This is a genomic window from Caldinitratiruptor microaerophilus, from assembly GCF_025999835.1.
GTDB classification, from domain to species: domain Bacteria; phylum Bacillota; class Sulfobacillia; order Symbiobacteriales; family ZC4RG38; genus Caldinitratiruptor; species Caldinitratiruptor microaerophilus.
The window spans coordinates 2,233,903-2,346,165 of the sequence record NZ_AP025628.1; the positions used below are offsets into that span (position 1 = coordinate 2,233,903).

A 112,263-nucleotide genomic window follows, 5' to 3' on the forward strand; every position below is an offset into this window, starting at 1 on the left:
GATGAGCCGGGTGGCCTGTACCCCGTTCATCTGCGGCATGTTGATGTCCATGAGCACCAGATCGGGCCGATAGCGCACTGCCAGGTCGACCGCTTCCTTGCCGGTGGACGCCTCGGCCACCACGGTGATGCCCTCGGCCGCCGACAGGGTCGCGTGCACGCCCTTGCGGAACATGATGTGGTCGTCGACCAAAAGGACCCGCAACGCCCTCACTCCTTCGCCAGCGGGATCTCGACCTCCACCACGGTGCCGCGACCGGGCTGCGAGCGCACGGTCATGAGACCGCCGACCGACTTGGCCCGCTCCTGCATGATCTGCAGGCCGTAGTGACCCTTCCGGGGCCGCTGCCCCACGTCGAATCCGATGCCGTCGTCCTCCACGCGGATGACCAGGAGGCCCGGCCCCCGCCGCGCGAACTGCACCACGACGCGGCTCGCCTGGCTGTGCTTGCGCACGTTGCTGAGGGCCTCCTGGACGATGCGGAAGAGCTGCACCTCCATCTGGAGCGGCACCACCAGCCCCGTGTCGGGAGCGGTGACGAGTTCGACGGGGATGTGGTGGATGAGGCTGAACTCCTCCAGGTACTCCCGCAGCGTCTCGATGAAGTCCGGCCCCAGCCCGACGGGGCTCTTCAGGTCGAAGATGGCCTGCCGGACCTCCCGGTGGGCCTGGTCCACGACCCGTTCGAGGGCCTCCACGTACTCGCCGACCTCGCGGGAACCCTGGACGAGCATCCGGCGAAGCTCCCGCACCCGCTGGCCGATGATGGCGATGGTCTGGGCCAGGCTGTCGTGGATCTCCGCGGCCAGGCGCCGCCGTTCCTCGGCGACCGCCTGGTCCTTCAGGCGCGAGTACAGGCGATAGTTGTCGAAGGCCACCGCCAGATGATCGGCCGCAGCCTTCAGCAGCTCGACCTCGGCTTCGCCGAACGTGCGCCGCGTCCGGCTGCCCAGGACCAGGGAGCCCAGCACCTGGCCGCGGCTCTTGAGGGGCAGGTAGACCGCGCTCTTGACCCGCTCGCTGGTCATGAGCGGCGCGCGGCCCTTCCAGCCGCTGAGGTCCTCCTCCCAGTCCGGGATCACCCGGACCTCGCCGGCCGTGATCACCGGGCCGTGCAGGCTCTCGGCCACCGGAATCCGCTCGTGGCTGAAGTCCTGCTCGGTCCCGCTCAGGAACCGGTAGTAGAGGTACCGCCCGGAGTCCTCGAGCTCGAGGAGCCCCGCGACGTCCAGCCCGTAGAACTGCCGGAGCCGGTCGAGCGCCGCCCGGATGCCGGTGTCGGCCCCCGGCAGCGAGGCGAGGTCGCGGGCCAGACCGTACAGGAACTCGGCCTCCCGCCGGCGCGCGTCGAGCTCGGAGGCGAGCTTGCGCTGGGCCGACAGGTCGCGGAGGATGACGGAGACCATCTCCTCGCCCTCGACCTGCACCGCCGAGGCGCTGACGCTAACCGGCACCCGCTGGCCGCCGCCGCCCCGGACGGTCATCTCGAAGTACCGCACCGGCACCCCTTGCTGCGCCTGCATGCACGGACAGGCGTGCGGCTCGAAGGCGCGCCCCTGCCCGTCCAGGCAGCCGAGGACCTCCTGACATGGCAGGTGACACGCCGCCTCCGGCTCCCAACCCAGGAGGTGGCTTGCCGCCGGGTTCAGGGCACGGACGCGGCGAGACCGGTCCACGAGGACGATGGCGTCCGCGGCGTGCTCGAACAGCGCCCGTGCCACCTCTGCAGCCGTCAGGACCGCCACTGGTTCCTCCCTCCCCGGGCCCACCGCCATGTTGCCGAGGCCGGGCTAGCGGGCACGACCTCTCAGCCTCCGCGCCGCGCGCCGGAGCCGGCCCACGCGGCGGGCCTCCCGGCTCTCTTCTCGCATGCGCTCCAGCTCGATCTGGTCCTCGACGTCCAGGTCCCTGAGCCCCGCCTGGTCCTCCACGTGGTGGCGGAGCTCGTGGCGGATCGTGTCCCAGAGCTGCTGCTCCCACACCGAGTCCGGTTCTGCGCCGAACAGCCGCTGGAAGGATCCGTAGTAGAGCACGATCCTGGGCCCGAGCCATTCGTCCCGGATGTACTCCCCGAGGACGTACACGCCCTCGGGGTCCCCGGGATGGCGCCGGGGCCGCTCCTCGATCACGATCCCGCCCGAGAGCCCGGCGAGGAGGGGCTCCGGCAGGCGCTCCGCCAGGGCGTCGGCCAGGGCGCTGAACCGCTCGATGTCCACCGCCCCTTACCCTCCTCCATCACGGGTCCCCAGGACGTCCAGCAGCCGGTGGAGCTGGGCAGCCCGGGGTTCTTCCCCGCGCTGGGTCAGGCTGCTGATGAGGTTCGCCACCATGCGGGCGACCATCCGCCGCACGGTGGTCGGCCGCAGGTAGGCGTCGGTCGGAGCGATGCCCACGCTCCGCAGGTACGCGAAGCAGTCGGCGCGGCCCCACGTCCGCCCGCCTCCGGCCGGGTCGAGGTAGACCACCCCGGTCGGCAGGTCGGCCCGGGCGATGAAATGCCCCGGCAGCCCCACGCCCCGGATGGCGATGCCGAGCCGCCGCCCGACCAGGATGTAAATCGTCGAGAGGAGAATCGGGACCCCGACCTTCCGCTCGAGCACGCGGTCGATGAAGGAGTGCTCCGGCTCCTCCACCCCACCGGCCCGCAGTCCGACCTCGGCTCCCAGGTACCGGCCCAGGATCTGCACCCGGTCCGCAGCCGGCATGTCCAGCGGCACCCGGTCGCGGACCCCGTCCGCCAGCTGGTCCAGGGCTGCGGACACACCGGTGGGATCCACGTCCGGGTTGCCGATCCGGGCGACCAGGATCGCGCCCTCCTCCAGGTCGAGGTCGGCGTCCGACCGCGCCCCGAAGGCGGCGAAACGGCTCTCGAGGTCTGCCTGGCGCAGTTCCTCCAGCAGGAGCCGGGCCCGGCCCCGGATCAGCGGATCCCCGGCGCGGGCCCCTTCCGCCAGGAAGGGGAGGGCGCGCTCTCCGGCTCCGATCAGATGTTCCCGGGCGATGCGGGCGGTGCGCCGGTCCTCGTCGCCCAGGAGGGTGACCAGGGCCTCCAGTTCACGATCCGTCAGTACCTTCATTCCCGCCAGCCCCCGGATCAAACTGCTCCAGGAAACGGATGACCTCCCGGGTGACCGAGGTCGGTGTCGAGGCGCCGGAGGTGACCGCCACCCGGCGACGCCCGACCAGCCACCGCGGGTCGACCTCCCCCACGTGATCCACCAGATACGCCTCTCGCCCCCCGATTTCCTGGGCGACCTGGACGAGGCGCTTCGAATTGTTGCTGCGCCGGTCACCCACGACGATGACGACGTCGGCTTCCGGCGCCGCCCGGGCAATCGCTTCCTGGCGGAGTTGCGTGGCCCGGCAGATCTCGTTGTATACCTCTACCCGGGGGTAACGGGCACGGATCTGCTCGATCAGAGCCTGCGTGTCCCAGAGGGACATGGTCGTCTGCGTCGTGACCGCGATCTTCTCCGAGGTCAGGTGCAGGTGGTCCAGGTCCGCCGCGGTCTCGATGAGGTGGACCTTTCCGGGGGCCACGCCCAGGGCCCCCTCCGGTTCCGGATGTCCCCGCTTGCCCACGTACAGGATCTCGTACCCTCTGGCGGCGAGATCCCGGATCAGGTCGTGGGTCCGGGTGACGTCCGTGCAGGTGGCGTCCACCACGTGGAGGCCTTTCTCGCGTGCCCGCTCGCGCACCTGCGGGGACACGCCGTGAGCGGTGAAGATGACCGTGGCCGGCGGCTCGATCGACTCGAGGATCTCCAGGCGGCTCGGCCCGTCCAGCGTCTGCACCCCGATCCGGGCCAGCTCCTCGACGATGTGGTGGTTGTGCACCAGGTACCCGAGGATGTAGATGGGGCGGGGGACGGTCGGGTCCGCCGCGACCCGCCGGGCGATCTGGACCGCATCGACCACCCCGTGGCAGTACCCGCGGGGGGTCACCTTCAAGACCTCCATCGCCACTCTCCTCGAGGGGGAGCGCTTTGCATCATTATAACACACGGAAGGGCCGGACCCCTCACGGCCCGGCCCCGTGCGGCCCGTGCGCGGGCGCCTAGTGGTGCCCGCCGCCGTGCCCCCCGTGCCCCCCGTGCCCGTGGCCGTCGTGCTCCGAACCGGTCTCGGCCCCGGCGTTCAGGCCCACCGCCCACCCGACGACCACGGCGGCGACGGCGAGAATCACAAGCCACGTCCAGAACGACATCCGAAGGCCTCCTTCTGCGGTGGTCGGTGCACGGCTGCATTGTGGCACAGCCCGCGTCTGCCTGTAAACGCGGCGTCACTCAGCGGGCGCAGGGTAAGGTCCGCCCCGGAGGGCCGCGTACGCCGCGTCGTGCAGGAGGGCGCGGTAACGGAACAGGCCGCGCCCGGTCGCCAGGAGCCGGCGGCGGATGGGCCCCGTGAGCTCCTCCAGGGTCGACCACCGGGCTCCGGCGATCTCGCCGTGGTCGCGGGGCAAGAGGCGCGTGCCCTCCGTGCGGGCCAGGAAGAGGTGCGAGACCCAGGGCTCCTGACTACCCGCCGGCGTCCGGAAGGTGACGTGGATGCGGACGAGGTAGCGCTCCAGCGTGATGTCGAGCCCGGTCTCCTCGGCCGCCTCCCGGGTGGTGCCGGCCACGAAGTCCTCACCGGGGTTCACCCCGCCGCTGGGGGCCCGCCAGACCCCCGGCGGGAAGGACGGTTTGCGGATGAGCGCCACCAGCGCGTGCGGGCCGATGATGAAGAAGGTCACGTCGTGGGACCGCCACCCTCGCCGCGAGGCCCGCACCATCTCCATCTCGGCGGGGCCGATCTCGACTTCCCAGTGGAGGACCCGCGGCATGCCGAAGCGTCGCGTCAGATCCGCCAGCAATTGAGGGTGGACGGTGTGCACGGCGGGTCGCCTCCCGGAGTATCTTTCAACAATTCCCTGCAGGCGACCCACCATCCTGCCGGGCCCGCACCAGCAGGTCCAGTACCGCCCCCGGCTCCGGGGCGATGACGTCGGCCCCCATCTCCCGGAAGATCGCCTCGGCGCGATCTCCCAGCACGCCGCCGGTGATCCCGGCGAACAGGAACGGGGGAGCCCCGGCAGGCTGCTCCTCACGATAGCGCCGGACCGTGAGGGCGTCGTCCACGTTGTCCCCCAGGAAGATGCCGCCCCGGCTCCCGAGCACCCGGGCGAGGTGCAGGAGCCCCTGCGGGTCCGGCTTGCGGTACGGCCCGTCGCTCGAGGCGATCGCCTCCGGGGCGAAGACCCCCGCCAGCCCGGCCTGCTCCAGCCCGAAGAGGGCCTCCCCCATGACCCGGCCGGTGTACAGGCCGAGCCGCATGCCGCTCGACAGGAGGCGGCCGGCGCCCAGCTGCGCTCGCTCCGCCCGGTACAGGCCGGGGCCCCGCACGTATCGGGGGCGGAACCCGAACATGGGCTCACAGCCGTCCTCGCCGCCGTAGAACTCGCAGCAGATGCGGTCGATGAGCGCCCGGTCCCAGTCGGCCAGGACCCCCGCCCGCAGGGCGTCCGGCAGACCGGCGAGGGCCACCTCCACCGCGCCGCCCAGCCCGCCCCCGGCACGGGTGACGGCCTCGGCGAACTCCGGCAGGGTGGGCGGGGCCGCCACCAGCGCGCCCAGGTCGACCGCCCCCAGGCGGGCGGCCTTCGCCAGGTAGAACAGGATGACGGCCGCCGTGACGTCCCAGTCGCTGTTGAAGCCGCCGGCCCGCTTCAGGAGGGGGACCTGGTCGGCCCGGATCGGGTCGCCCCGGCCAGGCCAGCGCAGGATGTGGGTGAAGTAGAACCGGGCTGCCTCCTCGATCACCCGCGGGTAGGACGCCGACGTGTCCAGCAGCACGCCGTCCACGTCGAAGACCACCGTGTCGACGCGGGCCAGAAGCACGAGCGCCCCGGGGCGCACCCACGCGCGCCCGGGGGCGGACAGGTCGTCCGTCACGTGGGAATCTCCTCCGTGCGAGGGGTGGGATCAGTACACCGCCGGGCCCGACCGCCCGAACACGGGGCGATACGCCGCGTAGCGCGCCGGCCCGGCCCGCGAGGCGCCGTCTTCCCGGAGCGGCGCGAGCCGGAGCACGGACTCGGCCCGGCCCACCTCGCTGCCGGAGACGAGCACGCGCACCGAGACCGGGTAGTCGCCCGGCGGCGCCGGGGCGCGACTCGACGGCAGGCGCGCGTCCCAATCGAGGCTCACGGCCGTCTGCTCGCCGGCCTTCAGGCCCTGGGGTACCCGACCCTCGGGGAGCGAGACCGGACCCTCGAAGGTCTCGAGCCGGCCGGTGACCGTCAGGGCGGGCAGGTCGGTGACCGCCCGGAGGGTGACCGCCAGGCGAACCGGTCGCCCGGCCCGGGGCGTCTCCCCGGCGGGGGCCACCGTGACCTGGGCGCTGTACTTCACCTGCACGGTGGCCCCGGCCTCCGGGGCCACCTCGGACGCCCCGGCCGCCCCCACCGAGGCGCTCCCGGCACCCGATCCCTGAACCCGGAGGGTCGCCGCCCCGGCGCCGCCCGGCGTGGTCTCGCCGGCCACTCCCTGCGCGGCCGCGCCGTCCTCTGCACCGGACTCCCGGGCCGGAGCCGGGACGGGTGCAGCGGCCGCCCCCGGGACCGCCATGTCCTGCGCGACCATCGGGGCGGCGGACCGTTCGGTCCCGCCGCGCTCCGGCACGGCCGGGGCCCGGGGGCCGGCGGACGGGGCCGAAGACGGCGCCGGAGCGGAAGTCGCCGCCTGGGGCTCGCTCTTCGCGGCCCGTCCGTGCAGGTAGGGCGCGAGCGCATCCGGCGGGCCCACGACCAGGAGAGCGATCCCGATCGCCGCCGCCACGGTGACCCCCGCCAGCAGCCCCGGCCGGGCGTACCACGCCCGCGGCAAGGGGTGAGGCCCTGCAGCGTGCGGGCCCGACGGCACGGCGAGCCTTTGCCACACCCGCTCCCGCAACTCGCTGCCGAATTCCCACCCGCCCAGCGCCGCCTCGGCCTCGCGCCGGAACCGGCCCATGAGCTCGTCGAGATCCGGATCCTTCATGCGGTCACCCCCCGGGCGGACAGGGCGTCGCGCAGCTGCTGGCGGGCCCTGTGCAGGCGGGTCTTCACCGTGTTCTCGGGCAGGTCCAGTACCCGGGCGATGTCTCCCGTGCTCAGGTCCTGGTAATAGTACAGCACGAGCACTTCACGGTAGTGCACGGGCAGGGCCAGGACGTGCTCCAGCACGGCCTGCCGGCGATCCGCCTGCACAGCCGCTTCCTCCGGGAACTCGCCGCCGGTGGCGAGCGGGAGCTGCCCCGGCAGGGTCACGCGCCGCCACCAGGGCGAACGCGCCCGGTCCCGGCAGACGTTGACGGCGATGCGGTACAGCCACGTGTACACCGCGCTGTCGCCCCGGAAGCTGTCCATGTGCCGGTACGCCCGGAGGAACACCTCCTGGGCCACGTCCTCGGCCAGGTGGCGGTCCTTCAGGTAGAAGTAGGCCAGGTGCAGGATCCGGGTGCCGTACTGCTCCATCCACTGCGTGAGCAGTTCGTCCCGATCCACCGCCCCTCCGGCTCCCAACAGCGCCCCCATCCCCTTCGCCGCAGTCGCTCCTTATGGTAACCGCACCGCTCGGGTGGCGCAAGCCGGCGGCGTGGGGATGGCCCGCTCCGCCTCTTGGACGGAGGTGGGACACGGTCCGTTTCACGCCGCCCGCCGGAAAGCGCCGGCAGGGATTCTTCGCGCCCGGCGGCCGGCTCAGGCGATGTGCGGCCGGTCGATGGCCTCGACGATCTCCCGCACGAAGGTGAACGCACGCGCCAGCGTTTCGGGTTCGACGTTGGCGAGCACGTCGGTCGGCCAGTGCCAGTTCGGCAGGACCCCGTCCCGCTCGGCCCAGATGGCCAGCGTCGGGATCCCGGCGGCGAGGGAGGCGTGCGCGTCGGTGTAGGAGCCCGGAGGGACACGGCTCGGGCCGATCCGCCAGTCGGGGTGGCGGGCGGCCGACGCTGCCGCCAACCGCACCAGTTCCGGGTCGGAGCGGTGGAACCGGAGGTTGCCCTCGCCCAGGAGGTACCGGAGTTCGCCGGCTCCGAGGTTGTCGAGCACCAGGACGCTGGCCCCACGGAGTTCCGCCCGGTGGCGGGCCACCAGCCGGGCCATGCCCACGGGAGCGCCGACCTCCTCGCAGCCCGTGATCGCCACCCAGATCTCGGTCCGCTCAGGCCGGTTCTTGCCGAAGTGCTCGGCCAGGGCCAGCGCAAGGCCCACGCCGGAGGCGTTGTCGTTCGCCCCCTGCACCCACGGCATGGCCAGCTCGCGGTGGACCAGGAGCCCGAGCCCGTAGACCACCGGCACGAGCCCCGGGAGGGCGATCCACTCCCACCGCAGCGCGCCGGGCACGAGAGCCCCCAGCACCGCAGCCAGGGCGACCCACACGCTCCCGGCCATGTGGATCCGGAGGTTGGTGCCGAAGCGGCGGGCTTGCGCAGGGTGAAAGAGCAGGGCCGCCTTCGTCGAGTCCGCGTGGGCCGCCAGCACCACCCGGCGCTCGGGACGCCCGGCCGGAGCCAGCCGGCCGATCACGTTGCGGCTCGCCCCGGTGGCGAAGAGGCGGCCCACGTCCAGCGCCACGTCGGCCATCCCGATGAACGCCACCACCCCGAGGATGCCGGCGACCGCCCCAAGCCCGCGCAGCCCCGGCCACCACGTCAGGATCCCGGCCGCCGTCACCAGGCTCCCCACGAGCAGCCAGGGCCAGGTGAAGGTCGTCTGGGACCGGAACGGCTCCACGCGGACGTCAAACCCGGCCCGTCGCAGCACCTCCTCGGCGTAGCCCTGGGCGCGCGCCTCGGCCGGGCCCGTGGCCGGTCGGGGGCCGATCTCGCCCGCCAGGACCTGCACGTGCTCCCACGCCCCGGTGGTATCCGCCCGCTCCGCCATCCCCATCACCCCACGAAAAAACCGGCGGTCCGCCGCCGGTCGCCCCTTGCGAACCCACCGGACCGCCTCAGATGGCCACGACCTGCTTGACCTCCGGGACCGACTGGCGGACGGCCCGCTCGATGCCCATCTTGAGGGTCATCATGCTCATGGGGCAGTCCCCGCAGCTGCCGATGAGCCGGAGGCGCACGACACCCGTCTCCGGATTGTACTCGAGCAGCTCGACGTTTCCCCCGTCGACCTTCAGCGCCGGGCGGACCGCTTCCAGTGCCCGCTCGATCCGCTCCCGAATCTGATCCACCGACGCCCCATCCTTTCTCTCCGGCGAGGCTCACGGCCTCCTTTCCCCTGCGACGTCAGTCCGGCCCGAAGGGCCACGAAGCACCATGTAGTTCCTTTTCTTAGATGTAGTGTACCCTATCTAGACTCATTCTGTACAGGGGTGAGAACCGTTCGCAGGAGCCGGGCGATCGGAGCAGAATCGAGGAGGGTATGGACGAGCAGCAGAAGCCGATGCCCCCCGAACTGCGGGCAGCCGCTGTGTTCCGCGAACACCCACGCTGGCAGGTCGTCGACCACTCCGGGACCCCCGCCCGGGGACCGCTCGAGGACACGTTCGCGTGGGAAGAGAGGTCGCTGGAGGCGGTCGGTCGGGGGGAGGACCTCCCGCTCCTGCACCTGTGGCGCCACGAGAAAGCGCTGGTGCTCGGCTACCGGGACACCCGGCTGCCCCGCTGGGCAGAGGCCGCCGAGGCGCTGCGCGCCGAAGGCTACGAGGTGCCGGTCCGGCTGTCGGGCGGCACGGCGGTGCCCCTCGACGCCGGCGTCCTGAACGTCTCCCTCGTCTACCCGGCGCGGGCGCTCCGGATCGAGGACGGCTTCGACGCCATGTACGCCCTTCTGCGGGTCGCCCTGGCGGGCCTGCGGCTGCGCGCCACCCGGGGGCTCGTTCCGGGCGGGTACTGCCCGGGCGACAGCGACGTGGCGGTGGGCGGCCGGAAGGTCGCCGGCATCGCGCAGCGCCGCCGGCGCCTGGCTTCCCTGGTCCATGCCTTCGTGCTGGTCGAGGGGGAGGGCGCCTCCCGGGCGGGGCTCGCTGCCCGCTTCTACGCCCTCGCCGCGCCCGGGGTCGACCCCGGGCCTCCCGGCAAGGGTCCCTATCCGGAGGTCCACCCCGAAGCGGTGCAGAGCCTCTCGGAGGCGGCGGGCCGGCCGGTGCGCGTCGGTGAGCTGGCCGGAGCGCTCGCCGCTCTCCTGGCCCCGCACTAGCCTCCCGGCAACCGCACCCCGTCCCAGGGCCGGGCGGAGGGGCGCAGCGCGGGCCGGAGCTCCGGTTCGGACAGCATACGCAGGAAGTTGCTCACCGGCAGCGGCCCGAGGTCGTGCTTCCGGACGAGACGCTCCAGGAAGGGCGCCATGCGCGCCGGGTCGGCGGAGGCGTTGGCGCCCGCCTCGTCGACCGCCACCAGGACGCTCGCCTCGGGGATCCGCCGCACCCGCCGCCCCGGCGCCGCCCGGAGCCACCAGTCCCAGTCCCAGTAGTCCCGCACGGTCACGTCGAAGAGGCCGAGCTCGTCGTGGAGCGCGCGCCGGTACAGCGCCGACGACGGAACGATCGTGTTCCACCGCCGCAAGAGCTGTGGATCGAAGTCGAAGGCGAAGGCGAACAGCTCCCGGCGCAACGGCACGCGCCCTCGGGGAGTCCACCGCAGCACGACCAGCTCGGCATCGGTGTACGCGAGGTCGGCCCCGGCCTCCGCGGCCGCCACCAGGCTGCCGAGGTGGCCCGGCAGCCAGAGGTCGTCGTCGTCGCACAGCGCGATGAGCTCCCCGCGCGCCAGCCGCAGCCCCTCGTTACGGGCTGCGGCGTGGCCCGCGTTCTGCGGCAGGTTCACCAGGCGCACCGGCAACTGCGGGTGCTTGGCCAGCGCGGCGTCGACCGGGGGTCCGCCGTCGTTCACCACGATGCACTCGAAGTCGCGGTAGTCCTGGGCAGCGATGGCCCCCAGGCACTCCGCGAGCGCTTCCGGGCGCCGGTAGGTCGGGATCAGGATGCTCACCTTCGGGGCCACGGGCCGTCACCCCCTGCAGGGCTCTGGGGGAACCGGGGCTCGCCCGGGCATCGGGGTGAGATTCGAGGTCGCCCGTCCGGGTCCTCCTTCTCTGCCTGGCGCGCCCGCTACGGGGCGAAGATCGGCGAGAAGACGATCGGGACCGCGCCCCACGGGCCGGTCACGCCGAACAGGGCGCCGCGCTCCATGGCCAGGCGCTCCAGGCGGTCGAGCACGGCCGGCTCGTAGCCGGGGACATAGCCCAGGGCTTCGGCACGCTCGGCGGTCACGATGGCCCGGCGGGGATCCACCCCCCGGCCCACGAGGTAAGCGGCCACGGCCGCCTGCGCGATGGCGTGGATCGGCGAGGCACCGTAGACGAGTTCGGCCGTCGCATGCTGGATGACCGGAACGACCGACCGCAGCTCTCGAGCGGTCACCCGCTCCATGCTATCCCCCCGTCCTGAGGCGTGTCCTCTGCATATTATGTCGCCACGGGAGCACGTGACCCGGCGGCCGCGGTCCACCCGCGGCGCCGGGCGTGACCGCCGGGATGACCCCTCGAGATCGGCCTCCCGGGCGAAATCTCTGGCCCACGGTTCCAGCGCGGAGGTGCCGGCCTTGCTCGTTTCGGAAACGGCCCCTGATTCTGTCAGTGGCCTCCACTGCATCACCGGCCTCGTGCTCCTCGACGCCACGGAGCGCGTCGGGGTGATCACCGGGCGGGTCTTCCCACGCCTGGGCGACGGCATACCGGTTCGGCAGGTGGTGGGACCGGCCGGCGGGCCGGTCCCACTCACGGAGGTCGACGGAGAGAACGCGACGGTCTGTGGGCGGTTCGCCGTCCAGGACGGCGAGGTGGTGCTCGACGTGCGCCGGGTCATCCCCCGGCAGCGGGGGGTGAGCCCGCTCGTCCTCGTCGTGGCGCTGATCCTCCTCCTGGCCCTCCGGAACTGAGCCGTGCTTGCAGGACGGGCAGGCGGCCCGTCCTGCGGCGCGTCCGGGGCCGGACTGCGTGCCGACCGGTGAGGTTCACGCGGGACGGTCCGCGTCGCCGGCGGTTCCCCCGGCGGCCCGCACATCCCGGCGCAGCGCCCTCACCTCGTCGATGAGGTCGCGGAGGGCGGCGTAGATCAGGAACAGGACGAAGAGGCCGGCCAGGTCGAGCACGAGGAAGAGCGTCAAGGCGCGTCCCCCCCGTGCCGACGCGCCATGCCTTGCAGAGCAGGGACGGGCGTCTGTCGCGTGGCGAGCGCCTGACCGATCCCGTAACCGGCCAGGATGCCGCCGATCTGTCTGACTCCACCCCTCAGCAGGGGATCCACCCAACCCAGGCGCGAGAACAACCCGATCAGGCGCTCCTCCACGTACAGATCCGCCAGGACCAGACCCGGCAGCGCGTAGAGGAGAAACACGCCCCAGCGGAAGCGCCCGGCCGACCTGCCATCGGGCCACCAGGCCGGTGCAGCGAGTAGAAAACCGAGAAGGACCAGCAGCGCGAGGCGCACGGCCTCGAGGTGCCAGGCCATCGTGAACGTGCGAGCGAGGTGAGCCCCGATCGCTGTGTCTACCCGCCCCACCACGTAGGGCAAGACGAGCGCCGCCGTCACCGCGAGGAGATGCGGGATCCGGTCTCGCATGGCTTCTCACTCCCCGTAAGTCAGATGCTGCCGGCGGGCCGCGCGTTCCGCGGAGTCGGGCTTGACAACTCCGAACACATGTTCTATGCTCTCGGTACACACCGAAGAGGGGGCGCGTGGATGCCCCGGCCCACCGTGCACGAGATCGAGTGCAAGTCGGTTCTCAACCGCGTCACCGGCATGCCGTTCGCCTGGTCGGCGAACCCGTACCGGGGGTGCGCGCACGCGTGCATCTACTGCTATGCGAGGGAGACCCACACCTACCTGGACCTCGACCCCGGCACGTCTTTCCAGGAGGTGCTCTTTGCCAAGGTCAACGCCCCGGCGGTGCTGCGGACGGAGCTCGCCAGGCCCTCGTGGACGCATGAGCACGTGGTGGTCGGCACCGCGACCGACCCCTACCAGCCCGTGGAGGGGAAGTACCGCCTCACCCGCCGCATCCTGGAGGCTTTGGCCGAGTTCGCCACCCCTGCGTCCGTGACGACCAAGGGCACCCTCGTGGTGCGCGACATCGACGTCCTGCAGGATCTCGAGCGCCGGGCAGGCGCAGCCGTGAACGTGACCGTCACCACGCTCGACCGGGTCCTGTGGCGCCGGCTCGAGCCCGGCGCCCCGCCGCCCGAGAAGCGGCTGGAGGCCGTGCGGCGGCTGGCCCGGGCCGGCATCCCCACCGGGGTGTTCGTCGCCCCTGTGCTGCCCGGACTCAACGACTCGGCCGCCAGCCTCCGCCAGGTCATCCGGGCGGCCGCCGAGGCGGGTGCCCGCAGCGCCATCGTGAGCCCGCTCCGGATCGATCCGGCGGTCCGGGAGTACCTCCTGGAGATCCTGGGCGAGTTCTACCCCGCCCTCGCCCGGCAGTACGAGGCCTTCTACCGCGGGCGCACCACCGCGCCCCCGGAATACCGCCAGCGCCTGACCGCGCGGGCCGAGGCGATCCGGGTGGCCGCTGCACTGGGTTGTGATGTCCACCCGGCAAGCCGGGCGGAGCAGCGGGGAAGGGCGGCTCCCGGCCCAGGTTCCCGGCCGTGCGGCCAGGGTCCGCAGCCGCCCCGCGCAGCCACGCGGGTCGTGCAGGCGCGCCTCAAGTTGTAGCGCACATCGTTGGCTCATCGGCACCAGACCCGCCACCCACGAAGGTTCCGACGGGACTGGCCTCGACCGGCCGGTATCGGGCCTTGCCGCCTACCGGGAATCCTGTACGAATACATGGAGGCTGGTGTCAACACCGTGGGAGGCGGTCACCCCCACCCAGCCGGGGCCCTCGAGTACCTGCATCACGGCCCCCGGGACGCCGGTGTCCAGCACGCGGCCATCGGGCAAGAGGAGCCGGAGGCCGGCGGGCGCGCCGCGGCGGTCCCGGGCGGCGAGAAGGATCCCCTCGCCGACACGGGGCGTGAAGACCTGCTCGAGCGCCGTCACCGAAGAAAGGCCGCTGATGATCTTCTCATGCCCTTGGTCACCGACGATCCGGATTGTGGGCTGCTCGCCCTCCGACTCGCCGAAGACGACAACCGTGCGCCCGTCCGGCGCGTAGCTGACCCCGTAGGCCTGTCCCAGCCGTCCCAGAGCGCGGACGCCGCCCTCTCGCCAGTTCCACTCCAGCAACTGGGCGGGGCCGAGCACGGGCAGGCCTTCCGGGTCCCGCCTGCCCATGTCGGAATGGCAGATGAGGAGAAGCCGGTCCACTTGGGGCGACCACAGCCAGTCCGTGAGCAGCCATCCGGGGTCCGACTTGAAGACCGCCTGCTCCGCCCCTTCCGGGTCGAGCACGGCGACGCGCTGCACGGCCATCCAGTCCGCGACCCCGGAATAGAGGAAGTAACCGGGGCCGCGCCCGTCCCCGACCCCTACTGCCAAGTGGCGCCCATTCGGCGCCCAGCGCGGCGTCGCGAACGACCGGCCCGGCCGCCCGACGGCCTGCACGGCTCCACCCGCCAGGTCGACAAGCCACAGGACAGCTGAACCATCCTCTGGACCACGCAGCACGAAGGCCGCGCGCCGCTCGTCCCCGCTCCAGGACGCGCCGACCACGTGCAGCTCACGGTCGCGAGGAGGGGTGGTTCGGAGCGGCCTCAGTTCCCAGCGGGCGATGTCCAGAACCTCCGCGCGGAAGTCCGGCCGGACGATCAGAACCTGGGTTCCGGTCGGGGAATGGAACGTGGCCCTGGGCGCCTGCCCGGTGCCACCGGTGGCGTGAATGGGCGGCCGCTCGTCGAGGCCGGTCTCGACGTCGATGCGGTGCCACGCCGAGGCACGCCAGTCCTCCCCGGGCGCCATCACGGTAAGGGTGTCCTCGTCAACCCACCCCACCGGGATGAAACCGGACCGCCCCGGAACCGGGCGCGCGGTGGCACCGTCCTGGAGTTCGGCCCACGAGAGCGCGTCTGACTCGGCCTGGAGATCGAACCGGGCAAACTGCATCGCCAGCCGCCGGCCGTCCGCTGAGAGGGCCAGCGCCGGGTATCCGTTCGGCAGGGGGCGAATGCGGTAGTGCCGGGCGCCGGCGAGGTCGGGCAGGGCCTCCACGACCAGCGACCCAGTGAGTCCGGGAGGAACGATCTGATCATCGGTCCGCGCGAGCTCCTGCGATCCGTGCACCCCAGGCGAGCCCGGAGAAGCCGGAGGACTGCAGGCAACCGTCGCGAGAAGGCCGAGCATCACCGTGGTGGCCACCGTCAGACGCCGCCCCAGATGCGGCATAGGCCCCACTCCTTCCCCGCGGGCCGCCGTGTCTGGCATGATCCCCGTTCCCCCCTGGACGGCTCTTTTCCTGTCATGGTAGACTGCAGCCAACACAAACGAGGCGTCCTGGTGGCCCGACGCGGGCTGAAAAGGGAAGGCGGTGCGAATCCGCCACGGTCGCGCCACTGTGACCGGGGAGCAACCCGGCGTGATGCCACTGCCGTCCGGCGCAGACGGTGGGAAGGTGCCGGGAAGCGGTGATCCGGAAGTCAGGAGACCTGCCAGGACGTCGGCCCGGCTTCTCCCCGCGGGCTGGGAGGGTTGCGGCTGCCCCCGCCGCCGTGTTGGCGTGCGAGGCAAACCCGCACGTGCTCGGCAGCCACCCCCGGCCCTGACGCGAGCCGGGGGTGTGCCGTTCGGCGAGGCGATCCGTTCGGCAGCGGGAGAGCCTCAGCCAGCGGAAGGGGGCAGGCGAATGTCCGAAACCCGAGGGCGGGTGCTCATCTACACCGGCGACGGAAAGGGCAAGACGACGGCGGCCATGGGCCAGGCGGTACGGGCGGTCGGCGCCGGCATGAAGGTGCTGATGATCCAGTTCATCAAGGGGAAGTGGAAGGTGGCGGAGATCGACGGGCTCCGGCACCTCCCGAACTTCGAACTGCGGCGGCTCGGGCTCGGATTCACCATCCCCGAGCGACGGGTCGGGCCGCTAGGGGAGCACCAGGCAGCCGTGGAGGCCGCCTGGAGGCAGGCGCGTGAGGAAGCGATGTCCGACCGGTGGGACCTGGTGATCCTCGACGAGATCTGCAACGTCGTCTCCGACCCGGACCTGAACTGCATCGTGAGTACCGAGGACGTGCTCCGTCTGCTGCGGGAACGTCCGGCCCGCCTGCATGTGGTGCTGACCGGCCGAGACGCCCCACCGGAGCTGGTCGCGGCGGCCGACACCGTGACGGAGATGGTGGCGGTCAAACACGCCTACCAGGCTGGCATCCGGGCTCAACGGGGCATCGAGTTCTGAGGGGTTTGTGGTGGTGCAGAGGTGCCACATGCCCGCGCGGACGATCATGATCCAGGGGACCGCCTCGAACGTCGGCAAGAGCCTGCTGGTGACGGCGCTGTGCCGCATCTTCCGGCAAGACGGCTGGCGCGTGGCGCCCTTCAAGTCCCAGAACATGTCCAACAACAGCTACGTCACGCCGGACGGCCTCGAGATCAGCCGCGCCCAGGGCGTGCAGGCGGAGGCGGCAGGCGTGCTGCCCACGGTGGACATGAACCCCGTCCTGCTGAAACCTGCCGGAGACGACGCGTCCCAGGTGGTCATCCACGGGCGGCCCTACGCGACCATGAACTTCCGAACCTATCGACAGGAGGGCTACGCGGTGGCGGCCGCGGCCATCCGGGAGTCCCTCGACCGGCTCCGGGCCCGGTACGACGTGGTGGTCCTGGAAGGGGCGGGCTCACCCGCCGAGGTGAACCTGCGCGACCGCGAGCTCGTCAACATGCGCATCGCCGCCTGGGCAGAGGCCCCGGTGCTGCTGGTGGCAGACATCGACCGGGGAGGGGCGCTGGCCGCCCTGGTCGGCACCTTGGAGCTGCTGGAACCGGTGGAGCGGGAGCGGGTCGCGGGGCTGGTCATCAACAAGTTCCGCGGCAACCGCGCCCTGCTGCAGCCGGCGGTCGACTTCCTGGAGCGGCGTACCGGCAAGCCGGTCCTGGGCGTGCTGCCCTACCTCGACGTCGACCTGGAGGCCGAAGACGCGGTCGTGGTGGACGATGCCGCCCGGCACACGCCCGGCGACAGCCGGGGCGAGGGGCACCTGCGCATCTGCGCGATCCGGCTCCCCCACCTCAGCAACTCCACGGACCTCGACCCGCTGCGCCACTCACCCGGCGTCCGGGTGTTGTGGGTGCGGGCGCCCTCCGAGCTGCAGGGCGCCGACGCCGTGGTGATCCCCGGAACCAAGAACACGGCCGCCGACCTGCGCTGGCTCTGGCAGACCGGCCTGGGCACCGCCGTGCAGCGGCTGGCGGCCCGGGGCGTGCCGGTCGTGGGCATCTGCGGAGGCTACCAGATCCTGGGGAGGCGGGTGCTGGACCCCGGACAGTACGAGTCGCCGCACCGGGAGACGCCCGGCCTCGAACTCCTGGACGTGGAGACGGAGTTCGCACCGGCGCGCGAGAAGACCACCCGCCGCACCGCCGCCGTGGCGGTGGGTGGGCAGGGCCCCTTCGCGGGGCTGCAGGGCGCCCGGGTGGCCGGGTACGAGATCCACATGGGCCGCACCCGCCTGGGGGTAGACGCCCGGCCGCTGTTCACGGCCCCGGACGTGCTCGCCCCGGAAGACCCGGCGGCAGGCGACGCCCTTGGCGCCAGCGACGCCTCCGGGCAGGTCTGGGGCACGTACCTGCACGACGTCTTCCACAACGACGATCTCCGGCGCGCATGGCTCGCCTGGCTCTGGCGCCGGCGGGGGCTCGAACCGATGGAGACAGGGCCGGATCGCGCGGCGCTCCGCCGGGAAACGACCTTCGACCGCCTGGCCGCCTGTGTGCGATCCGAGCTGGACATGGCCCGCATCTATGCCATCATGGGGCTCCGGTAGCCGATGTGGCCCCCGGTTCGGCGCACACGCTACGGCTACAGGTCGCACCGGGGGATCGGAATTGACGTCACGACGGGAACAGGTGCGGAACCGACTGGAGTTCTTTCACGATCAGGCCCACCAAACGGCGGAGCGCCTCGAGCACCTCGCGGAGCGGCTGCCCGTGCCGATCCGGCCGGAATCGGTGACCTACGGAAGAGACCTCGCCCCCTGGAAGAACGAACACGACCGGTTGGCGCGGGACTGCCCTCTCCGGGTTCGTTCCGGAGTCCAGCGGGTTGGGCTCCCTTCCCCGTTGACGCCGCCCGGTCGCGAAAGGTACCATGACCGACAGGTTTTCAGCCGAACGCCCGCCGGGGCGGCGGCCCGCTGCGGCCCGCGCAGGCCGCCCCGCCAATCAAGACGGGAGGTGCTTCATGGGCAAGAACGCAAGCCGGCGCTCGAAGGCCACCCGCGCCGGCGGTGGTCCCGGCCAGGCGAGCGCTTCCCCGCCGGACGCTACCCGCTGGGTGGTGCCGATCGCGGCCCTGGTCGGGGTCGCGCTCCTCGCAGTCGTGATCCTCGCCGGCCGGCCGGGAGGCCCGCGTCCCCTGGCCGTGCTGCGGACGAACGACTTCCACGCGCTCGCGTTCCGCCCCGACAACCCGGACGTGGTGTACTTCGGCCACCACAACGGCGTCATGCGCAGCGACGACGGCGGCCGGACCTGGCGGCCGGTGATCGAGCGGCCGAACTTCGATGCCATGGGGCTGGCCGTCAGCCGGGCGGACCCGCAGGTCCTCTACCTGGCCGGGCACGACATCCTCCAAGTCAGCCGGGACGGCGGCGCCACGTGGGAGCCGATCGCCCACGATCTCCCCGGCACCGACGTCCACGGCTTCGCCCTGGCACCGGGCGACCCGGAGCGCCTGTACGCCTTCGTGGTCGGCCACGGGCTGTTCCGGAGCGAGAACGGCGGCAGGAACTGGGAGCGCCTCACGGGCAACGTGCCGGGGGACGTCACGTCGCTGACCGCCGCCAGCGGGAACCCGCCCGTGCTGTACGCGGGCAGTGCGAGCGCCGGGGTCCTCCGAAGCGCCGATGGCGGCCGCAGCTGGAGCCCCCTGGCGGGCCTCGCCAGCGGGACCGCGCTGGCGCTCGCCACCGACCCCGCTGCGGCGCAAACCGTCTACGCCGCCGTTGACGGCACCCTCTACAAGAGCACCGACGGCGGCACCACCTGGAGCCGTCTCGCCGTCCCACGGGGGATGGTCGTGTCGCTGGCCGTCAGCCCGGCCCGGCCGGGACGGGTGCTGACCGTCACGGTGGACGGGCGGCAGGGGCTCGTCTACCGCAGCGAGGACGGGGGCGCGACCTGGGGCCAGAGCAAGCCATGACCGGAAGCGCACAACATGACCGGAAGCGCACAAGGGCCGCCGCCCGCTGCCGGGCGGCGGCCCCGTCTTCTCCCCTCGCTCTGCCTACTCCGCCTTGACGACCTTCAGCGTGCCCCGCTGCCCGAGCTGGGCGTGACCCGGGATGTCGCAGAGGAACTCGTACGTACCGGGTTCATCGGCGTTCAGTTCCACGGTGCGGCTGGCGCCGGGGGCGATGCCCACCAGCCGCAGGTTGAGCTCCGGGATGGCGAAGTTGTGCGGGACCGTCCCCTCGTTCTTGACGGTGAGGACCAGCCGCTTGCCCGCCTCCACCTCGATCTCCGCTGGCTCGATCTTCCACTCGGTGATCGTCGCGGTCACTTCGACCTTCGCCGCGCCGGGCTGCGCCGGGGCATCGGGAACCTGGTCCGTCCCGCCGGACCCCCACGGGCCGTACCCGCCCCACATCGCGGCGTGCATGCCCGCCATCCACTGGGCGGCCGCCTCCGGGTCGCCGCCGTGGACCTGGGCGTGCATCCGGCCCATCTGGCGGAAGACGTCCGGTTCCACGTTGGCCGCATCGCCGGAGCCCCACCACGGGCCCATCATGAAGCCCCACCGGCCGGGACCGGGGCCCCACGCCGCCGCCGCCACCGGTGCACGGGCAAGGGTGAGGGCGCCGGCCACCACCAGGGCGGCGGCACCGCCAAAGATGATCCACCGCTGCTTGCGCGTCATCGGGCATCCTCCTGTTCGCTGTCCGGCTGCTTGCCGTTTCGTGCCCTCATCATACCCCCGGGGTGTACGGACCGTGTGGATCCCGTGTGGAGATTTCGTGAACGCCCCGATCCCCCATCCGGGTGATGGCGGCTCACCCGTTCGGAGTATGGCTGGAATCTCCCGTCCCGCTTAGGATGAGTCGTAACAAAAGGTATGGTCCAGGCGAGGAGGGGGTCGCGATGCCCTTGGTCCGCCTCCCCAGCCTGCGCGTCCGCATCATGGTCTCGGCCGCCGTGGCCGTGGCCGTGCTCCTCCTTTCGCTCGGCGGCGTGGCGACACGGATCCTCCACCACCAGGCAGAGGACGTCATGCGGGAACGCCTGCGCGTAGCGGAACTGGCGGCATCCAGGCTCGACGCCGCCCTCGCCGCCGACCTCGGCCGCCTCCGCGCGCTGGCGGGCACCGAACCGGTCCGGCCCCTGGCGGTGCAGATCTTCAACCTGGGAATCCTGCGGCTCGACCAGGACGGCCGGGTGCTCTGGTACAGCCCGGGCCGGTCCGGCGGTGATGCGCCGGCGCTGGCCGGGACTCTGGTCGGTACGCAGGCCTTCCAGACCGCACTGCGCGCGGGCCGGACGGCGTGGACCGACCTCACGCGCACGCCGGCGGGCCAGCCCGTGGTGGCGGTGCTCGAGCCGGTACCCGGGGCCGGCGGCCGGCCGGCCGGCGTGCTCGCAGGCGTGATCGACCTCGGCGCGCGCGGCCTGGAGCCCTTCCTGGCCGGCACGCTCCCCGGAGGCAACACCGCCCACGTGGTGCTGGTCGATGGGGACGGTTGGGTCCTGGCAAGCACCGGGCCGATCCCTCCGTATACACGGGACGAGCACCCCGAGTTCTTCTCTGCACTCATCCGGTCAGGGATGCCCCAGATCGGCCGGACCGATGACGGAGCCGGGGACACGCTCCCCCACGTCATGGCCGCGGCCCCGCTGCGCGTCGCCCCCTGGGCGGTCAGCGTGGGCCAGGCCGAACGGGAGGCCATGGCGCCGGTGAGCCGGCTGCGCTGGCTCCTCATCCTCTTCGGCGCTGCGGCCGTGCTGCTCGCCATCCTCTACTCCTGGTGGGACACCGGCGCGGTCATCGAGCCCCTGGCTCGCCTCACCCGGGCAGCCCAGGAGGTCGCCCGGGGGAACCTGGACGAGCCCGTCCGGGTGGAGCGCAGGGATGAGATCGGCACCCTGGGAGAGGCGTTCGAAACCATGCGACTCCGCCTGCGGGAAGCCCGGGAGGAGCTGCAGCGGGCCCTGGAGGAGGCGAAGCGGCGCGAGCAGGAGGCCGCGGCGCTGTACCGCGTGGGGAGCGAGATCCTCTCGTCGCTCGACCTGGAAACCATCCTGCAGACGGTCGTCGACCAGGCCCGCACCCTGCTCGGGGCCGAGGTCGCCGTGCTCTGCCTCGAGGAGGACGGTAGCCTGCGCGTGGCGGCCGCCAGCGACCCGGGCGGGCGGCTCCAGACAGAAGGCGCGGTGGAGACCGCTCGCAGACCCGACACCGCGCTGTGCGCGGGGTGCCCCGCTCCGGCGGTCGCGTGGCTACCCCAGCGGGCGTCGGCGACCCTGTCGGCCGGCAACCGGACCATCGGCTTCCTGTGCGCGGGGGGGCAGAACCCGGTCGGCCCCGTGGAGTCGCGGCTCCTCGCCGGACTCGCAAACCAGGCTGCGATCGCCATCGAGAACGCGCGCCTTTACGAGAACGTGAAGACGCTGGCGGTGTACGAGGAGCGGGACCGCATCGCACGGGAGATGCACGACAGCGTGGCGCAGTCGCTCGGTTACATGTACTCCCGGCTGCGTCTCCTCCAGGACCGCTACCCGCAGGACCGGGAACCGGCGCTGTGGGCCGACCTCGACGACCTGGCCCGGGTCGCCTCCGCCAGCTACGACGAGGTCCGGTGGGCCATCTTCGGCCTCCGGACCGGCCGCCCGCACCGCGCGGGTCTCCTGTCGGCGCTCGCGGGCTACGTCCGGGATTTCACCACCCGTACCGGCGTCCGCGCCGAACTCGCCGGGGAGACCCTGGGGCGGGTCGCCCTGGCGCCCGAGGCCGAGGCGCAGCTCGTCCGGATCGTCCAGGAGGCCCTCACCAACGTGGCGAAGCACGCCGCCGCCACGCAGGTCTGGGTGCGCGTGGAGGCCCGCGGGGACTCCGTCCACGTGGTGGTGGAGGACAACGGCGTCGGGTTCGAGCCCGGTGCGAAGGCCGGGCAGGACGGTCACTACGGCCTTGCCACGATGCGAGAGCGTGCGGAGAGCGTCGGGGGGCACCTGGAGATTGACACCGCGCCCGGCGCCGGCTGCCGGGTCCACATCGCCATGCCGCTCGTTCACTGACTCGTTGTCCTGAGGAAGGGAGGCGGCCCCAGTGGGGACCATCCGGGTCTGTCTGGTGGACGACCACACGCTGGTGCGGCGGGGTATCGCCGCGCTGCTGGCCGGCGATCCGGAGATCGAGGTCGTGGGCGAGGCGAGCGACGGTCTGGAGGCGATCGAGCTCACGCGGGCGCTCCGGCCGGACGTCGTCCTCATGGACATCCGCATGCCCGGGTGCGACGGCCTGCGCGCGACCCGGATCATCAAGCAGGAGATGCCCTCCGTGCGGATCGTCGTGCTCACCGTTTCCGAAGACGACGAGGACCTCTTCGAGGCGGTGAAGGCAGGAGCCCAGGGTTACCTCCTCAAGCGCATGGAGCCCCGGGACCTCTGCGCCATGGTGCACAGCGCCTACCGGGGCGAGGCCCCGATCGCACCGGCCATGGCGGCGCGGATCATCCAGGAGATCAGCGGAGGCCCGCGCCCGGACGTCCGGGAGCGTGACGAGGAGGTGCTCTCTCCCCGGGAGCAGGAGGTGCTGGCGCTGGTCGCCCAGGGTCTCGCCAACAAGGAGGTGGCCGCCCGGCTGGGGATCAGCGAGTACACGGTTCGCAACCACCTCCGCAGTGTCCTGGAGAAGCTGCACCTGCGGAATCGGGTGGAGGCGGCCGCCTACGCTCTCCAGCGCGGTCTGGCAGCGCCACCTGCCGACCCCGGGCCGCGGGGGCCCGGACCGGTCTAGGGCTAGCGTGGTTCATCTGTACCATTCCAGGGCGTTCAGGGGGTCATCTGAACCAGGATGGCCCCCTTCACTTTTGCCCCGGCAAGATCGCCCACCCCGGGAATGGGCCCCGTGCCTGCCCCCCGGTAGAAAGGAAGTGAGCCGGCCCGGGGGCCGAGCTTCAGGAGACGGAGGAGGTATCGTCCCGTGCGAAACGTGGCCGCTTTCCTGGCGGCGTTCGGCGTGGTGATGGGGACAGCGGCCGGGGCATTCGCCCTGACCCAGAACCGGGTCCAGGCGTCCCCCGGGTCCGCCGCCCCGCTGCTGCCGCCGGGTCCCCCGACGGAGCGGCAATTCACCGTCACCATGGTGATGTTCGGGGGCGAGGAGAACGAGGTGCACCGGTGGACGCCTGGCACGCTGGTGGCGCGGGTCGGTGACCCGATCACCCTCCGCGTGCTGAACGCGGACGTCGACTGCGCCAAGTACCCGCACGGTTTCGCCCTGACCGCCTTCGGCATCGACGTCCCGGCGATCCAGGTGGGGGAGGAGAAGACGTTCACGTTCACCCCCGACAAGCCCGGCGTCTTCGAGTTCAAGTGTTCCAACAAGGATTGCGGAAAGGACCACGACCGGCAGACGGGTCAGCTCCTCGTCCTGCCGTAGGGGGCGTCGCTGTCATGACGGACGTATCCCGGCGCCGGTTCCTGGGCCGTCTGGCTGCAGCAGGGGCAGGCGTGGCCGCCAGCACCCTGTTGCCCAAGGTGGACCTGGCCGCACACGAAGCGGCCGGCGTCGCCACGTCCCCGATCGGGCTCTCGGGCGAGGGGTTCGCCTTCACCGCCGACGCGTCGAACACCGGCCGCCTCATCCGCTGGGGGGCGGGGGTGGCCCAGGCCGCGGAGACAGGCAACCCGCCCGAGGCGGGAAACACCCACAACCATCGGGGCTTTCCGTACCACGTGCCGGCGACCAAGCAGTGGGTGATGGTCATCGACCTCGCTCGCTGCAACGGGTGCGGCGACTGCCAGGTGGCGTGTGGCGCGTTCCACCGCGTGCCACCGGGGCAAGAGTGGATCAAGATCTTCAAGCTCAAGGACAGCGAGGACGGCACCCCGTACTGGTTCCCCCGGGTGTGCATGCAGTGCGACAACCCGCCGTGCGTGAAGGTGTGCCCGGTGGGCGCGACCTTCAAGCGGGAGGACGGCATCGTCCTGATCGACCAGGACCGGTGCATCGGGTGCCGTTTCTGCCTCGCCGCCTGCCCGTACTCGGCCCGGTACTTCAACTGGGGCGAGCCGCCGGAGTCGCCTGAGGAGAAGGCCGAGCCGTACAACATCGAGATGAACACCCCGCACCGCCGGGGCGTCGCCGAGAAGTGCCTGTTCTGCCCGACGCTGACCCGGCAGGGCAAGCTCCCCGCCTGCGCCGCCGCCTGCCCGATGGACGCGATCTACTTCGGCGATCGGAACGAGGACGCCGTGACGAACCGGATCGGGGAGACCCTGAAGCTCTCCGAGATCCTGGAGCAGGGCGCTTACCGGTACCAGGAGGAACTCGGCACCGAGCCGCGGGTGTACTACCTGCCGCCGCGGGGCCGCCGCTACCCGCCGCCGGCCGAGTCCCCGGCCCGGGTCTGACGCCGGCCACGTGAGGAGGGCACGGCATGAAGGAAGGCACCGTGCGTTTCGACGCTGCCGGAGCGACCGTGCAGCTGCCTGTCGGAACCCGGCCGGCTCCGGAGCCCGAGGAGGCCGGCGTCCCGGAGCTGCTGCTCCCGGTGGTGCGGAGCGGCACCGGCTTCTACGTCCTGCTGGGCGTGCTCGTCGGGACCATCGTCTGGGGCCTCGTCGCATACCTCAACCAGCTCAAGTACGGCCTGATCGTCACCGGCCTGCGGAGCTACTTCTCGTGGGGGCTCTACATCACCAACTTCGTGTTCTTCATCGGCGTGAGCCACGCCGGAACCCTCATCTCCGCCATCCTGCGGGTGACCGGGGCCGACTGGCGACGGCCGATCACCCGGATGGCCGAGGTCATCACGGGCGTGGCGCTCCTCGTGGGCGCCCCCATGGTGATCATCGACCTGGGCCGGCCCGAACGCCTCTTCAACCTCTTCCTCCACGGCCGGCTGCAGTCGCCGCTCCTGTGGGACGTCATCTCCGTGACGACCTACCTGTTCGGCAGCCTGGTCTACCTGTACTTGCCGATGATCCCGGACCTGGCTGCCCTCTACCCGCACCTGGAGACCCGGCGCCCCATCCTGGCGCGCGTCTACCGGGCCCTGTCCCTGGGCTGGCGGGACACGCCCGAGCAGCACCGGCTCCTCGAGAAGACCATCTCCGTGATGGCCATCGTGATCATGCCGGTCGCCGTGAGCGTCCACACCGTCGTCTCCTACATCTTCAGCATGACGATGCGCGAGGGCTGGCACTCGTCTATCTTCGGCCCGTACTTCGTGATCGGCGCGATCTACTCGGGGATCGCCGCGATCATCGTCGCCATGTGGATCTTCCGCCGGGTGTACCGGCTCGAGCGGTACATCACGGAGATCCACTTCCGAAAGCTCGGCTACCTGCTCCTCGCCGTCGGCCTGGTCTACTTCTACACCACGTTCAGCGAGTACCTGACCATGTTCTACACCGGCAAGGGTCCTGAACGGCGGCTGGTCACCGACCTGTTCGTCGGCCGCTTCGCCGGGGTGTTCTGGACCGGGATGGCCCTCACCTTCGTGCCGGTGGTGGTCGCGGCCTTCGCCCGCTGGACGGGGGTGACGGGGCTCGTGCTGGGGTCGTTCGTGGCCAACGTCGGCATGTGGCTCAAGCGCTACATCATCATCACCCCGACGCTCGCCAACCCGTTCATGCCCATCCAGAACGTCCCCGCCGACTACGCCGTGTACCGCCCCACCTGGGTGGAGTGGTCGATCACCGCCGCCGCCGTGGCCACCTTCGTCCTGCTCTACGTCCTGTTCTCCAAGCTCTTCCCGATCGTGTCGATGTGGGAGACTCGGGATCTCGTGGCCGATTCGCACGCAAAGGGGGTGCGAGGATGAAGCGGCCAGTGGGCCTTTCTCTCGCAGTTGCAGTCGTCCTCCTCACCCTGGTCGGGCTGGGCGGGGTGGCGCTCGCGCACGGCGGCGAGGCGCACGAAGGGGAGGAATCCACCAGCCCGGCCGCTCCGCCGGCCGGGGCAGAGGTGGCCCCGACGGTCTCTCAGACCCCGCAGCTCACGCTCACCCTCTCGCGTGACGCGAAGGGCACAGGGGTGGCGGAAGCCCGCCTGACCGACGCGATGGGCATGCCCGTGCAGGGCGCGAAGGTCCGCTTCGTCCGCAAGACCACGTTCGGCGAGCTGGACCTGGGCCCGGCGACCACGGACGGGGCCGGGGTCGCCCGGATGGCGCTGCCGGTGGCTCCCGGCCAGGAGGTGGCCGTGACCGCACAGTTCGCAGGCGGGGCAGGCCTCGCGGCGGCGAGCGCCGGCGCCACCCTCTCGATCCCCGCCGAACCCGTGCCGGCACGGCCCGGCGGGCTCACCACCCGTTATCCGAACCCGTGGTTCGTCGCCATCCTGGCGACGGTCGTCGGGGGCGTGTGGTTCACGTACGGCTGGGTCTTCTGGACGCTCGGGCGCATCCGCCGGCTGGGCCGGGTGGTGCCCGAGGGCCGGCATCCTGGCCTGGCCGCGCAGGAAGCCACCGCGGACTGAGGCATCACCCGCTGCCCTCGGGTGGCGAATCACATCCTGAGAGGAGGCCGTACCCATGAGGAAGCTCGCCCTGGGTCTCGCCGTGGCCGCACTGACCGTCCTCACAGCTGTGCCCGCCCTGGCCCACCTGGAAAGCTCCAAGATCACCGCGACCTTCCTGGGCAAGGAGTTCGACGAGCCGGTCTACTACCACACCGAGTCCTTCCGAACCTACGTGCACGGCGAAGACCTGGTCGGCATCCTGGGCGGCTCCATGGCCTACGACGCCGCCACGAAGCAGGTGACGGTCAAAAAGGGTGATACCGTCATCGTCATGACCGTCGGCGACCACAAGACGGCCACCGTCAACGGGCAGCCGGTGGCCATCGACGCCGGCCCGCGCGACCGGGAGGGGGAGATCCTGCTGCCCATCCGCTTCCTCGCCGAGAAGCTCGGCTACAAGGTCGCCTGGCACGGCGACCGCCAGCACGTGGAGGTCTCAACGCCGTAGCACGCGTATGAAGCCGCCGGCCACCCTTCCCCGCGACGGAAGGGTGGCCGGCCTTGCTTTGATGCGGGCGGCTGGTGGGTAAGCTACGCTCCGGCCGCGCCTTCCGGCGGGTCGATCAGCCCCTCCCGCTGCGCGTACGTCGCTGCCTGGACCCGGTTCTGGAGGTGCAGCTTCTCCAGGATGTTGCGCAGATGGATCTTGACGGTGTTCTCGGTGATGTAGAGGGCCCGGGCGATCTCCCGGTTCGTGAGCCCCTTGCCCACCAGGTTGAGGACCTCGCGCTCCCGGGCAGTGAGGGCCGCGAGTCCCTGGCGGGGCGCCCCCGCGGGCGGCTCGGGGGCCGACGCCACCTCCGACAGGATCCGGCCCGCGACGCGGCTCGAGATCGGCGCGTAGCCCCGGTACACCTCCCGGATCGAGTCGAAGAGCCGCTCCGCAGGCAGGTTCTTGAGGAGGTACCCCTGCGCCCCGTGCTTGATCGCCTGGAACAGGTCCTGGTTGTCCTCGGAGACGGTGAGCATCAGGACCTTCGTGCTCGGCATCTCCGCCTTGATGATCCCCGTCGCGGTGATGCCATCCCCGCCGGGCATCTGGATGTCCATGAGGATGACGTCGGGCATCAGTTCCCGCGCCTTCTCGATGGCCTCCTGGCCGCTGGCGGCCTCTCCCACGACCTCCAGGTCGGGCTGGGTGCGAAGGAGACTGGCGATCCCCTGGCGCACGAGCTGGTGGTCATCCACGAGCAGGATCCGTATGGGCTCCAACGTTCTGCCCCCTCTCCGGCGTCGCCGGGCCGGAGGGTCCGGCCAGCGGAAGCCGTACCCGGACCTCGCTTCCGGCACCGGGCTCGCTCTCGACGGTCAGCTCGCCCCCCGCCTTCTCCGCCCGCTCGCGCATGATGCCGAGCCCGAAGTGCCCCGCAGCCTGGACGGCGGCGGGATCGAAGCCGATCCCGTCGTCCCGCACGGTGACGTGGAGGCCGGAAAGCTGCACGTCGAACCGCACCAGGACACGCCGCGCCCGCGCGTGCTTGACCACGTTGTGGAGTGCCTCCTGCACGATCCGGATGAGGTGGGCCTCGGAGGCCGGCGGGAGGGGCGGAAGCGCGGCCGGCGGCAGGACCAGCTCGACGTCCAGGTGGTGCGCCTGTGCGAACTCGTGCAGGTACTCGGCCAGGTATCCGCCCAGGTCCGTCCCCTCGGGCAGGCGCTGCTTGAGGTTGAGGATCGCCTGGCGGACGTCCGCGTAGGCTGCGGCGCAGGCGGCCTTCAGGCGCTCGAGTTCGCCCGCCAGGTCCGGAACGGGGCCGGACCGCGCGAGGAGCGACAGCGCCTCGAGCCGCAGGTGCAGGAACGTGAGGGACTGGGCCAGACCGTCGTGGATCTCCCGGGCCAGCCGGTCCCGCTCCTCCAGCATCGCCACCTTCTCGGCCTCACGGTACAGGCGGGTGTTCTCGAGGGCGATCCCGAGCTGACCTGCCACGTTCTCGAGGAACCGGACCTCTTCGTCCGTGAAGGCGTGCGGCTGCCGGTAGCCCACCAGGAGCGCCCCGGTGACCTCCCCACGCGCCCCGACGGGAACCGCCAGGCAGGCCACCAGTCCCTCGACCTGGAGCAGCGGGTAGGAGTCGGGATACTCCGTCAGGTCTTCCGGGAACCGCTCGGTCCGGAGCGGCCGGCCGGAACTGACCACCCGGCCGAGGGCGCCCTGACCCAGCCGCAGCCGGATCCCGGCCACCCGCTCCGGGTCCCGTGACCCGCTCATGGCCTGGCAGCGCACCTCCCGCTGGACCGGGTCCAGGACTCCGTAGACGGCCACGTCCGCCTGGAGCATGTCCCGGACCCGGGCCAGGGGCACTTCAAGATTCCGCTCCGCATCCAGGAGCGACGAAAGGCTCCGGCTGATCTCGTACAGCGCCTCCGCCTGGCGCCGCCGCCGCTCCGTCTCCGCGAGGAGCCGGGCCACCTCCGCCTCCAGTGTCCGCTTCTCGCTGAGGTCACGCAGCACCACGGCCACCTGCACCACCTGCCCGGACTCTCCCGGGACGGGCGAGAAGCTGGCCGTCACCGGGAGGAGCCGCCCGGTGCCGGTGGCGACGGTCGCCTCCAGATAGGGGATTGCCCGGCCGGTGCGGACGACCTCCGTCACCGGACACTGTTCGGGGCCGACGGGACTCCCATCGGGAGTACGGCACAGCTCCTCCCACAGGTGGACGCTGGTCAGGTCCGATTCGCTCCGCCCGGTGAGCCGCTCGGCGGCGGGGTTCGCCCGGAGGATCCGGCCCTGCGCGTCGGTCAGGAGGATGGCGTCCGAACTGTGCGCGAAGATCGCGTTCAGCTTCTGCTGCTGCTGGGCCAGGCGGTCGCTCATCCGGCCGATCCAGCCGATGACCACGTGGGTGAACGCCCCGGCACCCAGCACCAGGAAGGCACTGGCGATGAGCGTGCTCACCAGCGGAGAGGTCACTCGGTCCAGATACGTGTGGCGGACGCCCTCCACGAGAAAGATGCCGAGGACAGCGCTGCTGCCGACAAGCCAGCGAAGCTGGGCGAGGTTCACGGGACTTCCCTCCCCGGCCGGTGTGCTACCCCCTCCCCGTACTATGATTGTCGCGCAACCTCGTCACAGAAACCAGTAAAGAATGGTGTCATTCAGGCCGAACAGGAGAAAGACCACCCCCGCCCCGACCCGCAGCCACCGGTCCCACGCACGCACGCGGCGGTGCCAGTCCGAGACGAGCCCCATTCCGAGGGCGACAAACGCGGCGAACACGAGGAGCGGTAGCGCCGTCCCCACCGCGAACACGGGCGGCAGGGCGATCCCGCCGGGGGTCCGCAGCCCCAGCGGCACCAGGAGGCCGAAGAAGACGAGCGCCATGGTCGGGCAGAAGGCAAGGGAATACGTTGCCCCCAGGGCGAAGGAACCCGCGGCCCCCCGGTCCCTGCCCGTGGCGGCGAACCACGCGTCGAACCGTTCCGCCAGCCGGCCGCCGGCGGTGAAACGCAACCGCACCAGCCCGAGAAGGTGCAGGCCGAAGAGCACCATGAAGGGGCCGAAGAGCTTGCGCAGCACCGCCATGGCAGCCGTCGGCAGCCGCAGGCCGAGCAGGATGGCGGCGCTCCCCAGGAGCGTGTACACGGCGACCTTGCCCAGCACGTAGGACCACGCCGTGGACCAGAGGACACGGCGGCCGCCACCGGCCCGGCTCGACAGGTAGGCGATGGCGCCGGCGTTCGCGCTCATCTGGCACGGCGCCAGGCTACCCAGGACGCCGAAGAGAAAGGCGGACAGGATCGGGATGTTGAGGCGCATGGCCAGGAGCCCGACCGGGTCGCTGAGTCGGGCTTCGACCTGACTCAGGGCGGTGTACCACTGCCAGCTGACTTCTCGCAGGGACTCGAGCAAGGTTTCGGAACCCCCCCGGCTTTCAGTGCTTCACCGTGAACCGCCCTTCCCCGGTACCCGAACGGCCGCGGAACGGCGCCGCACGGACAGCCCCATCCAGAGGGATGTGATCGCGGCGAGGAAGCCCAGCAGTACGGCGCCCCGAGCCTCTTCGGACCAGACGCCGCCCACGTTCTCGGTGAGCGAGGCGACCAGCCGCTGCCCGGCTACCTCCACTTCGACGCGCACCTGCCAGATCCCCCTGGCCGGGTAGCGGACCTCTGCCCGGTAGAGGCCCGGCTGCCCCGCCGGCGCGAACGTGCCGTCCACCAGACCGCTCAGTCCGGCGCCGCTGGTGGCGTAGACGGCCCCCGGCAGTTCCGCTTCCAGCCGGGCCCGGGCGCCGGCGACGGGAACGCCGGCCGGATCGGTCAGTCGCAGTGTGTAGACCGCGCGGCCGTCCTGCATGGCTTCCCCGGTGACCTCCGCCCGGAGCCCTCCGGCGCCGGTCGCGCGGGCGGAGCCGGCCCCGGCGGGGGCGACGAGAAGCCCGAGCCACAGTACTGCGGCCAGCGCAACTCGGATGGCAGAGGACCGCATCCCGGCGGAAAAGGCAGCGTCATTCACGGGGCGCCAGCCTCTCCCGCACCGTCTGCAGTTCCTCCTCCAGCCGCCGCTGACGGGCCGAAAGGACGAGCAGGTAGGCGAAGAGCAGGACCCATACCGCCGCGTACCCGAAAAACAGGTAGATCATCCGGACATCGCCCCCTCGCCCGCCCGTGCGCGCAGGGCCGCCAGGGCCTCCCGTACGGCCTCGAGGCGGGCACGCTGCTGCAGGAACCACCCGTAGACCAGGGTGAAGGCGAGCGTCATGGCGACCATGGCGGGGACCATCCGAGGGTCTACGTTCACCTGCCCCTCCCTGACCACGAGCGGGTGGATCGAGCGCCACCAGGTCACCGAGAGGTGGACCACCGGAACGTTGGCGAACGCCACGATCCCGTAGACGGCGGCGTACCGCGCCCGGCGGGCGTCTCCCTCGGCTGCGGACCGGATCAGCAGGTATCCGACGTACATGAACCAGAGGATCAGGCTGGTCGTGAGGCGCGGGTCCCAGGTCCACCACGTGTTCCACACCGGCCGGGCCCAGAGCGAGCCGGTGACGAGGACGAGGGTCATGAAGAGAACCCCGACCTCCCCGGAGGCGTACGCGAGCCGGTCCCACCGCCGGTCCCGCGTCACCAGGTAGAGCGCGCTGCCCACGAGGACCACCGTGAACGCGAGGAAGCCGTTCCAGGCCACCGCCACGTGCAGGTAGAACAGGCGCTGGACGTCACCGAGGTGCACGTCCCGTGGGGCCTGGACCAGTGCCAGGTACAGGCCGGCGACGATTGCCACCGCCCCGGCCAGGGCCAGGAGTGGCCCACCGACCCGACTCGCGGCCGGCGGGCGCGCCCGTGACTCCCGCAACGACCCTACACCTCCACCAGGGACTCGAACAGGACGTACGGCAGTGCGAGGGCTGCGGCGTCGTAAGCGACCAGAAGCCTCAGCCACAGGCCGGCGTCTTGCACGGCGCCGGGATCCAGGACCCCCCGCGTGACCTGTACCACCCCCAGGACGAGGGGGACCAGGACCGGGAAGAGCAGCACCGGCAGGAGCGCCTCCCCGGCCCGCGTCGCCGCGGCCAGCGCCGCCAGGAGGGTCCCCGTGGCCGCAAACCCCACGGTCCCCAGGAGGAGGACCGGCACGAGGGCCAGCGGCCGGCCGGCGGGACGGTAGTCGAAGAAGAGGAAGTAGGCCGGCACCGCGACAGCCTCCAGCAGCAGGAGGAGGACGGCGTTGGCGAAGAGCTTGCCGTAGTAGATCGCCGCCCGGTCCACGGGCGCCAGCATGAGCCCGGCCAGCGTGCCGCCCCGAACCTCCCCGAAGAACGACCGGTAGACCCCCAGCATCCCGGCGAAGAAGACGGTGAGCCACAGGAGACCCGGAAAGACTTGCGGCAGCGCCTCTCTTGCCGGGTCGAGCGCGAAGTTCCACAGGGCCCCGGCGATCAGCGCGAACACCACCATCACGGGGACCACTTCCCGGGACCGGAGTTCCGTCTGCAGGTCCTTCCGGCAGATGGCCAGCGCCGTTCGCAGGAGGCTCATCTCGACCCCTCGCCCGCAAGCGCGCGCAGCGCCCACCCCGCCGGCCCCTCCGCGAGCCGGCCCTCGCGCAGGGTGAGCCAGCGACAGGCCAGCCCCTCGAGCTCGGACGGATCGTGGGTGACCACCAGAGCCGCCCCGCCGCGGTCCCGGTGCTCCCGGAGGAGCCCCCGGAGCACCCCGGCCCCCTCGGCGTCGAGCCCCGTGAACGGCTCGTCCAGGAGCAGCACCGGTGGGTCGTGGAGGAGCGCCCGGGCCAGGGTGAGACGCTGCCGCATGCCGTGGGAGAGCCGGGCCACCTGCAGATGGGTATGGGGCTGTAGCCCCACCCGCTCCAGAAGGACGGCCGCCCGGCGGAGCGTCTGGGCGCGGCCCAGGCCGTAGAGCCGGCCGTAGAACTCCAGGTTCTCTGCCACGGTCAGGGTCGTGTACAGGAGGGACTCGTGCAGGACCACCCCGAGCCGCCGGCGGAGCTCCGCTCCGTCCTCCCGGGCATCCCGGCCCTCGATCCGGACGCAACCCGCCTCCGGCCGGAGGAGGAGCGCCAGGATCCGGATCAATGTGGACTTGCCGGCCCCGTTCGGTCCCACCAGGCCCACCACCTCGCCCGGACGCACGTGCAGGCTCACCCCGGCCAGCACGACCTGGTGCCCCACCCGGTACCAGACCCCCTCGGCGCGGATCACGGCCGGCTCACTCCGGCCCGCGCCAGGAGCCGGCGCCCCGACCGCCGCGTCCCGACGACCGCCGCCGCGAAGGCCACGACGATGAAGGCGAAGTTGATCGCGACCTTGAGCGGGTTCCCGCCGTGGGCGTGGGCAATCTCCCGCTCGCCGGGAGCCAGGGGCGGGGCCTCCGAGAGCCCGCCGGCAGGGTTCGTCGGGTCGGCCGGACCCGGGGCGGGGGCCCGGACCTGCACCGACAGAGAGGTCCCGGGTGGTACCGTTCCCGGCGTCTGATAGAGTTCGAACCGGATGCCTTCCAGCTCGAAGAGCCCCTGGTTGACGAGCCGGGGAGCCTCGACCTCGGCCCCCTGCGGCACGGCGAGGTCGAAGCGCCCCACCCCCGCCGGGAAGGCGAGGGACAGATTCGCGTCGCCGGGCGGGAGCGACACCGCCACGCCGATCTGGCGCCCGGCCCCCGCTTCGAGCCCGCGCCGGTCCACCAGGGCTCCGCCTTCCGGCTGCAGCTCCCCGGGGGTCTCGCTGCCCCCGAGTACCACCTCGACCTGCCGGGCCGCGTCCGGCAGCGGCACGACCAGACGGTCGACGCGGCCGGGACCCGGATTCCGGAAGTCCGCCAGGATCATGCCCGACCAACCCCCGTCCCGGGGGACCACCACCATGCGGAGGTGCACGAGCACCGGGGGCGTGCCGGTGTCATCTTGTCCCGCGCGGGCGACGGCCGGGGCCACGACAAGGGCGAACGCCGCCAAGAACAGGGCGACTCCGGACCGGCGCCGGCTCATCGGGACCCCTCCTCCGCGTCAAGAAGCGCCGCCGCCTGCTCGAGGAGCGCTTCCCGCAGCGTCTGGTACTCCTCCTCGGACATCTTCCCCGAGCGGTAGTCGTACTCGAGGTCGGCGAGCCGGGCGTAGACCTTCTCCCGTTCCTGAAGCGGGTCCGGGGGCTCCTCGTCGAAGGCGGGGCCGCTCTCCCGGCGCCTCAGGGGGGCCAGGGCGAAGGCGGCGAGGGCCAGGAAGAGGAACCCGCCCACCGCGTACGGCAGGTAGGAAGTCAACTCTCCGGCTCACCTCACAGACAGGGAACGTCTCAGAAGAACTCCAGCCACTCGGCGGCGGCGCGAGCGCGGGAACGTGCGGACGGCCTGCGGGCCCGGGGGCCAGGGCCCGGGGCCCCCTCCGCAGCGCCTCCCGCGCCGGGGCTGTCCGCTCCGCCCGGGTAGACCCGCAGCCAGCGGCGCAGGAGCGTGACCAGGACGGCCCCGCCAAGGGCGACCGCGGCGAACGGAGCCAGCCACATGAGCCAGAACACCCCGCGCCGCGGGGGGTACATGAGGATCCACGCCCCGTACCGGGCCTCGTACGCCGCCAGGATCTGCTCCGGTGTCTCGCCGGCGTGGAGGCGCCGCTCCACGTCGGCGACGATCTCCCGCGAGGGCAGGGTGTCCGAATCCCAGGCGGACAGGTTCTTGCAGAGCGGGCAGCGGATCTGCCTGGCCACCGCCCGGACCTGGTCGGCCGTATGCACGGCGCCGGCAGGGCGGGCACCGCCGAGGACCATGAGGATGGAGGCGGCCAGGGCCAGCAGAGCCGCACGCACCCGGGACACGGCGGTCACCTCCCCGTGAGGCCGGTCACCGGGGCCGTGGTCGGGCCGGCCTCCGCCGGCGCCGGCAGCGTCCCCGGGGTACCCACCCGCCGGCCGGAGGTCACGCGCTCGGGTTCAGGCCACAGGGCGACGAGCGTCCCGGCCAGGAGCAGGTACTGGCCGATCCAGACCCAGGCGACCAGCGGGTTGATGTAGATCTTGTAAGAGGCGGCCCCGGTGTCGTCCCAGCCGCCAAGCACCACGTAGAGATCCTCAGCCAGGCCGCCCAGGACGGCGACCTCCGTGGTGGGCTGCTCGTTGTAACGGAAGAGCTGCTTCTCGGGGCGCAGGACCCCGATGTCCCGGCCGTCCTTGCTCACCCCGAGCCGGGCGAACACCTCCACGTGGTCGTCCTCCCGCGCTGCCCACACCCCGCGGTGGGTGAGCACGTACCGCCCCATCGCGAACGGCTCTCCGGGCCGCAGCGTCACGGTGGCCTCCTGGCTGTACGCGCTCGACCCGATGAAGCCGGTCACCATGACGACGATGGCGAGGTGGACCAGGTACCCGCCGTAACGCCGCCGGTTGCGGCTGATGAGGCGCACGAGCGCGACGGGGATGCGCTCGCCGGTCACCTGGCACCGGGCCTGCACGCCGCGGATGAACTCCTGCACGTGCGCGGCGGCCGCAAATGCGGCCACGGTGAAACCCACCAGCGGAGCCGTGCGGGTGACCCCTGCCAGCAGCAACACGGCGGCCGCGAGCGTGGCGAACGCGACCGGGTAGAGGTAGGAATGGGCCAGGTTTTCCATCTGCGCCCGCCGCCACGGCAGCAGCGGCCCGAGACCCATGAGGAGGACCAGGGCGAGCCCGAGGGGCACGTTCACCTGGTTGAAGAAGGGCGGGCCCACCCCGACCTTCATGCCGGTGACCAGCTCCGACGTCACGGGGAGAAGGGTGCCCCACAGGGTGGCGAAGGTGATCCCCAGGAGGAGCAGGTTGTTCAGCAGGAAGGAGGCCTCGCGGCTGAGGAGCGACTCGATCCCGTGCGGGCTGGCGTACACGCGCGAGCGGTCGATGAGCAGGTAGACGGACACGACCGCCATGATCCCGATGAAGCCGAGGAAGAACGCCCCCAGCGGCCCGTTGGCGAACGCGTGGACGGAGACGACCACGCCGCTCCGGGTCAGAAACGTGCCGAAGATCGTCAGCAGGAAGGTGATGACGATGAGGACCACGTTCCAGCCCTTGAGCATGCCCCGCTGCTCCTGGACCACCGCGGTGTGAAGGAACGCCGTCCCGGTGAGCCACGGCATGAGCGACGAGTTCTCGACCGGATCCCAGGCCCAGTAGCCCCCCCAGCCGAGCTCCACGTACGCCCACTGGCCCCCGTAGAGGATCCCCATGCTGAGGAACAGCCACGCCAGGAGCGTCCAGCGGCGGGTCACCCGGAGCCACACGTCGCCCGTGTCCCCGGTGATGAGCGCCGCCATCGCGTACGCGTAGGGCACCGAGAACCCCACGTAGCCGAGGTACGTGTAGATGGGATGCAGCATCATCCCCGGATTCTGGAGGAGCGGGTTGAGACCTCGTCCCTCCGCAGCCGGCTCAGGCAGCAGGCGGAACGGCGGGCTGACGAAGTTCACCAGCGTCAGGAAGAACACGGCGGTCACCAGCAGGAACGTTCCGACCCACGGTTGGAGCCGCCCGGCGCCGGGATGACGAGTGGAGACGGCCGCGGCGCTCAAAAGGCTCAGCACCCAGACCCACAGGAGCAGCGAGCCGGCGTTGCCGCCCCAGAAGGCGCCGATCTTGTACAGGAGGTCGAGGTCGCGCGTGGTGTAGTTCGCCACGTACTCGTACCGGAAGTCCGACGTGACGAGAAGGAACAGCAGCGCGGCCGAGGCAACGGTCGTCAGCAGGGCCACGCCGTAGAGCGCCCTCCGCCCGACCTCCACCCAGCGCCCGTCCCGCCGCACCGCCCCCAGCACGAACGCCGCGATCCCGAACACGGCCGCGACGAGGGCCCCGGCGAGGGCCAGCCTTCCCAGGGTGCCCATCAGGAGGTCCCCTTCCCGGCGGCCTCCGCCGTACCGCCCGGCGGCCGGTATCCCGGCGGGGCCGGTTCTCCCTCGTAGCGGGACGGGCACTTGATCATGACCTTGGACGCGACGACCCGGCCGTCCGGGGACAGCCTTCCCTCCACGATGGCCTCCCAGCCGTCGTTCATGTTGTCCGGCTTGATCCCCTCGTAGACCACGGGCAGGCGCGCGCCGGAATCCCCCGCCACCTCGAACTCGAGCCGGGTGCCGAGGTTCTTCACCTCCACGGTCTCGCCCACGATCTTCCCCATCACCCGCACGGAGCGCCCGGTGTACCGCGTGCGGGCCCGGACCAGTTCGTCCACGGTCATGTAGTACGAGGTGGACTGGCGGAGCCCCGTCACCATCAGGTACGCCGTGGCCGCGACCACCACTCCCAACGCCAACCCGATCCGGAGGCGTGCGCGCCTCATCCTGTCACCTCGCCGGCGACCCTCCCACGGCCTCCACCTGACGCACGAACTCGCGCATCTGGGCCAGGGTCATGGGGCCGATGTACTTGAGCCGGATGATGCCGTTCGCGTCGAGGAAGAACGTCTCCGGGATGCCCGTGAGGCCGTAACGCGTGGCCAGCTCGTCGGTCCGATCCAGGACGATGGTGAAGGTGATCCCGTACTGGTCCACGAAGCGCCGCACCGTGTCCACGGGTTCCGCCCGGTCGACGCCGACGATGCGGACCCGGCCTCCCATCTCCTCGTGCAGCTGCTGGAAGGCCGGCATCTCCTGCTTGCAAGGGGGGCACCACGTGGCCCAGAAGTTGAGGATCACGAGCTGCCCCCGCAGCGAGGACAGCCGCACGGGGTTCCCGTCCAGGTCGGGGAGCGTGAAGTCCGGCGCCGGACTCCCGACCTCGGCCACCCGGGTCGACTGACCCACCCGGATCGCGCCCAGCACGGCCAGGACGGCGGTGAGGGCCAGCACCGAGATGAGCCACAGCCGCTTGCGCATGCGTCTCCCCCTTCTCTGGCCGCGGCCGCCCCGGGGTCAGAGCAAGGTTAGCACTTAAGTTTGAAGAAAGTGTGTAGGGTCAGCATGCGGGCCGCCTGCACCGCAGGGTGCAGGCGGCCCGCGTCCCCCGGGACCCCGTCCGGGTCACTCAGCAGCAGTGGTGCCCGCCGTGGCCGTGTCCGTGACCGCCGTGCCCGTGACCGTGGTGCTCCCCCCCGACGTACTTGCCGGGATCCCGGTCGAACTCCTTCTTGCACGCGGGCGAGCAGAAGTAGTACGTCTGCCCTCCGTACACCGACGTCGCCGCGGCCTTGCCGGGGTCCACGTCCATGCCGCAAACCAGGTCCTTCGCCAAGTGGTTCGCCTCCTTCCGGATGTCCGCAGGCGGACCTCCGTGATCTGGAACCGGGGGCCGGGGTCTGCCTCGCGCCCTCCAGGATTCCCGGAATCAGGACGCCGGCGGTCAGAGACGGTAGACGTGTTCGGGCCGGTGTACCGGCCGCCGGGTGATCTTCGACGTGTCCACGATGATCTGATCGCCGTCCACCTCGACGGCCATGATGTCGAGCGGCCTCGGGGCGGGGCCGGCGATGTTCTGCCCGGTGCGGGTGAACACCGACCCGTGGCATGGGCAGTGGAACTGGCCTTCGGCCTCGTTCCACGGCACCGTGCAGCCGAGGTGCGTGCACTTCCAGTACAGGGCCATGATCCCCTCGGGCAGGCGGGAGATGTAGAACTTCCCCTGCCGCACGACCAGGGGCGGATCCTCCGGGCGCAGGCTGCTCAGCGGGACCGGGACCACCACCTTGCCCCCGAACCCTTCCACCTTCCTGGGCCAGAGCATGACCCCCGCTCCCACGGCGGACTGAGCGAAGACCAGACCGATGGTGCCGTACATCCCCTGGCGCAGGAGTTGCCTCCGCGTGACGCCGCCGGAGCCGCCCGCTGCGTTCCCCGTTCCCGGGGGTGCTTCGTTATGCCGGTCCACCCTCCTCACCCCTCACCACCTCGAGGGATCACCCAGCGATCCCTCCGCCGAAGAGCAACCTGGAGGCGGGCCTCAGTGACAACCGTGCCTGCCGTGCCGCGCGCACCCGCCGTCGGCATCCGCCACGGCCCCCGAGAGGTACGCTTCGGGGTTGCGAGTGAAGCGCTCCAGGCAGTGGTGGCACTTGAAGAAGTACACCTGGCCCTTGTACTCGAGCGCCGGCGCCGTCCCCGGGTCGACCGGGTTATGACAGACCGGACAACGCAGCACGCCGATCACCTCCTTTCTCATGCGAACACCCAGAGCAGAAGGACAGCCCCGAGCAGGGCCAGCCCGCCCCAGAGCCAGTAGGCGCCACCGGCACCGGCACCAGCACCGGCACCGTACCGGGCCCCGACCCGGGACCCGCCGACCAGCCGCGCCCCCGGCGGCGTGTTCCGGCGATCCGGACGGTGCCCGGCGTGGGCGGCGTCCCCGGCGTGCACACCGCGCGTGCGCGCTCCGTGAGAGCCATGTCCACCGCAGCAACCCATGGTTCTCGCTCCTCTCCTCTTCGCGCCTGGCCGGAATGACGGGCCCGACGAGCCGGGCGGCCCCCGAAGATCCGGGGGGTCCCTGGGGGCCCGCCCGGCCCGGGCGGCTCAGAACCCGTGCATGGGCTTGAACCGCTTGAGCAGGCCCGAATTGGTGACCACCGATACCGAGCTGAAGGCCATGGCCGCCCCGGCGATGGCAGGGGCCAGGTACCCGAAGGCGGCGATCGGGATGCCCAGCGTGTTGTAGATCAGCGCCCAGAACAGGTTCTGCTTGATCTTCCGCATGGTCTGCCGGCTCAGGCGGATGGCGGCGACGATGCCCCGCAGGTCGCCCCGCATGAGCGTGATGCCGGCCGTCTCCATCGCCACGTCGGTGCCGGTGCCGATGGCGAACCCCAGGTCGGCGGCGGCCAGGGCCGGGGCATCGTTGATCCCGTCGCCCACCATGCCGACGACCTTGCCGGTACCCTTGAGGTGGGCCACCTGGGCGGCCTTGTCCTCCGGCAGGACCTCCGCCATGACCTTGTCCGGGTCGATGCCCACCTGCCGGGCGATGGCCGCCGCGGTCCGGCGGTTGTCGCCCGTGATCATCCAGACAGGCGCCACTGCCGCTTCATCTCCCGCTCCCGCGCCTCTTTCTCGGCGTCGGCGGCGCCTTCTTCGTCCTTGGCGAATGCCTCGTACCCCAGATCCTTGACAGCCTTCTTCATGTCGGCCACGCCGACGGCCCCGGGAAGGTAGCGCACGAGGGCGGTCTCGGCGGCGAAGTTCACCGTCGCCTCGAGTACACCGGGGAGCTGGTTCAGCTTGCGCTCGATCCGCTGCGCGCAGGCCTGGCACGTCATCCCGACCAGGCTCAGCTTCACGGAGCCGTCCACGACGCCGTAGCCCAGGTCCTCGACGACCCGGCGGAAGGCCTCCGGCCCCGCCTGGGCCGGATCGAAGGTGACCGTCGCCTTCTCGGTGGCAAAGTTCACCACCGCTTCCTGCACCCCGGGTACCTTCCGGAGCCCGGACTGGATCCGGTTGGCACAGGACGCGCAGGTCATCCCCTTGAGTCCGAACGTCAGGCGGGTGACCCCGCCCTTCACGTCGCCTCGGTGCAGCGTCGCCGCTTCCGACACGATCGCCACCTCCGCTGCGCGAACTCGCCGCCCGCGCGGTCACCGGCAGAACTTGTAGAGGATCGCGATCAGCTCGTCGTAGGCCGCCGGCCCGTCCCCCCTGCGGACGGCGTCCGTCACGCACGTTTCCAGGTGGCTGCGGAGGAGAAGTCTCCCCACCTGGCGCAGGCCCTCCCGGGCCGCCTCCACCTGGATCAGGACGTCGACGCAGTAGCGGTCCTCGTCGAGCATCCGCTGCAGCCCCTGCACCTGACCGGCAATCCGCAACAGGCGGTGGCGGATCTCCTTCCGGGTCTCGGGGTCGACCCGTGTCTTGTGCGGGCTGGTGGCGGGGTTCACCATGCTCACCTCCGCTACACCGTACCCGTATGGGGTAGTTGCCGCGTTCTGGGTTCAGTCTAAGCCGATCGGTCCCGTCCGTCCATCACCCAGGTGGGTGATTTCGACGCGAAGCCGGTCTCAGGCCAGTGCCAGCGCCAGCAAGCCCGTCGCGGTGACCAGCAGGCCCAGTGCAAGGCGGAGCGCTTCCCGGGAGCGGACATGCCAGCGGGAGATCCGGAGGAGCGCAGCCCGACTCGTGGCGGCCAGAACGACGAGGACGAGGGGCAGCACAAAGCCCACGTTGTAGACCAGCAGAAGGACCAGCGCCCCCGCCCGGTTCTCCAGGAGCGCCAGCACGCCGCCGACGGCGAGATAGAGTCCTCCACCGCATGGAATCGTGCAGAGTCCGATGAGCACTCCCGCAACGAATGCGGCTCCGCCGCTCGCAGGCCTGGTCCACCGCCGGACCAGGCCGTGCAGGCTGTCGGGGGTGCGAACGCGTACGGGGCCCTCCGGATAGAAGTACTCGGCCGCCATGGCGAGCCCGAGGATCACCGCGCCGACCCCCGCCACCCGGGTGGCGAGGTGGCCCCGCGACAGGGGCGCCAGCCAGGCAAACTGCAGAAAGCCGAGGCCCAGGAGGAGGTAGAGCAAGAAGACCCCGGTGATGTAACCGCCGGCCACGGTCCAGATGCGAAGGCGGGCGACCTGGGCATGGCCCCCCGCCACGGCGGACCCCACCGTCGTCAGAAGAGCGCCCACGAACAGGATCAGAACCGTGATGGCGCACGGGTTCAGGCCGTCCAGGAACCCGGCGCCGAGCGCGAGTGGGATGACCCAGGGGGAATCGGCCGCGCCGAGCGGTATCCCGTGCACTCACTCCACCACCAGAACCCCGCGCATCGCCGGGTTGTCCTTGCCGCCGCAGCAGATGTCGCAGTAGAACTCGTACCGGCCGGGTGCGGGCGCCGCGAGCTGGAAGGTCTGCGTGCTGAGGGGTGCCACGACCTGCCGCACGCCCAGGGCTTCCACCACGAAGTTGTGGTACCCGCCTCCGTCGGTGTGGAAGCGGTCGTCCGGGTTCACGAGCGTGATCCGGACCGGCTGGCCTGCGCGCACCCGGATGATTCGGGGCTGGAAGCCGCTCATGTCGATCCGGACCCTGAGCGAGCCTTCCGGAGCGTCCCAGGCCAGGAGAGCCGGTTTCGACAGCAGAAGCCCGACCAAAATGACTGCGACCGCAACCAGGGCCCAGAACACCCACCGCCGGGAGTTCACACCCGTGCCGCCTCCGGTCCGAGCGGGCGTCCCCGGCTTCTTGCCGCTACGGCGCTGGCGCTCAGGCAAGCCGGACCCCTCCTGTCGTCATAACTGCCCCGGGCCATGGTCCCGCCGCGGCTGCAGGACCGAACGCGATTCCCCGGAAGAACAGTCGTGTGTATGGCCGGTACGGCACAGAACCACACACACGGCCACGTACAGGGCGAGCAGGGCCAGCGCAACGGTCAGCGTGGCCTCCGACCCGATGCGCGGCCGCAGCAGGAGGATCACGAAGGGAACCGTGCAGAGCCACAGAAAGATGGCCATCGCCAGCATGGGCACACGGTATTGCCGCTCCATGCGGGCTCACCCTCTCGTGCCCTCACCACGGGAGGATCCGCGGTCCGCGACGATGCCCTGCAGCAGGTCGGCGACCCGGCTCGACCCGATCCGGTGGATCAGCTGGCGGTAGGAGGTATGACCCGCGGCCACGTCCCGCAACCACTCGAAGGCCGCCGGGTACCGTTGAAGCCACTCCTGTGTCAGCTGCGGCGACCACCCGACCACCCGGGCCAGGATCATGGCCCAGTACAGGTCCCCACGAAGCGTTTCGGTGAGTGATGCCTCGTACACCCGCCCGGCATTCGGTCCGGGCCCGGTGGCGAGAAGCGCGGAAGCAGCCAGCGCAGCGCTCTGGACGGCGTAGTAGATGCCCTCGCCGGTGAGGGGATCGGCCAGTCCGGCGGCGTCCCCCACCAGCAGGACGGAACCGGCCGAAACCCGCTCGTTCCTGCACCAGACCGGGATCATCCACCCGCGGACGGTCGCCGCATCCGGGTCGAGGGAATGTGCGGCAAGAAAGGCCCTGAGCGCGGGCCTGAGCCTGTTCCCCGTCGTCAGGCCGCTCACGCCCACCGAGATCCGGTCGCCTTTCGGAAACATCCACGCGTACCCCATGGGCACGACCCCGTGGTCGACCCACGCCTCTTCTCCGGACCACCCGGGCGCGGAAGATACCGGTATCTCCGCCTCGAGCGCTGGCGCGCGCCGGGGCTGCGGGCGGATCCGGAGGGAACGGGCTACCACCCCCCGGGCCCCATCGGCGCCGATCACGGCACGGGCCAGCAGCACGCCCCGGGGCGAGCGAACCTCGAGCACGCTGTCCCCCCACTCAACTCCGGTCACCCGCCATCCGGTGACCACCTCCGCCCCCGCCTCCGCGGCGGCGTTCGCCAGCAGGAAATCGAGCACGTCCCGGGAGACGGTGTGCCAGAGCGGTTCACCGCCCGAAAACCGCAAGGGCGACCGCCCCTGGGCCCACACTACCACGCTGCGAACCGCCGATTGGACAGCGGCATTCCACCGCGGTCCGAGGATCGGCTGGAGAAGGGCCCGTGCCCTGGGCGTGACCCCACCGGCGCACACCTTGGTCCGGGGGTACTGCTCCTTCTCCACCAGGGCGACGCGCGCCCCCGCAGACGCCAGCATGTAGGCTGCGGTTGTCCCGGCAGGGCCGCCACCGACCACGACGGCGTCGTAGATCACGCGCACCTCGTGTTCACCTCCGTGCGGCCGGTGGCGACCCACCGGTCAGCCCTCGAGACCTGGCCGACTGCAACTGGTTCCCGTCGCTTTGCCCGTGCCGCCGGCTACCGCTGCCCGGGCAGCCGCTGCTAGTGGCCGTGACCGTGGCTGCCGATCTTCTCTCCCTTCACCAGCGGGATGACCAACGGCATCGTGACGATGAGGCTCAGGAGGAGAACCCACACCGCACCGCCCCAGCGGGCCACGGGGGTGTACTCCGGACTCCACGTCAGGAGCACGAACAGAGCCGCAAGCCCCAGCGAGATGCCGCCGTAGATCAGGGCGGCCTTCTGCCTCCACCCCACGTCGGTCACCTCCTTCGGGATTTGTGTGGGTGATCAGTGAGCATGCGCCGGAGCAGCGATCTCACGCTCTCCCGCAGGGCTCGTGGGGCCGGGCCGCCGCAGGCTCGGCCGGAAGTTCTTGAGGAGCAGCGTGTTCAGGGTCACCGACACCGAGCTGATGGCCATGAAGAAGGCGGCCAGCTCGGGGCTCACCACGAGGCGGGTCCACGGGTAAAGCAGGCCCGCCGCCACGGGGATCCCGACCGTGTTGTAGATGAACGCCCAGAACAGGTTCTGGTAGACCTTGCGCATGGTCGCCCGGGCGATCTCGATGGCCGAGACCACGTCCCGCAGGTCACTCTTGATCAGGATCACCTGGCCGGTCTCCTTCGCCACGTCCGTGCCGCTGCCGATCGCGATCCCGACGTCGGCCTGTGCGAGCGCAGGGGCGTCGTTGATGCCGTCGCCCACCATGGCCACCCGCTTGCCCTGGGCCTGCAGCTTCTGCACCTCGTTCGCCTTGTCCTGCGGCAGGACCTCGGCCAGCACGGTGCGGATCCCGACCTGGCGGGCGATCGCCTCCGCGGTGCGGCGGTTGTCGCCGGTGATCATGGCCGTCTCGAGGCCCATGGCGTGCAGCCGCCGGATCGCCTCGACGGTGCTGTCCTTCAGCGTGTCCGCCACGGCGACCAGGCCGGCCATGCGACCGTCGATCGCGAGGAACATGACCGTCTTGCCCTGCGCCTCCAGGGCCTCCGCCTGCTGGAGGGCCTCCTCGAGGGCGATGTCCTGCTCCCGCATCAGCTTCCGGTTGCCCAGCAGCACGTGCCGCCCCGCGACGCGCGCTCGGATGCCGTGTCCGGGGATCGCCTCGAACTCCTCCGCATCGGCCAGCGCCAGCCCCCTCTCCGAGGCGCCCCGGACGATGGCCTCACCCAGCGGGTGCTCCGAGTTGCGCTCGGCTGCGGCCGCCAGGGCGAGGATGGTCGACTCGTCGTTGCCGGCGAGGGCCACCACGTCGGTGACCGAAGGCTCGCCCCTGGTCAGGGTGCCGGTCTTGTCGAAGACGATGGTGGTCAGCTTCGCGGTGTTCTCGATGGCCTCGGCGCCCTTGAAGAGGATCCCGTGCTCGGCCGCCTTGCCCGTACCGGCCATCATGGCGCTCGGCGTGGCGAGGCCCACGGCGCACGGGCAGGAGATGACCAGCACCGTGATGCTCTCCAGGAGGGCGAACCCGAAGACGCCGATCTCCCCCAGCGTGTACGGCGAGAGGATGAAGCGGCTGTCCGGGCTGAAGAAGCGTTCGAAGCCGAAGAAGAACCAGAACCCGAACACCAGCAGCGCCAGCACGTGGACGCCCAGGATGAAGTGGCCGGCCACCCAGTCCGCCACCTTCTGGATCGGGGCCTTGGACGCCTGGGCATCTTCGACCAGCTTGATGATCTGGGCCAGCGCCGTCTCCTTGCCCACCTTGGTGGCCCGGAACCGGAAGGCTCCGGTCTTGTTGATGGTGCCACCGATGACGGTGTCGCCGACCTTCTTCTCGACGGGGATGCTCTCGCCCGTGATCATCGACTCGTCGACGGCCGAGTAGCCCTCGACGACCTCTCCGTCGACCGGAATCCCTTCGCCGGGCCGGACCTGGATGAGGTCGCCGACCTCGACCTCGTCGGCCGGGATCTCCACCTCGACGCCACCCCGGATCACCCGCGCCACGCGGGGCTGCAGGGACATCAGGCGGCGGATGGCCTCGGACGTCCGCCCCCGGGTCAGCGCCTCGAGCCACCGCCCCAGGATGATGAACGCCGTCAGCAGAGCGGCCGACTCGAAGAACGTGGCCTCAGGCCCGCCGAATCCCGCGTCGGGCCAGAGCGTGTTGATCACGCCGATCAGGTAGGCCGCCCCGATCCCCGTGGCGTACAGGAGGTTCATGTCGGTGACGCCGTGCTTCAGCCCGTTCCAGCTGTTGGCGAAGAACTGCCAGCCGGGGCCGAAGACGATGGGGGTCGTCAGGAGCCCGAGGACGTAATTGTTGCCGAGCCACTCCGGAACGAATCGCGGGAAGATCCAGTAGTCCCGGAAGGTCCCCAGCATCACGAGGATCGAGATGGGCCACGCGAACCACATGAACCGGCCCTGCCGGCGGATCTCCCTCTCGCGCGCCTCCCGCTCCCGGTCCATCTGGGCCTGACCGGAAAGTTTCTCTTCCGCGTCGTAGCCGAGTTCCCGGATCGTCCTCTTGATATCCGCCTTCTCGACCACTCCCGGGAAGTACCGGACCTTGGCGATTTCGGTGGGAAGGCTCACCGCCACCGAGACGACGCCGTTGAGCCCCCCGACAGCCTTCTCGATCTTGTGGACGCACGACGCGCAGCTCATGCCGGTAACATGGAGCGTGACTTCCTCGGTGGCCACCTCGTAACCCAGTTCGGACACGGCCTGCGCCAACGCCGGAATTCCGACGCGGTCCTCGTCGTACCGAACGTGTGCCAGGCCCGCCGTCAGGCTCACCTGGGCTTCGGCAACCCCATCCAGGTTACGGAGTGCCTTCTCGATCTTGCTGACGCAGGACGCGCAGCTCATCCCCTGAATCCGCAGCTGGATCTCGCGAACCGCCAACGCTGGCACCTCCTCAGACGTCGACATGCGGATCGGTCCACCGGACTCGAGCGAGAAGCGGCAACGCGGACAGGCTATCTCGCAAACTTGAGCAGGGCGCTCTTCAGCTCTTCGCAGACTGCCGGCCCTTGTTGCCTCCGGACAGCCTCCGTGACGCGGGACTTCAGGTGACTTCGGAGGGCCAGCCGCCCCACAAGGCGCAGAACCTCCCGGGCCCGCTCCACCTGGAAGAGCACCTCGACGCAGTAGCGATCCTCGTCCAGCATCCGCTGCAGCTCTTGTACCTCAGTGACCATCCGCTGCAGACCGAGGCGGAGTTCCTTCCGGGTTTCGGGATCGAGCCGTGTCTTGTGAGGACTGGTGGTGGGGTTCACGATGCTCACCCTCCCACTACACCCTACCCGTAGGGGGTAGCATGCAGCGTCTTGCCACCAGTGTAGGGCGTGCGGGGCTGCCCGTCCATCACCCAGAGGGGTGATTTCGCAACCGGACCAGGTGGTAGACGGCAAGAGCCCAGAACGCAAGCCCCATGGCGGTTCCCAGCAGGGTGAGGGTGAAGAGGACGAACTCCACGTATAGTCCCTCCAATCCAGTTGGCTCCCACAAGAGACCCCATGTTCGTCCGAGAAGGAGGCCGGGCAGTTGCCCGGACTCCACCCCTTCTCCGGCCCGAGTCCAGACGGGGACCATCCTGTACAATCGGGACGAACCAGAGGACAACAGGAACTGCGAGTGCTACCTGTGGGGGGTAGAGGTACCTCTGGAGGTGAATATGGCACGTCTCGCTCGCCTTCTCCATCACCCGGATGGGCGATGGCCGGGCAGCACCGGCTACTCCGCCATCAGGACACCGCGCATCGCCGCGCCGGGCATGCCACCGTGACCGACGTCACAAGAAAACTCGTACCTGCCGGGTTCCATCAGCACCAGCTGGAAGGTCTGGGTGCTCAGGGGTTCCAGTACCTTCCGCACGCCCAGCGACTCGATCACGAAGCGATGGTAGCCGCCACCCCCGCTGCGGAACGGGTTGTCCTCGTTGGCCAGGGTGAGCACGACCGGCTTTCCCGCGCGCACTCGGAATGCGCTGGGCCGAAACCCGGCCGTGTCGACCCGGATCCTCATGGCTGTCACGGGTGCGTCCCCGGGGACCAGCGCCGGTTTCGACGCCATGAGACCGGCGAGCACCAGAACAGCGGCGAGGAGCGTCCCCAAACGCCTCCGGGCCGTTGGCCGCGGGTCCGCCGGCCCGTCATGCGCGCCGCCTGTCACGACCACGCCGGAACAGGTGGAGGGAGCGCGCCCGGCACGGATCATCCTCGGCACCCCGCTTGAGGAACCGTTCCGTATCCTCCAGGAAGTACTCGAGACAGCGCGTGCACCGGAACTGGTAAACCGTCCCCCTATAACGGAGGTGCGGAGCGGCCGCCGGGTCGACCGGGCTGCGGCACACCAGGCAGATCCGCCTTGCCACTGGACACCGCCCCTTCGAGCCGCCTCACGACACGCAGGAGAAGCGTGCCGGCGAGAACCAGGGCCGGCACGGTCAGAGCCAGCCACGTCCCGGACCCCACTCCGGCCCGCCACGCCTGCCCAAGGCGCCACGTCCAGCCCAGAAGAACCGTGGTCATCAGAAAGAGGAGCCAGAAGGCCCGCATGAGATCCTCACATCCCCACGTGCTCCGAGGGTCCCGCCAGGTAGCCCATGATCAGCAGGACGAGCACGGCTGCAGTGACGAGGCCGCCCAGGGTCAGTAGCCACCGGCGGCTCCTGAGGCTGTTGTCCCGGCTCCGGTCCAGAAACGGGACAAGGGCAAGGAAGCCAAACAGGAGTAGCGGGACCACGATCAGAGGCCACAGTCCCCACCGGTCCTCCAGGGGGAACAGCCAGACGAAGGCCCACGGCGGCTTGGAAACCTCGATTCCCTCCACGGGGCTCGGGCCGACGGCGGGGGGTAACACCACCGCCAGCACGGTGACGGTGCCGAGGTACACGAGCCCGTACCCGAGGAGTTTGCGCAGGTGGTCGGTGAACGTGTGCGTATGCGGCTGAGCGGCCGCGTACCCACCTGGACGCCATTCCGGCGGCAGGGGCGAGATGCCGTGCTTCTTGATCAGGAGTACGTGGATGCCCAGCAGGACGAAGAGAAGTAGCGGCAAGATGCTGACGTGGGCAATGTAGAGGCGCGGCAACATGGGAACGTTCCTGGCCAGGGTCGGCGAGAACCATGCGCCGAGCCCGCCCAGGAGTTCGGCAACCCCGGTGTTGTGCGCCAGCGCCTCAAAGCCTTCCTGATCGTACTTGAGGACCGTGCCGGTGAAGTAGAGCAGCGCGGTGAGGCCCAGAAGCCCCAGCCCCACGAGCCAGTTGCCCTCGCGCGGCCGGCGGTAGCTGCCGGTGATGAACACCCGCGCGAGGTGCAGGCCCGCCGTCACCAGGACCGCCTGCGCGGTCCAGAAGTGGATCCCCCGCACCACCCGGGCAAGCGGCACTTCGGTCATCATGAAGCGTACGCTGGCGTTTGCGGCCTCCGGCATCGGATCGAACCACTGGGCCAGCAGGATACCGGTGGCCACCATGATGATCATACCCACCACGGTGATCCCGCCCAGGGTATACCCCAGGGTGTTGGCGTGGGGCGGAACCGGATAGGCCAGCTCGCTGAGGCCGAACCGCTCGTCCAGCGCGGCCCAGAACCCCTTCCGGGTATCTGCCGCCTCAGACATCCCGCGTCACCTCCCCGAGCACGTGGCTCCTGGCCCGGTCTTCGCTGGCAATCCACCCGCCGGCGACCACGGCCACAAGCCCGGCCACGACCAACGCCCATTCCGACGCCGTGCCCCCGAAGCGGGGCTCCAGTGGGACATCGTAGAACGGTACCTGCTCATGGTCCACCGGAGCCGGGAGGGCAGACCGGATCAGAGCCCTGGCGTCGTCGAGGCGCCGCTCCCGAAGGGCCACGATCGCCTGCTCCAGTGGCTCGTACCGGATGCCTCCGCTGTCTTTGGCGTTGAGTGCGTCCTCGACCTTTTCCTTGGCCCGCACCCGGTACACGTCGTACGTGTCCGCCTGCTGCAGGTAGGCCAGCGCCTGGCGTGCGAGCAGGGGGGCAGGCAGGTTTTCTTCCTCTCCGCCCCCGTGGGCCAGGACCGGCACGCCGATGAGGACCAGTGCGGCGGCCAGAGCCAGCCCCGCGAGCCAGCGCTTCATCATCTGTTCTCCCCCCTCAGCGTTCACGGCAGCGTGAACCCCATCGCCCGGGCGCTTTCCTTCAGACCTTCCCGCACTTGCCGTACGAGTTCCGGAGCCTTCTCGGGACCCCGCCTCAGCGCCCGCCCAAGGGCGTGCACAGAGTCCTCCACCCGCTCGCGCAGGGCTGCGTCAGGGACATTCTGGGCGTAGGCATCAAAGAGTTCATCCAGTTTCTCTCCGAGATCGGCTGCCTCGGCCGCCTTGCCTTGCCCGACCAACTCGTCAATCTGGTCCAGCAACGCCCACGCCGCGCGTGCCTGCTCCTCTGCCTGTCCGACCGGTTTGCGCGCGCCGCCCTGGGCCTGCTCGACCGGAGCAGTCGGCGGCGAGGAGTTCGGAGCGGACGGGGCCTGCGGCGCTCCTGCCGGGGCCGGCGTAGCCTGAGAGCCGGCCTTCGGCGCGGCACCATCCGTCCGGGTATTGCCGCACCCGGCTGCGAGGGCGACCGCGGCGACGATGAAGAGGCCGGTCATGAGGGTCGTCTTGCGCACGGGTTTATCCCTCCCTGGCTCCCATGCTAAGCGGCGCTCGTCCGGAGGCGGAATTCCGCGAACGGGCGACATCCGGCCGCCAAGCCGGGTGACGGCGCGTCACCCGGATGGGCGACACCCCACACGGGAAGCCTTCACAGGACCTCCACAGTTCCTGCACAATTCGGTGGTACAGTGGTGGAAAAAGCCCGATAAGGGGGTTGCGCCATGGGCTGCGGCGGTCACGGCGCACATGGCTGGAACCGGGGCTGGTACAGAGGACGCCACGGACACGGTCAACCGGTTCCATCCCGGGAACCGGACGCGGCAGGTGCCGGGGGCGAAGATCCCCTGATCATCCTGAAACGACGCCTGGCCCGGGGCGAGATCACGCTGGAGGAGTACCAGAAGCTGGAGGCCGTTCTGAAGGGCTGAGGGCAAGGCGCAGGTTCCGACCTGCGCCTTGCCCGCATCATTGACATCGCCTAAGTGGAGGAAGAAGGGAGGAGCAACGCCGTGATCACCGCCAGACCCGATGAACTCGGGGCGATCCAGATGTTACAGCGCATCGCCTATTTTCGCGACCTCGGTCCGGACCGGTTGAAAGCTCTTCACGGGCAGACGGTCCGGCGTCTCTACCGGGCGAAGGAGACCATCTTCCTCGAGGGGGAACCTTCTCCGGGACTCTTCTGGGTGGAAAGGGGACGGGTGATCATCCGGCCTGTCTCGGTTGACATGCTGTAGAGGTTCGACTACGATCTTTCCAAACTTACATAACATCGGAAGTTGTAAGGAGCCTGTTTTACGAGCCCAGTGGTTTGTACGGGCTCCGTCCGGTGAAGCGAGATCCGCTGTTCTTGCCTCCACCCAGCCTGCGCGACCCTTGGGCCGGGTGGCCGAGGCCCACCCGGCCTGGTTCCTGGCCGATGCCATCAAGGTCAGCAGGCGCGGCTGATCTCGATCGGAACAAGCGATCCTGCGGAACTCCTGCCGGCTTGGCCTCCCGCCAGGCCGGCAGGAGTTCCGCCAAGCGATCTTCGCAAGGATCGAGGTGGTCCCCTTGTTCGGCAGGAAGAAAAACGGCGACGACAGAGAGAAGAAGGCCGGGCTGGGCACCATCCTGAAGAGTGTCCTGTACGGGATGGTGTCACACGATGAAGTGAGCGCTGCCCTCCGAACCCGGATGCACTTCGAGCACGTGTTCATGTTCGTCACGCTCGGCGACATGTTGGGGATCCCGATCCTGCCGCCGTACTACAGCCTGCGGGTCCTGCCCTACGCCGTGCCCAACATCGATACCTGGAAACGGCGGGTGTTCCGTGAGCGCGACATCTTCTGACGTATACGGGGAGTAACAGCGGTAACACGGAGGCGGCCTGGTCCAGGCCCCCGGGTATCGAGCGGACCGGCGTTGCTCCGCAACCTTCACACGCCCGCCGGCCCGGGTTTCCGTTGACATCCCGTCGGGGTTCGGCTAGGATCGTCGTAAAGCATATCGGAATGCCATGGTTACACACTGCAACAGCGGGCAACCGGAGGGAAAGCATGGCCCACCGTTACCACTCCATCCTCGACCTCATCGGGAACACACCGGTGGTGCGGCTCAACCGCCTGCCGGACCCGGGGGGCGCCGAGGTGTGGGTGAAGCTCGAGTCGCGCAACCCCGGCGGGAGCGTGAAGGACCGTCCGGCGCTCAACATGATCCTCGCGGCGGAGGCGGCAGGCCTCATCCGCCCCGGTTACAGCACCATCATCGAGCCCACGTCCGGGAACACCGGCATCGGCCTGGCCATGGTGTGCGCGGCCCGTGGCTACCGCTGCATCATCACGATGCCGGACAGCGCGACACAGGAGCGGGTAAAGATCCTGAGGGCCTACGGAGCGGAGGTGCACCTGACGCCGGCCAGGGAGCTGATGCAGGGCGCCATCGACCGGGCCAAGGCGCTGGCGGCCGAGATTCCGGGTGCCTTCATCCCGCAGCAGTTCGAGAACCCGGCGAATCCGGACGCCCACCGTCGCACCACGGCGCTGGAGATCCTGGAGCAGATGGAGGGGCGCCTGGACCTCTTCGTCCTCACGGCCGGCACGGGGGGCACCGTGACCGGCGCCGGCGAGGTGCTCAAGCAGCACCTGCCCGACCTCCGGATCTACGTCGTGGAGCCCGCCTCCTCCCCGGTGCTCGCCGGAGGCAAGCCGGGGCCGCACAAGATCCCGGGCACGGGGCCGGGGTTCATCCCGCCGATCCTGAACCGGAGCATCTTCGACCGGATCTGCCACGTTACGGATGAAGAAGCCCAGACCATGGCCCGCCGCCTGGCGCGTACGGAGGGCATTTTGCTGGGGGCCTCGGGGGCGGCGGCGGTACACGTGGCCCTCCTGGCAGCACGGGAGATGGCCCCCGGCCAGCGGGTGCTGGCCATGGCCCCGGACAGCGGCGAGCGCTACCTGTCGTCCGACCTCTTCGAGTAAGCGACCCGGTTCCCGTCCCAAGGAGGATGGCGACGATGCGACGGCTACGCCGGCGACTCCTACCCGTGTCGCTCGTGCTCGTGCTCGTGATGCTCGTGTTGACCGCCTGCGGCGGTGCCCGGACCTCCGGGGGGGCTTCGGGTCCAGGACCTGCCGGAGGCAGCGCTTCCGCCCAGGGTAGCGGAGCCGGCGCCCCGGTGCCCGGGCCGCGCCGCTCGCTCAAGATCGGCTACCTGAACGTGATGGACGATGCACCGGCCATGCTGGCCAAGGATGCCGGGCTGTACGAGAAGTACGGCCTGGACGTCGAACTGGTCCTGTTCGAAAGCGGCACGGACCTGATCAAGGCCATCGTCGGCGGCCAGCTGCAGGCCGGCGTGCTCGGCTTCACCAACGCCGTCACCTGGGCGGCGAAGGGCGCCGACCTCAAGGTGGTGGGTGGCGCCCAGGTAGGGTACCACTCCCTCGTGGTCCGCAAGGACAGCGGCATCAAGACCGTCCAGGACCTCAAGGGGAAGCGGCTGGCCTCCCAGAAGCAGGGGAGCACGGCCGACATCGTCCTCAACGGCGTCGTGTTCCGGCAGGCCGGGCTGAGCCGTCAAGACGTCCAGATGGTGTACGTGGAGCCCGCGGCAGCGATCCAGTCCCTCGCGGCAGGCCAGGTGGACGCCGCCCTCGTCTTCGAGCCCTACGAGCAGATCGCCAGGGCGACGGGCAACGTGGACGTGATCTACGAGATCGGCAAGGTGTGGCCGTTCCCCTGCATGGTGGTGATCACGTCCGGGAAGCAGCTTGCCACGGACCGTGAGGCGGTCGACCGGCTACTGGACGCTCAGAAGGACGCCATCGCGATGCTCGAGACGCAGCCCGATGAAGCCGCCCGCTACCTCGTCAAGCGCTTCGTGCAGGACGAAGAAGTCCGGGGTCCCAGCGGGAGCGTGAAGGCGGTCGACCTCGTGCGCAAGGCCATCGAGACGCAGACCTTCCGGTGGGAGATCTCGGACCAGGACATCCGGCGGATGGAGGAGATCGTCGACATCATGGTGAGCCAGGGCCTCCTCGAGCGGAAGATCGACGTGAAGACGATCCTCGACCTCTCATGGCAACAGCGGGCCGAGAAGAAGGTCTAGCACGGCCGCGCTCCATGCGAGGGGTATCCAGGATGACCCGACGGCCCTGGCGCGACAAGCTGGCCTACGTGGCGGCGATCGCCACCCTCCTCCTGATCTGGCAGATCGCCGCCCTCTTCTTGCCGAGCTTCCTGCTCCCGTCAATTCCCCAGACGGCGGCGCGGGCCGTGCGGCTCTTGGGCGACCCCACGTTCCTGGGCGGGATCCGGGACAGCTTCCTCCGTCTGGGGATCGGCTACCCGCTCGCCTGCCTGCTCGGAGCGGCGCTCGGGCTGGCGGGCGGGCTTTTCCGGCCCTTGGCGCTCTACCTGCGCGGCCTCATCTCGATCCTGCAGTCGGTGCCGCCCATCACGTGGGTCCCGTTCCTCCTCATCCTGCTCGGCTTCGGCAACGCCCCCGTGATCATCGTAATCACCATCGCCAGCTTCTTCCCGATGGCGCTCGCCGTCTTGAACGGGACCGAGGGGGTCAGCCGCACGCACGTCGAGGTCGCCCGGGTGATGGGCGCCTCCCGCTGGCAACTCCTCACCAAGGTCTACGCCCCGGAGACGCTGCCGGCGGTGATCACCGGGGCGCAGGTGGCGTTCGGCAACGCGTGGCGGTCGCTGATCGCCGGCGAGATGGTGGCGGGCGTGAGCAGCGGTCTGGGTTGGTCGATCAGCTACGCGGGCGAAGTCGCCGACATGGCCGGGGTCCTCGTCGGCATCGTGGTGGTGGGGGCCGCGGCGGCCGCCATCGACTCGCTCGTGCTCGAGCAGCTGAAGCGTCGCCTCCTGCACTGGCGGAACGGAGCCGGGGGAGATGCCGCATGACCGGAGGAATCGCCCTGGAAGGGGTCAGCAAGCGGTTCGGCGACCTGCAGGTCCTCACGGACGTGAACCTGCAGGTCGCCGAGGGGCAGTTCGGCGTGATCGTCGGTCCGTCGGGGTGCGGCAAGAGCACCATCCTGCGGATGCTCGCGGGCCTCGAGCGCCCGGATGCGGGCCGGGTGCTCAAGGACGGGAAGCCGGTCACCGGACCGGGGCCGGACCGCATCCTGATCTTTCAGGAGCATGCGCTCTACCCGTGGCGGACCGTCGCCGGGAACGTGGCCTTCGGGCTGGAGCTGGCCGGCGTCCGCCCGGCCGACCGGGCCGCTCGCGTGGCCGACGTGCTGGCCCGGGTGGGTCTTGGCGGCTTCGAGCGGTACTACCCGCACCAGCTGTCCGGCGGCATGCGGCAACGAGCCGCCATCGCCCGCGCGCTCGTGATGGACCCCGAGGTGCTGCTCCTGGACGAGCCCTACGGGGCCCTGGACGCCATGACCCGGCTGACCATGCAAAACGAGCTGCTCCGGCTCTGGCAAGGCTCGGGCAAGACGATGCTGATGGTCACCCACGACATCGAGGAAGCGATTTACCTGGCCGACCGGCTCTTCGTCATGAGCCCTCGGCCAGGGCGCGTCCTGCGGCAGATCGAGGTGGAGCTGCCGCGGCCGCGCAGCCGGACCGACGCCCGGATGGTGCGCCTGAGGGAAGAAGTCCTGGGGTTGCTCCAGATCGCGGCCTGAGGACGGGCACGCCGGCTGGGGAAGGCCATGTGCGGGCCGGCGCGCCTGGCGCCCGCCCCCGTTTCTCAGTCGAACAGCTCGAAGTCGAACAGCTCGTGCCAGAAGCTCTTGCGCCGGTGCGGGTGGAACTTCTCCGGCCCCCGGTGCCGGTGCTCGGGTGCCGGCGGTTCATCGGGCGGCAGGCGCGATTCCTCCCAGCGGTCGGCGGTTTCGAGGAGCTTGTTGAGTTCTCCGCGATCGAGCCAGACCCCACGGCATTCCGGGCAGACGTCGATGAGCACGCCGCGCCTCGGGACCTCCCGCATGGGCACGTCACAGAGCGGGCAGCGGACATTCCGCACACCGGTCACCCCCGACGCGAACTCCGACTGTCAACGCCCATGATACCGTGCTCACCTTGCTCATCGCCAGCGGCACCAACCCGCCGCCGGCCCCCTCTTGCGGGCACCGGCGGCCTTCTTCCATGCCGAGCGCCCGGCCGGTCCCTTCCCATGACACAGGAGGAGAATCTTCATCGATTCTCCTTCTTTCTTCCACCCATTCTTCACAACCTGCACGTAACCTCACAGGTGGGTCGACCCCGTCCAGACGAGACACCCCTGCAACTAGGGTGCGAATGGGGACCGGAGGTGCAGGCGACGATTCTTCACAGGCGTGGGAACCGCCGTGTGATCACGGCATTGACGCTGGCCGCCGTGCTGGTCGCCGCTCCGCTCGGGTCGACGGCGTGGGCCGGGTCCGCCCGTGAACAGCTCGAACAGATCCGCGAGCGGCAGGCGCAGATCTCCCGTCAGGCGGCTCAACAGCGCGCCCTCCTGGCACGGTTGGAGGCGGAGGCCAGGAGCGCCGCCGAAGCCTATGCCCGGGCGCAGCGGGAAGAGGAAGAGGCCAACCGCCAGCTCGCCGGAGTGACGGCGGCCCTGTCCCAGGCCCAGGCGGCACTGCGGGAGGCCGAGGCGGAACTGGACCGGGTTTCTCGGCAGTTGAAGGCGCGCCAGCAAGTCCTGGGCGATCGGTTACGATCCTTCTACGTGTATGGAGAAGTGCAGTACCTCGAAGTGCTGATGGGCGCCACCAGCTTCGACGATTTCCTCAGCCGGCTGGACTTCCTGCAGCTCCTCGCCGAGCGCGATGCCCAGATCGTGCAGGACGTGCAGACGGCCCAGGCACAGGTCGCTGTCAGACGTCTGGAGGCGGAACAGCGCCGGAATGAACTGCAGGCGCTCGAAGAGCAGCGGCGGAAGCAATACGAGGAAGCCGCCGCCAAAACGGCAGCTGCGGCCCGGTACAGGCAGCAGCTCAGCCAGCGCGAGGCCGCGCTGCGGCAGGCCCTGGATGAGTTCGAGCGCGAAGGGCAGGAGCTTGCCCGAAAGGCCCGGGAACTGGAACAGCAAGTGGGCCGTGAGCTCGGGCGCCTGGTACTGAGCTACCCGGTACAGCAGCCGGCTCGCATCACCGACGGCTTTGGCTGGCGGCTGCACCCGATCCTGAAGACACGCCGGTTCCATGCCGGGGTCGACTTCGCCGTCCGCGTGGGGCAGCCCATCTACGCGGCGGCCGACGGAAAGGTGCTCTTCGCCGGCTGGCAGAACGGCTACGGGAACGTCGTGATCATCGGCCACGGCAAGGTGCAGGGCAAGTCGGTCGCCACCCTGTACTCGCACAACTCGGCCTTGACGGTCCGTGTGGGACAGGAGGTGAAACGGGGCGACGTCGTCGCGCTGGGCGGCAGCACCGGCCTCGCCACGGGCCCGAACGTGCACTTCGAGGTCATTGTTGACGGCAAACAGGTGGACCCCATGGACTGGCTCCCGAAGTAGCGACCCGACTCACCTCTTCCCCGCGGCCTCCGGAAGCAGTGGGCTGAAAAGCGTGTGCCCCAGCACGGTCCCCAGGGACAAGGTCATGGCGAGCATCGCCCAGGCCGGGTGGATCCGCCCCGAGAGCGAAGCCAGGACGCCGATGGCGTTGAAGCCAAGCGCCAGGAGCAGGTTCCGGACCGTCAGCCGGTAGCTGGTCCCGGCGAGCGTGTGCGCCTCGGCCAGGGCGCTCAGCCGCCCGCCCGGCAGGACCAGGTCCGCGGCGTCGATGGCGATGTCTGTGCCGGCTCCGATCGCGATGCCCACGTCTGCCTGCATGAGCGCCGGCGCGTCGTTGATCCCGTCGCCGGCGAAGGCGACCCGCCGGCCTGCTCGCTGGAGAAGGCGCACGAGATCCCGCTTCGCCTGTGGCAACAGCTCCGCGTGCACCTGGGCGATCCCCAGCTCTCGGGCCACCGCGCGGGCGACACGTTCGTGATCGCCCGTGGCGATCACGGGCTCCACGCCCCGGCCTCGTAGCGCGGCGACGGCCTCGGCGGCGCCGGGCTTCACACGGTCAGCGAGCGCCAGTGCGCCCACGAGCCGGCCCCCGGCGGCCACGTAGACAACGGTGCGGCCTTGTTCACGCTGCTGGGTGGCCCAGGGCAGAGCCGCATCCACCCCGGCAACCCGGTGCGCCGCCAGCAGTTTCTCCGTGCCGACCAGCACCTCCTCTCCCGCCACGCGGGCCACTACACCCTGCCCCGGGATCGCGGTGAAGGCTTCAGGGTCGGTGACGCGCACCCCCCGCTCCGCCGCTCCGGTCACGACGGCCCGGGCCAGGGGGTGCTCGGACGGGTGCTCGGCGGACGCGGCGACGGCCAGCACGCCCTCCGGGTCGCCGCCGGCGGCCCAGACGGCCCCGACATGTGGCTTCCCCTCGGTCAGGGTGCCGGTCTTGTCGAGGACAATGACATCGACCCGGTGAAGCAGCTGAAACGCCTCACCGGAGCGCATGAGGATGCCGCGTTCGGCCGCCTCGCCGCTGGCCCGGAGGATGGACAGCGGGGTGGCCATCCCCAGGGCGCAGGGATAACCCATGACCAGCGTGCCCAGAACGGCGAAGCCCGCCCGGACCCAGTCCGGCTCGCCGGCATAGAGCCATGCCCCGACCGTCCACCCCAGGCCCCCGGTGGCAGCCAGACCGAACACGGCCGGTACGTACGCGAGGAGGATGCGGTCCACGAGGCGCAGGATCCCCGGCTTCATCGCCCGCGCCTCCGCCACCTGGCGGGCCACCTGGCGAACGAACGAGTCCTCGCCCACCCGTGTAACCTCGACGACCAGACTGCCGGTCAGGTTCACCGAGCCGCCCACGACCGAATCGCCGGGCCCGAGGTCGACCGGCAGCGGCTCGCCGGTCACCAGCTGCTGGTCGACGGCCGACGTCCCCTGTACCACGACGCCATCGACCGGAATCCGCTCGCCGGGGCGGATACGGACTCGATCGCCCGGGTGCAGGTCACCCACGGCCACCTCCCGCTCCCCGTCCTCACCGAGCCGGATGGCCGTCTCCGGCTGAAGTGCCAGAAGCCGGCGTACCGACTGCGAAGCCCGGACGTGAACGAGCACCGAGGCATACCCGCCGACGGCGTGGAAGGCCAGGATGTACGCCGTCGCGGCAAGGAACGCACCGGCCGGGAAGCCGGGCCACACGAACCCCGCCACGCCTCCCATGAGGCCGGCCAGCGCAGCCGCCGCGGCGAGCACGTCCTGGTTGAGGATCCTGCGTCGCAGCGACTGCCAGGCGTTCCGGAAGACGAACGAAGCAGGGCCGAAACCTGCGCTCAGCGCCAGCGCGGCCTGGATCCCCCACAGCGCGCGGTCCGGCCCGTACGCTGCGCTGACGCCCATCACGGCAGTTGCTGCCGCCACCAAGAGCCCCATGACCACGGCGATGCGGCGGGCCCGCTGGAGCTCCCGCTCCTCCTCGGCGAACACGTCCTCACGGTCCGGCTCCCGCACCGTGTAGCCCAGGTCCAGCAGCGTGGCGGTGACTGCCTGGGGGTGCAGGCGCCCCGGTTCGTAGTGCACGAGGACCTCTTCGTGGGCGAGGCTCACCTGCACGTCCATGACCCCATTGAGCCGCCGGAGTGCCCGGCGGATGGACTCGGTGCACAGGGAGCAGTGCATCCCGCCGACCCTCAGATGCAGGGTGCTCAAACCCCGTCACTCCCGGCGTCGCCCGTCCGGCAGGGCCTCCTGCCCTACCGGGTGTGCTTGAAGAGCACCTCGATGATGTCGTCGTAGGCCGCCTGCACCTGTTCAGGGTCGCCGGACCGGATGGCGTCGGTGGCGCAGCGCTCGAGGTAGTTGCGCATCATGAGCTTCGTCACGTGACGAAGGGCCTCTTGGGCCGCGGAGAGCTGGACGAGGATCTCGATGCACGGCCGGTCCTCGTCGAGCATCTTCTTCAGGCCCCGGATCTGGCCCTCGATGGAGGACAGGCGCCGGTACGCGTTGGCCCGCAGTTCGGGCATGACGTGGCGGTTCGCAACGGGTAGTTCCTCCACGGTCCGTTCCCCCCCCCCCGGCGTCGGTGTCGTCCGCCATCACCCCCACCCCGTGGGGGTGTTATTCAACGAGAGATGGTACCCCCTTGCGGGGTCACTGTCAAGTCGGCGGGAGCCTTCTGCGACGGGGGCCTTCAACGGCCCGGCGGTGGCACTCCCCTGCGCTCGACACGCCATCGCCAGGGAAGCGAACAGTACCATCGGATCGCGGGCCACGATGGGCTGCCGGTGCATTCCTAAGTAGGGCGAGGCGGGTGAGGGCCAGGTCCGGAGAAGTGGCGCAGGCGGCCCCATTCGGGCCGCCTGCGCTTCAAGCCAGTGCCGCCGCGGCCGTCGCCGCCTGTAGCTGCTGCAACGACCACTGGCACTCCTCGATGCAGAGCCGCAGGTGGTGCGCACCCTCGCTCAGCATCTTCTTCGCCTGCGGATTCACATCCGCGGCAGCCATGTTGCGGAGCTGGGCTTCGACCTGCTGGCACTGCTGGATGCAGGCCTGAATGTCCTGATGGACCGGCATGCGCGCACCTCCTCGCGGCTCACGCCATCTGCATGACCTGCTCACAACCCCGGACGCACTGCTCGATGTGGTGCGCGCCCTGGGTGAGCATGTCCCGTACGGCGGAGTCCGGCACGTTGTTGGCGGCGGCGCGGAGCGTGTTGGCGGCCTGCACGCACTGCTGGATGCAGTTCTGGACCTGTTGCTTGTTCGCCACGGACCTTCACTCCCGTCTGCTCCGTCGTTCGCGCCCTGGACAGGGGGAAGTTTCGCGTCCCCTACCCACCACAGGTATGGTCCCCACCGGTCCCCACGAGCTTGCGCCGCATCGAGCGGAAGAACGTGGGAACCGGCGGCTGGCGAACGTCAAACGGCCTGCAGCTTACCGGCGCCGGACTGGTCGAGCATCCTGCGCAGGCGGCGGAGCGCGACGTGGAGCCGGGACTTGACGGTTCCGAGGGGGATCCCCAGCGTGCGGCCGATGGCGTCAAGCGACATGTCGTTGAGAAAACGGAGCACCACGACGACGCGATAGTGTTCGTCCAGACGACGGACCGCATCCCAGACCTCCCCCGGCGGGTCCGGCAACGACCGGCCGGGTTCGGGCCTCAGCTTCTCCGGCCGCCCGACGGGGACAAGGCGCCAGCGACGTCTCAGAATCTGCAGGGAACTGTTCACGACGATGCGCCGCATCCAGGGCACAAACGTCGCCTTCCCGCCCCGCAGGCGGCGATAGGCGAAAAACGCGTGGACCACGCTCTCCTGAAGGGCATCGCGGGCGTCCGCCTCGTTGCCGAGGAGCGCCAGCGCGAGCCGGTAGAGCTTGCCCTGCTCCGGCGCAAGCAACGTAAAGAATTCATTTTCCTCCGGCCGCATCCGGTCCGCCACGGGCACACCCCCCGTCCTCCCGGATCACGGTCAGGATAGCACCTGACTGTGAAGAACCGATGGAGGCGCTGCGGCGAGTTCTTCACATTTTCTACACAGAAGCACCTTAGAATCGGGGGCCGGAGGGATGAACTTGAACCGGTACCTCTCCTACGCGATGGTGGCGCTCGTCGCCGTGCTCCTGCTCGGGGGCAGCCTGCGGCCGGCCGGTGCCCGCGCGGGGGAGCGACCGGAGGTCGGGTACCGCGCCCCGGACTTCCAGGTCCTTGACCTGGAAGGGCGGCCGGTACGGCTCTCCGACTATCGGGGGGACGTGGTCTTCCTGAACTTCTGGGCCAGCTGGTGCCCCCCGTGCAAGGCCGAGATGCCCGAGATCCGGCGGCTGCACGAGGAAGGGTTGCCCGACCTGACCATCCTGGGGGTAGACCTCACCAACACGGAGGCGTCCCCCGAGGCGGTCGCCCGCTTCATGGCCGCGGGAGGCTACCGCTGGCGGGTCCCCCTCGACACGGATGGGGCAGTGGCCCGGGCATACAACGTCATCTCGATCCCGACCAGCTTCTTCATCGACGCCCGCGGCATCATCCGCAGCAAAGTCATCGGCCCGATGACCTATCCGGCCATGAAGGCAGAGTACGAACGGACCCTTGCCTGGAGGTGAAGCGGGGTGCCTGATGTCCTCGTTCTTGGACCTTTCAACATTCCCACGTACGGCGTGAGCCTGATCGTGGGCGTGCTGGTCTTCTCCGCCCTGGTGCCCCGCCTCGCCTCCACGTTCAGCCTGGGCCGTGCCATCGCGGAGGAGGTCGCCTCCCGGGCGGTCCTGGGGCTCATCGTCGGTGCCAAGCTGGCGGACGTCCTCCGCTCCCCCGCCACCTTCCTGGCACGCCCCCGGCTCCTGCTCGCTCTGCCCAGGGGCCCCGAGCCGCTGATCGGGGCACTCCTGGGCATGGTCTTGTTCACGCTGCCCGTCTGGTGGCCAGCAAGGCGCCACGCCGTGGGTCTCCTCGATATCGTGGCCGTGCCCCTGCTCACCATGGGAGCCGTCGTCTCGGCGGGCAGCGGCGGGCCGCGCGCGGTGCCACTCGGTCTCGGGTTCGCGCTGGCCGCCGCCGCCACGTATGCCTTGCGGACCCGCGGGCGCTTTCCTGGCCACGTTGCCCTGGCGGCGGTGGTCTTCGGTTCTCTTGCGGTGGCCGCGGGGGACCTCCTCGGTCCCGCGCCCGTCTCCCCGTTCGGCGTGAGCGGTACCCAGCTCGCCGCCGGTGCGGCGGGAGGCGGAGCCTATGTTGCAGCGTTGTGGCTGGAGCGGCGCGTGGGACGCGCGCCGCTCCAGCCGCAGACTCCCCACCCGACCGCTGGCGGTTAGGAAGATCCGGGGTGCCGGGGTCTCAAGACCACCTGACCGGGCCGGACCCCGGCTGGGGCCGGCCGTAACTCATCTTCCGCATACCAGCGGTGGGGCCGTCCGTCGCCGAAGTCCAGGACGTAGAAGGGCCGGTCCCACACGACCCGGAGCACGCGGGCCGCCCGGCCCGCGTGCTCCGGCATGTGCGCCACCCGCGGCACGACCACGTCGCCGGGAGCGAAGCGGGGCATCACCATCCGCCGGGGCCACGTGGGCTGCATGAGCCACCACACTCGACACAACCTCCCGTCCGGTCCTCCCATTGCGAGGTTATGTCAACGTGGCTCGCCGTGCCCTGTCAGGTGAATCCAGATCGCCCTCGCAAGTTCTCTGAGTCGGTCCGTCAGTGCCTGGGGGACGGGGCGGCTGGATCGACGGGCTCAGCACCCGGCAAGAACCCCATGTGTTCGGCAAGGAGGTCGAGGTACAGCGTCTGGACGTCCCACAGCGTCGGGTCGTCTACCATCTCTTCCCGGATCACCTTCAGGTAGCGGCGGCATCTCTTGCAGACGTGCAGTTCGGCTTGCGCATCGCCTTCCACGGTCACGATGTCGCCGGGTTCCTCCTCCGGACAGAACGGGCACACGAAGCGCGGCAGGCGCCAGTTCGTGGCGCACCGCCGGCAAATCAAGAGGCGCGGCCCCGGCACCCCGGCCTGCCTTTTCATGATCCGCCCGAGTCCGGGGAGGCTACCGCATACGGGGCAGATCCGCCGGGACCAGAGAACCCCGGTCTCGAGTTCGGGTACGCGCTTGGTCACGGTTCGGGCGTAGGCCCGGAGGTATGCCCTGCGGGCGTGCTCCACGAGGAACCCCGCCCGCCCCTTCAATCCGCATTCGCCCCGTAGCACCCAGCGTCCCATGTCCTCCGGGGCCAGGCGGGCCATCTCGGTTTCCGCGCGGGTCAGGTCGGCGGAAACCGCCTCCGCGTCACCGCCAGGGAAGTGGGGAGCGGCGGCGGCCGCCATCACGCGCACCAGACCGAAGAACGCATCGGGCCGGAGGGCGGGCGGCCAGACGTCCCCGATCGACCGACCCTCCGCGAGGTGGACCCGGAGCGCCGATGGGTCTGGCTCCGGGTTCAAGCCCCACCAGCCATCCGGAGGTGGAAGGGCGGCCAGGGCCCGGTGCAGGGCCAGGGCGCCCGCAGGCGGCTCGACCGGAGGCCAGACCGGCTCACGCACCGGACTTCCCTCCTGCCGCGCCGGCCTTCTCCGTCCGGCCCAGCTCCTCCAGCCACTTGGCGTGGTGGGTCTCCAGGTAGCGGCGATCGACCCAGCCCGAGGTCATCGCCGAGAGGGCCACCCGTGTCTCGCGGTGGAAGGCCGCCAGGAACACGTGGCCGATCACATACGCCAGCAGACCCATGGCGGTCAGGCCATGGAGCGGGTACATCCAGCGAACCAGGCCCACCGGAAAGAGGTTGGGGAAGAGCATGATCAGCCCGCTCCCCAGGAGCACCAGTCCACCCGCGATGAGGACGGCGGACCAGGCTTTCTGCCCGGCGTTGTACTTGCCCTGCGGTGGCAACCGGGAGCCGGAAACGAGCCCGAAGAAGTAGGCGAGGAAGTACCTGCGCCAGGCCCGGTCGTCGGCATCCCACCGAAGGACGTGGGCCGTCCAAGTTCGGAACCCGCCCACCACCGCCAGGGCCAGGATGGCCGTGAAGGCCGCACCAGCCCAGTGGTGCACCACCCGTGCGCCGTACATTCCCCCGAAGAGCGGTGCAAGCCACCCGAACCAGCCGTAGGCGTAAAGGGGCACGCCCGTGAGGACCAGGATGAAGAATGTGACGGCAAGAGCCCAGTGGGCTCCCCGTTCGATCGGCGAGAACTTGCGCACGCGTTCCACGACCTACACCTCGTTTCGCTTGCCGTCGTCACCGCTGCCGTTCATGCGCCGCTGGATGACGAACGCGACGACCGATGCCGCCAGCGAGGCGCCGACTGCGACCCCGCCGACGGGCTTGGTTACCGACTGCCACACGGTCACGGAGGCGGGAACCCGCGGGTTGGCAGGGAGGCCGTACGCCTCGGGCGGACCGGGAAGCAGGTAGACGACCCGGGTCCCGCCCACCCCGGGCGGATCGTAGATCTGGGCGTCCGGAAACTCGTCCCTCACCGCCTCCAGCCGGGCCTTCGCTTCCGCCAGGACCTGTTCCCGCTCGCCGAAGACCAGGGCCCCGGTTGGGCAGGTCTTGACGCAGATCGGCTCCATCCCGTTGGTGATGCGGTCGTAGCAGAGGATGCACTTGGAGACCTTGCGCTCGGCGGCACTGTACTTGGGCACCCCAAAGGGACAGGCACTCTCACAGTAGCGGCAACCGATGCACACGTCCTGGTCGAGGTTCACTGCTCCGGACTCCGTGCGCTCGAGAGCATCCACCGGGCACACCGCGACGCAGGGCGGTTCCCCGCAGTGCAGGCACTGGTGCTTGCGGAAGAACCAGGTCGGTGGCTGGCCGTCGTCACGGGCTACCTCGTAGAACTGGACGTTGACCCAGCGGTTGTAGCCCAGGGAGCCGCCGGCATGCTGGTAGCTGCCTTCGAAGCGGGCTCCTTGCCACTCGCCCGGGAGATCGTACCACTCCTTGCACGCGACCACGCAGCCCCGGCAGCCCACGCAGCGGGTGACGTCCACGAGCTTCGTGACCTCCGCCACCGCTCACACCCCCTCCGCCTTCTGGACGTCACAGAGGAAGACCTTGTATTCCGGGATCATGGTGTTGGCGTCCCCGATGTGGGGGGTCAACACGTTGGCGATGTCCCCGGTCACAAGTCCCAGAAAGCCCCAGTGCCACGGGATCCCGATCTGTTGCACCTGCTTGCCGCCGAGTTGAAGCGGCTGAACACGCGGGGTGACGAGTGCGCGGGCCCGGATCTGGCCCCGGGCGGTGCGCACGACCACCCAGTCGCCCGGCCGGATCCCTCTGGCCTCTGCCAGCGATGGGCTCATCTCCACAAAGGGCTCGGGTACCATCTCGACGAGCCGCGTCTGCCGGCGGGTCACAGCCCCGGAGTGCTGATGCTCCGTGAGCCGCCACGTCGAGGCCACGATCGGGAAGCGCTCGGGGTCGCCGCGGTCGTTGCCCTCGCCAGTCCAGACGCGCACGGCAGGGTTGAGCGGTACCGGGTTCAGGGCGTTCTCGACGGGACTTTCGAAGGGCTCGTAGTGCTCGGGGAACGGTCCATCCACCATGCCGGAGGCGAAGAGGAGGCCCACACCTTCGGGCAGCATGATGAAGGGACTGCGGCCACCCGGGTCCTCTGGCGACCGGGTGGGAGGGAAATCGGGTACGTCATACCCAACCCACTGCTTCTTGCCGCCGTCCCACCAGATCACGGCCTTGTCCGGCGCCCATGGCTGCCCCTCCGGGTCGGCACTGGCTCGGTTGTAGAGCACGCGGCGGTTTGCCGGCCAGGCGAACCCCCAGCCGGGGTAGTTCCCCAATTCACCCGGGTCCTCCAGCTTCCGGGAAGCCGCACGGTTCCCCTTGGTCCCGTAGTACCCGGTGTAGATCCAGCAACCGGCGGCGGTGGAGCCGTCGTCCGCAAGGGCGGCGAAGGAGTCCAACTGCGTCCGGTCCCCCGTCCGGTACCCGTTAAGCTCCGCCGCCACCTTCTCGACGTCCGGCGCGTCGGCCGGGCCGTAATCCCAGTGCAAGTCCCGGATCGGCGCGTCCTCCGGGCGTGTGCTGCTGGCGTAAGCGGCCTTCAGGCGCAACGCCAGGTTGTGGACGATCCACAGGTCCGACCGGGCGTCGCCCGGGGGAGCCGTGGCCTGCCAGCGCCACTGTAGCAGCCTTCCGGAGTTGGTGACGGAGCCTGCTTTTTCGAGGAAATGCGCCGCCGGGAGCAGGAAGACCTCGGTCTGGATCGTCTTGGGGTCCACGCCGGGCCGCTTCCAGAAGCCGGCGGTCTCGTTCTCGAAGATGTCCACCGTCACGAGCCAGTCCAGCTTCTCCAGCGCCCGGGCCTCCTTGCCGGCGTTGGGGCCCGAGCAAACCGGATTCTGCCCGAAGTTGAAGAGGCCGCGGATCTTGCCGGCGTACATGTCCTCGAACAAGGCGATGTGCGAGTAGTTCTTTCCGGCCCTCAGCTTGGGCAGGTAATCGTAGGCGAAGTCGTTCTCCGGTGTTGCCTTGTCGCCCCAGTAGGCCTTGAGGAGGCTGACGAGGAACTTGGGCCGGTTTGTCCAGTATCCGGCCTTGGGGGTCGAAGCGTTGTAGGCCGCCAGGTTCGGGTGCGCGGCCTCGTCCGGAGTGGGCAGGTAGCCGGGCAGGTTGTTGAAGAGGAGGGACACGTCCGTCGAACCCTGCACGTTCGAGAGGCCGCGCAGCGCGTTAACGCCGCCCCCCGGACGCCCGATGTTCCCCAGCAGCATCTGCAGAATGGCGTAGGCGCGCACGTTCTGCGACCCCACCGTGTGCTGGGTCCCGCCCATGGCGTAGAGGATCGTGCCCGTCTTGTCGGGCGCGGCCGTCGAGAGGAACAGGTCCGCGATCTGCAGGAAACGCTCCCTCGGCATGCCGGTGACCCGCGCGACGGTGTCCGGGTCGTAGCGGCTGTAGTGCGCTTTCATGAGCTGGAACACTGTGCGGGGGTGCTGGAGCGTCGGGTCCTGTAGGATCTTCCCCTCGGTATCTGTCTGGTACTTCCAGGTCGACTTGTCGTACCGGCGCTTCTCGGGATCGTAGCCAGTGAAGAGGCCCTCCCGGAAACCGAAACTTTCGTCGACCAGGTACGAGGCGTTCGTATAGTTGACGACGTACTCCCGGTGGAAGCGCCCGGTCTCCAGGGCCAGGTTGATGAGTCCGCCGATGAAAGCGATGTCAGTCCCCGGCCGGAGTGGGGCATAGAGGTCCGCCAGGGCCGAGGTGCGGGTGAAACGGGGATCCACGCTGATGATCTTGGCCCCGCGGCGCTCACGTGCCTCGAGAATCCAGTTGAACCCCACCGGGTGGTTTTCCGCCGGGTTGGCACCGATGATAAGTGCCACGTCGGTGTTCCGCATGTCCACCCAGTGGTTCGTCATCGCACCACGACCGAACGAGTTCGCCAGACCGGCGACTGTGGAGGAGTGTCATATCCTCGCCTGGTGTTCGATGTAGACCACGCCCAGGGCGCGCATCAGCTTCCCGATCAAGTAGCACTCTTCGTTGTTCACGATCGCGCTACCCAGGCTAGCGATGGCCTCTGTCCGGGAGACGGTCGTGCCGGCTTCGTTCCTGTACTCGAACGTGGCATCCCGTGTTTCCTTCACCCGCTGGACGATCCGATCCAGGGCCCATTCCCACGTCTTCTCTTCCCACTCTGTTGCTCCCGGCGCCCGGTAGAGCACGCGGGTGAGCCGTTCCGGGTTCGTTGCCATCTCCCGCAGGGCCATCCCCTTGGCGCACAAGCGGCCCTGGTTGATCGGGTTGTCGGGGTCGCCTTCGACGGTGACGAGCTTCCCGTCCCGGACGTAGGCCGTCACGCCGCAGCCGACCGCGCAAAAGTAACAGACGGACTGCACGGGCGTTGTGGAGGCCGTCTTCAACGTGCGAACACGGGCCCGGGCCGACCGTACGTCGAAGCCCAGCTCGAGCAGCCAGGCCAGCGCCGTGCCCGCTCCGGTCGTCTGCAAGAAGCGCCTGCGGCTCATCATGGTCATGTGCATCCCTCCCGGGAATTGATGTAATTGACCGTGCGTGCGACGAAATCGAAAGGCTGATACTATACATGGTAGAGGAATACTGACCGTGTCACAGTAACTGGAGTCACCGTGAGACCTCAAGGAATATGGAGGTTGGGACAGTGGCACGGCAGGAACCCAGCGAGTTAGCCACTGTAATCGACCTGAGTATCTTCGAACCTTTCGAGCGCGAGCAGTTGTCCCACCAGGCCTACGTCGTGAACCTGGCAGAGGGCAGCCACCTGTTTGCCGAGGCCGACGAAGTCAACGCCATCTTTCTCGTCATCCAGGGGACCGTCTACTGTTACCGTTCTTCCCTCGCAGGGCGGGAGGTACGAGAGCGAGTGGCGGGTCCCGGCGAACTCGTATGCCCCTTGGCAATCGTGGATGGCCGGCCCGCCCCGGCCTCCGTGCGTGCGCGCTGCGATTCGCAGTGCGTGGCCATCCCCGCCGACGTTGCCCGCCAGAGCGTCGAGAGGGCCACTCCTTTCGGGCGTGCCATCGTCAAAGAGCTCTGCCGTTGCTGCCGGCGCATGTCTCGCCAGCTGACGCTGCTTTCCCTCGAGGGTACAGAGCAGCGGGTGGCCTGGGTCCTGTCCGAACTGTGCGAGAACCCGGGGAATGCCACAGAGGTGGCGGCAACGGTGACTCGGGCGGGGCCCGTGGAGCTGCGGTTGACACACGGGGACCTGGCCGCGCTCGTCGGAACGTCCCGGGAGGTGGTCTCCCGCGCCCTGTCGCATCTGCGTGGCTTGGGCCTCGTCCAGACCGGTCGCCGGCGCATCGCCGTCCCTGATGTTCTTCGACTGGTGCGGTTCACCCGGGGTTCGGCTGAGCCGGAGCCGGGCAACGTCACACCAGGGTGCGGGACAAGGCGCCGATGATGCCGCCGGTACGAAATCGCAATACCTCCACTACCCCTTCACAAAAACTACACACCTGCCACCTAGAATGGCTCGCAGGGGCTGACGCATCCCCATCTCCCGTCGAGGTTGGCGGCGCGCCCGCCCCCATCCGCCGAACATGGTCGCTGGAGGTGGCAGGCGTGGTTCCCGAGCACCCGGTAACAGGGAACGGTCATCACCACGAGGCTCGCCATGGCCACGCGAGTCCGGCACGGAACCGGCGGGCGCCCTGGCGATCCTGGGCGCTCTGGGCGGGCGGCGCCGCGGCTATTGTCACTCTCTTCTGGCTTCTGTCCGGCAACGGTCGGTCGAGCCTTCTGTACCTGGGGCTGCTCCTTCTCTGCCCGCTCATGCACCTGTTCATGGGGCACGGCGGCCATGGACACGGAGGTCACGGGAACGGGGGCACGGCAGCCCGGCGCGACGAGGACGGGCCCGCATGATGCAGTGGCGGACGCCAAACCCGTGGGCAGCCCGCCGGGTCCGGCGGCCCGTGCGGAGGCGGTTCGTGCTCCTCGTGGCTGCTGCCGCGCTCACCAGCCTTGCCATCTGGGGCGGGGTGGCCGTGGGCGGCGGAAAAGGGGAGGACAGCGAGCCGGTCACCGCCAATCCGGTTGCCGACCGGGGCGCGGTAGCCGCTTCTGCGTCCCGTGAACCGGCCAGGGCGGGCAATCCTGCATCAGCCGGCGTGGTCGCGACGGAAACGGAGCAGGCGCACGGCGCAGGCATGAACCCACCCTTGCGGCCGCGCTTCCCCGAACCGGCGCGTAGCAGCCTTCTCGCTGAACGCATGCCGGCGCGAAACCCCCCTCCGGAGGAGCCGCCGCCCAAGATCCGCACCTACCGGGTACAGCCCGGAGACACGCTGAGCGAGATCGCCGCCCGGTTCGGTGTCCGGTCGGAAACCATCCTGTGGGCCAACACCCTCTCGAGCCCGGATCGCCTGCAGGTCGGCCAGGAACTGCGCGTCCCCGCCCGGGACGGGGTGCTGCACCGGGTCGCAGAGGGCGACACGATGTGGGACCTCGCCCGCCGGTACGGGGTCAGCACGAACGACATCGTCGAGGCCAACCCGGACGTGGAACCGGGTGCCGTGGGCGTGGGCGAATGGCTCCTGATCCCCGGCGCACGGCCGCTTCCCCCGCCGGGGCCCCAGGCGCCGGCCACCCCGCGTCCGGCCCGGGCCCCGCGTCCGGGCGGCAGCCAGCCCGGGCCGGGTGAGCCGGCAGGATCGACTGCGCCCCAGGCACAGGGACAGGACGCAGCGGGCAAGTTCGGCCTGTGGCCCCTCCGGGGCCGCATCACCAGCGGCTTCGGGTGGCGGATCAATCCCGTGACGCGCCGGCGGTCCTTCCATGACGGCGTGGACATCGCGGTGCCCGTCGGAACGCCGGTCCGGGCCGTCGCCGCCGGCACGGTCGTGTACTCCGGCTGGCTGGGCGGGTGGGGCCGCACGGTCAAGATCGACCACGGAAACGGCATCGTGACGCGCTACTCACACCTGCAAGCCATTCTCGTGCAGCCCGGAGTCCGCGTCGACGCCGGCCAGGAGATCGCCCTGAGCGGCAGCACCGGGGTGTCGACCGGACCACACCTGGATTTCGGCGTCTACCGAGGCGAGGAGCCGCTCAACCCCTTCGCCTGGCTGCCCTGAGCTCACGAAACACAGGCACCCGGGAGGTCGCGACCCCGTCCGGGATCGAGGCTCCAGGGTGCCGTTCGCGTATGAGCTCATCATGCTTCTCCGATTTCCAGCGTCCCTCGTTGCCCGAGCTGGGCGTGCCCGGGGATGTCGCAGAAGAATTCGTACGTACCGGGTTCGTCGGCGTTCAGTTCCACGGTGCGACTGCCTCCGGGGGCGATGTCCACCAGGCGCACGCCCAGGTCCGGGATCGCAAAGTTGTGCGGAACGGTCCCGTCGTTCCGGACCGTGAGCACCAACCGCCTCCCCGCTTGCACCCGGACCGTCGCCGGCTCGATCTTCCATTCGACGATCCTCGCCGTGACCTCGGCCCTCTCGGCGCCAGGGCTCGCAGGCGCGGCCGGAACCGAATCGGCGCTGGCCGGAGCCCAAGGGCCGTACCTGCCCCACATGGCGCCGCGCATCCCCCTCATCCAGCCGAAGCCCGGCGGCCCGCCGCGCCCCCAGCCGCCCATGAAGCCCCACCGGCCGTATCCGGGCCCCCAGCCCGTAGCCCCGGCCACGCCGCTGAGAGCGACCGCCCCGGCCGCCCCGAGGGCCGCCAGCGCGACCAACACGACCCACCACGGTCCACGTCGCATCACACATCCCCCTGTTCGGCTGCGTCTCGCTGTTGTCTGTCCTGCTCCCTCAGGATACCCCATGGGGTGTGCGAACGATGTGGACGGCATTTGTTGATTTCATGAACACGCGCCGCCTGGGCCCTCGGACAACCCGCCGGGCCACTGGTGGGCCGGTGAAGGTCAAGGGGGAATCGACCGGTCGACGTCCAATTCCTTAGAAGTGTTGTGGGCGCCCGGGTGGCCCTCGCCCTCCTGCCGGCGGCCGGCCGGCCCAGACACCGGTCACCCTTCCGGCCACGGGCCCCGCCCAGCCAGGCCCGGCCGCCTACCCGGAGCGGCCGGGCCCGGTGCTGCCGAGAGCGTCGGGAAGACCCGCACGGAGGGATGGACATGCACCTCGGCCCATACGCCGGCGCCACCTACGCCCTGATCACACACTGGGCGGTGGGCATCGCGCTGACGGTGGCAGTGGCCGACACCGAGGTCGGCCTGATCCGCGACCACCCCCTGTACGGGCGCCGGCTGTCCGGCCGGGTCGTCCCCCCGCTGGCGACCACGGGGCTTCTCAGCCCTTTCCTTCTGAACGGGCACTTGCACAGCCTGCCGCCGCGCTGGGTGCTCGTCTCCATGGCGCTGATGCTGCCCTTCGCCTGGCTCAGCTGGCGGTGGGCGAAGACGTGGGTCGGCTGGTCGCCGGCGCTGCGCCGCCGCCGCCTCGGCGTGTGGGCGGTGGGCGCCGGGCTGGCGGCGGTGGCGCTCTCGAACCTGCTGGCCCTGCGCGACCTCCAGCCGGCCTGGCGGATGGTCATCCCGATGTCCATCTTCGCCGGGACGGTGGCCCTCCCGGGCGCCCTGACGAACCTCTCGCTCATGGCCCTCACGGCCGGCCTCCCCGCCGAGGTCCCCGGGGGCCCGGCCCGGGGGGTGGCCGAGGTCGGGGGCTTCGGCGTGCTCGTGAACCTGCTGGCGCTGGGGGACGCCGGACTCGCCTGGCTCCAGTCCGGCGGCTCCTGGCCGGCGCCCGCCGGGGCGTTCCTCCTCGCCTGGGCGGCGGGCGCCCTCGCCATCCCCGGGAGCATCCTGCTCGCGCGCCTGTGGTGGCGGACGATGCCGGATGCGATCTTCATGCCGGCGGCCCTCGTGTCCGCGGTGGTCGGACAGTGGTTCGGGTTGGCGCTGATCTTCCGCTTCCCCGGACTCGTCCCGCCGATCCGGTGGTCCTGAGCCCCGTTCAGTGGCCCGGCAGAGCCCCGGAGAGCCGAAGGCCCCGCAGCCGGCCGGCGTTGAGGACCACGGAAACCGAACTCAGCGCCATCGCAGCGCCGGCGACGATCGGGCTCAGGAGCCCGGCGGCGGCGACCGGGATGCCGATGACGTTGTAGACGAAGGCGAAGAACAGGTTCTGCCGGACGTTGCGCATGGTGGCGCGGGACAGGGCGATCGCCCGGGGGACGCCGAGGAGGTCGCCGCTCATGAGCGTGATGTCGGCGGCCGCCATCGCCACGTCCGTGCCGGTGCCGATCGCGATGCCCACATCGGCCTGGGCCAGGGCGGGCGCGTCGTTGATGCCGTCGCCCACCATGGCGACGATCTTGCCCTCGCCCTGGAGCTTGCGGATGGTTTCCGCCTTGTCCCCGGGCAGGACCTCCGCCAGCACGCGCCGGATGCCCAGCCGGCGGGCGACGGCCTCCGCCGTGCGGCGGTTGTCGCCGGTGAGCATGACCACCTCGAGCCCCATGTGCTGGAGCCGCTGCACGGCTTCGGCGGAGGTCTCCTTCACGGTGTCCGCGACGGCGATGAGGCCCGACACCCGGCCGTCGACGGCCACGTAGAAGGGCGTCTTGCCCTCGTCCGCCAGCGCCTCCGCCCGGGCCGGCAGGTCGCCGGGGTCGAGCTCCAGTTCGTCCATGAGCCGGCGGTTGCCGATGGCCACCGCCCGGCCGCTCACACGCGCCGAGACGCCGTGCCCGGGGATCGCCGTGAACCCTTCGGCGGATGGCACTTCCAGCCCCCGGTCGCGAGCGCCCCGGACCACGGCCTGGGCAAGAGGGTGCTCCGAGGGTGCCTCGGCCCCGGCGGCCAGGCGCAGCAGTTCGTCGGGATCAACCCCCGGCGCGGGCGCCACATCGGTCAGGGAGGGTTCCCCCCGCGTGAGCGTCCCTGTCTTGTCCAGGACGATGGCCTGAAGGCGCTGGGCCATCTCGAGCGCCGTGCCGCTGCGGATGAGGATGCCGGCCTCCGCCCCCTTGCCGGTGCCGATCATGATGGACGTGGGCGTGGCCAGCCCCAGCGCGCACGGACACGCGATGATGAGCACGGCGACGAAGTTGATGAGCGCCCGGTTGATGGACGGCTCAGGCCCGTACAGGTACCACAGGATGAACGAGACGCCGGCCACCCAGAACACGGCGGGGACGAAGTACCCGGTGACGCGGTCGACCAGGCGCTGGATGGGCGCCTTGGACCCCTGCGCCTCTTCGACCATGCGGATGATCTGCTGCAGGACCGTGTCCTTGCCCACCCGGGTGGCGCGGACCTTCAGGCTGCCTGTGGTGTTCACGGTGGCGCCGATCACGGTGTCCCCCGGGGCCTTGTCGACGGGAAGGCTCTCGCCGGTGAGCATCGACTCGTCGACCGCCGAGCGCCCTTCCACGACCTCGCCGTCGGTGGGAATCTTCTCACCGGGGCGGACCACCATGACATCGCCAGGCACGATGTCCTGAATGGGGATCTCGATCTCCCGCCCCTCCCGGATGACGCGGGCGGTGCGGGCCTGGAGGCCCATGAGCTTGCGGATGGCCTCGGAGGTGGATCCCTTCGCGATGGCCTCGAGGAGACGCCCAAGGATGATGAGCGTCGTGATGACCGCCGTGGCCTCGAAGTAGAGCTGCGGCTCCACGCCGGCCGCCCGGAACCAGCCGGGGAAGAGGAGCGCTGCGAGGCTGTACAGGTACGCGGCCAGCGTGCCCACGGCGATCAGGGCGTTCATGTCCGCCGTGCGCACCCGGAACGCGTGCCAGGCGCCGACCAGGAAACTGCTGCCGGCCCAGAACAGGATCGGCGTGGTCAGGACGGCCTGGAGCCAGGGGTTACGGAGCACCGGGACGTGAAATCCGAAGTACTCACTCATGGCACCGACGACGACCGGCAGCGTGAGCACGGCGCCCACGGCCGTCCGGCGTCTGAGGTCGGCGATCTCGGCCCTGCGGGCTTCCTGCTCCCGGTCGAGCTCGCCGGCCGCGCCCTCGATCTCCCGGGGCTCGCCGGGACGGTAGGGACCCGCCTCGGCCACGGCCTCCGCCACCTTCGCCGGGCTGGTCACGGCCGGCACGAACTCCACGGCCAGCTCACTTTTCGCCGCGTTCACGGCCACGTTGACCACGCCAGGGACGGCCTCGGCGACCGCCTCCACTCGATGGGCGCAGGAGGCACAGCGGAGGCCCTGCAGGGGGATCCGGGCGTGACGGGTCTCGGGTCCGCGGGGAGCGGCGCGCTCAGTGGGCATGGCTACCACCCCCTCCGCCCGCTTCGACCACGAGGGTGCCGCGGTACATCCCCATCCCACAGGTGAACGTGAACGTACCGTCACGGTCCGGGGTGAACTCGACGGTGGTCACCTCGCCCACCGGTAGCACCCGAGAGACGTTGAAATCCGGAAAGATCACCCGCTCGGCGCAGCTGGACGTGTCCAGGCGCCGGAACCGCAGGCGGACCGGAACCCCCTGGCGCACCACGATCCGTGGCGGGGAGTACCCGCCCTGGACCGTCACGTCGATCTCCTGCACTCCTCCCGGCTGGCTCCGGGCCCGGGCGCCGGCACGCGGGCCAAAGAAGAACCAGGCGAGAAACAGCGTGTAGATCGTGATCCAGATGGTCGCCCAGACGGCCTTCATTCGCTATGCGCGGTGACCGTGGCCGCGCTGGCCGTGGCCACCTTCCTCCTTCCCCAGGTACTTGCCGGGATTCTGCTCGAACTTGGTCTTGCACATCGGGGAACAGAAGTAGTACGTCTGTCCCTGGTGTTCGCTGGTCGCCGCCGCCTTCGCCGGCTCGACCTCCATGCCGCAGACGGGGTCCTTGGCCATGTGCCGTTCACCTCCAGCTCATAGGATGCCCCCGTAGGGCACCTGAACAGGATGGTTCCCTGCTTTCCCCGGGTTTTCCTCCCAGACACCCATGGACCTCATGGCCGTTCTTCGTCCGGGCCTGGTACAGTTCCGGCGGTCATCAGGCCACCGTTCTCGGGCGCGTCGTAGTCCCGGAGCCACCGCACCTGGCCACTGGCATCGACCAGGACAAAGGGATGACCCGGTTCGTTCCCAACAGCCCAGCGCATCACACCGTACGGATGAGCCACCTGGTGTCCCTCGTCGGACCGGAACGGGGCGGTGATCTACCGCATGCGTACGGCGAGAGGCAGGATGGCGGCGCTCGCAACCGCCAGCACCGCCCACAGGCCGGCCCAACCAGGCCCCCAGCGGCGTCGTACGCCCCGGAACACGGGAAACACCGCCGCCCCCCACGCGCCCGCCCACACGACCGCGGCCACCGGTCCGAGGGGTCGGGGGCCGGCCTGCGGCGGTTCGGGGAGACCCCGGAACAGTCCCATGCCCTGGGTGGCAACGAGGACAGCCCCTTCCCTGAGGACCGCGACGTCCCGCACGGACGCGTTCGTGAGCCCGATGGACCGCCAGGTGCGGCCGTCGTCATCGGTGAAAGCGACACCGTGGTACATGGTGCCGGCATACCAACTACCGGGAACGTTCCCTGGCGCGAGGGCCATCATGGCTGTTTCCGGCAGTCCGGCGTTCCGCAACTGCCAGGTTCGCCCCCCGTCGGGGGATACCGCGATGCCCCCCACCATCGCTGCCATCCAGACCTCACCCGGACGGTACGGGTTGCGGAGGACCGCCTGGATATCGAGCAGTTCTACCCCACCTGCGGCAGGTCGAATGCGGTGAAAGGTCCGGCCCCCGTCCGGGGTTTCCTGGAAGGATTCATGCCGCGGCACCCAGAGGTGCTGCGGATCCCGAGGGTCTGCAAACAGGCGGCTGATCGGATCGGGCTCCGGGTGGTCGGGAACCACCTGGCGCTCCACGTGCCATCCGGCCGGACCCGGGCGGAACCGGTACAGGGCTCCGGGGTCGAGAGCATACCCGGTCGCGTCGCCCCCCGCCAGGCCGAAGACGGCACCCTCCTGATCGGGCAGGTTGACGCGTACCCACCCGGACTCGCCGGCAACCGAAGGCTCTCGTTGCTCGTAGAGCCCTCGCGCGGTGGCAGCGACCAGGCGGCCGCCGACCCGCGCGACCGCATAGACCGGAGCAGGAAGTCCGGACATCTCACTCCAGGTGCGGCCGTCGGAACTGAACCGGAGGCCGTCGCGCCCTGCGGCCCAGAGACCCCCCGACGGGTCGGCGTAAAGGTCGAAGACATCCGCGCGGAGGACGCGTTCCCACGTGAAGCCGAGCCCCTTCAACCCTTGAGGTGGCTGTTTCTCCCGCTGCGGCTCCGCCTGGAACGTGGCCCGTGTCCAGACCTTCGGCCCGCCAGGGGCCAGGCGGTACACCCGAACCTCCCATGTCCCGGGCATGGTCAGGACCGGGCCACCGCCCTCCAGCCCTCCGGCGCCATCGGACCGTAGAGCAAAACCGCGGGCAGGCATGGTCATGTCCTGCATCACGAAGCGGGCCCGGAACTCCGTCTCCTCCGGCCCCCGGCCCCTGGGCCGTGCCGGGCGCGGCGCCCCGGAGAACCGCTCGCGGGGTGGGTAGACGCGCAAGAAGACCCGGCCCGGCCCCGCCGGCCAGAGTTCCAGCTTCCATGGGCCGTCCGGGGTGGAGACGGTCTGTTCCTGCTTCGTGAAGAGCTGGCCCAGCTGGCCGGGCGGCAGCGATGCCATCACCCCGCCCAGGGTCACCACAGCTCCCACGAACGCGCTCTCCCATGCTACCCGTCGGGCGAGTACGATGCCATTCCGTCCCGCCCGGACGTCGAACTGGTTCCGCGCCGCAAGAATGAGCGCTGCGGCCAGTGCGCTCAGCTTGAAGAGCAGGACCTGGCCGTAGGGTGTCGCGCGAAGGCCGGCAACGCCCGCGATCCGGAGCACAGCCTGAATTAGCCCACTGGCGATGAGCACCGCGACGGCTGCCGCGGCCAGCCGGGAGAAGCGCCGGGCCACGTCCTCCGGAGCCCCGACCCGGAGCGCGGTGGAAAGGCCGAGAAGACCGCCAAACCAGACGCCTGCGGCCAGGAGGTGCAGGGAATCTGCCACGACCGGCAAGACCGGCGCAACGTCCGCGACGGCGTGTCCCGACAGGACATGTGCCATGAGAAGGCTCGCCGCCACCACCACCGCCAGGCCCCAACGGCCTTGCCCCCACTGCTCCGCACCGGCCGCTGCCCCCGGCGACGCCCGCAGGCCGAGCGTCACCGCCAGAACGGCCGCTCCGGCGAGACCCTGGCGAAGAAGCCACTGCCGGCCAAAGCCAGCGGTCGTGATCAACGCCTGGCTCACAGGCCCGAGAAGGGCCGTGCCGAGAACCTGGAGCTGCACCAGGAGCCAGAGCAGCCCTGCCGCCAGCACCAGGAGGGAGAGCCCGAGCAAGGCGGTCCCGGCCCGATTCCGCCCCCCGGCGGATCCGGCGGGATGTGCCGCCGCTGGTCCCGGCCGGCCGGCCAGGACCCCTTCGAACAGCACCAGGCCAAAGAGACCCGAGGCCCCGAGGAGGCTGAGCCCTCGTGCCAGACCGAGCGCCCACGTTTCCACCGGAACCCTCCGAATCAGTGCCGGCGCACCACGAAGGCCACAGCGGCCAGTCCCAGGACCACCACGCCCGCCGCGACCATCGCGCCGCGCGTCAGGTTCGGTGTGCGAGCCGCCTCCCGCTCCAGGGGACGGGTCACGCGTTCACCGGTTGCCGGCGTACCTCCCGTGGCCACCTGTCCGGTCCGAGCGGACGGCCGCGCGTCGGACGCCCCGGTTGCCGCCTGCCCACTCGCCTCCGCGGCCGGCTGGCTGGCCTGCGCGGTGGACCCCGCCGCCGGCACCGGCCCCACACCTGCATCGGGATTCGTACCGGCTCTTGGGGCCAAGACCGTGAACCGCCAGGAACCCTTGACCGCATGCCCGTCTGCCGACACCACCGCCCAGCGGACGGTGTACTGACCCGGTGGCAGGTCGCCCACCGACACCTCGATCTGGGGACCCTGACTCGCCGATCCCTCAGCGACTCGCTTCCCCTGTTGGTCCACGACCTCCAGGCGGCTCGCACCGGCCTGGAGCGACTCGTTGAAAACGGCTCGCACTGTCCCGGGGCCGCCCTCGACCTGGGCTCCGTCGGCCGGTGTGGCCGCGACGAGCGCGGAGTGCGCCTCGACCCCGAACGCGGTCACGGAAGCCAGGACGGCAGTGAAGAGCGCAACGGCAACGAGGGTCGAGACCAGCCTGGGGCGGGGTCCCAGCACCGAGCACTTCGCCAACATCGGGTCGCCGTCCCTTCGCATCATCGAATCTCGAACGTGAGGCTCTTTTCCAGTCCGATGGGCCGGTGCTCCATGTCCGTGATCCACACGCGCACGACGTGCCGGCCCGGCGGTAGATTCCGGAACGTGTAAGAGGGGCTGTATTGCATGACTTCGGGGCCGCCGTCCAGGCTCAGATGGGAATGGCTGTCCTTACCCAGGCTTAGACCGGTCACCTTCACCGTCACGGTCGCCTGGCTCCCGCGTACGTCGACCGCCGCGTCAAGGGTCGCCTGCGGTCGGCGCCCACACCCGACAAGGAGCGCCAGGAGAGCCAGAGCGATCGCTACACGCATCGGTATTCCCGGGGTGGACGACCGCCTGCTGCACTTCTGCTGCACGGACACCACCTCAGCAGAACAGGGCCAGACAGCGCCCGACGGCACCCGGAGCACGGGGTCTTGCATGCACCCCAAGCCGCCGAATCGATCGCTCTCGGTCAGAAACATTCGCTGAACAGAAGTGTAGCCACCGGCCCGACGGGCGTTAATAGGCCGATCGACTCATTTCCCCGCGCCGGGCGAACCATGCGCTGCTCGGTCACCGCCCTCACTACTTCCCGCTCGCGGTGGTGTGTTCAACCGGCGGGAGGCATGCGCGCCGGCGTCGCCGGGCCCACCGCCCTCTTATACCCGGACGCAGTTGGCTGTGAAGACGAACCACGCCCCGTGAGCGCCCGCCGGCTCAAAACCGGCCTCCCGACACAACCTGTCCAGGGTTCGTCGCGACTGGTAGTGCGGATCGAGCGCGATCTCCGTGAACGACAGCACGCCTCCCGGTCGCAGGACCCTCTGCAGCTCGCGTAGGGCAGCGCCCCGGTCAGGGATCTCGCCCAGCACCGTGACAGCCAGGCGGGACAGCGCAGCGACCGGCGCCGCGCCACCGCTCGCCACCCGAGCGACGACACGAGCAGGCCGATTGCGCCGGTGACAAGAACAGCCCAAACCGGCATGCGACGACTCCCTTCCGTACCTTGTCGTGACTGCCGCAACTGCCGCCAGAGGGGCCACAGTGCGATCGCCACGAACACCACCGAGCTGGCGGCGAGAAGCGGAACCCGGTACCGATCGATTCCGACCAGCGGGACGAACCCTCCGGCCGCCAGAATGATCAGGATCGGAATCAGGTGATCGGGGCAGACCAGCGCCGCGATCCAGGCCACCGGGTCCTGGCGGAGGCGCCCGAGTAGCTCGCGGATCTGGCGCAGCTCTTCCAGCACATCATCTCCCTCCGCGTACGGCAGCAGACGGCCTGGCGTTCATGCCGGCCCGGCGGGGGCCGCGGCACCGGCGAGCCGGTCTTTCCGCAGGTTGCCCTCGGACCCACCCCGGCCGCTCACCCGCAGGATGCGGGTCGCGTTCAGAATCGCGAGCAGCGACACCCCCACGTCCGCGAACACCGCCTCCCACATGTTCGCCACCCCGGCGGCCCCGAGCCGGACGAACACAGCCTTCACCCCGAGCGCGAAAGCGACGTTCTGCAGGATGACCCGCCGGGTGGCCCGGGCAAGGGTGACGGCATCGGCCAGGCGCAAGGGTGAGTCGTCCATGATGACCACGTCGGCCGCTTCGATCGCCGCATCGGAGCCCAGTCCGCCCATGGCGACGCCGACGTCGGCACGGGTCAGCACCGGCGCGTCGTTGATGCCGTCGCCGACGAACGCGAGGGCACCGCGCCGGCGACCCCCGCGCTCCCGGCGCTCCCTGTCGATGCGCTCCACGGCCGCCACCTTCTCCTCCGGCAGGAGGTTGGCGTACACCTCGTCCAGGCCCAGTGACTGCGCCACGCGGCCGGCCACCGTGCGGTCGTCCCCGGTCAGCATCACCTGCCGGCGCACGCCCAGCCCCCGAAGCGCACGAATGGCCTCGGCGGCGTCGGGCTTCGGCTCGTCCGCGATGACGATGCGGCCCGCCGGTCGCCCGTCCACGGCCAGGTGGACGATCGTTCCCACCCGATCCGTGCCTTCGTACGGCACGCCCTCGCGGCGCATCAGCCGTTCGTTGCCGGCCAGGACCAGCCGGCCGCCGACCCGGGCCCGCACCCCGTGCCCGGCGACTTCCTCGTAGTCCGAGACGGCCGTCGTGTTCACCGGACGCCCGTAGGCCTCCAGAATCGGGGCGGCGATGGGGTGGTTCGAGAACGTCTCCGCGTGCGCCGCCAGTTCCAGCACCTGGTCCCGGGAGTACCCGCCGAAGGAGGTGACCTCCACGACCCGGAACACCCCCCGGGTCAACGTCCCCGTCTTGTCCCACACCACGGTGTCCAGCTTCGCCAGGGCGTCGAGGTAGTTGCCCCCCTTGACCAGTACCCCGCGCCGCGAAGCGCCGCCGATCCCGCCGAAGTAGCCGAGCGGGATCGAGACCACCAGGGCGCAGGGGCACGAGATGACCAGGAGTACCAGCGCCCGGCGGAGCCAGTCGCCGAACTGCGCCCCCGGGACCACGAGCGGTGGGATCACGGCCAGGGCCAGCGCTCCCAGCACCACTGCGGGCGTGTAGTATCGGGAGAACGTCGTGATGAAGCGCTCCGTCGGGGCCTTGCGCGCGGCCGCCTCTTCCACCAGCGCAAGGATCTTTGCTACGGAGGACTCCGCAAACGGCCGGGTCACCCGCACGACCAGCAGGCCACGTGTGTTGACCATCCCGGCCAGCACGTTGTCGCCGATCCCGACCGGGCGCGGCACCGATTCCCCGGTGAGGGCCGAGGTGTCGACGAAGGACGATCCCTCGACGATCTCGCCGTCCAGGGGAATCCGTTCACCCGGCCGGACCACGATCTCCTCTCCCGCCCCCACGGTCTCGGGGGACACCCGCCGGGTCTCACCGCCGCGCCGGACGTTCGCATAGTCCGGCCGGATCTCCATGAGTGCGCGGATCGAACGCCGGGAGCGGGCGACTGCCAGAGCCTGGAAAAACTCGCCGACCGAGAAGAACAGCATGACCGCCACGGCCTCCGGCAGCTCATGGATGGCAATGGCGCCGAGGGTAGCGATGGTCATGAGGAAGTTCTCGTCGAAGAGCTGTCCACGTCGTGCGTTCACGACCGCGGCCCGGATCACCCGCCGCCCGGCCAAAAGGTACGCCATGAGGAGCGTCGCGTATTCCGCCACGGCGTAGGGGGTCGCGTGCAGCACCCGGTTGAAGGCGATACCCACGGCGAACAGGAGACCGGATGCGACAAGCTCGACAAGCCGCCGTCCGCGGACAACCTCATCCTCTTCCTGGCCGCGGGCGCGGACCTGCTCGGGATGGTGCGTGGGGGTAGCCGCCTCCGCGTCCGCCTCGCTGCGGGTGTGGCCGCGGACGATGGCTACGCCGGGCTCCACCCGGTCGATGATGGACTGCGCCCTTTCCACCTGATCCGGGGGTAACAGAATCCGGCCCGTCGCAAAGCTGACACTCACGTCCTCAACGCCCTCCCGGCGGAGGGCGTCCTCGATCCGAGCCACACAGCTGGCGCAGTCCAGTCCCTCGAGCACGTAAGTCTCCAGTTTCTCACGCGCCACTCAGCGTTCCTCCTCGTAGTGGTCCTGTGCGACCTGGATCAGGCGCAGCACATGCTCGTCCGCCAGCGTGTAGTAGACGTGTTTGCCGTCCCGCCGGTACCTGACGAGCCGCATGATCTTCAGGAGACGCAGGTGGTGGGAGATCGCGGGCAGCGTCAGGTCGAGGATCTCGGCCAGGGTGTGAACGCAAAGCTCCTCCTGTGCCAGGAGGTACAGGATCTTCGCACGCGTCTCGTCTGCCAGGACGCGAAACAGTTCGGAGAGCCCCGCTACCTCGAGGATGCGTTCACGGAGCTGCTGCACGCGATCGCCCCGGGGCTCCGGATCCCCGCACACGTCGCGAGTACGGCCTTCCTCCAGAGTGCTCATCCCACCGACCCCACAAACGGTTCTACAGTTGTTTAATCGTACTCTAGCCTACCAGACTCCCGTCGTCAACCCAGGGGCGAAGATGCCGGAACCCAGCAATCGCCCTACCCGAGAACGCTCGGTTTGCCGGTTGCAGATTGAGCCGCATAGCCTGGCATCCCAGGCTTGGACCGTCTGGTCGCGGGACATGCGAGTCCGGAGCGTTGCGATCTCGAACCGCGCCGCAAGTGCCGGGTGGGGAAGTGTTCCGTTCGGAGGAGGCCGGGAAGGGGGACCAGGCACGGTTGCGGTCGAAACGCAACTTCTGGGTTTTGATTTTTCCCTAGCGGAAGTTGGCGTGCAAGACTCGCGCTGCGGTGCCGCAAGGCGCTACGGGGCGTCTTCCTGCTACCCGCCGGGCCGTTTGACGGGCACGGGTGCAGCCCTGTACGGTGGTCGCAGTACCCTCAGCGGTATCGAGAGACGGGAGGGACCTCTCACGTGGCTGGCCCGGTGACTGGCGCCTGTACCCAAGTGACTGCCCAGGAGCTGCGCCGCTTGCTGGCACAGCGGCACGACATGCAGCTCATCGACGTGCGGGAGCCCGTCGAGTTCGCCCAGCAGCACATCCCCGGGGCCATGCTGCTCCCCCTGGGGCAGCTCCCGGCCCGGATGCGCGAGATCGACCCGACTCGCCTGGCCATCCTGGTCTGCCGGAGCGGCAACCGCAGCGCCATCGCCTGCCAGTTCCTGCGGGCCCGGGGCTATCACAAGGTGGTCAACTTTGCCGGTGGTATGCTCTCCTGGAACGAGATCGGCGGCCCGACCGCCACCGGCCTGGAGTGACGGCGGGACAGCGGATGCGCGAAACCTCCACAACCTCTCCAACACGCCGCCACAAGTCTGCGCTATGTTTCACGTGCAGAAGACGGGTCCGGGAGGGGATGGCACGTGGAGCGCAGGACGCTGAGGTGGACGGTGGTCGGTGGCCTCGTCCTGGCCGGAGCCATCGCGGCCGGCTGCGCGGCGCCCCGGGCTTCCGGCACGGCGCAAGCGGCGGGCACGTCCCCACCCCGGGTCACAGCGCCCCTCAGCCAGGCCAACGAGGGAGGCAACGTGACCGTGAAGGTCACGTGGGCAAACCCCGGCGCCACCGGGGAAGGACCACGGTTCGAGGTCGAGCTCGACACGCACTCCGTGAACCTGGATGAGTACAGGCTCGAGGATCTCGCCGTACTCCGGGCCGGCGGGCGGGAAGTGAAGCCGGAGTCCTGGTCGGAGTCCGGAGGCGGCGGCCATCACCGGGGCGGCATCCTCCGGTTCCCCGCCCGGGTGGACGGTGCACCGGTGCTGCGGCCAGGCATCGGGACCGTCGAACTGGTGATCCGCGACATCGCCGGCGTGCCGGAACGGGTGTTCAAGTGGGAGGTGCGGCCATGAGCGCGCAGGTCGGGGGCGCGGCGGGCGCGCAGGCGATGGCCTGCTGTTCCGCGGGCGCTACGTCGGGTCGGGACCCGTGGCGGGTCTGGGGTCTGCCCACCCTGGCAGGCCTCCTCGCTGCCGCAGGCCTGGTGGGGCTCTATCTCGGGATCGTCACCCTGGCCCAGGGGTGGGCGCACGCGGTGGAACTGCTCCTCGGGGACTGGTACCTGGTGGCGCTCATCGTCGCCGGGTTCGGCGTGCAGGTGGGCCTCTTCACCTACGTCCGTACGGGAATGCATGCCCGACACGTGGACCGCTCCGCAACCGCCCTCGCCGGTGCAGGGACGGGCACTTCCACCGTGTCCATGCTCGCCTGCTGCGCCCACCACGTGACGGACGTCCTGCCCCTGGTCGGGCTCTCCGGCGCTGCCGTGTTCCTCAACACGTACCGGACGCCCCTGATGCTGCTGGGGGTGGCGACGAACGTCGTGGGCATCGTCGTGATGCTGCGCCTCATCCGCCGCTTGAAGCACGGGGCAGCGTGAACCCGCGGCGTGTCCGCCCCGGGCCCGGGCCTCTCTGGTACAGGCCTGAGCCCGGGGCATCATACTTCCTTCGAAATGTCTTCATCATACTTTCACATCCTCAAAGTACACTGTGGCCCGAAGCTCGTAGTGCCTTGAGGAGGAAGGTGCGGATGGGCGCTCCGTCTTCGACTCGCCGTTGGACCGCCCTCGTCCTCGGCGCCCTTGCACTGCTGACTGCCGGGTACGGTGTGGTACAGGCCGTAACGACGCGGCCGGAGAGCGCACCGGCGGATACCCCGCTCACGGTCCGCGCACTGCGCAGCCTGCCCCCCCTTCAGGAAGCCACCGAGATCAAGCCGACGGGCAACGTCCGGGAGTTCACGCTCACGATCGAGCGGGGCAAGTGGGAACTGGTGAAGGGCACGACCGTGGACGCCATCACCGTCAACGGCACGGTGCCCGGCCCGACGATCCGGGTCACGGAGGGCGACACCGTTCGGATCACGGTGAAGAACAGGCTCGACGAGGTCACCTCGATCCACTGGCACGGCCTGCACGTCCCGTACGACCAGGACGGGGTGGCACCCGGCAACCAGCTCCCGATCCCGCCGGGCGGCGAGTACACGTACGAGTTCACCGCCAACCACGCCGGGACGTTCATGTACCACTCCCACAGCCTGGCGAACGAGATCGAGCAGATCGACCGGGGCCTGTACGGGGCGTTCATCATCGACCCGCAAAACCCCCGGAACGAGCCCAGGTACGACGTCGACCGCACCCTGATGCTCAGCGGCTGGATCGTGGGCATGCCGGACATGGATGACGCGGCGGACATGACGATGAGCTACAACTACTGGACCATCAACGGCAAGTCGTTCCCGGACACCGAGCCGATCCGGGTTAAGAAGGGCGACCGGGTCCGCCTGCGGCTCATCAACATCAGCAACCTGGCGCACCCGATGCACCTGCACGGGCACGACTTCCGGATCATCGCCGTCGACGGCCACCCGCTCCCTCAGCCTCAGATCGTGAACACGCTCGACGTCGAACCGGGCAAGACGTACGAGATCGACTTCATCGCCGACAACCCGGGCTTCTGGGTCTTCCACTGCCACGAGCTCCATCACACGATGAACGGCGAGACGGCGCCGGGCGGCCTCATCCAGGTGATCCAGTACGAGGGGTTCCAACCGGTGGGCCTGGACCAGCCGGCAGCGCCCCCGGCCCAGGGAAGCACCGGCGCGGGCGTGCAGCCGAGGAGCAGCGATGGGATGCAGAACGCGCCCATGCCCGACATGAAGGGCATGGACATGGGGAGCTGAACGTATGAACCGGCGGTCCCGGTCGCTGGTCGTCGGAGCCGTCCTGGTCGCGGTGCTGGCGGCGGGGGTGTGGTGGAGGGCCCGCGGGCCGGGCGCACCGAACACGCCGGGCGCCGCGCCTTCGCCGGCCCCTGCCGCGCTCGAAAACCTGAGCCCCGCCGAACTCGAGGCGAGGCTCCGGTCGAAGGACTTCCTGCTGGTCAACGTGCACGTACCCTATGAGGGCCGCATCCCGGGCACGGACCTGGAGATCCCGTATGACCAGCTGGAGCAGCAGGCCTCTCGCCTTCCACAGGACCGCAGTGCCCCGATCGTTCTCTACTGCATGAGCGGGCGGATGAGCGAGATCGCCGGGCAGACCCTCATCCGGATGGGGTACCGGAACGTGTCCCACCTGGCGGGCGGGATGCTGGCCTGGAACAGGGCAGGCCTGCCGCTCGAGGACTGGGCGAGAAAGTCGGCGGCGGCGCCCTAGGACCCCGGCCGCACCCCGGCCTTCTCCGCGGCGGCCGGGGGCACGGGCGCCGCGCCGTCCCGGCCCGCTGCCGGCAGCCGGCGGGCGAGGATCTCCGCGAGGGTCGGCCGGCCGATCTCCTGCAGCTCGTACGTCACCCGGACGATCGGCTTGTCGGCCCGGATCACCCGGCCAAGGTCGATCGGTGTCCCGCTGACGACGACATCGCAGGGCGTGGCCTGGATGGTCGCCTCGAGCTCCCGCAGCTGCCGCTCGCCGTACCCCATCGCCGGGAGCACGTCGGTGGTCTGGGGGTAGCGGCGGAACGTCTCGGCGATGCTCCCCACCGCGTGGGGCCGGGGATCGACGATCTCCGCCGCCCCGAACCGGCGCGCCGCCACGTAGCCGGCGCCGTAGGCCATGCCGCCGTGGGTGAGGGTGGGCCCGTCCTCGATCACCAGGACCCGCCGCCCCCGGATCTGTTCCGGATCGGACACGGTGATGGGCGAGGCGGCGTCGACCACCTCGGCCCGGGGGTTGAGCTCACGGACGCTCTGCCGCACCGCCTCGACCGACTCGGGGGCCGCGGAGTCGATCTTGTTGATCACCACCACGTCCGCCATGCGCAGGTTCGTCTCGCCGGGGTGGAAGGTGCGCTCGTGGCCGGCGCGCAGGGGGTCGGCCACCGTGATGAGGACGTCCGGCCGGATGAACGGGAAGTCGTTGTTCCCGCCGTCCCAGACGATCACGTCGGCCTCCGCCTCGGCCTGGCGCAGGATCTCGGCGTAGTCGACCCCCGAGTAGATCACCGCGCCCATGGCGATGTGGGGCTCGTACTCCTCCCGCTCCTCGATGGTGCAGCGGTGCCGGTCGAGGTCCTCGTACGCGGCGAACCGCTGGACGGCCTGGGAGGCGATGTCGCCGTACGGCATCGGGTGCCGGATCGCGACCACCCGGCGCCCCTGGGCGCGCAGGGCCCGGACGACCGCCCGGGTCGTCTGGCTCTTCCCGGCGCCGGTGCGCACCGCGCAGACGGCGACCACGGGGCGAGCCGATCGCAGCATGGTCGTGCCGGGGCCCATGAGGCGGAAGTCGGCGCCGGCCGCCATCGCCGCCGAGGCGCGGTGCATCACGTACTCGTGGGAGACGTCCGAGTACGCGAAGACGACCTGGTCGACCCGCAGGTCCCGGATGAGCCGCTCCATGTCCGCCTCGTCGTAGATCGGGATCCCGTCCGGGTACAGGGCACCCGCCAGCCGGGCCGGGTACGAGCGCCCGGCGATGTCCGGGATCTGCGTGGCCGTGAACCCCACGACCTCGTACGCGGGGTTGTCCCGGAAGTAGACGTTGAAGTTGTGGAAGTCCCGGCCGGCTGCGCCGAGGATCAGGACACGCGTCCTCGCCACGGAACCTCCCCCTCCGGCTGCGCTGGGGGCGCAGATCTCACGCGATGACCAGCGCCATGATGGCCTTCTGGACGTGCAGGCGGTTCTCCGCCTCGTCCCAGACCACGCTCCACGGGCCGTCGATGACCTCGTCCACGACCTCCTCGCCCCGGTGCGCGGGCAGGCAGTGCATGAAGAGGGCGTCGGGCTTCGCCCGGGCCATCAGGGCTGGCGTGACCCGGAACGCCTGCATGCGGCGGGCCCGCTCCTCCGCCTGCGCCTCCTCGCCCATCGACGCCCAGACGTCGGTGTAGACGACGTCGGCCCCGGCCACGGCCGCCTCGGGGTCGCCCGGGAAGAGCTCGACGCTGCCGCCGCTCCGGGCGGCGTCGGCCTTCGCCCGCTCCACCACCACGGGATCGGGCGGGTATTCCGGCGGGTAGGCCACGGTCACCCGCATGCCGAACTTCGCGCCGCCCTCCAGGAGCGAGTGCGCCATGTTGTTGCCGGCCCCGACGTAGGCCAGGTGGATGCCGTCGAGCCGGCCCCGCTTCTCGCGGATCGTCATCAGGTCCCCCATGACCTGGCAGGGGTGCTGCCAGTCCGTGAGTCCGTTGATCACCGGGATGTCGGCGTACCTCGCCAGCTCCTCCACGTCAGCATGAGCAAATGTACGGATCATGATGCCGTCCAGGTAGCGGGAGAGCGTCCGGGCGGTGTCGGCCAGCGTCTCGCCCCGGCGCAGCTGCATGTCGGCGCCAGAGAGGTAGATCGGCTGCGCGCCGAGCTGGTAGACGCCGACCTCGAAGGAGACCCGGGTGCGGGTGGACGGCTTGGTGAAGATGAGCCCCACGGAGCGGCCCTCGAGCGGCCGGTCCCGGAGGCCGGCCTTCTGGCGCAGCTTGAGGAGGTCGGCGGTGTCCAGGACCTGGGTCAGCTCTTCCCGCGTCCAGTCGTGGATGGTGAGAAAGTCCCGTCCCTTCAGCGAGACGGCCATCGTGTCCCCTCCTTCGCTCGGTCACTCTTCTTCTGGTACCACCACGGTCCCGGCAACCCCTTCCGCCGCCCGGGCAGCGTCGTCCAGGTGACCGATGACCGCCTCGCGCCCCGTGCGCTCCACGAAGCGGCAGGCCGCCTCGACCTTGGGGCCCATCGACCCGGGCGGGAAGTGTCCCTCGGCCTGAAAACGTCGGAGACGGCTGACCGGCACCCGGTCGAGGCGCTCCTCGTCGGGGCGGCCGTAGCGGATGGCCACCCGCTCCACGTCCGTGAGGATCACCAGCCGGTCCGCACCCAGGTCGGCGGCCAGGAGCGCGGAGGCCAGGTCCTTGTCGATGACTGCCTCGCAGCCCTCGAGCCGCCCCTGGCGCTCGCACACCGGCACACCGCCGCCTCCGGCGCACACCACGACCGCGCCGGCTTCCACCAGCGCCCGCACGGCGTCCAGTTCCAGGATGCGCAGGGGTTCGGGGGAGGGAACGATCCGCCGCCAGCCCCGGCCCGCGTCCTCCCGCATGAGCCAGTTCCGCTCCACCATGAACCCGCGGGCCCGCTCCGGGCTGAAGAAGGGGCCTACCGGCTTCGTCGGGTTCCTGAAGGCCGGGTCGGTCTCGCTGACGAGGACCTGGGTCACCACGGTGACCACCGGCACATCGCTGCCAGCCGCCCGCAGCGCCCCCCAGAGGCGGCTCTGGATCAGGTAACCGATGAGCCCCTGGGTCTCGGCCCCGCACACGTCCAGCGGCATGGGCGGCACCAGGCGCACCGCCTCTTCCTGCTGGATGAGGAGGTTCCCGACCTGAGGGCCGTTGCCGTGGGTGAGCACGAGGCGGTGCCCACCCAGGACGAGGGCCGCCAGGGCCGGGGCCACCTCGTCCAGGTGGCGAGCCTGCTCGGCCGCCGTGCCTCGCTCGCCGGCACGGAGGAGCGCGTTCCCGCCCAGGGCGACCACGAGAAGGGCCATGCCCATACCGTCCTTTCCCTGCCCCCAGGGTACGGGCATCGGGTTTCCCCGCGCCATAGATATTCATTCCTGCATACCCGGGTTCCTGCTCCCTCCTTGCCCCACGTTGCCCTGTACCCGCCGCGCGGACGCCCCCGGCGGCGGTCCGGCCGGGGGGTCAAGGCAACGGGAGCAGGGCCCCGGGCTACCCGCCGCCCGGCGCGAGCAGCCGGCCGAGGTCCGCCGCGGCGAGCCGCGCCGCGTCCGCCCGGGTCTTCACCAGCACGCCGGCCGTGTCCCGGATCCACTCGGGGGTGAGGCGGGAGACGCCCAGGGTCTGCAGGCTCCGGACCCAGTCCAGGGTCTCGGCCACCCCCGGGGGCTTCTCCAGGTCCATCCGGCGGACCTGCTGGACCACCCGCGTGACCGCCTCCGCCAGGTCGGGGTCGACTTCCGGGGCCCGGGCGCGGACGATGGCCAGCTCCTTCTCGAGGTCCGGATACTCGAGCCAGAGATACAGGCAGCGGCGGCGCAGCGCGTCGCTCAGGTCCCGCGTGCGGTTGGAGGTCAGGATGACGTACGGCCGGGTGGTCGCGCGGATCGTGCCGAGCTCGGGGATGGTCACCTGGAAGTCGGACAGCAGCTCGAGGAGGAGGGCCTCGAACTCCTCGTCGGCGCGGTCCACCTCGTCGATGAGAAGGACCGGCGGCCGCGGCTGCCGGATCGCCCGCAGGAGCGGCCGCTCGAGCAGGAACGGCTCGCTGAAGATGAGGGCCTCCTTCTCCTCGGCGGTCCGGCCCGAGTTCTCCTCGATCCGCAGGCGCAGGACCTGCTTGGGGAAGTTCCACTCGTACAGGGCGGCCGATGCATCCAGGCCCTCGTAGCACTGGAGGCGGATGAGCTCCGTCCCCAGCGCCGCCGCCAGGACCTTGGCCAGCTCCGTCTTGCCGACCCCGGCCTGTCCCTCGATGAGGAGCGGGCGCTCGAGGTTCAGGGCGAGGCTGACCGCCAGGGCGACCGGCCGTCCGGCGACGTAACGCTGCCCGGCCAGCAGGGCTTCAATCTCTTCCGGTGTACGAATCGTCCTCTCCTCCTCCTCGCTCACCCCAGGTGGGCCGGCAGGGCGAGCAGGCTCTCGAGGCTATGGGCCGGCGCCAGGACGTCGACGAACGGCAGGGCCGCGCGCATCCCCCGCTGCAGGGGTTCGTACGCGGGGTCGCCCGCCAGCGGGTTCAGCCAGACGATGCGCCCTGCGCTCCCCCGCAGCCTGCGCATGGCATCCTCTACCCGCTCCGTCTCACCGGTGTCCAGGCCGTCCGACAGCACCAGCAAGGCGGTCCGGCGGTCGACCAGGAGCGGCGCGTGCTCCCGGACGAAGCACTCGAGGCTCGCCCCGAGCCGGGTGCCGCCGGCCCAGTCGGGCGCCGCCGCAGCCACCGCCTCCAGTTCTCGGGCGCGCAGCTCCCGGGTCACCCGGACGAGCTCGGTGCTGAAGACGAACGTCTCCGTCGCCGGCAACTGGGCGGTCAGGGCGGCCAGGAACACCAGGAGGAAGCGGCTGTACGGCTGCATGGAGCCGCTGACGTCCAGGAGGGCCACGAGGCGGGCCTTCTGGCGGCGCCGGCGGCGCCGCAGCTCGAGCACTTCCCCCCCGGTGCGCAGGGCCCGCCGCAGGGTGCGCGCCGGGTCGATCGCCCCGCGCCAGTGGCGCCGCAGCCGGCGCGCCACCCGGCGCGCCAGGCGCCGGGCGAGCTCCCGGGCGAGGCGGGCCACCTCCGGCGACTCGTGCGGCTCGAGCTTGGCGAGATCCTTCCGGAGGAGAAGCACCCGGGCGGTATATCCCGGAATCCCCTGCCCCTCCTCGAGCCCGCCGTCGCCGTCCCCAGGCCCCTCCTCCCCGTCCGGACCCCCGGCCTCCCGCAGGACGCCCTCCGGGCTCCCCGTACGCCGCAGGCGGATGCGGATCCCGGCCCCGTCCGGAACGTCGGAGGCGGTCCGGTCGCCCCCCAACCAGAAGTGGACGAAGGCCGCGTGGAAGAGGGGGAAGTCCTCGACCTTGCGGCACAGGACCGTCCGCAGGGTGAGGTAGAACGCGTCCCGATCCGCCGGCCGCACGAAGGCCAGGCCGCGGGCCGCCGCGGCCACATCGCCGGGCCCCACGTCGATCCCGAGCTCCCGCAGCAGCCGGCCGAACGACGCCAACCGCTCCACCGCGCTCCGTCCCTCCCCGCCGGACACTCCTTCATTGGATTACGGCATCGGCAGGAAAAACCTTTCCTTTCGGTCGAAGTGCGCGATCGTACACGGGTGCCAGGGACTTCCCGATCGACCGTCGAATTCGCACGCCCGGAGGTGTCTCTCCGTGCGAATCGAAGGCAGCGCGTTCTTCGCCGCGCCCCGCGAGCGTGTCTACACGGTGTTCACGGACCCCGACGTCCTGGCTCGGGCGACGCCCGGTGTGCAGAGCCTGAGCCGCGCCGGAGAGGACCGTTACGAGGCGGTCATGAAGATGGGGGTCGCGGGCATCACCGGCACGTACAACGGATCCCTGACGCTCACCGCCAAGCGCCCTCCGGAGCACTACGAACTCGGGATCTCGGGTCAGGGCGCTCCCGGTTTCGTGCAGGGCACCGGCGTCTTCGACTTCGAGGAGGAAGGGGACGGTACCCGGGTCCGCTACGTCTGGGATGTCCAGGTGGGCGGCCTCGTGGCCGGGGTCGGCCAGCGCGTGCTGGGCGGGGTGGCCCGGATGATCATCGACCAGTTCATGAAGGCAATGGAAAAGGAGATCGCGGGCTGAGCCGCCCCGGCCCACGGTCTCCTCGGTTCCGTGTGCCCCTCAGGGTTCGGCAGGCGACACCTCGCCCTCAGTGGTGCGAGCCGTGCGCATGGCGGTGGCCGTGATCGCCGTGGTGATGGTCATGCTCGTGGTCATGGTCATGGCCATGACCGTGCCCGTGGCTGTGCAGGAGGATCACGGGTACCGCCGTCACGGCCCGCGCCGCGAGGGCCTCCGCGTTCGCCCGCACTTCGTCCCAGGTCGTGCCCGAGTCCAGAAGGATGAAGCGCATCGCGTGACGCTGTGCCAGGCCGTGGGAGGTCGCGCAGAAGGTGCCCGGAACGGAGCACACGGCCTCTGCACCCTGCTTGTGCAGGAACTCCACCACGGCCGCCCGGCGTGCGCGCTGGAAGTTCGCCGCGGGGTTGTCGAAGCGCTGCTCCGCCCCCGTCTCGGTATCGTAAACGACCACCGTGGGCCCGTCAGGGAGGGGCACAATCCGGCCGCTACCGTCGAGAACCGCTCCGATGCGCACGCTGGTAACCACCTTTCGGCCAGTGTCGGTGCGTTGACGGCCCCAGTATACCCCTGCCTGGTAGGGCAAATCAACCGTAGCCCAGCTCCAGGAGGAACTCCAGGATCACGCGGTTCACCATGGGGGCCGCCTCCAGTAGGGGGAAATGCCCCGCGCCCGGGATGAGGCGCAACTCCGCCCCGGGAATGAGCTCTGCGAGCCGGCGGGCGTTCTCGACGGGGAGGAGCCGGTCCCGGTCGCCGTGGACGATGAGGACGGGCACCTCCAGCGCCGCGCCACGGCCCCTGAGCCCGCGCCATCGCCGGGTGGCCTCGTGCTGCCGCACGTAGACGTGCACCGGGGTCGGTTTCTGCAGACGCAGCCGGATGAGTTCCTCGAACTCGTCCGGGTGGGCGTCGAAGTAGCCAGGTGCCACCGCGTACGGGAACTGCCGGCGCAGGTTCTCCTCCGGCGTCTGGCTCGTGTGGATCCGCATGGCGGCCTGGACCTCGGGGTCCGGCTCGACCTGGTCCGGACCGCCCGGCCCCGTGCTCACCAGGACCAGGCTCGCGACCTGGTCGGGGTGGCGCAGGGCCAGCTCCTGGGCGATGTAACCCCCCATGGAGAAGCCCAGGACGTGGGCCGGTTCAGCCCCCAGCGCGCGCAGCACGGCCGCCGCCTCGTCCGCCATGCCCTCGATCGTGTAGGGCTCGTCCGGCTTGTCGCTGTCGCCCACCCCGCGGTTGTCGATGGCGATCGTCCGGAAGTACCGGCTCAGCGCAGGTACCTGACGCAGCCAGCACCAGTGCCACAGGCCGAGCCCCGGGATCAGGGCCAGCGCGTCCCCCTGCCCGTGCTCCTCGTAGTACAGGGCGATCCCGTTCACCTGGACCTTTGGCATCGACTCACCTGCTCAGGACCCGGCCGGCTCGTCACTCAACCCGCACCGGGTGTTCAGTGACCTGGCCGCCCCGGATCCAGAAGCCCCGCACCTCGGGGCGGTCGCGGTCGGCCAGGGACCAGATGAGGTAGAGCGCCTCCGGGTAGTTGGCCTGCCGCACGTCGGCCGCCGAGGGCCGGGCTCTCGACTGGGGGTGCGAGTGGCAGATCGCCAGGAGTTCCCAGCCGCGGGCCTCCATCTTCCGGAAGGCGGCGATGAGGTCGCGGGGATCGGCCTCGTAGGCCATCAGCGGATCCGGGTGCACGTTGCGACACGGAAACCATGCAAGCACCCGCCCCGCCGCGCCCGCCAGGAGACCGCAACCCTCCTGCGGATAGGCTCCCCGCATGTGCGCCGTGATCGCCTTCTCCAGATCAGCGGGCAGAACCAGGGGCCCGCGCGGGAAGGGCTCCGCCACGCCTCCTGCCCCCTTCGGTCCGCCGGCGGTCACCCCTCGATGCGGATCCGGCTCTCTACCGCCCGCACCTCCGGCAACCGGCGCAGCGTCGCCAGAGCCTCTTCCATCCGGCGCTCGACCACCTCATGCGTCACGAGGGCGATCTCCGCCGTCCCCGTGGCCTCGTCCGGGGTCTGCAGGATGTGGGCGATGCTCACCCCGTTCTGCCCGAGGACCCCGGCCACGCGGGCCAGAACGCCCGGCTGGTCGACCACGGTAAGGCGCAGGTACGTGCGCGTCACGACTTCCGCCATCGGCCGCACGGGCTTGTCGTGATAGCAAGTGCACTGCAGCACGGTCCCGGGCCAGTAAGGGGCTGCCTCGGGCCGCTGACCGCCCAGCAGACGCCGCAGCGCCAGGGAGCGCGCGGCGCCGATCACGTCCCCGAGCACGGAACTGGCGGTTGGCATGTCGCCCGCCCCCCGGCCGTAGAACATCGTCTCCCCCACCGCGTCCCCGGTGACGAAGATGGCGTTCAGGCTGCCGCTCACCGCAGCCAGCGGGTGATGCAGGGGGATGAACGCCGGGTGCACCCGCGCCTCGATCGCCCCGTCGCGCTCCCGGGCGATGGCGAGCAGCTTCACGGTCCAGCCTAGCCGGCGCCCGTGCTCGATGTCCCGCGGCCCGATGCTGCCGATCCCCTCGGTGTACACGTCCGCCGGGGTGATGCGGCTCAGGAAGCCGATGGACGCCAGGATGGCCAGCTTGCGCGCCGCGTCGATCCCGTCCACGTCGTTCCGCGGGTCGGGCTCCGCGTAGCCCAGTCGCTGGGCCTCCCGGAGCGCATCGTCGAAGGACATCCCCTCCCGTGTCATCCGGGTGAGGATGTAGTTCGTCGTGCCGTTCACGATGCCGAGCACCGACTGGATGCGGTTCGCCCCGAGGCTTTCCTTCAGGGGCCGGATGATCGGGATGCCGCCCCCGACCGAGGCCTCGAACCACACCTCCGCGCCGCCGGCCCGGGCCGCTTCGAAGACGTCGGCCCCGTACTCGGCCATCACGTCCTTGTTGGCGGTGACCACGAACTGACCGGCCCGGAGCGCGCGCAGGATGTAGTCCCGAGCCGGCTCCGTGCCGCCGAGCACTTCCACCACCATGTCGATGTCCGGCGCGCCGGCGACCTCCGCCGGGTCGGTCGTGAGCTCCGGGCGGGCCCCGCCCAGGTCGCGCGCCTTACGGGGGTCACGAACCAGGGCCCGCACCACCTGCACGGGTGCACCCGCCTTCTCCTCAATGACGTCCCGGTTCCTCTCCAGGAGCCGCACGACGCCGCTGCCCACGGTGCCAAGTCCGAGAAGACCAATGCGAACGGGTTTCATGCCTACCTCCGTGTGCGTTGGATTCCGGTGCGTTGGTCGGAACCGGTTCCGCCGTACCCGGACGGCCCACCTCGGCGCTGACGGATCGCACCCGGACCAGCGCCTTCGGGGCCCCGTTGCGCCGCCCGGGCGCTCGACGGGATCCTTTCCGCCGCCGACATCCCGGCATCCCAGGCGTGCGAGGCCGACATCACCGAGGGCCGGGAGCGGGCGCGCCGGATGGCCCAGATGGGCGCCGCCATGAACCCGGGCTTCACCTGGGCTTCCCGGCCAGCCCCATGCTGGGACGGCTGCGGGCCCCTCTGGGTCACCAGGCCGCCTTCCTCGTACCGGCTGCCCTGGCGGTGCTGAACACGATTGTAACCTACTTCTCTCTCCCGGAGCCACCCACCATGGCCCGGCAACAGGCCGCCACGGCCGGCGGGCGCCGGGTCCTCCCCCTGGCGCTGCGGGGGCCGCACGCGCTCTTCTTCCTGCTCGCCGCCGGCACGACCCTGCTCCCGCCGACTGACCGGCCCTAGGACCGGGTCACCGTCACGGTCTGTTCCGTCCGGTTGCCGGCCAGGTCGACCGCCACCACCTGCACCCGGTTAGGCCCTGCCTGAAGCGCGACACTGGCCGAGAAACGGCCGTCCGGGTCGAGCGGGACCTCCTCGCCCCCGACCCAGACCCGGAAGCCTCCGGCCACCCGGCCCTGGAGGGTCAGAGTGTCCTCCCGCGTCCGCGCCGGCGGTTGCTCGATCCACTCGATGACAGGCGGCTCGGAGTCGTGCACCCGCTGGTACGTCGTGCGGCCGGTCGCATCCCGAACATGGGCAAGGGCGTAGTCCGTCAGAAGGAATACCGGTCCCCTCACCGCCGGCGCGCCCTGCAGAGCCTCCACCGGCAGCCCGGGCGGAATGCCGCCGGCCTTGCGGAGCGCCTCGACGTAGTTCTGCGGCCAGGACAACTGTGCGACCGGGCTGAGCCCCAGCGCCCGGGCCAGGGCGGTGGCGACCTCCCCGTACGTGGGCGGAGCGGCAGGGTTGAACCGCCCGTCCGGGTAGCCGGCGAGGATTCCGGCACGCCAGGCCGCCGCCACGTACGGTTCCGCCCAGTGCCCGATCACGTCTGGCGGAAGGGTGACGTTCGGGGGCCCCTGCGCCGGCGCGCCGGTCACATCCGTCGACGGCGCAGGGTCTGCGGCCGTCGCTGCCCCGGGTTCCGCCGCCGGCGGCGGGCTCCTCCACCCGCTCCCCACCACGAGCAGCTTGGCCAGCTCGGCGCGCGTGATGAGTTCCTGCAGGCGCAGGTCCCCACCATCGCCGCGACTGCCGGTGACGATGCCGTACGCCTGCAGGCGCCGTATGGCCAGCCCCTCCAACCCTCCGGCCCCCGCCCGACGTACGCCGATACCTCCGCTTACGACAAGCCCGGCGAGCGCCAGGGCGACCGCGTGCCGGGTCCCACTTCCGACCCTCCGCACCCCGGGTCAGCCCCCTCTGACCGTGTCTTCCCCGGCTGTGCCTTCCTCAGGAGGACGACTGTTGGTATTCGACTCGCCTCCCGCAAACCCTGCGGGAGGCGACCCGGTTGCCGGGTCGCCGGTTGTCATACCCGACGGGACAGCCGGGAAAACGCAAGACGGCAGGCGGCACATGCCACCTGCCGTTCTCGTCCTGGTGTCGGAGGTGGGACTTGAACCCACACGGCTTGCGCCATACGCCCCTCAAACGTACGCGTCTGCCAGTTCCGCCACTCCGACGACCGCCCCCGGCCTTCCGGCCGGGGGTTGCCGGTCCCGCCGAAGGGGACCGGCTGAAACAGGTTCGGGCGCCGACCTACTCTCCCGGGGGCTAGGGCCCCCAGTACCCTCGGCCCTGGCGGGCTTAACGACCGGGTTCGGAATGGAGCCGGGTGTGGCCCCGCCGGTATGGGCACCCGAAATCGTGCACAGAGGCGTTGGGTCTGCGACCCAGGTGGAACCGCACGCCGCCTTTGGCCAGGTCAAGCCCTCGACCGATTCGTACCGGTCCGCTCAACGCCTTGCGGCGCGTACACGCCCGGCCGATCGACCTGGTCATCTCCCAGGGGTCTTACTCCCTTGCGGGATGGGAGACCTCATCTCCGGGCCGGCTTCGCACTTAGATGCTTTCAGCGCTGATCCGTTCCGCACATGGCTACCCAGCGTTTGCCCCTGGCGGGACAACTGGTACACCAGCGGTGCGTCCACCCCGGTCCTCTCGTACTGGGGGCAGCTCCCGTCAAGTCTCCACCGCCCGTGGTGGATAGGGACCGAACTGTCTCACGACGTTCTGAACCCAGCTCACGTACCGCTTTAATGGGCGAACAGCCCAACCCTTCGGACCGACTTCAGCCCGAGGATGCGATGAGCCGACATCGAGGTGCCAAACCTCCCCGTCGATGTGGACTCTTGGGGGAGATCAGCCTGTTATCCCCGGGGTAGCTTTTATCCGTTGAGCGACGGCCCTTCCACTCGGTACCGCCGGATCACTAAGCCCTGGTTTCCCACCTGCTCGACCTGTCCGTCTCGCAGTCAAGCCCGCTTCTGCCTTTGCACTCCCCGGATGATTTCCAACCATCCTGAGCGGACCTTTGGGCGCCTCCGTTACCCTTTAGGAGGCGACCGCCCCAGTCAAACTGCCCGCCTGGCACGGTCCCCCACCCGGCTCACGGGCCAGGGTTAGAGCGCCGGGGGTCCGAGGGTGGTATCCCAACGGCGCCTCCACAGGGGCTGGCGCCCCTGCTTCTCCGGCTCCCACCTATCCTGTACACGCACCACCAGCGCCCAACACCAGGCTGCAGTGAAGCTCCACGGGGTCTTTCTGTCCAACCACGGGTAACCTGCGTCTACACAGGTCGCTCAATTTCACCGGGTCCCTCGCCGAGACAGCGCCCAAGTCGTTACGCCATTCGTGCGGGTCGGAACTTACCCGACAAGGAATTTCGCTACCTTAGGACCGTTATAGTTACGGCCGCCGTTTACTGGGGCTTCGGTTCAGAGCTTCGCCTTCCGGCTCACCCTTCCCCTTAACCTTCCAGCACCGGGCAGGCGTCAGCCCCTATACTTCGCCTTCCGGCTTCGCAGAGACCTGTGTTTTTGGTAAACAGTCGCTTGGGCCGTTTCCCTGCGACCCCCAGGGGCTCCGGGCCGCTCGGACCCCTCACCCCCGAGGGCCCCCCTTCTCCCGAAGTTACGGGGGCAGTTTGCCGAGTTCCTTAGCGAGGGTTCTCCCGCGCACCTGAGGATTCTCTCCCCGCCTACCTGTGTCGGTTTGCGGTACGGGCACCCCGTGCCTCGCTAGCGGCTTTTCTTGGCAGTGCGGGCCCGGCTGCTTCGGTACTCCATTCCCTCGGCATCGCCTCTCACGTCTACCCGGGGGGACTTCCCTCCCCGGGCACGCTACCGGCTTGCACCGGCTCGACCAGCGGCCGGCCATGCCTGCCCCCCTGCGTCCCCGCCTCGCTCCAGCGGCCGGTGGTGGTACCGGAATCTCCACCGGTTCCCCATCGCCTACGCCCTTCGGCCTCGGCTTAGGCCCCGACTTACCCTGAGCGGACGAGCCTTCCTCAGGAACCCTGAGGCTTTCGGTGCGGCGGATTCTCACCGCCGTTTTCGCTACTCATACCGGCATTCTCACTTCCGTCCCCTCCAGCCCGCCTTCCGGCGAACCTTCGCCGGGGACGGAACGCTCCCCTACCATCGGAGCCTCGCTCCGATCCGCAGCTTCGGTGCCGTGCTTAGCCCCGTGAATTTTCGGCGCAGCGCCACTCGACCAGTGAGCTATTACGCACTCTTCGAATGATGGCTGCTTCTAAGCCAACATCCTGGTTGTCTTCGCAGCGCCACATCCTTCCCCACTCAGCACGGACTTCGGGACCTTGGCTGGCGGTCTGGGTTGTTCCCCTCTTGACCCCGGATCTTCGCACCCGAGGTCTGACTCCCGGGGTCCGGCCGGCGGCATTCGGAGTTGGAGTGGGTTCGGTAACCTGTACGGCCCCTCCCCCAATCCGTCGCTCTACCTCCGCCGGCTACCTCCCGAGGCTCGCCCAAAAGCGATTTCGGGGAGAACCAGCTATCTCCGGGTTCGATTGGCATTTCACCCCTACCCACAGCTCATCCGATGGCTTTTCAACGCCAACCTGGTTCGGGCCTCCACGGGGTCTTACCCCCGCTTCACCCTGGCCATGGGTAGATCACCCGGTTTCGGGTCTGCGCCCACGGACTTGTGCCCTTTCAGACTCGGTTTCCCTCCGGCTCCGCACCTGAGGTGCTTCGCCTCGCCCGTGATCGCAACTCGCCGGTTCATTCTTCAAGAGGCACGCCCTCACCCCATCGGGGCTCGGACTGCTTGTAGGCACACGGTTTCAGGTTCTCTTTCACTCCGCTCCCGCGGTGCTTTTCACCTTTCCCTCACGGTACTCGTCCGCTATCGGTCGCCAGGCGTCTTTAGCCTTGGAGGGTGGTCCCCCCGGATTCACACGGGATTCCACGTGCCCCGTGCTACTTGGGATCCCGTCCGGAGCCGCCGCCCTTTCGCCTACCGGGCTCTTACCGTCTGCGGCGGGCCGTTCCAGGCCGCTTCGGCTAGAGCGGCGGTTTCTCACTCCGCCGGTGGTCTGCCGCCCACCCTGACGGTCCCGCTACCCCGTGCCTGCAACGCCGGCAGGCTTTCCCACAGGCACGGTTTGGGCTCTTCCCCGTTCGCTCGCCGCTACTGAGGGAATCTCGCTTGATTTCTCCTCCTCCGCCTACTGAGATGTTTCAGTTCGGCGGGTGCCCCCCGGCCGGCTATGCATTCACCGGCCGGTGACCGGGGTTCCCCCCGGCCGGGTTCCCCCATTCGGACATCCCCGGATCCCTGCCTGCTTGCGGCTCCCCGGGGCGTTTCGCCGCTGGCCGCGTCCTTCCTCGGCACCTGGCGCCCAGGCATCCACCGTGCGCCCTTATCCGCTTGACCGTTCGCCTCAGGCGTCTTGCGGTTCCGCCTGTGTCGCAGTCCCTTCCCTCTGTGCACTTGTCAAGGTGCAGGACCGGCCGCCCCCCGCCCGGGGGACCGCCCGGTCCCTGGGAACTGACCAGTGTGGGCTTCCGGAACCCTGCGGCGCCGGCGGCCGCTCCCGCAGCCCCGGCCTCAGCCGCCTCCCCGGCGACCGACCGACCTGGGAGAAAACTCCCTAGAAAGGAGGTGATCCAGCCGCACCTTCCGATACGGCTACCTTGTTACGACTTCACCCCAGTCATCGGCCCCACCTTCGACGGCTGCCTCCCTCTCGGGTTGGCCCACCGGCTTCGGGTGTTGCCGACTCCCATGGTGTGACGGGCGGTGTGTACAAGGCCCGGGAACGCATTCACCGCGGCGTGCTGATCCGCGATTACTAGCGATTCCGCCTTCACGCAGGCGAGTTGCAGCCTGCGATCCGAACTGGGACCGGGTTTTTGCGATTCCCTCCCCCTCGCGGGTTCGGTCCGCTCTGTCCCGGCCATTGTAGCACGTGTGTAGCCCTGGACATCGGGGGCATGATGATTTGACGTCATCCCCACCTTCCTCCGGGTCGTCCCCGGCAGTCTCCCGTGAGTGCCCACCTTCCGTGCTGGCAACACGGGACGGGGGTTGCGCTCGTTGCGGGACTTAACCCAACATCTCACGACACGAGCTGACGACAACCATGCACCACCTGTACCGCCCTCCCCTTGCGGGGCTCACGCCCTTTCGGGCGCTACCAGCGGCCTTTCAAGCCCAGGTAAGGTTCTACGCGTTGCTTCGAATTAAACCACATGCTCCACCGCTTGTGCGGGCCCCCGTCAATTCCTTTGAGTTTCAGCCTTGCGGCCGTACTCCCCAGGCGGAGCGCTTAATGCGTTGGCTACCGCACGGCAGGGGTCGATACCCACCACACGTAGCGCTCATCGTTTACGGCTGGGACTACCAGGGTATCTAATCCTGTTTGCTCCCCCAGCTTTCGCGCCTCAGCGTCAGTCAGGCCCCAGGCAGCCGCCTTCGCCACTGGTGTTCCTCCCGATCTCTACGCATTTCACCGCTACACCGGGAATTCCGCTGCCCTCTAGCCCACTCAAGCCCGGCAGTTTGAAAGGCACCTCCCCGGTTGAGCCGGGACCTTTCACCTTCCACTTACCGGGCCGCCTACACGCCCTTTACGCCCAGTCATTCCGGACAACGCTCGCCACCTACGTATTACCGCGGCTGCTGGCACGTAGTTAGCCGTGGCTTCCTCGCCCGGTACCGTCACCCGCGCGGCATTCCCTCCGCACCGGCCTCGTCCCGGGCAACAGGGGTTTACAACCCGAAGGCCTTCTTCCCCCACGCGGCGTCGCTGCGTCAGGCTTTCGCCCATTGCGCAAGATTCCCGACTGCTGCCTCCCGTAGGAGTCTGGGCCGTGTCTCAGTCCCAGTGTGGCCGTCCACCCTCTCAGGCCGGCTACCCGTCGTCGCCACGGTGGGCCGTTACCCCACCGTCCAGCTGATGGGCCGCGGACCCCTCCCGGCCCGGGGCCATCGCCCCTCTTCTCCCAGCCCCATGCGGAGCCGTGAGCTTACCCGGTATTAGCAGGCCTTTCGGCCTGTTATCCCGGTGGCCGGGGCAGGTTATCCACGTGTTACTCACCCGTCTGCCGCTGGGCCCCCGAAAGGGCCCCGCTCGACTTGCATGTCTTAGGCACGCCGCCAGCGTTCGTCCTGAGCCAGGATCAAACTCTCCGTCCCAAAGCTTCCGCTTTCCCCCGGAAAGCCGATCCCGTCGTCCGGAATCCTCCCGGTTTCCGTCCGCAGGCTCCTTCCTGCCCACACTGTTCAGTTCTCAAGGACCGGGCCGCCGGCCTCCCGGCCGGCCGCATCGGCGACAGGATTATGTGATACGACCGCGGACCTCCCCGGTCAACCGTCACTTTCTGGTTGCCCGGCCAGCGGTCCGGCGGTGCCGTCCCTCTCGCCACAGCCTATTTTAGGCGCCGTCCCGGTCGAAGGCAACGGGGTTCTGCGCGTCGGACAACACTTCCTCTTCGTGCAGACCGCACCGGCTCCACCGGCAGCGATCCGGCCCGGCGCCTCGCGGCGACCGAACCACGTCGACCCATGAAGGTTCCTGCCACCGCATGCGCCGAATCTGGTAGACTGCAGTCAGAGTCTTACCTCGGAGCAGGGGATCGCCATGAAAAGCCGCGACGTCCGGCTGCAGTTCGGCAGAGCGGCCGAAGCCTACGCCACGAGTTCCGTGCACGCCCGGGGGGCGGACCTGGATCCGATCGTGGACTACGCACGGCCCCGTCCCACCGACGTGGTCCTCGACGTCTCCACGGGAGCCGGTCACACCGCAATGACTCTGGCGCCACACGTGGCCCGGGTCGTCGCCGTCGATCTCACACCCGAGATGCTGGCGGTTGCCGGACGCCTAGCGGCCGGGCGCGGCCTCCGCAACATCGAGTTCCGGGAGGCGGACGTCCGCCGGCTTCCCTTTCCGGATGGGCTCTTCGACATCGTGACCTGCCGGACCGCGGCGCACCATTACCCTGACCTGGCCCAGGCGGTGCGCGAGATGGCCCGCGTCCTCCGGGCCGGCGGTCGCCTCGTGATCTCGGACACCATTTCGCCTGCGGACGAGGTCGCAGACCGCTTCATCAACGCGGTGGAAACACTTCGAGACCCGACCCACGTGCGGGACTGGAGCGTGGCGGAGTGGGAATCGGCGCTGGCTGCCGCGGGGCTCACCATTCAGGCAGCCCAGGAGATACCCCTGGAGCTCGACTTCGAGGACTGGGTCCGCCGCTCCGACACACCGCCCGAGCTCCGGGAGGTGCTCGCCAGCATGCTGCAGTCGGCCCCCGCCCGGCTGCGGACGCTGTTCCAAGTGAAAACGGCCCCGCTCAGGTTCTCCCTGCGCAAGGCCGTCTTCCTCGCCACACGCCCCGCGGATGCCTGAAACCCGGCATCCGCTTCAGTTCTGCTCGAACTCCACCGGTCCCTTGGCGCTGATCTGGCACGAGAGCCGGTAACCCTGTTTGATCTTGTCGCCGAGCATGTTGTGTTCCGCCTCGTTCGGCGGGGGCAGGTTCTCCATGCCCTTGATGACGCGGATCTGGCACTCGTCGCAGACGCCCGCCTTGCAGTTGAACTTCATCGGCAGGCCCTTGTCCAGCACCCCGTCGAGCAGGGTCTCAGACTCCGGGATCTCCAGGTGGTGGGTCTGCCCCTTGAGGGTAACCGTGATCGGGATCAGCCGCTTGGGCTCGGCCGGCTTCTCCTCCTGGGCCTGATCCTCGCCCGGGATGGCGGGCCGGGTCAGGGTGACGTAGCTCCGCTGGCGCCAGACCTCCGCCTCGAACTCCCGCGTGACGCGCACCCAGGAGTCCTTGACGAGGTGCCGCCATGCGTCGACGGGATTCGTCGCTCCGGGCGCCCGGATGGTATCCGGCACCTCCGCCCGCATGTGGCCGATGAAAAGCCACACGCCCTCGGCGTCCTTGACAGGCTGCGGTTCCTCCATGTCGACCCGAAGGCCCCGTACGCCAACGCCCAGTTCGTACAGATGCCCCAGGAATGTACGGAAAACGTGGATTGCTTTCTCCGTGGCCTCCTCGGGGCTACCCGCCCGGACGGACAGGTAAATGATCGAACGGAGCACGGTGAGCTCCGCCACGGCCACCACCGGGTCACGCTCCTTTATCTACGGGCCCCACACGTATACTTGTCTGTAACATGCCCGAGCCCCATTATAGCCGAAGCCTGGCGGCCTGCTCAACGAACAGCCTGCAGTCCGTCGATCTTGACAGGAACGCACCGATACTCGGGCCGCCGGCTGAGCCGCGGCGTGACGCTGCCGCGCTCGCGAATCTCGGCCAGGAGCCCGAGATCGACGTCACCGATCACCACCAGATGCTGGTTCCACTCGCCCTCCGCCACGACGCCGTCGCGGGGGAACGGGACGTCGCAGGGTGACAGGATGGCGGCCCTCCCGTACCCCTGCTCCAGAAAACGCACGTGGGCTCCCCCGACGAGGGGCGCCAGAACGACGAACACCTGGTTCTCCACCGCCCGGGCGTGACAGCTGTACCGGACGCGCCAGTACCCCGATCGGTCGTCGGTGGCAGCAGGGCAGAGGAGGATGTCCGCGCCGGCTTCGGCGGCCGCGCGGGCAGCCTCCGGGAACTCGATGTCGTAGCACACCAGCACCGCGAGCCGGCCCAGGGGCGTGTCAAAGACGTGCACCGCCTCCCCGGCTGCCAGCTCCCAGGGGTCGACCTCGCACGGGGTGAGGTGGAGCTTCGACTGGGTGTGCACGCCGCCCGCCGGGTCGAACAGGTGGGCCGTGTTGGTCGTGCGCTCCCCCTGAGGGGTGAGGTGCGTGCCGGCCAGGATCCACGTCCCGGTCTCACGGGCCAGGGAGGAGAAGAGGTCGACGTACGGGCCCGTCCACCGGTGCCAGGCGGCCATCCCCTCCCCGCTGCCGGGTATGGTCAGGAGGGCACCCGTGAGATACTCGGGAAACACCACCAGCTGGCTGTCGTAATCCCGGGCGAGGGTCACGTCCGTCCGGACCTGCCGGGCGAACTCTTCAAAGTCGTTCAGCGGGCGGTGGGCGAACTGCACAGCTGCGATCCGGACACGCACGGCCTACTCATCCTCCCGATCCGGGTTCCGCCACTCGAGCAGCAGGGCGCAGTTCCCGGACTCGACGTCGGGGATGTAGTCATGGATCACCCGGACGGGCCGCAGCCCGGCGCGCAGCTGCGGCGTGATCACCGGGTCGGCCAGCTCCCCCGCCACGACCTTGGCGGCGTACTCGTCGGGGGTCAGCTCGCCCGCGTACCGGTGGTACCCCGGCATACGGCCGGCAGCCAGAAAGCGGACCAGGCCGAGGCGCCTGACCAGGTCGAACCGGGCTTGGTACAGCCGCCGGGCGATCCCCTGCCCGCGGAAGGCCGGGCGCACCGCGATGTCGACCCCGTAGAGCGAGTTGCCCCGGGGAGTGTGGGTCCGGATGTAGCCGTCACCGGTGATCTCGGCCCACGAGTGGTCCGGGTCGTCGTAACGGAAGTCGACGATGAGGTTGGTGCAGGAACCGGCGAGGACGCTGCCCACCGCGGCGCACAGCTGCCCTTCCGGAAAGATGCGGATGTGGCTCTCCAGATGGTCCGGGGTCCAGAGCTGCTCCTGCGGGTACGGGGGCGGGAAGCACTCCCGCTGGATCTCGATCAGTTCGGGGATGTCCGCCGCAGTGTACGGGCGAATCACGACGCTCTCGACCAAGCCGGGCGCTCCCTCCTTCATGGACGACACAGTACCACAGCAGGAGTGTGCGCTCAACAGTGGGCTCACGGCAAGAAACAAACAGCCGGCCCGGGCGACTCGCAAGGCCCGGCTGGCAGGAAGCCCGGGCCCCGCGTCGAAGCTGTGGCTCCATGGAAGACCTGGCTCAGAGGGCTCGTGCTCTGGAGGAGCTGGCCGAAGAGGTCATCGCCTGCCGGCGGTGTACCCGCCTCCGGTCGTACTGCGAGGCGGTCGCCGCCCGGAAGGTGCGGCGGTTTCTAGCGGAAACCTACTGGGGGCGGCCGGTGCCGGGCTTTGGCGACCCGGCGGCACGGCTGCTCCTCTTTGGTCTGGCCCCGGCGGCACACGGGGCCAACCGCACAGGCCGCATGTTCACCGGGGACGACTCCGGAAACTGGGTCTACGAGGCCCTGCACCGTTTCGGGTTCGCCAGCCGGCCCACCGCCGTCTCCCGCGACGACGGCCTGCGGCTATGGGGCGCGTACATCGCCGCTTCCGCCCGTTGCGCCCCGCCGGACAACCGCCCGACCCGGGAAGAGATCGAGAACTGCCGGCCGTTCTTCGAGCGGGAACTGGACCTGCTGCGGCAGGTCGAGGTGGTGGTCGTGCTCGGCCACATCGCCTTCGAGACGTACCTGCGCGTGCTGCGGGATCGCGGGGTCCCGACGGATGGGGTACGGTTCGCGCACGGGGCACTCTACCGGCTCCCGCCGCCGGCACCGCCTCACCTCCTGTGCAGCTACCATCCCAGCCGGCAGAACACCCAGACCCGCCGGCTCACCCGCGAAATGTGGCATGCGGTGTTCCGGACAGCCCGGGCGCTCCTGGACGGAGAACCCCAACCGAATGCAGTGGGAGGGCTGGGTGACCGTGGAACTTGACTGGATCCGGACCCTCTACGAGTACAACGAGTGGGCCAACCGGCGCGTGCTGTCCGTGGCGCGGCTCCTGGACCCCGAGGCGTTCACCCGCGACCTGGGTAGCAGTTACCGGTCGGTGCAGGGAACCCTGCGCCACATCATGGACATCGAGGCGCTGTGGCTCAGCCGCTGGAAGGTGGCAGAGTTCCCGGGCTGGACCCGGGCCGCCGACGTGCCCGACGTGACCACGCTCGAGGCCCGCTGGGAAGGGGTTGCCCGTCGCCTGCAGGCCTTCGTGGCCGGCCTGACCCCTGCCGACCTCGGGAGGATCGTGGCATACACGGACACGCGCGGAATGGCGTTCGAGCACCCGCTGTGGGTCCAGCTGATCAACCTCGTCAACCACGGCACCCATCACCGCGGCCAGCTCGCGACCCTTTTCCGCCAGCTCGGCGTCGAGCCGCTGCAGAACGACCTCGTCTACTTCCATGCCGAACGCGCGGCCGGCAGGTGAGCCTGCCCGCCGGCGACCCTAGCCCTCCATGCGGAACGCCAGGCGCACAGCCCCGAACCGGCGACCCTTGACGAACACCGGGACGGCCAGGTCGTGAATCACCTCGCCGGTGTCCCGGGCATAGGTCTGCAAGATGAACGGAGCACTGTTCTCCAGGGCGTCCGGGTCCACGCCGTGCGCCAGGAACTGCTCCCGGGTGGCCCGACGTGGGACCTGCATCCCACGGGGAATCCCGACGCGCGCCCCCCGCAACTCGACGGGGTTGTCGAAGATCCGCTTGATCCGGTTGCCGGGCCCGTCCCGGGCCGGGTCGCCGGTCCAGTCCTGGCAGTGGCGGCTCAGGTGCGCGTAGTGGTAGCCGTTGATGTCCGGCACCACGACGTTGACGATCCGGGGGTCACTGGCCGCGGCGCGGTCGATCAGCTCGCGGATGGGCAGGTCGACCAGGTGATCCCAGCTCGTGATGTACTTGGGTGGCTGGAACCCCTCCGGTGGGACCCGCCGGACGTCAAAGAGCCGGGCAAGCTTCTGGATCAGAGGCCCCTTCACCTCGGTGTAGCGCCAGTCGAGCAGCTGCTCCAGGCGCACCCGGCCGCTGTCGACCAGGTCGCTGAGGATACGCTCCGCCTCCGCCGCCACCTGCCGGGCCCGGTCCAGCATCTGCTCCAGGATGCCACCGTACCGGTGCTGGCCGAGCAGCAGGAAGATCTCCTCGGTGGCCCCGTGAACGCTCTCCGATCCGAAGGCAGCCTCCGCCTTGGCCACGGTGTCGCGGGCCTGCTCGCGCAGGCTCTCGAGGTGGTGACCCGCACGGGTCACGGCCTGGAGAAGCTGCTCGTTCGTCGCGGCGATCTCGGCCACCTGCGCAGCCGCGTCGTGGATGAGGCCGGCGATCTCCGCGATCGCGGCCGCCCCCTCCTCCCCCTGCCGGGCGGCCGCCTCTGCCTGGCTCCTGCTGCTGGCGACCAGGGTTCCCACCCGCCCCGCGCTCTCCCGCACCCGGGCGACCAGAGCGGTGATCTGACCGGCCTGGCGGGCGGCGTCCTCCGCCAGCTTGCGGACCTCCTGGGCCACGACGGCGAAGCCGCGGCCGTGCTCGGCGGCACGGGCGGCTTCGATGGCGGCGTTGAGCGCCAGCAGCTTCGTCTGCGAGGCGATGCGCTCGATCACCCGGACGAACTCCTCGATGTGGGCCGAAGCATCCAGAAGCTCCGCCACGACGGCCTCGGTCCGCCCCACCACCTCGAGGGTCGCTGCCGTCGCCTCCCGGATGCCCCGCATGGCCGCAGCCCCGGTCTGGGCGGCCGCGGAAGCCTGTTCGGTGCCGGCCGCGACCCGCTGCGCGGCGTCGGCACCGCTGCCGGCCGCCGCCCGGACCTGCTGCAGCAGGGCCGCTGCCTCCTGGGTGTGCGCCTCCTGTTCTCTCGCCTGCTTGAGGACCTCCCACAGGTTGCGGGCGCCGGCGATGGCCAGACGGGCCGCGGCGGCCTCGAGGCGCCGGTGGACCTCGGCGAGTTCCGGCTCCAGTTCTGGCAAGGCGGTCGACCCCTGTGACGGGCGAACCCCGACGACCATCGTGTCCCCCCAGTTGACCGTCGATTGTTTTGCTCCTTTATTCTTGTCGTGATCCGAATATCCTGCACACATAAACTTCGCGCAATCCGGGCCTGCGACACGCACCTGCCCTGGCGCGACGCGAGCGGCATGTCCACGTGGACATGCCGCTCGCCGGGTAACCTGCCGGACTGCGCGCCGCCGGTCAGGCCGGACCCGCCGCGTGCGCTAGCACTTGCTGTAGCCGCAGTTGTAGCACGTCTGGCAGCCCTCGCCCCACACCAGCGTGAAGGCGCCGCACTCGGGGCACGGGTTCACGTTGTCGGCGCCGCCCTTCGGCGCCCGTTGGCCGGCCGGCGCATCGGTCCCGGCGGCGATCTCGATGGCCGCCGGGGCCACCGCGGCGTGCCCGTTGGCCGCCGGCCTGTCTGCTGCCTCCTGGGAGTCCTTCCAGGCCAGGAACCGCTGGAGCCCCCGGGCCACGGCGCTCGCCAGGGACGTGATGCGGTTGGGCCCGAACCCGGATGAGGTCGAGCCGCCGATGTTCTTGAGCTTGTCGATGACGATCTCCATCCGCTCCCGCCACGGCACGTCGGAACGGAGGCGGAGAAGGGTGGAGATGAGCATGCCGATGGCCACGGCGTCGGCCATGAGGTCGGACCCGACCGCCCCCACGCTGACGATGACCTCGAAGGGCTCGCCGTCCTCGCGCATGTGGACGTCGAGGGTCATGTTGCCGAAGTGCGTCGGGATCTTGAACATCTTGCCCGTCGCCTCGCTGGGCCGGGGCGAGAGGGCCGGACCCTTCGCCGCCGGCGCCTGGGTGGGTGCGGCACCGGCGGAGCCGGGCGGCTCGACCACGGCCGCGCCCCCGGGCAGCGCCCCCGCCGCCACTGCGGGCGCCGTGGCGCCGGCAGCCTGAGCCGTAGCCGTCACGCTCGTCGGAGCCGAGACGGCGCCAACGGCGACCGGTTCCTTCTTCTCGTCCTTCTTGCCCACCGTCAGCACCTGCCCCTGTCGGGCGCCGTCGCGGTAGACCGTGATCCCCTTGAGGCCGAGCTTCCAGGCCAGCTCGTAGGCCTCCCGGACGTCGTCCGCCGTCGCGTCGTGGGGGAAGTTGATGGTCTTGGAGCAGGCGGCATCGATCGGCTGCTCGGCGACATCGAGGTCGTCCTCGCCCTGGAAGGCGGCCTGCATCCGCACGTGCCAGTAGGGCGTGATGTCGTGGGCCGTGGCGAAGAGCCGCTGCCAGCGCTCGGGGACGCCGTCGACCCCCCGCGGCGACCCGTGCTCGGCGATGCGTTCCATCAGCTCGTCGGAGTACCAGCCTTCGCGCTTGGCGATCTCGGCGAACTGCCCGTCGACGTCGAGCATCAGGGCCCCGGCCTGGTTGCGGGTGAAGACGATGGCAAACTTCGGCTCGATGCCCCCGGAGCACGGCATGTCGTCCCGGGCGGCGAAGAGCGAGATCGTGCCCGTCGGGGCGACGGTCGTCAGGGTGGCGTTGCGGACCTTCAGCCCGGCCTTGTGCCACTTGCTCCCCTCCCAGTCCGGATAGGGGCCGCGCCTTTCGGCCAGCTCCATGGACTGGCGGAGCGCCTCCTGCTTGATGAAGCTCATCACCCGGCGGCCCATCTGGCACGCCTCTTCGCTGTCGTAGGGAAGGCCCAGCTGCACCAGCATCTCGGCCCAGCCCATCACCCCCAGGCCGATCCGGCGGTCCCGCCGCGACTTCTCGGCGATCTGCTCCAGGGGGTACCGGTTCGCGTCGATCACGTTGTCCAGGAAGTGGGTCGCCCGGTGGACCACGCTCGCCAGTCGCTTCCAGTCGACGTCGGCCTTGTCGGTGTAGGGATTCCGAACGAAGTTGGCGAGGTTGACCGAGCCGAGGTTGCACGAGCCGTACGGCGGCAGAGGCTGCTCCCCGCAGTTGTGGCAAACCACGCCACCGGCTATCAGGCTGTGGGTCGCGGGCTCCTGGATGTCGTAGACGTCGACGGTCTCCCCCGGCTCCACGGACAGCACCCGGGTCACGAAGTGCGTGTTCTTGCGTGACTTGCGGGCGATCTGCCGGAGCTTCGCCCCCTTCTGAGGCGAAAGGCTGATGCCAATCTCTTCCTGGAACCGAAGGAGGTCGTCGCCGTTTACGATCAGTTCGTAGTAGCCGCGGGAGGTGTACTGGCGCTCCTCGCCGCCGCGGGTCACGTAGGAGAACCCGGTCTGACCTCGCTTGCCGCGGGCGAAGATCCGGGAGAAGATCCCGAAGTTCAGGAGGAGGAGCTGGACGTCCTGGAGCAGCTGCCGGGAGGCCGAGGAAAGCCGGAGATCGCGATGGTTGTCGTCGGTGTGGGAAACCGTCCCGTCGGCGGAGAAGAGGGCATCCAGGAAGGCCACCACAGTGGACCGGCTCGCGGTGAAGATGGCGTCAGGCACCCGCTTCTCATGGGCGCGTACACGCTTCATGCCCCACGCCTCGAGCCGGTCGACCAACTCCTTGCGCTTGAAGAACAGGTTGAAGGTGCCGTTGCCACGGCGCAGCGCCCGGCGAACACCCCCGCCGTGGCGGGCGATGATGTCCTCGAAGTACGGGATCAGGTGGGCGTCTTCCTCGCCGAAGACGAGGCCTGCCTGCCCGTCCTGGGTGATCCAGCCGTCGCCCGTCATCCAGCCCAGGAGATGGCCCAGTTCAGGCCCGATCTCGTCCCCGGCAGCCCACGCGCCGGGGCCGGACTGCACGAGGACGACGTCGTCGGGCCTCAGTTGTCCGGCTTCCTTCCATCCTTCGGCCGTCAGGATGCGGTGATCGGCTGTGACCTTGAGCTCCAATCCGCAAGTGAATGATATCCGTAGCGTGGGTTTGACCCCGGTTCGGATGACCCGCGCCGGCCGCATGGTCACGCCGGGCACCCGGTAGGTG

The 112,263-nt window shown here is 70.1% G+C and carries 120 protein-coding genes, 1 tRNA gene, 3 rRNA genes, 2 pseudogenes and 1 riboswitch (2 of these 127 cut by a window edge); of the genes and pseudogenes, 37 read left to right on the plus strand and 89 right to left on the minus strand.

Features of this window, described 5'->3' with window-relative positions:
* The 12 genes from caldi_RS10765 to caldi_RS10820 form a co-directional block, all read right to left on the minus strand.
* A protein-coding gene (locus tag caldi_RS10765; RefSeq protein WP_264841768.1) for a response regulator crosses the window boundary here: on the minus strand, nucleotides 1-204 show its 5' portion. 474 nt of this gene lie to the left of the window's left edge; only the first 204 of its 678 coding nucleotides appear in the window; it begins with the start codon at nucleotides 202-204; its stop codon lies beyond the left edge, outside the window.
* Between the two features lie 5 nt (nucleotides 205-209).
* A complete protein-coding gene (locus tag caldi_RS10770; RefSeq protein WP_264841769.1) occupies nucleotides 210-1,745 on the minus strand; it encodes a PAS domain-containing sensor histidine kinase in 1,536 nt (511 codons plus the stop codon).
* A 45-nt stretch (nucleotides 1,746-1,790) separates the two neighbouring features.
* A complete protein-coding gene (locus caldi_RS10775; RefSeq protein ID WP_264841770.1) occupies nucleotides 1,791-2,216 on the minus strand; it encodes a metallopeptidase family protein in 426 nt (141 codons plus the stop codon).
* 6 nt (nucleotides 2,217-2,222) lie between these two features.
* Complete coding sequence (locus caldi_RS10780; RefSeq protein WP_264841771.1) at nucleotides 2,223-3,077, minus strand: transglutaminase-like domain-containing protein; 855 nt, start codon at nucleotides 3,075-3,077, stop codon at nucleotides 2,223-2,225.
* Nucleotides 3,055-3,960 (minus strand): 4-hydroxy-3-methylbut-2-enyl diphosphate reductase, encoded by a 906-nt coding sequence (locus caldi_RS10785; RefSeq protein WP_264841772.1) that lies wholly within the window; start codon nucleotides 3,958-3,960, stop codon nucleotides 3,055-3,057. The genes caldi_RS10780 and caldi_RS10785 overlap by 23 nt, the downstream gene beginning before the upstream one ends.
* Before the next feature lie 97 nt (nucleotides 3,961-4,057).
* Nucleotides 4,058-4,207, minus strand: a complete 150-nt coding sequence (locus caldi_RS10790; RefSeq protein ID WP_264841773.1) for a hypothetical protein — start codon at nucleotides 4,205-4,207, stop codon at nucleotides 4,058-4,060.
* A gap of 75 nt (nucleotides 4,208-4,282) precedes the next feature.
* Entirely contained in the window at nucleotides 4,283-4,825 is a 543-nt protein-coding gene (locus caldi_RS10795; protein WP_264841774.1) for an NUDIX hydrolase, read from the minus strand.
* 76 nt (nucleotides 4,826-4,901) lie between these two features.
* Entirely contained in the window at nucleotides 4,902-5,933 is a 1,032-nt protein-coding gene (locus tag caldi_RS10800; RefSeq protein WP_264841775.1) for an HAD family hydrolase, read from the minus strand.
* A gap of 30 nt (nucleotides 5,934-5,963) precedes the next feature.
* A complete protein-coding gene (locus caldi_RS10805) occupies nucleotides 5,964-7,019 on the minus strand; it encodes a COG1361 family protein (RefSeq protein ID WP_264841776.1) in 1,056 nt (351 codons plus the stop codon).
* Complete coding sequence (locus caldi_RS10810; RefSeq protein ID WP_264841777.1) at nucleotides 7,016-7,525, minus strand: sigma-70 family RNA polymerase sigma factor; 510 nt, start codon at nucleotides 7,523-7,525, stop codon at nucleotides 7,016-7,018. Before caldi_RS10810 ends, caldi_RS10805 begins: the two co-directional genes overlap by 4 nt.
* A gap of 195 nt (nucleotides 7,526-7,720) precedes the next feature.
* A complete protein-coding gene (locus tag caldi_RS10815) occupies nucleotides 7,721-8,905 on the minus strand; it encodes a M28 family metallopeptidase (protein WP_264841778.1) in 1,185 nt (394 codons plus the stop codon).
* Between the two features lie 67 nt (nucleotides 8,906-8,972).
* Complete coding sequence (locus tag caldi_RS10820) at nucleotides 8,973-9,206, minus strand: NifU family protein (RefSeq protein ID WP_454464614.1); 234 nt, start codon at nucleotides 9,204-9,206, stop codon at nucleotides 8,973-8,975.
* A 191-nt stretch (nucleotides 9,207-9,397) separates the two neighbouring features.
* Between caldi_RS10820 and caldi_RS10825 the strand changes: the two genes are divergently transcribed.
* The gene (locus caldi_RS10825; RefSeq protein WP_264841779.1) at nucleotides 9,398-10,174 is read left to right on the plus strand and encodes a lipoyl protein ligase domain-containing protein; all 777 of its coding nucleotides are present in this window, start codon (nucleotides 9,398-9,400) and stop codon (nucleotides 10,172-10,174) included.
* Here the strand turns inward: caldi_RS10825 and caldi_RS10830 are convergent.
* Nucleotides 10,171-10,977, minus strand: a complete 807-nt coding sequence (locus caldi_RS10830) for a glycosyltransferase family 2 protein (protein WP_264841780.1) — start codon at nucleotides 10,975-10,977, stop codon at nucleotides 10,171-10,173. The genes caldi_RS10825 and caldi_RS10830 overlap by 4 nt on opposite strands.
* A gap of 107 nt (nucleotides 10,978-11,084) precedes the next feature.
* Nucleotides 11,085-11,405, minus strand: coding sequence for a hypothetical protein (locus caldi_RS10835; RefSeq protein WP_264841781.1), 321 nt, complete (start codon nucleotides 11,403-11,405; stop codon nucleotides 11,085-11,087).
* 172 nt (nucleotides 11,406-11,577) lie between these two features.
* On the opposite strand from caldi_RS10835, the gene caldi_RS10840 reads away from it, so the two are divergent.
* Nucleotides 11,578-11,913 carry a hypothetical protein gene (locus caldi_RS10840; RefSeq protein WP_264841782.1) on the plus strand — a complete coding sequence of 112 codons (336 nt, stop codon included), beginning with the start codon at nucleotides 11,578-11,580 and terminating at the stop codon, nucleotides 11,911-11,913.
* A 75-nt stretch (nucleotides 11,914-11,988) separates the two neighbouring features.
* Here caldi_RS10840 and caldi_RS10845 read toward each other — a convergent pair whose 3' ends face one another.
* Nucleotides 11,989-12,141 carry a hypothetical protein gene (locus caldi_RS10845; protein WP_264841783.1) on the minus strand — a complete coding sequence of 51 codons (153 nt, stop codon included), beginning with the start codon at nucleotides 12,139-12,141 and terminating at the stop codon, nucleotides 11,989-11,991.
* Entirely contained in the window at nucleotides 12,138-12,596 is a 459-nt protein-coding gene (locus caldi_RS10850; RefSeq protein WP_264841784.1) for a hypothetical protein, read from the minus strand. Before caldi_RS10850 ends, caldi_RS10845 begins: the two co-directional genes overlap by 4 nt.
* Nucleotides 12,597-12,716: 120 nt before the next feature.
* Here caldi_RS10850 and caldi_RS10855 point away from each other — a divergent pair, with 120 nt between their 5' ends.
* Nucleotides 12,717-13,688: a radical SAM protein gene (locus caldi_RS10855; RefSeq protein WP_264841785.1), complete on the plus strand. Its 972-nt coding sequence runs from the start codon at nucleotides 12,717-12,719 to the stop codon at nucleotides 13,686-13,688.
* 90 nt (nucleotides 13,689-13,778) lie between these two features.
* Here the strand turns inward: caldi_RS10855 and caldi_RS10860 are convergent, their stop codons facing one another.
* Entirely contained in the window at nucleotides 13,779-15,296 is a 1,518-nt protein-coding gene (locus caldi_RS10860) for a TolB-like translocation protein (RefSeq protein WP_264841786.1), read from the minus strand.
* A 92-nt stretch (nucleotides 15,297-15,388) separates the two neighbouring features.
* Nucleotides 15,389-15,578, plus strand: a riboswitch (cobalamin riboswitch).
* 175 nt (nucleotides 15,579-15,753) lie between these two features.
* On the opposite strand from caldi_RS10860, the gene cobO reads away from it, so the two are divergent.
* The 3 genes from cobO (at nucleotide 15,754) to caldi_RS10875 (ending at nucleotide 19,260) form a co-directional block, all read left to right on the plus strand.
* Nucleotides 15,754-16,299, plus strand: a complete 546-nt coding sequence (gene cobO / locus caldi_RS10865) for a cob(I)yrinic acid a,c-diamide adenosyltransferase (protein ID WP_264841787.1) — start codon at nucleotides 15,754-15,756, stop codon at nucleotides 16,297-16,299.
* A gap of 28 nt (nucleotides 16,300-16,327) precedes the next feature.
* Nucleotides 16,328-17,884, plus strand: coding sequence for a cobyric acid synthase (locus tag caldi_RS10870; protein ID WP_264841788.1), 1,557 nt, complete (start codon nucleotides 16,328-16,330; stop codon nucleotides 17,882-17,884).
* A gap of 416 nt (nucleotides 17,885-18,300) precedes the next feature.
* Nucleotides 18,301-19,260 carry a WD40/YVTN/BNR-like repeat-containing protein gene (locus caldi_RS10875; RefSeq protein WP_264841789.1) on the plus strand — a complete coding sequence of 320 codons (960 nt, stop codon included), beginning with the start codon at nucleotides 18,301-18,303 and terminating at the stop codon, nucleotides 19,258-19,260.
* Nucleotides 19,261-19,344: 84 nt separating this feature from the next.
* Here caldi_RS10875 and caldi_RS10880 read toward each other — a convergent pair whose 3' ends face one another.
* The gene (locus caldi_RS10880; protein ID WP_264841790.1) at nucleotides 19,345-19,977 is read right to left on the minus strand and encodes a cupredoxin domain-containing protein; all 633 of its coding nucleotides are present in this window, start codon (nucleotides 19,975-19,977) and stop codon (nucleotides 19,345-19,347) included.
* 221 nt (nucleotides 19,978-20,198) lie between these two features.
* Between caldi_RS10880 and caldi_RS10885 the strand changes: the two genes are divergently transcribed.
* The 7 genes from caldi_RS10885 (at nucleotide 20,199) to caldi_RS10915 (ending at nucleotide 27,250) form a co-directional block, all read left to right on the plus strand.
* Nucleotides 20,199-22,349 (plus strand): ATP-binding protein, encoded by a 2,151-nt coding sequence (locus tag caldi_RS10885; protein WP_264841791.1) that lies wholly within the window; start codon nucleotides 20,199-20,201, stop codon nucleotides 22,347-22,349.
* 31 nt (nucleotides 22,350-22,380) lie between these two features.
* Complete coding sequence (locus caldi_RS10890) at nucleotides 22,381-23,070, plus strand: response regulator (protein WP_264841792.1); 690 nt, start codon at nucleotides 22,381-22,383, stop codon at nucleotides 23,068-23,070.
* Nucleotides 23,071-23,256: 186 nt separating this feature from the next.
* Nucleotides 23,257-23,715 carry a cupredoxin domain-containing protein gene (locus caldi_RS10895; RefSeq protein ID WP_264841793.1) on the plus strand — a complete coding sequence of 153 codons (459 nt, stop codon included), beginning with the start codon at nucleotides 23,257-23,259 and terminating at the stop codon, nucleotides 23,713-23,715.
* Between the two features lie 14 nt (nucleotides 23,716-23,729).
* Entirely contained in the window at nucleotides 23,730-24,689 is a 960-nt protein-coding gene (locus caldi_RS10900; RefSeq protein WP_264841794.1) for a 4Fe-4S dicluster domain-containing protein, read from the plus strand.
* A 26-nt stretch (nucleotides 24,690-24,715) separates the two neighbouring features.
* Nucleotides 24,716-26,104 (plus strand): NrfD/PsrC family molybdoenzyme membrane anchor subunit, encoded by a 1,389-nt coding sequence (gene nrfD, locus caldi_RS10905; protein ID WP_264841795.1) that lies wholly within the window; start codon nucleotides 24,716-24,718, stop codon nucleotides 26,102-26,104.
* Nucleotides 26,101-26,760 (plus strand): hypothetical protein, encoded by a 660-nt coding sequence (locus tag caldi_RS10910; RefSeq protein WP_264841796.1) that lies wholly within the window; start codon nucleotides 26,101-26,103, stop codon nucleotides 26,758-26,760. The genes nrfD and caldi_RS10910 overlap by 4 nt, the downstream gene beginning before the upstream one ends.
* A gap of 55 nt (nucleotides 26,761-26,815) precedes the next feature.
* Nucleotides 26,816-27,250 (plus strand): copper amine oxidase N-terminal domain-containing protein, encoded by a 435-nt coding sequence (locus tag caldi_RS10915; RefSeq protein ID WP_264841797.1) that lies wholly within the window; start codon nucleotides 26,816-26,818, stop codon nucleotides 27,248-27,250.
* A gap of 83 nt (nucleotides 27,251-27,333) precedes the next feature.
* Here the strand turns inward: caldi_RS10915 and caldi_RS10920 are convergent, their stop codons facing one another.
* The 32 genes and pseudogenes from caldi_RS10920 to caldi_RS11075 form a co-directional block, all read right to left on the minus strand.
* Nucleotides 27,334-28,014 (minus strand): response regulator, encoded by a 681-nt coding sequence (locus caldi_RS10920; protein ID WP_264841798.1) that lies wholly within the window; start codon nucleotides 28,012-28,014, stop codon nucleotides 27,334-27,336.
* Nucleotides 27,983-29,809, minus strand: coding sequence for a GAF domain-containing protein (locus caldi_RS10925; protein ID WP_264841799.1), 1,827 nt, complete (start codon nucleotides 29,807-29,809; stop codon nucleotides 27,983-27,985). Before caldi_RS10925 ends, caldi_RS10920 begins: the two co-directional genes overlap by 32 nt.
* A gap of 63 nt (nucleotides 29,810-29,872) precedes the next feature.
* The gene (locus tag caldi_RS10930) at nucleotides 29,873-30,655 is read right to left on the minus strand and encodes an urease accessory protein UreH domain-containing protein (RefSeq protein WP_264841800.1); all 783 of its coding nucleotides are present in this window, start codon (nucleotides 30,653-30,655) and stop codon (nucleotides 29,873-29,875) included.
* A 30-nt stretch (nucleotides 30,656-30,685) separates the two neighbouring features.
* Complete coding sequence (locus caldi_RS10935; RefSeq protein WP_264841801.1) at nucleotides 30,686-31,261, minus strand: FixH family protein; 576 nt, start codon at nucleotides 31,259-31,261, stop codon at nucleotides 30,686-30,688.
* The gene (locus caldi_RS10940; protein ID WP_264841802.1) at nucleotides 31,254-31,388 is read right to left on the minus strand and encodes a CcmD family protein; all 135 of its coding nucleotides are present in this window, start codon (nucleotides 31,386-31,388) and stop codon (nucleotides 31,254-31,256) included. Before caldi_RS10940 ends, caldi_RS10935 begins: the two co-directional genes overlap by 8 nt.
* The gene (locus caldi_RS10945) at nucleotides 31,385-32,104 is read right to left on the minus strand and encodes a cytochrome c biogenesis protein (protein ID WP_264841803.1); all 720 of its coding nucleotides are present in this window, start codon (nucleotides 32,102-32,104) and stop codon (nucleotides 31,385-31,387) included. Before caldi_RS10945 ends, caldi_RS10940 begins: the two co-directional genes overlap by 4 nt.
* Before the next feature lie 5 nt (nucleotides 32,105-32,109).
* The gene (locus tag caldi_RS10950; protein ID WP_264841804.1) at nucleotides 32,110-32,787 is read right to left on the minus strand and encodes a heme exporter protein CcmB; all 678 of its coding nucleotides are present in this window, start codon (nucleotides 32,785-32,787) and stop codon (nucleotides 32,110-32,112) included.
* Nucleotides 32,784-33,470 carry a heme ABC exporter ATP-binding protein CcmA gene (gene ccmA, locus caldi_RS10955; protein WP_264841805.1) on the minus strand — a complete coding sequence of 229 codons (687 nt, stop codon included), beginning with the start codon at nucleotides 33,468-33,470 and terminating at the stop codon, nucleotides 32,784-32,786. Before ccmA ends, caldi_RS10950 begins: the two co-directional genes overlap by 4 nt.
* Nucleotides 33,467-34,252: a hypothetical protein gene (locus caldi_RS10960; RefSeq protein WP_264841806.1), complete on the minus strand. Its 786-nt coding sequence runs from the start codon at nucleotides 34,250-34,252 to the stop codon at nucleotides 33,467-33,469. Before caldi_RS10960 ends, ccmA begins: the two co-directional genes overlap by 4 nt.
* A complete protein-coding gene (locus caldi_RS10965; RefSeq protein WP_264841807.1) occupies nucleotides 34,249-34,524 on the minus strand; it encodes a hypothetical protein in 276 nt (91 codons plus the stop codon). Before caldi_RS10965 ends, caldi_RS10960 begins: the two co-directional genes overlap by 4 nt.
* A 32-nt stretch (nucleotides 34,525-34,556) precedes the next feature.
* Nucleotides 34,557-35,075: a cytochrome c-type biogenesis protein gene (locus tag caldi_RS10970; RefSeq protein WP_264841808.1), complete on the minus strand. Its 519-nt coding sequence runs from the start codon at nucleotides 35,073-35,075 to the stop codon at nucleotides 34,557-34,559.
* 5 nt (nucleotides 35,076-35,080) lie between these two features.
* On the minus strand, nucleotides 35,081-37,114 hold the full coding sequence (locus caldi_RS10975) for a heme lyase CcmF/NrfE family subunit (RefSeq protein ID WP_264841809.1): 2,034 nt from the start codon (nucleotides 37,112-37,114) through the stop codon (nucleotides 35,081-35,083).
* Entirely contained in the window at nucleotides 37,114-37,569 is a 456-nt protein-coding gene (locus caldi_RS10980; RefSeq protein ID WP_264841810.1) for a cytochrome c maturation protein CcmE, read from the minus strand. The genes caldi_RS10975 and caldi_RS10980 overlap by 1 nt, the downstream gene beginning before the upstream one ends.
* Before the next feature lie 4 nt (nucleotides 37,570-37,573).
* A complete protein-coding gene (locus caldi_RS10985; RefSeq protein WP_264841811.1) occupies nucleotides 37,574-38,104 on the minus strand; it encodes a TlpA family protein disulfide reductase in 531 nt (176 codons plus the stop codon).
* Nucleotides 38,105-38,252: 148 nt separating this feature from the next.
* Nucleotides 38,253-38,459, minus strand: a complete 207-nt coding sequence (locus tag caldi_RS10990; protein ID WP_264841812.1) for a YHS domain-containing protein — start codon at nucleotides 38,457-38,459, stop codon at nucleotides 38,253-38,255.
* Nucleotides 38,460-38,567: 108 nt separating this feature from the next.
* Nucleotides 38,568-39,092, minus strand: coding sequence for a QcrA and Rieske domain-containing protein (locus caldi_RS10995; protein WP_264841813.1), 525 nt, complete (start codon nucleotides 39,090-39,092; stop codon nucleotides 38,568-38,570).
* Nucleotides 39,093-39,164: 72 nt separating this feature from the next.
* Entirely contained in the window at nucleotides 39,165-39,362 is a 198-nt protein-coding gene (locus caldi_RS11000; protein ID WP_264841814.1) for a YHS domain-containing protein, read from the minus strand.
* 371 nt (nucleotides 39,363-39,733) lie between these two features.
* Nucleotides 39,734-40,225 (minus strand): annotated as a pseudogene (locus caldi_RS11005) (HAD-IC family P-type ATPase); the annotation flags it as partial.
* Nucleotides 40,216-40,761, minus strand: coding sequence for a heavy-metal-associated domain-containing protein (locus caldi_RS17805; protein WP_406568083.1), 546 nt, complete (start codon nucleotides 40,759-40,761; stop codon nucleotides 40,216-40,218). The gene caldi_RS17805 and the pseudogene caldi_RS11005, both read right to left, overlap by 10 nt.
* Nucleotides 40,762-40,791: 30 nt before the next feature.
* Nucleotides 40,792-41,091 (minus strand): metal-sensitive transcriptional regulator, encoded by a 300-nt coding sequence (locus caldi_RS11015; RefSeq protein WP_264841815.1) that lies wholly within the window; start codon nucleotides 41,089-41,091, stop codon nucleotides 40,792-40,794.
* Between the two features lie 120 nt (nucleotides 41,092-41,211).
* Nucleotides 41,212-41,949, minus strand: a complete 738-nt coding sequence (locus caldi_RS11020) for a cytochrome c biogenesis CcdA family protein (RefSeq protein WP_264841816.1) — start codon at nucleotides 41,947-41,949, stop codon at nucleotides 41,212-41,214.
* The gene (locus caldi_RS11025; protein WP_264841817.1) at nucleotides 41,950-42,420 is read right to left on the minus strand and encodes a cupredoxin domain-containing protein; all 471 of its coding nucleotides are present in this window, start codon (nucleotides 42,418-42,420) and stop codon (nucleotides 41,950-41,952) included.
* Nucleotides 42,421-42,438: 18 nt separating this feature from the next.
* Nucleotides 42,439-42,693: a hypothetical protein gene (locus tag caldi_RS11030; protein WP_264841818.1), complete on the minus strand. Its 255-nt coding sequence runs from the start codon at nucleotides 42,691-42,693 to the stop codon at nucleotides 42,439-42,441.
* A gap of 6 nt (nucleotides 42,694-42,699) precedes the next feature.
* A complete protein-coding gene (locus tag caldi_RS11035) occupies nucleotides 42,700-43,884 on the minus strand; it encodes a geranylgeranyl reductase family protein (RefSeq protein ID WP_264841819.1) in 1,185 nt (394 codons plus the stop codon).
* 122 nt (nucleotides 43,885-44,006) lie between these two features.
* Nucleotides 44,007-44,222, minus strand: coding sequence for a hypothetical protein (locus caldi_RS11040; protein ID WP_264841820.1), 216 nt, complete (start codon nucleotides 44,220-44,222; stop codon nucleotides 44,007-44,009).
* Nucleotides 44,223-44,255: 33 nt separating this feature from the next.
* Complete coding sequence (locus caldi_RS11045) at nucleotides 44,256-46,820, minus strand: heavy metal translocating P-type ATPase (protein ID WP_454464615.1); 2,565 nt, start codon at nucleotides 46,818-46,820, stop codon at nucleotides 44,256-44,258.
* Nucleotides 46,821-46,894: 74 nt separating this feature from the next.
* Nucleotides 46,895-47,194: a metal-sensing transcriptional repressor gene (locus tag caldi_RS11050; RefSeq protein ID WP_264841822.1), complete on the minus strand. Its 300-nt coding sequence runs from the start codon at nucleotides 47,192-47,194 to the stop codon at nucleotides 46,895-46,897.
* Nucleotides 47,195-47,282: 88 nt separating this feature from the next.
* Nucleotides 47,283-47,408: a hypothetical protein gene (locus caldi_RS11055; RefSeq protein WP_264841823.1), complete on the minus strand. Its 126-nt coding sequence runs from the start codon at nucleotides 47,406-47,408 to the stop codon at nucleotides 47,283-47,285.
* A 243-nt stretch (nucleotides 47,409-47,651) separates the two neighbouring features.
* Nucleotides 47,652-48,134 (minus strand): cupredoxin domain-containing protein, encoded by a 483-nt coding sequence (locus caldi_RS11060; protein WP_264841824.1) that lies wholly within the window; start codon nucleotides 48,132-48,134, stop codon nucleotides 47,652-47,654.
* Between the two features lie 348 nt (nucleotides 48,135-48,482).
* Nucleotides 48,483-49,544 carry a cytochrome b N-terminal domain-containing protein gene (locus caldi_RS11065; protein ID WP_264841825.1) on the minus strand — a complete coding sequence of 354 codons (1,062 nt, stop codon included), beginning with the start codon at nucleotides 49,542-49,544 and terminating at the stop codon, nucleotides 48,483-48,485.
* Nucleotides 49,537-50,031, minus strand: a complete 495-nt coding sequence (locus tag caldi_RS11070) for a hypothetical protein (protein ID WP_264841826.1) — start codon at nucleotides 50,029-50,031, stop codon at nucleotides 49,537-49,539. Before caldi_RS11070 ends, caldi_RS11065 begins: the two co-directional genes overlap by 8 nt.
* A 20-nt stretch (nucleotides 50,032-50,051) precedes the next feature.
* On the minus strand, nucleotides 50,052-50,561 hold the full coding sequence (locus tag caldi_RS11075; protein ID WP_264841827.1) for a hypothetical protein: 510 nt from the start codon (nucleotides 50,559-50,561) through the stop codon (nucleotides 50,052-50,054).
* A gap of 207 nt (nucleotides 50,562-50,768) precedes the next feature.
* On the opposite strand from caldi_RS11075, the gene caldi_RS17810 reads away from it, so the two are divergent.
* From caldi_RS17810 to caldi_RS11105, 7 genes are all read left to right on the plus strand, one after another.
* The gene (locus caldi_RS17810) at nucleotides 50,769-50,975 is read left to right on the plus strand and encodes an SHOCT domain-containing protein (protein WP_406568084.1); all 207 of its coding nucleotides are present in this window, start codon (nucleotides 50,769-50,771) and stop codon (nucleotides 50,973-50,975) included.
* An 81-nt stretch (nucleotides 50,976-51,056) separates the two neighbouring features.
* Nucleotides 51,057-51,284, plus strand: a complete 228-nt coding sequence (locus caldi_RS11080) for a cyclic nucleotide-binding domain-containing protein (RefSeq protein WP_264841828.1) — start codon at nucleotides 51,057-51,059, stop codon at nucleotides 51,282-51,284.
* A 316-nt stretch (nucleotides 51,285-51,600) separates the two neighbouring features.
* The gene (locus caldi_RS11085; RefSeq protein WP_264841829.1) at nucleotides 51,601-51,879 is read left to right on the plus strand and encodes a hypothetical protein; all 279 of its coding nucleotides are present in this window, start codon (nucleotides 51,601-51,603) and stop codon (nucleotides 51,877-51,879) included.
* A gap of 206 nt (nucleotides 51,880-52,085) precedes the next feature.
* Nucleotides 52,086-53,009: a cysteine synthase A gene (cysK, locus tag caldi_RS11090; protein ID WP_264841830.1), complete on the plus strand. Its 924-nt coding sequence runs from the start codon at nucleotides 52,086-52,088 to the stop codon at nucleotides 53,007-53,009.
* Nucleotides 53,010-53,044: 35 nt separating this feature from the next.
* Nucleotides 53,045-54,139, plus strand: coding sequence for an ABC transporter substrate-binding protein (locus tag caldi_RS11095; protein WP_264841831.1), 1,095 nt, complete (start codon nucleotides 53,045-53,047; stop codon nucleotides 54,137-54,139).
* A 32-nt stretch (nucleotides 54,140-54,171) separates the two neighbouring features.
* The gene (locus tag caldi_RS11100) at nucleotides 54,172-54,951 is read left to right on the plus strand and encodes an ABC transporter permease (protein ID WP_264841832.1); all 780 of its coding nucleotides are present in this window, start codon (nucleotides 54,172-54,174) and stop codon (nucleotides 54,949-54,951) included.
* Nucleotides 54,948-55,688 (plus strand): ABC transporter ATP-binding protein, encoded by a 741-nt coding sequence (locus tag caldi_RS11105; protein WP_264841833.1) that lies wholly within the window; start codon nucleotides 54,948-54,950, stop codon nucleotides 55,686-55,688. The genes caldi_RS11100 and caldi_RS11105 overlap by 4 nt, the downstream gene beginning before the upstream one ends.
* Before the next feature lie 65 nt (nucleotides 55,689-55,753).
* Here caldi_RS11105 and caldi_RS11110 read toward each other — a convergent pair whose 3' ends face one another.
* Complete coding sequence (locus caldi_RS11110; RefSeq protein WP_264841834.1) at nucleotides 55,754-56,038, minus strand: TFIIB-type zinc ribbon-containing protein; 285 nt, start codon at nucleotides 56,036-56,038, stop codon at nucleotides 55,754-55,756.
* Nucleotides 56,039-56,356: 318 nt separating this feature from the next.
* On the opposite strand from caldi_RS11110, the gene caldi_RS11115 reads away from it, so the two are divergent.
* Nucleotides 56,357-57,508: a peptidoglycan DD-metalloendopeptidase family protein gene (locus caldi_RS11115; protein ID WP_264841835.1), complete on the plus strand. Its 1,152-nt coding sequence runs from the start codon at nucleotides 56,357-56,359 to the stop codon at nucleotides 57,506-57,508.
* Nucleotides 57,509-57,517: 9 nt separating this feature from the next.
* On the opposite strand, the gene caldi_RS11120 is transcribed toward caldi_RS11115, so the two are convergent.
* The 5 genes from caldi_RS11120 to caldi_RS11140 form a co-directional block, all read right to left on the minus strand.
* On the minus strand, nucleotides 57,518-59,710 hold the full coding sequence (locus tag caldi_RS11120) for a heavy metal translocating P-type ATPase (RefSeq protein ID WP_264841836.1): 2,193 nt from the start codon (nucleotides 59,708-59,710) through the stop codon (nucleotides 57,518-57,520).
* A 44-nt stretch (nucleotides 59,711-59,754) separates the two neighbouring features.
* The gene (locus caldi_RS11125) at nucleotides 59,755-60,060 is read right to left on the minus strand and encodes a metal-sensitive transcriptional regulator (protein ID WP_264841837.1); all 306 of its coding nucleotides are present in this window, start codon (nucleotides 60,058-60,060) and stop codon (nucleotides 59,755-59,757) included.
* 310 nt (nucleotides 60,061-60,370) lie between these two features.
* Nucleotides 60,371-60,577 carry a hypothetical protein gene (locus caldi_RS11130; protein WP_264841838.1) on the minus strand — a complete coding sequence of 69 codons (207 nt, stop codon included), beginning with the start codon at nucleotides 60,575-60,577 and terminating at the stop codon, nucleotides 60,371-60,373.
* A 19-nt stretch (nucleotides 60,578-60,596) separates the two neighbouring features.
* Nucleotides 60,597-60,773, minus strand: coding sequence for a hypothetical protein (locus caldi_RS11135; RefSeq protein WP_264841839.1), 177 nt, complete (start codon nucleotides 60,771-60,773; stop codon nucleotides 60,597-60,599).
* Nucleotides 60,774-60,922: 149 nt separating this feature from the next.
* Nucleotides 60,923-61,444 (minus strand): RNA polymerase sigma factor, encoded by a 522-nt coding sequence (locus caldi_RS11140; RefSeq protein WP_264841840.1) that lies wholly within the window; start codon nucleotides 61,442-61,444, stop codon nucleotides 60,923-60,925.
* Nucleotides 61,445-61,571: 127 nt separating this feature from the next.
* Here caldi_RS11140 and caldi_RS11145 point away from each other — a divergent pair, with 127 nt between their 5' ends.
* Nucleotides 61,572-62,105 (plus strand): TlpA family protein disulfide reductase, encoded by a 534-nt coding sequence (locus caldi_RS11145; protein ID WP_264841841.1) that lies wholly within the window; start codon nucleotides 61,572-61,574, stop codon nucleotides 62,103-62,105.
* Between the two features lie 6 nt (nucleotides 62,106-62,111).
* Complete coding sequence (locus caldi_RS11150) at nucleotides 62,112-62,813, plus strand: prolipoprotein diacylglyceryl transferase family protein (RefSeq protein WP_264841842.1); 702 nt, start codon at nucleotides 62,112-62,114, stop codon at nucleotides 62,811-62,813.
* Here caldi_RS11150 and caldi_RS11155 read toward each other — a convergent pair.
* The 5 genes from caldi_RS11155 to fdnG all read right to left on the minus strand — a co-directional run bounded on the left by caldi_RS11155 (nucleotide 62,810) and on the right by fdnG (nucleotide 68,503).
* Nucleotides 62,810-63,085: a hypothetical protein gene (locus caldi_RS11155; RefSeq protein WP_264841843.1), complete on the minus strand. Its 276-nt coding sequence runs from the start codon at nucleotides 63,083-63,085 to the stop codon at nucleotides 62,810-62,812. The genes caldi_RS11150 and caldi_RS11155 overlap by 4 nt on opposite strands.
* 110 nt (nucleotides 63,086-63,195) lie before the next feature.
* The gene (locus caldi_RS11160) at nucleotides 63,196-64,035 is read right to left on the minus strand and encodes a formate dehydrogenase accessory protein FdhE (protein ID WP_264841844.1); all 840 of its coding nucleotides are present in this window, start codon (nucleotides 64,033-64,035) and stop codon (nucleotides 63,196-63,198) included.
* Nucleotides 64,028-64,702, minus strand: a complete 675-nt coding sequence (locus caldi_RS11165) for a formate dehydrogenase subunit gamma (RefSeq protein WP_264841845.1) — start codon at nucleotides 64,700-64,702, stop codon at nucleotides 64,028-64,030. Before caldi_RS11165 ends, caldi_RS11160 begins: the two co-directional genes overlap by 8 nt.
* 3 nt (nucleotides 64,703-64,705) lie before the next feature.
* Nucleotides 64,706-65,512 (minus strand): 4Fe-4S dicluster domain-containing protein, encoded by an 807-nt coding sequence (locus caldi_RS11170; protein WP_264841846.1) that lies wholly within the window; start codon nucleotides 65,510-65,512, stop codon nucleotides 64,706-64,708.
* Between the two features lie 3 nt (nucleotides 65,513-65,515).
* Entirely contained in the window at nucleotides 65,516-68,503 is a 2,988-nt protein-coding gene (gene fdnG / locus caldi_RS11175) for a formate dehydrogenase-N subunit alpha (protein WP_264841847.1), read from the minus strand.
* A gap of 143 nt (nucleotides 68,504-68,646) precedes the next feature.
* Here fdnG and caldi_RS11180 point away from each other — a divergent pair, with 143 nt between their 5' ends.
* Genes caldi_RS11180 through caldi_RS11185 form a run of 3 tightly spaced genes read left to right on the plus strand, consistent with a single transcriptional unit; the run spans nucleotide 68,647 to nucleotide 71,083 of the window.
* A complete protein-coding gene (locus caldi_RS11180) occupies nucleotides 68,647-69,408 on the plus strand; it encodes a Crp/Fnr family transcriptional regulator (RefSeq protein ID WP_264841848.1) in 762 nt (253 codons plus the stop codon).
* A complete protein-coding gene (locus caldi_RS17650) occupies nucleotides 69,408-69,872 on the plus strand; it encodes a DUF2933 domain-containing protein (RefSeq protein ID WP_319951825.1) in 465 nt (154 codons plus the stop codon). The genes caldi_RS11180 and caldi_RS17650 overlap by 1 nt, the downstream gene beginning before the upstream one ends.
* Complete coding sequence (locus caldi_RS11185) at nucleotides 69,869-71,083, plus strand: M23 family metallopeptidase (RefSeq protein WP_264841849.1); 1,215 nt, start codon at nucleotides 69,869-69,871, stop codon at nucleotides 71,081-71,083. Before caldi_RS17650 ends, caldi_RS11185 begins: the two co-directional genes overlap by 4 nt.
* 80 nt (nucleotides 71,084-71,163) lie before the next feature.
* Here caldi_RS11185 and caldi_RS11190 read toward each other — a convergent pair whose 3' ends face one another.
* Nucleotides 71,164-71,712: a cupredoxin domain-containing protein gene (locus tag caldi_RS11190; protein WP_264841850.1), complete on the minus strand. Its 549-nt coding sequence runs from the start codon at nucleotides 71,710-71,712 to the stop codon at nucleotides 71,164-71,166.
* 372 nt (nucleotides 71,713-72,084) lie between these two features.
* Here caldi_RS11190 and caldi_RS11195 point away from each other — a divergent pair, with 372 nt between their 5' ends.
* On the plus strand, nucleotides 72,085-72,918 hold the full coding sequence (locus caldi_RS11195) for a hypothetical protein (RefSeq protein ID WP_264841851.1): 834 nt from the start codon (nucleotides 72,085-72,087) through the stop codon (nucleotides 72,916-72,918).
* Nucleotides 72,919-72,925: 7 nt separating this feature from the next.
* Here the strand turns inward: caldi_RS11195 and caldi_RS11200 are convergent, their stop codons facing one another.
* From caldi_RS11200 to caldi_RS11235, 8 genes are all read right to left on the minus strand, one after another.
* A complete protein-coding gene (locus tag caldi_RS11200) occupies nucleotides 72,926-75,199 on the minus strand; it encodes a heavy metal translocating P-type ATPase (protein WP_264841852.1) in 2,274 nt (757 codons plus the stop codon).
* Entirely contained in the window at nucleotides 75,189-75,587 is a 399-nt protein-coding gene (locus caldi_RS11205) for a cupredoxin domain-containing protein (RefSeq protein WP_264841853.1), read from the minus strand. The genes caldi_RS11200 and caldi_RS11205 overlap by 11 nt, the downstream gene beginning before the upstream one ends.
* 3 nt (nucleotides 75,588-75,590) lie before the next feature.
* A complete protein-coding gene (locus tag caldi_RS11210; protein ID WP_264841854.1) occupies nucleotides 75,591-75,779 on the minus strand; it encodes a YHS domain-containing protein in 189 nt (62 codons plus the stop codon).
* 308 nt (nucleotides 75,780-76,087) lie between these two features.
* Nucleotides 76,088-78,463, minus strand: a complete 2,376-nt coding sequence (locus caldi_RS11215) for a CopD family protein (RefSeq protein ID WP_264841855.1) — start codon at nucleotides 78,461-78,463, stop codon at nucleotides 76,088-76,090.
* A 14-nt stretch (nucleotides 78,464-78,477) separates the two neighbouring features.
* The gene (locus caldi_RS11220; RefSeq protein ID WP_264841856.1) at nucleotides 78,478-79,179 is read right to left on the minus strand and encodes a copper resistance CopC family protein; all 702 of its coding nucleotides are present in this window, start codon (nucleotides 79,177-79,179) and stop codon (nucleotides 78,478-78,480) included.
* A gap of 20 nt (nucleotides 79,180-79,199) precedes the next feature.
* Nucleotides 79,200-79,406: a hypothetical protein gene (locus caldi_RS11225; RefSeq protein ID WP_264841857.1), complete on the minus strand. Its 207-nt coding sequence runs from the start codon at nucleotides 79,404-79,406 to the stop codon at nucleotides 79,200-79,202.
* A 1,070-nt stretch (nucleotides 79,407-80,476) separates the two neighbouring features.
* Nucleotides 80,477-82,723, minus strand: coding sequence for a heavy metal translocating P-type ATPase (locus caldi_RS11230; RefSeq protein ID WP_264841858.1), 2,247 nt, complete (start codon nucleotides 82,721-82,723; stop codon nucleotides 80,477-80,479).
* Entirely contained in the window at nucleotides 82,724-83,092 is a 369-nt protein-coding gene (locus tag caldi_RS11235; protein ID WP_264841859.1) for an ArsR/SmtB family transcription factor, read from the minus strand. It lies immediately after the preceding gene.
* Nucleotides 83,093-83,605: 513 nt separating this feature from the next.
* Between caldi_RS11235 and caldi_RS11240 the strand changes: the two genes are divergently transcribed.
* The 5 genes from caldi_RS11240 (at nucleotide 83,606) to caldi_RS11260 (ending at nucleotide 86,817) form a co-directional block, all read left to right on the plus strand.
* Entirely contained in the window at nucleotides 83,606-83,917 is a 312-nt protein-coding gene (locus tag caldi_RS11240; protein ID WP_264844786.1) for a rhodanese-like domain-containing protein, read from the plus strand.
* A gap of 105 nt (nucleotides 83,918-84,022) precedes the next feature.
* Nucleotides 84,023-84,511 carry a hypothetical protein gene (locus caldi_RS11245; RefSeq protein ID WP_264841860.1) on the plus strand — a complete coding sequence of 163 codons (489 nt, stop codon included), beginning with the start codon at nucleotides 84,023-84,025 and terminating at the stop codon, nucleotides 84,509-84,511.
* Entirely contained in the window at nucleotides 84,508-85,038 is a 531-nt protein-coding gene (locus caldi_RS11250) for a hypothetical protein (RefSeq protein ID WP_264841861.1), read from the plus strand. Before caldi_RS11245 ends, caldi_RS11250 begins: the two co-directional genes overlap by 4 nt.
* A gap of 152 nt (nucleotides 85,039-85,190) precedes the next feature.
* Entirely contained in the window at nucleotides 85,191-86,342 is a 1,152-nt protein-coding gene (locus caldi_RS11255) for a multicopper oxidase family protein (protein ID WP_264841862.1), read from the plus strand.
* 4 nt (nucleotides 86,343-86,346) lie between these two features.
* Nucleotides 86,347-86,817: a rhodanese-like domain-containing protein gene (locus caldi_RS11260; RefSeq protein ID WP_264841863.1), complete on the plus strand. Its 471-nt coding sequence runs from the start codon at nucleotides 86,347-86,349 to the stop codon at nucleotides 86,815-86,817.
* Here caldi_RS11260 and caldi_RS11265 read toward each other — a convergent pair.
* The 5 genes from caldi_RS11265 to caldi_RS11285 all read right to left on the minus strand — a co-directional run bounded on the left by caldi_RS11265 (nucleotide 86,814) and on the right by caldi_RS11285 (nucleotide 92,334).
* Nucleotides 86,814-88,202: a cyclic 2,3-diphosphoglycerate synthase gene (locus caldi_RS11265; RefSeq protein WP_264841864.1), complete on the minus strand. Its 1,389-nt coding sequence runs from the start codon at nucleotides 88,200-88,202 to the stop codon at nucleotides 86,814-86,816. The genes caldi_RS11260 and caldi_RS11265 overlap by 4 nt on opposite strands.
* Before the next feature lie 37 nt (nucleotides 88,203-88,239).
* A complete protein-coding gene (gene argF / locus caldi_RS11270) occupies nucleotides 88,240-89,178 on the minus strand; it encodes an ornithine carbamoyltransferase (protein WP_264841865.1) in 939 nt (312 codons plus the stop codon).
* A gap of 21 nt (nucleotides 89,179-89,199) precedes the next feature.
* Entirely contained in the window at nucleotides 89,200-90,144 is a 945-nt protein-coding gene (gene arcC / locus caldi_RS11275; protein ID WP_264841866.1) for a carbamate kinase, read from the minus strand.
* Nucleotides 90,145-90,328: 184 nt separating this feature from the next.
* Complete coding sequence (locus caldi_RS11280) at nucleotides 90,329-91,228, minus strand: AAA family ATPase (RefSeq protein WP_264841867.1); 900 nt, start codon at nucleotides 91,226-91,228, stop codon at nucleotides 90,329-90,331.
* A complete protein-coding gene (locus tag caldi_RS11285; RefSeq protein ID WP_264841868.1) occupies nucleotides 91,225-92,334 on the minus strand; it encodes a vWA domain-containing protein in 1,110 nt (369 codons plus the stop codon). Before caldi_RS11285 ends, caldi_RS11280 begins: the two co-directional genes overlap by 4 nt.
* 151 nt (nucleotides 92,335-92,485) lie before the next feature.
* On the opposite strand from caldi_RS11285, the gene caldi_RS11290 reads away from it, so the two are divergent.
* The gene (locus tag caldi_RS11290; protein ID WP_264841869.1) at nucleotides 92,486-92,923 is read left to right on the plus strand and encodes an SRPBCC family protein; all 438 of its coding nucleotides are present in this window, start codon (nucleotides 92,486-92,488) and stop codon (nucleotides 92,921-92,923) included.
* A gap of 67 nt (nucleotides 92,924-92,990) precedes the next feature.
* Here caldi_RS11290 and caldi_RS11295 read toward each other — a convergent pair whose 3' ends face one another.
* The 4 genes from caldi_RS11295 to caldi_RS11310 form a co-directional block, all read right to left on the minus strand.
* Complete coding sequence (locus caldi_RS11295) at nucleotides 92,991-93,437, minus strand: hypothetical protein (RefSeq protein ID WP_264841870.1); 447 nt, start codon at nucleotides 93,435-93,437, stop codon at nucleotides 92,991-92,993.
* Between the two features lie 70 nt (nucleotides 93,438-93,507).
* A complete protein-coding gene (locus caldi_RS11300) occupies nucleotides 93,508-94,317 on the minus strand; it encodes an alpha/beta fold hydrolase (protein WP_264841871.1) in 810 nt (269 codons plus the stop codon).
* A 31-nt stretch (nucleotides 94,318-94,348) separates the two neighbouring features.
* Complete coding sequence (locus caldi_RS11305) at nucleotides 94,349-94,774, minus strand: M67 family metallopeptidase (RefSeq protein ID WP_264841872.1); 426 nt, start codon at nucleotides 94,772-94,774, stop codon at nucleotides 94,349-94,351.
* A gap of 29 nt (nucleotides 94,775-94,803) precedes the next feature.
* Complete coding sequence (locus tag caldi_RS11310; protein ID WP_264841873.1) at nucleotides 94,804-96,132, minus strand: homoserine dehydrogenase; 1,329 nt, start codon at nucleotides 96,130-96,132, stop codon at nucleotides 94,804-94,806.
* 278 nt (nucleotides 96,133-96,410) lie between these two features.
* On the opposite strand from caldi_RS11310, the gene caldi_RS11315 reads away from it, so the two are divergent.
* Nucleotides 96,411-96,653 (plus strand): hypothetical protein, encoded by a 243-nt coding sequence (locus caldi_RS11315; protein ID WP_264841874.1) that lies wholly within the window; start codon nucleotides 96,411-96,413, stop codon nucleotides 96,651-96,653.
* Here the strand turns inward: caldi_RS11315 and caldi_RS11320 are convergent.
* The 5 genes from caldi_RS11320 to caldi_RS11340 all read right to left on the minus strand — a co-directional run bounded on the left by caldi_RS11320 (nucleotide 96,650) and on the right by caldi_RS11340 (nucleotide 102,857).
* A complete protein-coding gene (locus caldi_RS11320; protein ID WP_264841875.1) occupies nucleotides 96,650-97,495 on the minus strand; it encodes an S-layer homology domain-containing protein in 846 nt (281 codons plus the stop codon). The genes caldi_RS11315 and caldi_RS11320 overlap by 4 nt on opposite strands.
* Before the next feature lie 296 nt (nucleotides 97,496-97,791).
* A tRNA-Leu gene (locus tag caldi_RS11325) sits at nucleotides 97,792-97,876 on the minus strand.
* 63 nt (nucleotides 97,877-97,939) lie between these two features.
* Nucleotides 97,940-98,056: ribosomal RNA gene (gene rrf / locus caldi_RS11330) — 5S ribosomal RNA — on the minus strand.
* A gap of 58 nt (nucleotides 98,057-98,114) precedes the next feature.
* A 23S ribosomal RNA gene (locus caldi_RS11335) occupies nucleotides 98,115-101,093 on the minus strand.
* Between the two features lie 221 nt (nucleotides 101,094-101,314).
* Nucleotides 101,315-102,857: ribosomal RNA gene (locus tag caldi_RS11340) — 16S ribosomal RNA — on the minus strand.
* Together the 16S, 23S and 5S rRNA genes with 1 tRNA gene alongside form the textbook arrangement of a ribosomal RNA operon.
* 445 nt (nucleotides 102,858-103,302) lie before the next feature.
* Here caldi_RS11340 and caldi_RS11345 point away from each other — a divergent pair.
* Nucleotides 103,303-104,070, plus strand: coding sequence for a class I SAM-dependent methyltransferase (locus caldi_RS11345; RefSeq protein WP_264841876.1), 768 nt, complete (start codon nucleotides 103,303-103,305; stop codon nucleotides 104,068-104,070).
* 15 nt (nucleotides 104,071-104,085) lie between these two features.
* On the opposite strand, the gene caldi_RS11350 is transcribed toward caldi_RS11345, so the two are convergent.
* The 3 genes from caldi_RS11350 to caldi_RS11360 all read right to left on the minus strand — a co-directional run bounded on the left by caldi_RS11350 (nucleotide 104,086) and on the right by caldi_RS11360 (nucleotide 106,397).
* Nucleotides 104,086-104,796 carry a 2Fe-2S iron-sulfur cluster-binding protein gene (locus tag caldi_RS11350; protein WP_264841877.1) on the minus strand — a complete coding sequence of 237 codons (711 nt, stop codon included), beginning with the start codon at nucleotides 104,794-104,796 and terminating at the stop codon, nucleotides 104,086-104,088.
* A gap of 89 nt (nucleotides 104,797-104,885) precedes the next feature.
* Nucleotides 104,886-105,758 (minus strand): carbon-nitrogen hydrolase family protein, encoded by an 873-nt coding sequence (locus caldi_RS11355; RefSeq protein ID WP_264841878.1) that lies wholly within the window; start codon nucleotides 105,756-105,758, stop codon nucleotides 104,886-104,888.
* Nucleotides 105,759-105,761: 3 nt separating this feature from the next.
* Nucleotides 105,762-106,397, minus strand: coding sequence for a GNAT family N-acetyltransferase (locus tag caldi_RS11360; protein WP_264841879.1), 636 nt, complete (start codon nucleotides 106,395-106,397; stop codon nucleotides 105,762-105,764).
* Between the two features lie 152 nt (nucleotides 106,398-106,549).
* Between caldi_RS11360 and caldi_RS11365 the strand changes: the two genes are divergently transcribed.
* The gene (locus tag caldi_RS11365; RefSeq protein WP_264841880.1) at nucleotides 106,550-107,299 is read left to right on the plus strand and encodes a uracil-DNA glycosylase; all 750 of its coding nucleotides are present in this window, start codon (nucleotides 106,550-106,552) and stop codon (nucleotides 107,297-107,299) included.
* Nucleotides 107,289-107,792: a DinB family protein gene (locus tag caldi_RS11370; protein ID WP_264841881.1), complete on the plus strand. Its 504-nt coding sequence runs from the start codon at nucleotides 107,289-107,291 to the stop codon at nucleotides 107,790-107,792. Before caldi_RS11365 ends, caldi_RS11370 begins: the two co-directional genes overlap by 11 nt.
* Nucleotides 107,793-107,810: 18 nt before the next feature.
* Here the strand turns inward: caldi_RS11370 and caldi_RS11375 are convergent, their stop codons facing one another.
* Both caldi_RS11375 and caldi_RS11380 read right to left on the minus strand, forming a co-directional pair.
* Nucleotides 107,811-109,328: a methyl-accepting chemotaxis protein gene (locus caldi_RS11375; protein ID WP_264841882.1), complete on the minus strand. Its 1,518-nt coding sequence runs from the start codon at nucleotides 109,326-109,328 to the stop codon at nucleotides 107,811-107,813.
* Between the two features lie 246 nt (nucleotides 109,329-109,574).
* A pseudogene (locus caldi_RS11380) lies at nucleotides 109,575-112,263 on the minus strand (LAGLIDADG family homing endonuclease) (its annotated part continues 602 nt past the right edge of the window); the annotation flags it as partial.

Bases quoted from the DNA above. Each gene is read 5' to 3' on its own strand.
- caldi_RS11220 (WP_264841856.1), bottom strand. From the start codon at position 79,179: ATGTTGGCGAAGTGCTCGGTGCTGGGACCCCGCCCCAGGCTGGTCTCG.
- caldi_RS10900 (WP_264841794.1), top strand. From the start codon at position 23,730: ATGACGGACGTATCCCGGCGCCGGTTCCTGGGCCGTCTGGCTGCAGCA.
- caldi_RS10975 (WP_264841809.1), bottom strand. From the start codon at position 37,114: ATGGGCACCCTGGGAAGGCTGGCCCTCGCCGGGGCCCTCGTCGCGGCC.
- caldi_RS10870 (WP_264841788.1), top strand. From the start codon at position 16,328: ATGCCCGCGCGGACGATCATGATCCAGGGGACCGCCTCGAACGTCGGC.
- caldi_RS10855 (WP_264841785.1), top strand. From the start codon at position 12,717: ATGCCCCGGCCCACCGTGCACGAGATCGAGTGCAAGTCGGTTCTCAAC.
- caldi_RS11315 (WP_264841874.1), top strand. From the start codon at position 96,411: ATGCTGGGACGGCTGCGGGCCCCTCTGGGTCACCAGGCCGCCTTCCTC.
- caldi_RS11095 (WP_264841831.1), top strand. From the start codon at position 53,045: ATGCGACGGCTACGCCGGCGACTCCTACCCGTGTCGCTCGTGCTCGTG.
- caldi_RS10885 (WP_264841791.1), top strand. From the start codon at position 20,199: ATGCCCTTGGTCCGCCTCCCCAGCCTGCGCGTCCGCATCATGGTCTCG.
- caldi_RS11250 (WP_264841861.1), top strand. From the start codon at position 84,508: ATGAGCGCGCAGGTCGGGGGCGCGGCGGGCGCGCAGGCGATGGCCTGC.
- argF (WP_264841865.1), bottom strand. From the start codon at position 89,178: ATGGCCGTCTCGCTGAAGGGACGGGACTTTCTCACCATCCACGACTGG.
- caldi_RS10985 (WP_264841811.1), bottom strand. From the start codon at position 38,104: ATGCGCAAGCGGCTGTGGCTCATCTCGGTGCTGGCCCTCACCGCCGTC.
- caldi_RS11030 (WP_264841818.1), bottom strand. From the start codon at position 42,693: ATGGAGCGGCAATACCGTGTGCCCATGCTGGCGATGGCCATCTTTCTG.
- caldi_RS11365 (WP_264841880.1), top strand. From the start codon at position 106,550: ATGGAAGACCTGGCTCAGAGGGCTCGTGCTCTGGAGGAGCTGGCCGAA.
- caldi_RS10815 (WP_264841778.1), bottom strand. From the start codon at position 8,905: ATGGCGGAGCGGGCGGATACCACCGGGGCGTGGGAGCACGTGCAGGTC.
- caldi_RS10860 (WP_264841786.1), bottom strand. From the start codon at position 15,296: ATGCCGCATCTGGGGCGGCGTCTGACGGTGGCCACCACGGTGATGCTC.
- caldi_RS11345 (WP_264841876.1), top strand. From the start codon at position 103,303: ATGAAAAGCCGCGACGTCCGGCTGCAGTTCGGCAGAGCGGCCGAAGCC.
- caldi_RS10780 (WP_264841771.1), bottom strand. From the start codon at position 3,077: ATGAAGGTACTGACGGATCGTGAACTGGAGGCCCTGGTCACCCTCCTG.
- caldi_RS11105 (WP_264841833.1), top strand. From the start codon at position 54,948: ATGACCGGAGGAATCGCCCTGGAAGGGGTCAGCAAGCGGTTCGGCGAC.
- caldi_RS11255 (WP_264841862.1), top strand. From the start codon at position 85,191: ATGGGCGCTCCGTCTTCGACTCGCCGTTGGACCGCCCTCGTCCTCGGC.
- caldi_RS11130 (WP_264841838.1), bottom strand. From the start codon at position 60,577: ATGCCGGTCCATCAGGACATTCAGGCCTGCATCCAGCAGTGCCAGCAG.
- caldi_RS10850 (WP_264841784.1), bottom strand. From the start codon at position 12,596: ATGCGAGACCGGATCCCGCATCTCCTCGCGGTGACGGCGGCGCTCGTC.
- caldi_RS10915 (WP_264841797.1), top strand. From the start codon at position 26,816: ATGAGGAAGCTCGCCCTGGGTCTCGCCGTGGCCGCACTGACCGTCCTC.
- caldi_RS11210 (WP_264841854.1), bottom strand. From the start codon at position 75,779: ATGGCCAAGGACCCCGTCTGCGGCATGGAGGTCGAGCCGGCGAAGGCG.
- caldi_RS10960 (WP_264841806.1), bottom strand. From the start codon at position 34,252: ATGAGCCGGCGCCGGTCCGGAGTCGCCCTGTTCTTGGCGGCGTTCGCC.
- caldi_RS17810 (WP_406568084.1), top strand. From the start codon at position 50,769: ATGGGCTGCGGCGGTCACGGCGCACATGGCTGGAACCGGGGCTGGTAC.
- caldi_RS10880 (WP_264841790.1), bottom strand. From the start codon at position 19,977: ATGACGCGCAAGCAGCGGTGGATCATCTTTGGCGGTGCCGCCGCCCTG.
- caldi_RS11145 (WP_264841841.1), top strand. From the start codon at position 61,572: ATGAACTTGAACCGGTACCTCTCCTACGCGATGGTGGCGCTCGTCGCC.
- caldi_RS11200 (WP_264841852.1), bottom strand. From the start codon at position 75,199: ATGCCCACTGAGCGCGCCGCTCCCCGCGGACCCGAGACCCGTCACGCC.
- cobO (WP_264841787.1), top strand. From the start codon at position 15,754: ATGTCCGAAACCCGAGGGCGGGTGCTCATCTACACCGGCGACGGAAAG.
- caldi_RS10950 (WP_264841804.1), bottom strand. From the start codon at position 32,787: ATGAGCCTCCTGCGAACGGCGCTGGCCATCTGCCGGAAGGACCTGCAG.
- caldi_RS11070 (WP_264841826.1), bottom strand. From the start codon at position 50,031: ATGATGAAGCGCTGGCTCGCGGGGCTGGCTCTGGCCGCCGCACTGGTC.
- caldi_RS10785 (WP_264841772.1), bottom strand. From the start codon at position 3,960: ATGGAGGTCTTGAAGGTGACCCCCCGCGGGTACTGCCACGGGGTGGTC.
- caldi_RS10875 (WP_264841789.1), top strand. From the start codon at position 18,301: ATGGGCAAGAACGCAAGCCGGCGCTCGAAGGCCACCCGCGCCGGCGGT.
- caldi_RS11060 (WP_264841824.1), bottom strand. From the start codon at position 48,134: ATGATCCGTGCCGGGCGCGCTCCCTCCACCTGTTCCGGCGTGGTCGTG.
- caldi_RS11100 (WP_264841832.1), top strand. From the start codon at position 54,172: ATGACCCGACGGCCCTGGCGCGACAAGCTGGCCTACGTGGCGGCGATC.
- caldi_RS11195 (WP_264841851.1), top strand. From the start codon at position 72,085: ATGCACCTCGGCCCATACGCCGGCGCCACCTACGCCCTGATCACACAC.
- caldi_RS10795 (WP_264841774.1), bottom strand. From the start codon at position 4,825: ATGCCGCGGGTCCTCCACTGGGAAGTCGAGATCGGCCCCGCCGAGATG.
- nrfD (WP_264841795.1), top strand. From the start codon at position 24,716: ATGAAGGAAGGCACCGTGCGTTTCGACGCTGCCGGAGCGACCGTGCAG.
- caldi_RS11235 (WP_264841859.1), bottom strand. From the start codon at position 83,092: ATGAGCACTCTGGAGGAAGGCCGTACTCGCGACGTGTGCGGGGATCCG.
- cysK (WP_264841830.1), top strand. From the start codon at position 52,086: ATGGCCCACCGTTACCACTCCATCCTCGACCTCATCGGGAACACACCG.
- caldi_RS10790 (WP_264841773.1), bottom strand. From the start codon at position 4,207: ATGTCGTTCTGGACGTGGCTTGTGATTCTCGCCGTCGCCGCCGTGGTC.
- caldi_RS11190 (WP_264841850.1), bottom strand. From the start codon at position 71,712: ATGCGACGTGGACCGTGGTGGGTCGTGTTGGTCGCGCTGGCGGCCCTC.
- caldi_RS10825 (WP_264841779.1), top strand. From the start codon at position 9,398: ATGGACGAGCAGCAGAAGCCGATGCCCCCCGAACTGCGGGCAGCCGCT.
- caldi_RS11205 (WP_264841853.1), bottom strand. From the start codon at position 75,587: ATGAAGGCCGTCTGGGCGACCATCTGGATCACGATCTACACGCTGTTT.
- caldi_RS10805 (WP_264841776.1), bottom strand. From the start codon at position 7,019: ATGAAGGATCCGGATCTCGACGAGCTCATGGGCCGGTTCCGGCGCGAG.
- caldi_RS11260 (WP_264841863.1), top strand. From the start codon at position 86,347: ATGAACCGGCGGTCCCGGTCGCTGGTCGTCGGAGCCGTCCTGGTCGCG.
- caldi_RS10980 (WP_264841810.1), bottom strand. From the start codon at position 37,569: ATGAGGCGCGCACGCCTCCGGATCGGGTTGGCGTTGGGAGTGGTGGTC.
- caldi_RS11065 (WP_264841825.1), bottom strand. From the start codon at position 49,544: ATGTCTGAGGCGGCAGATACCCGGAAGGGGTTCTGGGCCGCGCTGGAC.
- caldi_RS10835 (WP_264841781.1), bottom strand. From the start codon at position 11,405: ATGGAGCGGGTGACCGCTCGAGAGCTGCGGTCGGTCGTTCCGGTCATC.
- caldi_RS10910 (WP_264841796.1), top strand. From the start codon at position 26,101: ATGAAGCGGCCAGTGGGCCTTTCTCTCGCAGTTGCAGTCGTCCTCCTC.
- caldi_RS11300 (WP_264841871.1), bottom strand. From the start codon at position 94,317: ATGCCAAAGGTCCAGGTGAACGGGATCGCCCTGTACTACGAGGAGCAC.
- arcC (WP_264841866.1), bottom strand. From the start codon at position 90,144: ATGGCCCTTCTCGTGGTCGCCCTGGGCGGGAACGCGCTCCTCCGTGCC.
- caldi_RS17650 (WP_319951825.1), top strand. From the start codon at position 69,408: ATGCCGCCGGTACGAAATCGCAATACCTCCACTACCCCTTCACAAAAA.
- caldi_RS11310 (WP_264841873.1), bottom strand. From the start codon at position 96,132: ATGAAACCCGTTCGCATTGGTCTTCTCGGACTTGGCACCGTGGGCAGC.
- caldi_RS11185 (WP_264841849.1), top strand. From the start codon at position 69,869: ATGATGCAGTGGCGGACGCCAAACCCGTGGGCAGCCCGCCGGGTCCGG.
- caldi_RS10940 (WP_264841802.1), bottom strand. From the start codon at position 31,388: ATGATCTACCTGTTTTTCGGGTACGCGGCGGTATGGGTCCTGCTCTTC.